The sequence below is a fragment of the Maribacter sp. IgM3_T14_3 genome (genome assembly GCF_049603095.1).
In the GTDB taxonomy this organism is placed as follows: domain Bacteria; phylum Bacteroidota; class Bacteroidia; order Flavobacteriales; family Flavobacteriaceae; genus Maribacter.
On the sequence record NZ_CP187138.1, the window covers coordinates 1 to 115343 of the forward strand.

Sequence of the window (115343 nt, forward strand, 5' to 3'; positions counted from 1 at the left end):
ATGAGTGTTACTGCAAATTCCGTCTGGAAAAACTGTTTGGTGTTTATAAAGGATAATATCCAACCGCAGGCATTCAAAACTTGGTTTGAACCTATTAAACCTGTTAAGCTATCTGAGAACGCATTAAGTATTCAAGTGCCTAGTAAATTTTTTTACGAGTGGTTAGAAGAACATTACGTTAAACTTTTGAAAGTTGCCCTGACTAAAGAATTGGGAGAAACGGCAAAGTTGGTGTACATAATCAGAATGGAAAACACTTACGGTAATAAAGAACCTTTTACCGAAAAGATACCAAGCTCTAACAGAGGTGCCATGGCTGCTCAAGAAATGGATGTTCCAATTAAATCTAAAAATCCTGAATTACGTAATCCGTTTGTAATTCCAGGTATTAGAAATATTAAAATAGAATCTCAGTTAAACCCTAATTACAATTTTGATAACTTCTTAGAAGGTGATTCTAACCGTTTGGCAAGATCTGCCGGTATGGCGGTTGCCAACAAGCCAGGTGGCACATCTTTTAATCCGTTATTAGTTTTCGGCGGTGTCGGACTTGGAAAAACACACTTAGCACATGCTATTGGTGTTGAAATAAAAGATAAATATCCAGAACGTACCGTACTTTATATTTCTGCTGAGAAATTCACGCAACAATATATCGAGTCAGTTAAAAAGAATACTCGAAATGATTTTATTCATTTCTATCAATTAATAGATGTATTGATTATTGACGATGTACAATTCTTATCAGGTAAATCTGGTACGCAAGATGTATTCTTCCATATTTTTAACCATTTGCATCAAAACGGTAAACAAGTTATACTTACGTCAGATAAAGCTCCTGTAGATATGCAGGATATCGAACAACGCTTACTCTCTCGTTTTAAATGGGGATTATCTGCAGAACTACAGAGTCCTGATTACGAAACAAGAATTTCCATCTTAAAGAACAAGTTATATAGAGATGGTGTTGAAATACCTGATGACATTATAGAATATGTTGCTAAACATATTAAAACAAATATTAGAGAATTAGAAGGTGCTATTATTTCTTTGATTGCACAGTCTACCTTGAACAAAAGAGAAGTTACTATCGAACTTGCCCAACAGGTTGTTGAGAAATTCGTAAAAAATACCAAAAGAGAAGTGTCCATTGACTACATACAAAAAGTAGTATCAGATTACTTTGAAATGGATGTAGCAACTTTACAGTCGAAAACAAGAAAAAGACATATTGTACAAGCAAGGCAATTAGCAATGTTCTTTGCCAAAAAATTTACTAAAGCTTCATTAGCAAGTATAGGTTCACAAATTGGCAAAAGAGATCACGCTACTGTTTTACATGCTTGTAAAACTGTTGACAACCTTGCAGAAACCGATAAGCAGTTTCGTAAATACATAGACGACCTAACTAAGAAATTTTCTTAATACTTACGTTACATGAAGGTGTTGATGGTTTGCCTTGGTAATATATGTAGGTCACCATTGGCTGAGGGTATATTAAAAAGTAAGGTCGATACTACCAAAATACTTGTTGAATCTGCCGGTACAGGTGGTTATCATATTGGCAAAGCACCAGATCCAAGATCTATTAAAGTAGCCAAAGAACACGGTATAGATATTAGTTCGCAAGTTTGCCGAAAGTTTACTGTTTCAGATTTTGATTCTTTTGATATCATATATGCCATGGATAAAAGTAATTATGGTAATATTATTGATTTAGCAAGAAATAAAGCAGATGCCCAAAAAGTAAAGCTTATTTTAAACGAAATAAGTTCTTCAGACAAAGAAGTTCCAGATCCATACTATGATGCCGAAGACGGATTTGAACATGTTTTTCAAATGATTGATCAAGCTTGCGATAGTATAGCCGAAAGACTAGAAAGTAAAAAACCTTAAAGCAAACTCACGAGACATTTGTAGCACAATAACAATAACATTTCGAGGCAAACCTTTAAGCATTTATATCTCGATTATCAAGTAAATAGTAATGAGCACACAAAACGGAAAAATAGGGAAGGTATATTTAATACCAACAACATTAGGCGATATGCCCCCATTAGAAGTTTTACCCATTTCAATAAAGCAAACTATTGAAAAATTGGACCACTATATCGTTGAAAACGAAAAAACCGCTCGACATTTCATAAAAAAAATCAGTCCCAGAAAATCACAACCCAGCTTAAAACTATTTGCTTTAAATAAGTTTACACTGGCAGAAGAAATTCCTAGTTTTCTAAATCCTTGTTTAGAAGGTTATGACGTAGGCATACTTTCTGAAGCTGGTTGCCCCGGTATTGCAGACCCAGGTGCTGCTGTAGTCAAAATTGCACACGATAAGAATATACAGGTTATTCCCTTAGTTGGGCCATCTTCTATTCTTTTGGCATTAATGGCAAGTGGCATGAACGGTCAAAACTTTGCTTTTAATGGTTATTTACCTATTGATGGTGCCGATCGTAAAAAACATATTAAAAATCTAGAGCGTAGATCAAAAGAAGAAGACCAATCGCAGGTGTTTATTGAAACGCCTTATAGAAATAATAAAATGCTAGAAGAGCTGATTAAAACCTTAGCACCTAGTACTCGAGTTTGTGTAGCCGCCGATATTACCTTACCAACGGAATATATTAAAACAAAAACTGCCATAAACTGGAAAACAGAAAATGTAGATCTACATAAAAGACCTGCCATTTTTATTATTCAAGCATAAAAAAACCTTGACAACGAATTTGCCAAGGTTTCACATTTTCATATCTACTTAAACTCTTAAATTCTTGGATTACGTTTTGCTTCTATCATAGAAACATCGTAACCAGAAAACTTTTTCATATAGTTAGAAATACTGGTACCATAACCATCAGTAATTTCCATTCTACCATGTGATCTTAGATATAATTTCACATTACCTGCACCTGCTAAATGGGCAGCTGCCAGAATACCAGACTCTGTAACTTCTACCCCATTCATACGTACACCCACGTAACGCTTAATATCTTTTCTAAGAATCCACTTGTTACGAGATGTATTTACATGAAAAACTTTTTCTTGCAATACAGGATTGCTTAAAAACTGATTTCCATCATACACACCAACTAGTTCTAAGGTGCTCAACCCAAATTGATATTTCCCCAAATACCCAAAAGTATTGGTAACAAAATAGTTACCCTGAGACTCTTTAAAAGCTAAAGCTTCTTTAAAGCCTATAAATTGACTACCAAGAAAGGGGGGAGCGATTTGATAATTTGATAAAAGAGCTTCGTCTTGAGGAAACGAAACCTTAATAGGGTTTTTCACTTTTAACTGCTCTGGCACTTGAACCGTAAAAGGTTTAAAGCCATAACCAGATAAAATAAACATCACAATAAGAGGACAACTTGCTAATATCCATCTTCTCATACCATATATTTCTTAAGACCTACAGCGACTATTATTGCTTGCTTAAATTTCTGGGGCAAAGGTAGACCTGAAATTATAAGAGTTTAAGAAGGTTCTGTTAAAAGAATACAGATTTAGTTAAGAAGTTCTAAAATTCGGTCGAAAGTTTATCTATTGATTTTTTGAGCATTGATCCATCGGATGTACTGCTCTTTATTTCGGTTGTGCTGCGCTAAATTCTCTGCAAACATGTGATAACCGAACTTTTCTACATTAGCCACAAAATAGTAGTAATTATGTTTTTTAGGGTTCAAAACAGCATCTATTGCCGTAATATCGGGCATTGCAATAGGGCCTGGTGGCAAACCTGCGTATTTATAAGTGTTATATGGAGAATCCATTTCCAAATCTCTATATAAGACTCTTTTAATAATAGTATCGTAATTACCCGTTTCTTTTTTGATAGCATATATTACCGTTGGATCAGCCTGTAACAACATTCCTTTTCGTAGCCTATTTAAATACACCCCAGCAACTGTTGGTCTTTCGTCAACTTTTGCTGTTTCTTTATGCACAATCGATGCCAAGGCAATTACTTCATTAGGTTTTAAGCCAAGTGCACTAGCTTTCTCTTTACGGGTATCGGTCCAGAAACGATTATATTCCTTTAACATTCTTGCCCTAAATGATTCTGCCGAAGTATTCCAAAAGAACTCATAACTGTTCGGTATATAAAGTGATATTTTATTGGCGTCATCAAAACCATTCGCTTTCATAAAATCTTTATCGTCGAATGCTACAACTAACGAAGTACTATCCGCTTCTATTTGAATTGCAATTCTACCCGCCAGATCATGTATATTTTCTTGATTGTTAAAAGATACTTTTACCGGTATATTTCCGCTTCGTAGTGAGTTAACTATCTTATTGTTATTCATACCCTTACCTAACTTATACTTACCTGCTTTGATTTTATTTAAATATCCTTTTCTATCTGCTGCAGATTCAAATGAACTAAAATCTTTTACAAGCGGCGTAAGTTGTTCTTTTAAATCACTGATTGTAGCATCGGTAGATATAAAAACTACAGCTTCATCATTGTCAAAACTAGTATTGGGAGTGAAAAAAGTACGATATGCCGAATACCCAAAAATTCCGCCACCAATTAACCCTACAACAACTACACCTAATAATATACGCTTGATGCTCATTAATTATTTATTTTTTGCAATAAAACTTGATTCTTATACATACCCTTAAATCGTACCCAATCTTTCTTCATTCCAACTTCTTGAAAACCCAACTTTTGAAATAAATATAAGCTTGGTGCATTTTCTTCTAAAATATTGGCATAAACCTGCCTTAAGCCTAAAACTTCAAACAAGTAATTGCATAGCAATGTTACTGCTTCTGCCCCTACTCCTTTATTTCTTTGATTTTCATTGAGAATAATTATGCCGATACCAGCTCTCTTATGGTTTGGTTCAAAATCAAAAACATCGATTAAACCAATTGCTTGATGCTCTTGCGAACATATCACTAAACGCAATTGCTTAACATCATAAATATCTCGATGGGCATTATCAAGATAGAGTTGTAATACATCTTTTGAATACGGAGTAACCGTATCGCTAACTTCCCAAACAGCTGTATCATTCTCAAGTGCGTACAGAAAATCGAGGTCTCTTTGTTCTAAAGCCCTTAGATAAATCTGTTCTCCTTTTAATGTTACCACAACATCTCTCCTTTAAAAACTTGTTTTGCTTCTCCTTTTAAATAGATATCGCTATACGAGCCTTGATTTTCTTGAAAGGTAACCTCAAGATTACCCCCAAGCGCATTCACAGCAATAGTTTTATTCTTGGTATTACCTAAATGAAACATGCTCAACGCAACTGCCGTTACACCTGTACCACATGATAAGGTTTCGTCTTCAACTCCGCGTTCATAGGTTCTAATATCAAATCCGCCTTCAGCATTGGCTTCTACAAAATTGATATTACTCCCTTTTTCTCCATAAATACCATAACGCATACGCGCACCTTCTTTAACAACATCAAAAGACTTTAAATCTTTTACCATTTGAACATGATGGGGCGAACCTGTATTTATAAACAGCGCATTCGGTTTTTCCTTTACCTCACTCACATCTGTCATTTTAAGACTTACGACATCACCTACAATAGTTGCTTCGTGCAAACCATCTACAGCAATAAATAAAGTATCCTTTATTATAATATCAAGAAAATGGGCAAAAGCTACAATGCATCTTCCGCCATTACCACACATACTTCCTTCTTTTCCATCCGCATTAAAATAGACCATTCGAAAATCGGTAGCCGCGTCATTTTCTAATAAAATGAGTCCGTCAGAACCTACTCCGAATCTTCTATGACAGATTTTAGCGATTAATGCATTATCTTCTTTCGGAAACTGTCCATTGCGATTATCGACCATCACAAAATCATTACCCGTACCTTGATATTTATAAAATGTATTTTTCATGCTTTACTAAAGACCCAAAGATAGTACATAATTAGGTTTTCTTTGGTAGTTAAAAAGTAGTTAAACGCTTATCAAATAGCGCAAAAACGAGTAATTTTGTGTAGAATATGTTAAAACATTAATGAATATGAAAAGAATAGCAAGTCTGTTATTTGTATCTGTTTTTGCTGGTGCAATTACATTGGGCGCTTACAAACTATTTTTCGAGAAGGAAAATTTTACCATTATTAGCCAAGAGAATAATGGCGCTGTTGTAAATGCTAGCTATACGCCGACTTCTGCTAGAGGTGCCGGAATTAATGAGGTTGACTTTACCAGTGCTGCTGAAAATACAGTAAATGCAGTGGTTCACGTTAAAAACATTACCCTTAGTAAAGGACCAACAACTATATTCGATATTTTTTATGGAACTGGTGGTAGTGCCGTACCACAAGTTGGTACCGGATCGGGAGTAATTATATCTTCCGATGGATACATCGTTACAAATAACCATGTCATCAATAAAGCTACACAATTACAGGTTACCCTTAATAATAACAGAACGTATAATGCAGAACTTATTGGTACTGATCCCAATTCTGACATTGCTCTTATAAAAATTGATACAGATGAAAAGCTACCTTATTTAGCCTTTGGCGATTCTGATCATACAAAAATAGGCGAATGGGTATTGGCAGTAGGCAACCCTTTTAATCTTACCTCTACCGTAACTGCAGGTATTGTAAGTGCCAAAGCTCGAAATCTTGGAAAAAATCAATCTTTTATACAGACAGATGCTGCTGTAAACCCTGGCAACTCAGGTGGTGCTTTGGTAAATACTAACGGAGATTTAGTAGGTATTAATACTGCTATTACTTCACAGACGGGATCTTATGTTGGCTATTCTTTTGCCGTTCCTAGTAATATTGCCAAAAAAGTAGTTCAAGATATTTTGGAATACGGTAATGTTCAGAAAGGATTTATGGGAATAAGTCCTGCTCCAGTAAATACCAGAGATGCTATTGAAAAAGGCATCAATAATATCGACGGCGTATTTATTGAATTGGTCGAAGAAGAATCTGCAGCGCAAGAAGCAGGAATTGTTGTCGGCGATATCATAAAAAAAGTCGATGAAATTGATGTGCATAAATATCCAGATTTAACCGGATACCTTTCTACAAAAAGACCAGGAGACACTTTAGCCTTCGTTATTGATAGAGACAAAGAACTTATAACCTTACCATTAGTTTTGAAAGAAAGACAAAAATTGGTTGTGCCTGAAATGGGCTTAGAGGTTAAGAACCTTACCGAGCACGATAAAAAAGTTTACAAAACAACATCGGGAGTAAAAATCACCGGCGTACCTGAAAGATACAGAGGCTATGGTTTATCTGAAAAGGTTATCGTTAAGGTTGACGATTATGAGATTGGAAATATTGACGACGCATATACCGCCTTCGGTGCTATTTCTAAATACGGAAAAACGGTAATTGTTATGGTTGGATCCAATGGCGAACGAGATCGACTAATCTTCCAATAAAAAATTAACCAAAAAATACAGCCTTCGTAAAAACGAAGGCTTTTTTTTGAAAAATATTTATTTTAAGTGGTTAATTTTTCTAGTTTTGTGCGAATTATAAAAATAATCAACTAATTATGGCTCCACAAACCACTTTTGAAAAAGAGCTGGCATTTCAAGCAGACCGTAGAAAAGCTACAACTGAATTTATTAAAATCGTTAGCGATTTATGGTATGATAAATCTATTGAAATTGTCCTTTTTAAAAATCAGGTTATTGACAAAAATGTAAGTGACATTATTCATTTACACGAGTATGCTGGTGAATTTGTACAAAAACCAATATCAATTTTTGATTCGGTTGAAATTTTACGTGCTATCTCGGATATGCTTTTACCACCTTCTAAACTAGATATCGGTAAATTAACGTATGAATATCACTCTGACACAAACATCTTAAACAATGTAAAATCTTTTGTAATTGATAAATTACAATCTGCACAAGATTTCAAAAGCATTGAACCGAAAGATGTTGTTTTGTACGGATTTGGACGAATTGGCAGATTAGTTGCCAGAGAATTAATGTCTAAAACCGGCAAAGGGAATCAATTACGATTAAGAGCTATCGTAGTAAGAGGCAAGCCGAGCATAGAAAATCTTGAAAAAAGAGCCAGTTTATTGAGAACAGATTCTGTTCATGGAATTTTTAACGGTACAGTAAAAGTAGATTACGCTAACCTTAAACTTATTATAAATGGCACTACGGTACATGTTATTTACGCCAACATGCCAGAAGAAATAGACTATACCGAATATGGCATCAACGACGCTTTGGTCATTGATAACACAGGTGCATTTAGAACCAAAGAACAATTAGAAAGACACTTACAAGCAAAAGGAGCTTCAAAAGTACTATTAACGGCACCTGGTAAGGAAGTTGCAAATATTGTACACGGTGTTAATCATTTAGAATATGATCCAGATGAAACCGAAATATTTTCAGCCGCTTCATGTACGACGAATGCCATTACCCCTATTTTAAAGGCTATCGAAGAAACTTTAGGAATCGATAAAGGTCATTTGGAAACTATTCACGCATATACGAACGATCAAAATTTGGTCGATAATATGCATGGCAAATACAGAAGAGGTCGTGCTGCCGCACTTAATATGGTCATAACAGAAACAGGAGCTGGCCAAGCCGTTACAAAGGCACTACCGTCATTAAAAGGTAAATTGACATCAAATGCCATTCGTGTTCCTGTACCAAACGGATCATTGGCTATTTTAAATCTTGATGTCAAACAAAAGACATCTCTTGAAGGTGTAAACACCATGATTAAAAAATATGCCCTTGAAGGTGATTTAGTAGAGCAAATTAAATACTCGTTAGATAAAGAATTGGTATCCTCTGACATTATTGGTACTTCTGCCCCGTCTATCTATGATAGTATGGCTACAATTGTATCTGAAAGTGGCAAAAATATTATTCTGTACATCTGGTATGACAATGAATATGGCTATTCGCACCAGGTTATTCGTTTAGCGAAGTATATTGCCAAAGTTCGTCGTTTTACATATTACTAATTTTTTAAAATTATAACATCTATTTGTTGATATGCTACGTAGTTAAATAAACGTTTTTTAGCATTGACTTTTTTTTATAGTATGATAATTATAAAGTACTTTAGTCAACTCTAAATTATTCAAATTAACCTAAGAATCTATTACATGAAATTCCATAGAATACTATTGCTACTGGCATTACTATTGGCTAGTAACCTTCAATTTGCACAAGACACTGAAGAAGAGGACGATAAACTGTCTTTAGACGAAGGTCCGATTAGTAATCAATTCGATTTTATTGCTAAACGCTCAGGTAATTATAGAGCTGATGGTATTAGATATGAAGTAGTAAAAGAAACCAATCTTTTTAAGATTCGTGAGAATGTTTTGGATTCTATAGCAGCAATGAATAAAAAAACAGGCGAACTTAAGGCTACGATTGCAGAGCATGAAACAACAATTACGTCTTTAAATAATAAGTTAGAGGAAACGACAACTAATTTAGGCGCTGTAACCGAAGAAAAAGATAGTATGTCATTTTTAGGCCTACCTGTTTCTAAAGGATCATATAATTTTGTTCTATGGACGATTATTGGGGCATTGTTTCTAACCCTAGGCTTCTTCATTTATAAGTTTAGAAATAGTAATATTTTGACTCAAGAAGCAAAACAAAATCTTTCTGAACTAGAGGTTGAATATGAAGACCATAGAAGAAGATCCTTAGAGCGCGAGCAAAAAATCAGTAGGCAACTACAAGATGAGATAAATAAACAGAAGAAAACTAAATAATAAAAAGCTCCTTAACGGAGCTTTTTTTTTGATATGAAAAGTATACGTAGAATTACAGCAGCAGATATTATCGATATTATTGCTCTTTTCGATGGGTACAGAGTATTCTATAAAATGAAATCAGATACCGATGCTGCAGCCAAATTTCTAAAGGATAGAATTTCAAGAGAAGAGTCTATTATTTTCGCAGCTTACGAAGATAACAAAGCTGTCGGCTTCGTTCAGCTATATTACACGTTCTCTTCGGTAAGTTTAGAGAAATCATTAATTCTAAATGATTTATTCGTAGATTCTCATTACAGAGGTGCATCTATTGGAGAACAGTTATTGTTAAAAGCACAAGAATTTTGTAAAATGAATAATTACAAAGGACTCGCTTTAGAAACCGCTATCGACAATCCGGCTCAAAAATTATATGAGAAATTAGGATGGATAAAAGATTACCACGCTTTTCATTACTTTTGGCAGGCTAAATGATGATGCAAAATAAAAGATGCGAATAGATATTATTACCGTATTGCCCGAATTACTTACAAGCCCCTTCGAAGCCTCTATTCTAAAGAGAGCTATTGAAAAAGGATTGGTAGAAGTCCATTTTCACAATCTTAGAGATTATACCGACACGAAGTACCGTAATGTTGATGATTATCAATTCGGTGGCGGAGCCGGAATGGTGCTTATGATAGAGCCTATAGACAAATGTATAACCGATTTGAAATCGCAGCGCGATTACGACGAGGTCATATATATGTCTCCAGATGGCACCACCTTAAATCAAAAAATGGCAAACACGCTTTCGATGGTCGAGAATATAATAATTCTATGTGGTCATTATAAAGGTGTAGATCAGCGTGTAAGAGATGCATTTATCACTAAAGAAATATCTATTGGAGATTATGTACTTTCTGGAGGAGAATTAGGTGCCGCAGTATTATGTGACGCTATAATAAGATTATTACCAGGTGTATTGAATGATGAAACCTCTGCCCTAACGGATACTTTTCAAGACGGACTCTTAGCTCCGCCAATCTATACGAGACCAGCTGAATATAAAGGAATGCATGTGCCCGATATTCTATTAAGTGGAAACTTTGGCAAGATTGAAGAATGGCGAGAAGATAAGGCGTACGAGCGTACAGTAAAACTACGCCCGGACTTACTTGAGTAGCTTAATTTTGAATATTAAAGAAAAACCACATAAATGCTTGTGTGTTTTAATTTAAATATTATTTTTGCACCCTGTTAGAACAACCTCTGACGATAATCGTGAATGTTGCTTTAATTTAATTCCTATTAACTATACAATGGAATCATTAATAAAATTTGTACAAGACGAGTTCGTAACTAAAAAAGATTTTCCAAAATTTTCTTCTGGTGACACAATTACTGTGTACTACGAAATTAAAGAAGGTGAAAAAACAAGAACTCAGTTCTTTAAAGGTGTTGTAATACAACGCAGAGGCTCTGGTTCAACTGAAACTTTTACCATTCGTAAAATGTCAGGTACTGTTGGTGTTGAGCGTATCTTCCCAATTAACTTACCTGCACTTCAAAAAATTGAAGTTAATAAGCGTGGTAAAGTACGTAGATCTAGAATTTACTACTTCCGTGAATTAACTGGTAAGAAAGCTAGAATTAAAGAGATTAGAGGATAAATTTCTCTTCATAATTTATATAAAGCACCGTATCATTTTGATACGGTGCTTTTTTTATGAACAAAAGTGAATAACCCATGTTCATAATGTGTTGATTAATAAAAGTTTACAAAAATAAGGTTTGAATTACTTTTTTTTGTAAATTAGAGTGTGGTTAAGGAATGGAAATTAGAAAGTATTCATTTTATCGCCACTACGAAGTTTACGTTCTCTCGTATTATTGTTTGACCATACATTTAATGATTATTAAATGGAGGTAAATTTTAAGCTTATTGGCTGTCGCTTTTAAAACTTAAAATTAATTGAATTTTAAAAAAACTATATACTAGGTTTTTAATCTTTAATGAAGACAATAAAAAAGAAATGATGTGTAGATGTTAGGTTACGTACCTGAGAATCGAAAAGCATTTTAAACGTTGAATTAGTGAAACGGGTGCAATCAAGGGTTGCCGTTTTAATGAAAAATTAGAACAAACTGTCCGTAAACTATTTCTAAAAAGCCATATCATTGTATGCGTACATTGATATGGCTTTTATTATTTAACAAATCTACCTTCCTGACCTAAAATATTAAGACCTCTCCCCGCTTTCAAACTTTTAGAAAATCGTATATTTGTTCCGCTTAAATTAAAACAAACCGCAAATGTCCAAAATTTTTTATACCAAAACAGACGAGGCGCCTGCATTGGCGACGGAGTCTTTTTTACCTATTGTAAAAGCGTTCACTAAATCATCAGGAATCGAAATTGAAACTAAAGACATTTCTTTAGCTGGTAGAATAGCTGCTACTTTTCCCGAGTATTTAACGAAAGAGCAACAGGTGTCCAACGATTTGGAAGAATTGGGCAATATGGCAAAACAGCCAGAAGCGAATATTATCAAATTACCTAACATAAGTGCTTCGGTTCCTCAATTGAACGAAGCTATAAAAGAATTACAGTCTAAAGGTTATAAATTACCCAGCTACCCAGATGAGCCTAAAAACGACGAGGAAAAAGAGATTAAGGCGAAATATGATAAGATAAAAGGTAGTGCAGTGAACCCAGTATTACGTGAAGGGAACTCTGACCGTAGAGCACCTAGAGCTGTAAAAAATTACGCAAAACAAAATCCGCACAGTATGGGTGCTTGGAGCTCTAGCTCTAAAACGCATGTTGCCACAATGGGCGACGGTGATTTTCAGGCCAATGAAAAGTCATTGACTTTGAACAATGCTGCATCAGTACAAATAAAATTAGTTTCAGAAGACTCTGAAACTATCTTAAAAGACAATTTAGCTTTGCTTAAAGGCGAAATTATCGATGCTACGGTAATGAGCAAAACAGCTTTACTTGATTTCTTGAAGAAAGAAATAAAAGATGCTAAAGATAAAGGTGTTCTTTTTTCTGTACACTTAAAAGCTACAATGATGAAAGTTTCTGATCCAATTATATTTGGTCATGTTGTAGAAACTTTCTTAAAATCTGTTTTTGAAAAGTACGCTAACACTTTTGATAAATTAGGTATTAGTCCTAATGACGGTTTAGCTAGTTTATATCAGAAAATTGAAGAGCTTCCTGCAAGCGAAAAAGATGCCATATCTAAAGATTTAGATGCCGCATTAGCGAACGGACCTGAATTAGCGATGGTAAATTCTGATAAAGGTATTACCAATCTTCATGTACCAAGCGATATTATCATTGATGCTTCTATGCCGGCAATGATCAGAAATTCTGGTCAAATGTGGAATAAAGAAGGTAAAGCTCAAGATACAAAAGCTGTTATACCAGATAGTAGCTATGCCGGTATTTACTCAGCGACTATAGATTTCTGTAAAGAGCATGGTGCATTTGACCCTACGACTATGGGTACTGTACCAAATGTTGGTCTTATGGCTCAAAAAGCTGAAGAATACGGTTCTCATGACAAGACTTTTAAAATCAAACAAAACGGAAAAGTTCAAGTTGTTGATATAGAAAGTGGTAAGGTTTTAATAGAGCATTCAGTAAGTGAGGGTGATATTTGGCGTATGTGCCAAGTAAAAGACGCTCCTATTCTAGACTGGGTAAAATTAGCAGTATCAAGAGCTAAGGCTACTAATGATCCTACTATATTTTGGTTAGATAAAAATAGAGCACATGATGCCGAGCTGATTAAAAAAGTAAATACTTATTTAGCTCTAGAAGACACTAAAGGTTTAGACATTCAAATTATGTCTCCTATAAAGGCTACAGAATTTACTTTAAAAAGAATGAAAGCTGGTAAGGATACAATTTCTGTATCTGGTAACGTATTACGTGATTACCTTACTGACTTATTTCCTATTTTAGAAGTAGGCACAAGTGCCAAAATGCTATCGATTGTTCCTTTAATGAATGGTGGCGGACTTTTTGAAACGGGTGCTGGTGGTTCTGCTCCAAAACACGTAGAGCAATTTTTAGAAGAAGGCCACCTTAGATGGGATTCTTTAGGTGAGTTTTTAGCTTTAGGAGTTTCGTTAGAATTCTACGGTGAGAAAAATTCAAACGCAGCTGCTAAAATTCTTGGTGATACTTTAGATAGCGCTACCGAGAAATTTTTATTAAACGATAAATCTCCTTCTAGAAAGGTTAAAGAAATAGATACCAGAGGTAGTCACTTCTTTTTAGCTAAATATTGGGCAGAGGCATTAGCATTGCAAGATGACAATGCTGAATTGAAATCCATATTTTCAAAAGTAAGCTCAGAAATTAACAATAATGAATCTCAGATTCTTACTGAATTAATAGATGCTCAAGGTTCTAAACAAGATATCGGTGGTTACTACAAACCAGATCCTATTCTAGTAGAAAAAGCAATGAGACCAAGTACAACTTTAAATGGTATTTTAGATTCCATTTAACCTAATAAACTTCGGTACAAAACACCCTCAATATATCTTGAGGGTGTTTTTTTTTTGTAGCATATTTAAGAATTTAAAATTATCCAAGTATCCAATCATAGGATATTAAAAAAGCCGCTTCCAGTTTAATCTTCAGAATCGAGTTAAATTTGTTTTAGGAGCATCAGTAATTTCTAAGTATTTTTACAAAAAAAATTGATGAAAGGATATTTTCCAATTATTCTTATATCGCTGCTATGCCTCTCATTTTCATCATGGGGGCAACAAAAATTTACCCTAAGCGGCACTATATCAGAATCTAGTAGTAACGAAACACTCATTGGTGTTACCATTGCTATACCTGAACTGAGTACAGGTGTAACTACAAATGAATATGGCTTCTATTCCATTACACTACCAGAAGGCACATACAAAGTTTTAATTAGCTACCTAGGTTTTAAAGATGTTCTGCAAGAAATATCCTTGACAGAAAATAGACGTTTAGATTATTTACTTGACGAAGAGGCAGAAGAATTAGAAGAAGTTGTAGTTACCGAAAATGTGGAAAAGATGGATATCAGAAAACCGCAAATGAGCGTTAATACGTTATCAGTTGGTACCATCAAAAAAATACCCGTAATTCTGGGTGAAGCTGATGTCATTAAATCTATTCTATTGCTTCCTGGTGTTACAAATGCTGGCGAAGGTGCTTCTGGCTTTAATGTTCGTGGTGGCTCTGCAGATCAAAATCTTATTTTATTAGATGAGGCTATCATCTTTAACTCTTCTCACTTATTCGGATTCTTTTCTGTTTTTAATCCTGATGCAATAAAAGATGTAAAACTTTATAAAGGCGGAATTCCCGCGCGTTATGGTGGTAGAGTTTCTTCTGTGCTAGATATTTTCCAAAAAGAAGGTAACAGCAAAGAGTTTAAAATGAATGGCGGTATAGGTGCTGTGGCGAGCAGACTTCTTGTCGAAGGTCCTATCAAAAAAGACAAAGCCGCTTTTCTTATTGGCGGTCGAGCTTCGTATGCCCATCTTTTTCTGCCGCTATTCGATGTAGATAATACGGCGTATTTCTATGACCTTAACACTAAATTAAACTATAGGATAAACGATAAAAATAATATTTTTCTATCCGGTTATTTTGGTAGAGATGTTTTTGGCATTAACGATAGCTTTGTTAATACCTACGGTAATACAGTTGCTAATTTTAGATGGAACCATTTGTTTTCTGACAAGCTTTTCTCAAACCTATCGCTGATTTACTCAGATTACTATTACGGATTGAAATTAGATTTTGTTGGATTCAACTGGAATTCAGGTATTCGTAATTTTAACATCAAATATGACCTAAAACACTACGCCACTGATAAGTTACAGGTCAACTACGGTATCAATAATGTATACTATCAATTTAATCCAGGTAAAATAGAACCTAGTAATGACGAATCAGGAATTGTAGAAGAACAATTGACTCAAAAATACGCCAATGAATTTGCGGCCTATGTAGATATTGAACATAGAGTTACCGATAATTTAAGTCTTGGCTACGGGTTACGATTTAGCCATTTTACGAGACTTGGTCAAGATGAATTAAATGTCTACGCTGATAATAGGCCCGTTGAATTTGATCCATTTTTGCTAATCTACAAAGAGGCAGAACCTATAGATGTCATAAATCCTGGTAGAGGCACCACTTTATCTAATTTTAGCAATTTTGAGCCAAGAGCATCTCTATCCTATACATTAAACGAAACGAGTTCTATTAAAGCCAGTTATACTAGATTGGCTCAATACCTACACCTACTTTCGAATACAAGCTCCCCTACTCCTTTAGATGTTTGGACACCTAGCGGACCGTTTACTAAACCACAATTATTAGATCAATATGCCTTCGGATATTTCAAGAATATTAAAGATGCCGATTACTCTATTGAAACTGAAGTTTTTTATAAAGAAGTTCAAAATAGAATAGATTACATCGACGGTGCCAATTTAATAGCAAACAATGCTATCGAACAAGTTATTTTAAACGGAGAAGCTCGTGCTTACGGTCTGGAATTTTTGTTACGAAAAAATGAAGGTAAGTTACAAGGTTGGTTAGCATATACCTTATCTAAATCTGAACAGCGCACACCTGGTAGAGCATCTATAGGCGATGATGGTAGAACTAATTTAGAATCAGGTATTAATTTTGGCAATTGGTACAATACCCCTTACGACAAAACCCATGATGTCTCTTTATTTTTAAATTACGATGTTAACGATAAATGGAGTTTCAGTAGTAATTTCACCTACCAAACAGGTCAACCAACAAATTACCCTATAGGTCAATTTCAATTTCAAGATTTAACGGTACCGTATTACGGACTTCGTAATACCCAAAGATTACCGGCTTACAATCGACTAGATCTCTCTGCTACGTTGACACCTAGAAAAAATAAGCATAGAAAAATACAGGGTGAATGGGTATTTAGCCTTTATAATGTATACAACAGAAGAAATGCGGCGTCTATTAGTTTTAGACAAAATGATGATACCGGTGCCAATGAAGCTGTACGTACCTCAATTTTCGGAATCGTACCTGCTGTTACCTATAATTTTAAATTATAAGCCATGAGACGTTATTTGTTGATATTATTTGCCATTACGTTTTGCATTTCTTGTGAAGACGTTATTGATGTTGATTTACCAGAAAACGAAACTAGACTTATCGTTGAAGGTGTAATTAGAGTTGACGAAACTCAAGAATATTTACCCATAGAGATAAAAGTTTCGCAAAGTAGTTCGTTCTTCGACGACAACACTGTTGCGACTATTAAAAGTGCCATTATTTATTACGGAACCCCAAGAGAAGACGCCCCAGAAATTTTAGAAGGTGGCGGTATATCAAACTTAGCTGAAGTGGAAGCAGGTAGCGGTAAATGGGTGCCAGACCCTTCGTTTGATAGTGATCAACGAATTAGGGTAAGTAGCATTAACGAAGGTGATGTGTTTCAACTGATTCTTGAAACAGATGAAGAACGCTATTTCGCAACCACAACTTATGTAAAATCTGTACCAATAGACTCATTAGAGCAAGGTGACGAAACTTTGTTCTCAGGTGACGAAACCGAAATAATTGTAGCATTTACTGACCCTGCCGACAGTAACGATTTTTATTTATTAGATTTAGATTTCGGTGAATTTCTAGTTACCGAAGATGAGTTTTATCAGGGACAAACGTTTATATTCTCATACTTTTATGATAATGAACTCGAATTAAATACGAGCTCAGTAGTAAATATCAGTCTTATAGGTGTAGATGAATCTTTTTATAATTACATGAACCAAATCATCGTTCAGTCTGGTGGTGACCAAGGTCCATTTCAGACCCCAGCAGCCACCGTTCGCGGTAATATAATAAACATTACCGGTGTTGATAACAATGAAGTTTTTGATAATGTAGAACGGTCAGATAATTACGCTCTGGGTTATTTCGCTATCGTAGAAGAATACAAAGACAGTATAGTAATTACCGACAATGAGACGAACTGATAAAGATTTACTGGTAACTGGTTTAAAACGCCTAGCCATAACCGTTGTGCTTATGTTTACAGCACCACTTGTACTTTGGCAAGCTTTTAAAAATCAAGAACATTTTTTGTTCTGGCCAGTTTGCATTTTGGGATTAATTCTAGCCACCGTTGCCGTTTTTATGGGCTTTAAGGGCATTATGACTATTATGGATTCTATGTTCGGTAAGAAACCAAAATCATCTTAATCTTTGGGTACTTTAGTAGTTCTCTTCCATTTATTATACAACTTATCATAATCGTAATCGAGAACGGTTTCTTGCCGTTCAAGCTTGCCTTGAGAAAAGGCACGTTGTAAAATATCTTCAATTAAATAATCTTCCTCTATTAGATCTGGATGAAATTCTTCTTTAATACTAATACTAAAAAGTTTAGCTGTGGTATTGTACCAAAAGGCACGCCAGCCATTGCGTAAATCTTTCACCAAATCGAAAGCGGTAGCACCTGTTTGCCTATATATTAACTTTACTAAAATTTGACCTTCTGTACGGGTTAGTTTCTTTAACTCTTCAGAAAACTCCTCTTCAATAAATTTCTGTACTTTCTTGGTATATTTTTTACGTTTTCTGTTATTTTTTATAGCAGCTAAACTATCATTCAGCTCTACCAAACGTTCGGCCGCCATTTTAGCGTACGGATATACTTTTTGCGTCTTTCTGCGTAAAATATAATATCTTAATTTATCGTCATAAGATGAAAACTTAAGCTTACCAAATACATAAGCCTCTTCTAACGCGATAGAATTTTGCAACAGCGAATCACCGGCTATAATAATCATTTTTTCCGTTATCGAATCCAGCTCCTGTTCTTCAACCTGAGCGTTACCAACAAAAACTGTGGTCAAGATTATAAAAAGAAGTAAAAAGTTATATTTCATTACCATGAGCTAAACAAAAGTCCTGCCAAAATTAACGATTATTAAAGAAGGTTATTATTAATACAACGCTAATATTCTTAAGTTTGTATCTTAAACTTACATTGATGGCTGATAAAAAAATAATAACTAAAAAGTCTCTTGACTTTTTTGAAAAATACCTGAATAATGCTGCTCCTACTGGTTATGAATGGGAAGGACAAAAAATATGGATGGACTACTTAAAACCATATGTTGATACTTTTATAACGGATACGTACGGTACAGCTGTTGGTGTTATTAATCCTGACGCTAAATATAAGGTTGTTATTGAAGGGCATTCAGATGAAATCTCTTGGTATGTCAATTATATTACAGATAACGGTTTAATCTATGTTATTCGTAACGGTGGTAGTGATCACCAAATTGCTCCTTCTAAATGGGTAAACATCCATACTAAAAAGGGAATCGTTAAAGGTGTTTTTGGCTGGCCGGCTATTCATACCCGTAAAGGTGAAAAAGAAGAATTAGCCCCTAAATTAGATAATATCAGCATAGACATAGGTGCTAAAGACAAAGCTGAAGTAGAAAAAATGGGAGTTCACGTTGGTTGTGTTATTACATACCCTGATACTTTCCAGGTACTTAACGATGACAAATTTGTTTGTAGAGCAATAGATAACCGTGCTGGTGGATTTATGATTGCTGAAGTGGCACGTCTGCTTCATGAGAATAAAGTAAAACTACCTTTCGGTCTATATATAACCAATTCAGTTCAAGAAGAAATAGGTCTACGTGGTGCTGAAATGATTACGCAGACCATTAAACCTAATGTTGCTATCATTACAGATGTTTGTCATGATACTACAACACCAATGATCGATAAAAAGGTACAAGGACATACCGAAATTGGAGCCGGACCAGTTATCTCTTATGCTCCTGCTGTTCAAAATAAACTACGTGAGCGTATACTAGATACAGCTGAAAAGAAAAAAATCCCTTTTCAACGTATGGCTGCTTCTAGAGCAACCGGTACCGACACAGATGCTTTTGCTTATAGCAATGGCGGAGTTGCTTCGGCATTAATATCTTTGCCTTTGCGTTACATGCACACAACGGTAGAAATGGTACATAAAGAAGACGTAGAAAATGTAATTCGTTTAATTTATGAAACACTTCTAACTATTAAAGACGGAGAAACTTTTAGCTACTTCGAATAAATTTATATAATCCCTCTTTTATCGGAGGGATTTTTTTTTGCTTAAAACATTAAAGTTTTAAATATTATCAAAATACATAAGTTTTTACTTCTCCTATATGTAATCCTAAAATAAGTATCTTTCAATTGTAACATTGAACCATATGGAAAAACATTACGAAACTAAAGCCTTTAAAAGTTGGCTTGATAAATTACAACAGGAAAGCTGGCAATTAGAATTACTTATTTCTGGGTTTGCGATTTTTGGATTGGTTTCATTAATGGAGGTAATTGATATTAAACGAGCTGAGGCTTATTTAGCAAATATGCCAGGGTTAGGTCGACTCCTTCAAACACTAATGGCGTGCTCATTCTTTTTCGTTTTCAATTTATTATTACATGTTTTATTGAGAGGTTTATGGATAGGTGCTATTGGACTACGGTATGTATCTGGAGAAATAGACTTTGAAAAATTGAATTATTCAGAAAAATTTTCTATTTATTTAAAACGGAAAATTGGATCTTTTGATCGGTACATTTCGCAATTAGAAGATTATTGCAGCATACTTTTCTCTTTAACTTTCTTACTAGTATTCTATTTTATAGGTTTTTCAGTAATTTCTGCTTTACTAGGATTTATAGTCAGTTTTATAAGTGAATTGGAATTTATTTCTGATGCGACTGAAGACATTATCACAAAAAGTATTTATATTCTTTTTGGCATTACTGCCTTTATAGTATTTATAGACTTTTTAGGACAAGGTTTTCTTAAGAAAAGGAAATGGACTTCTAAATTATACTTCCCAATTTATTGGGTATACAGTAAACTAACATTATCTTTTTTATATAGACCAATTGCATATAATTTTTTAGACAACAAACTCGGCAAACGTATTAGTTTATTTTTAGTTCCAGTTTACACAATTATCGCTACTTTAAGCTCACTTTATTATGTAAATTCTAATTATTTATATTCTCTTTTCGAATCTTCTCCAAGTTATGCACATAATCTTAATTATGAAGACGAAATTACCGAACCTACAGAATTTGTTGGGTTTGCCTCTATTCCTTCTAAGGTAATTCGCGAACCATTTTTAAAAGTATTTATACCTTATACAGAAATAAAGGAAACATTTGTTTTTGCCATAAATAACAGTTTAGAACCTGAAGAAGACGATAAAGGTTTTAAAAGTAATATTGTTGTTATTAATTCCAATGACACTGTTGATTATGTAAAAAAGGAAGCCAAACTCGCTGAATACCTGAAGAGCATAAACACGCTTTATACTTTAAAAATAGATTCTACTATTCTAACTAGTGACTTTATTATTACAAAAAATGCTAAAAAAAGAAAAGGATTTGAAACCTACTTGGATATTGAATATTTAAAAAAAGGGAAACATTTGCTAGTTATAACAGGTCCGACTCAATTTAATAATACTGATACTATTACATTTGATCATAAATTACTCACTATACCTTTTTGGTATTTCCCCGAAAACCATTCGTCAGTTACTTCATCTACAGAAAATTTAAGCACTTTAAATAATTTATAACATTGTTTAAATATAAATTATTGAATATTTAATTAAAATTTCCTTTCCATGGATGAATTAATAGACATTTTAGATGCTGAAGGTAACATGACGAATACTACCGCCATGAAGTCTGAAGCGCATAAAAATGGATGGTTTCATCAAACCGTTCATATTTGGTTTTATACTTCGGATGGAAAAATTTTACTTCAGCAACGCGGGAAGAATAAAGATGTTTATCCGTTACTATGGGATGTATCTGTTGCAGGACATATTGGCGCCGGTGAAGACATTGTAACATCTGCTTTGCGAGAAGTACAAGAAGAAATAGGGCTAAGCATTGCTCCTTCTGATTTAGAAAAAATAGGAATCTTTAAATCTGTAAAAAAACACTCCGAAGAGCTGAAAGATTATGAATTTCATCACACATTTATAACTGAGCTAAAATTGCCATTTAATACACTTCAAAAGCAGGATAGTGAGGTTGAAGCCTTGAAACTAGTCTTAAAAAACCAGTTCGGGACTGAATTACAAGATGTCTTCAAATATAACTATGTTCCTCATGACATTTCTTATTATAAAACTATACTTAAAGAAATATCAGATAGATTAAACAAGCTTTAAAGAAATTACTTCCGAAAAAAAATGGAATTTATTAAAATCCGGATTCTTCAGCCATTTTTACAACGCCAACGGTTAAAATCAAATTGGCAAAACGACGCTGTTCTCCAGTCTGTATTATTAAGGTCGTATTTTGGTCTCTAATTTTATCGTAGAATGCCCAACGCTCCATTTCATCCCAAGTTACATCACCAAGTATTTTTTTATATGCATCGTGAATTTCAGCGTTTGCTTCTGCAGGTTTCTCCATTACAATAGCTCCTTGTACAGGGCAAACTTCCAAAATTCCTTCCAAAACAGTTAATGCATCTAACAATCCTGGACGAAAATTTAAATGTACGGTAGTCGAATTAGGACCGGTCATAGCACCTACCGGTAAATTACCATCTGCAATGACCACTTGCGCAAAATGACCTGAACGCCCAAGCGCTTCCATAATTGTTGGATGAATAACTGGTGTCTTAAGCATAGTTATAATTTTAAAAAATGAGAACAAAACGCTAGTTCGTGATAACCAACTAGCGTTCTTTAAATTATAAAGAAATATTACATGTTATACACTCCACCATTAATATCAAGCGTAGCTCCAGTAATAAAGCCATTATATTCAGATGCTAAATACAAAACCGCTCGAGCAACATCATCTGCATTACCCGCTCTTTGAATAGGAATACCTTTTGTAGTTTCTGCAGCAGATTCTTTAGTTGTATGTGTATTGTGAAATGAAGTACCTAAGATGAGCCCTGGTGCAACAGCATTTACTCTTGTACCTTGCGGACCTAATTCTGAAGCAAGTGCCCTTGTGTAGGTTAAAATAGCCCCTTTACTAGTAGAATAGACTAAAGATCCGGGGTGACCACCTTTACGGCCAGCCAATGAAGCCAAATTGACGATGCTACTATTTTCATTTTTTGCTAAATAAGGTGCTGCAGCTCTCGTAACGAACATCATTGATGTAAGATTAATATCCATCACTTTGTGCCAAAATTCAGTTTCCATTTCGCTTAGCATTTTACGCGCAACTAATGAACCTGCATTATTGATTAAGACGTTAAGACCTCCTAAAGCTTCAACTGTTTTCTCTACTAATGCATTTGCGTCTTCTGCTTTTGTTAGATCTCCGCTAATTGCAATTGCTTTTAAACCCTTATCAGTTGCATATTTTACTAATTCATTTGCAGTATCTGCACTTGAAAAATAATGAACAGCAACATTGGCACCACTATCAATAAAATGTTTCGTTATTGCTTCTCCAATACCCTGAGCACCAGCAGTAATGAGTATATTTTTTCCAGATAATTTGTTACTATTCGTCATAATTTTCAATTATAAATCTCGATTTTGTTTTGGTTTAAATCTAACCCCGTTGTACAATTTCAAACTGCACAACCAGATTGGTTAACCAAATATAATCAAAAATGACTCAGTAAAATACTATCTGATTTTAAAGTACTTAACTTAAAAAAGCTACGAATTGAGAAACATTGTCTAAACTATACTCTTTTTGTGAGCCTTCTTTCATGTTTTTAACGATGAAAGAATTAGTATCTAATTCTTGTTCCCCTATTAAAATGACATAAGGTACATTGCGATTATTGGCGTATTTCATCTGCTTTTGCATCTTGGCACTCGACGGGTACATATCAGCTGTGACACCTGCTTTACGCAATTTACTTACCAGCTTCAAAGCCGCCATAGCTTCTTTTTTACCAAAATTTACACAAAATACTTGCAGTGATTGATCTATTGCTTCAGGAAAAAGATTTAAATCTTCTAACACCAAATAAATTCGATCTAGACCAAATGAAATACCTACTCCGCTTACATTCGTTAGTCCGAAAATACCGGTAAGATCATCATAGCGACCACCGCCACCTATAGATCCCATTTGCACACCTTCTGGTGCAGCAACTTCAAAAATGGCTCCTGTGTAATAATTTAGTCCGCGTGCAAGGGTTACATCAATCGATAAATTAGCAGATTGCAAGCCTAAAACAGCGATCGTTTCTAAGATAAAACGAAGTTCTTCCAATCCTTTTTTACCTTCTTCAGAATCTTTTAAAAGTTCATCTAAACGTGCTAATTGCTCGTCATTAGTACCTTGAGGTATAAACAACGGAGAAGCTTTTTCAATGGCTTCCTCAGAAATTCCTTTTGCGAGCATTTCTTTTTTAACGCCGTCTTCCCCTATTTTATCCAACTTATCTAAGGCAACGGTAAAATCTATCAACAGGTCTTTAGCACCGATAACTTCAGCGATGCCTGCTAATATTTTTCTATTGTTCATTTTTATGGTTGCCCCTTCCAATTTTAATTCGGAAAATACAGCATCATACAACTGAATCAATTCTACTTCTTGTAATAAGGAATCTGACCCAACGACATCGGCATCACATTGAAAAAATTCTCTAAATCTTCCTTTTTGCGGTCTATCTGCTCTCCATACCGGCTGGATTTGATAGCGCTTAAAAGGGAAATCCAACTCATTTTGATGCATTACCACGTAACGAGCAAACGGTACTGTTAAATCATAACGCAATGCCTTTTCTGTAATCTTCGGAGCAATACTGTTCGAATTTTTATCTGCATAAATGGCATCATCTACCTTACTTATAAAATCTCCAGAATTTAATATCTTAAAAATTAATCGGTCACCTTCTTCTCCATATTTACCCAACAACGTATCTGAATTCTCAAAAGAAGGAGTTTCAATGGGCTGAAAGCCATACGTTTGAAAATTCTTTTTTATAATATCAAAAATGTAATTACGCTTTGCAATTTCTGATGGATTAAAATCGCGAGTTCCTTTTGGTATAGATGGTTTCTGTGCCATTAATTTTTTATTGTATTGCAAATATAACCTTCCAATAAATAAGGTGATATTGCAATAGTATGAATATTAGATTTTTACTTTTCTAAGACGTGCCTATTACATTTTCGAACCACTGGTATAAATCGCCCTTTGTAATTACCGCACCTTGTTTTAATAACAAAAACTTATCTACATTTTTGTCATCGGTATACGCTTTTGCAGCGGTTAAATATTCAACAAAGTCTGATTGCCAGTTTCTTTTAAACCAATCAAAACCAACTGCAGTTGTTAAATCTATCGCTGGATTCATCACTTTTACCGAAATTAATTTCATCTCTTTTTCAGTTAAATGAAATAGGTGCATTTGCTTATCTGAAATATTCTCTAAATAAGAAACCTTACTCAACACTCCTTCCCAAACCAAATCACTAAAAACATCTAGTTCTTCTTCCGCTACTTTTGGTTTATCTTTTTTTATGGAATCCCACTCATCTCCCGTTATAGATTGTGTTGCCAGAAAATTAATGAATTCTGGATGCAATTCTTCCAATTGCTCTTTTGTTAGCCTCGTGTATTTCATTTTGCAAAAATAAAAAGCCCTAACATATTTGTTAGGGCTTTTACAACTTAATTTTAAAAAGTTAGAAGATATATCTCAATCCTACTTGTGCTTGCCATCTAGATAACAAACTTGCATCGTAACCAAAAGTTTCTGTCAACTCTGGATTAAACGTGTATGTTGGCACACTTGTAGCTGGATCAACAGTTACACCCACAGGCTGAATGTTGTTCGGTTGTTGAACCAAGCCCCAATCAGAACTGATCATGTTACCAATATTCAATACATCAACACTGAATTGAATAGTATTTGTTTTTCCTTCTGAAACGGTGATTTTATAATCTTGTAAGAACTTTACATCCCAACGACCCCTCCATGGTGCTAAAGCTCCGTAACGCTCTGCATACTGCCCTCTTTGACCACTTAAGTAATCATCTTGAGCAATATAAGCATCAAAAGCAGCACCTTGACCAGCTCCTGCAAATTGCATTTGACCAATTTCTGCAGAGGTTGGTACATAAATTAGATCATTAAGGCCTGACCCATCTCCATTAATATCACCACCATAGGTATAGTTGAATCTACCACCTTGGGCATACTCGAAGAATGTAGAAAGTGTACTACCCCATTTACCATTACCGTATACCCAGTTTTTACTAGCTACACCAATGAATCTGTGCTTATCTCCATATTTAGAAGGTGCTAAAACGTCTGCATTTGCATCGTTTACAACAGGGTTACCTACGAAAGCATCTGATGTAATTTCTGCCTCAATAGAATTCACATCTTTAGCATCTAAATAGCTATATGCCAACATGGTATATAAACCTTTATCAAATGTCTTTTGAGCTTTAAAAGAAGCGTTCCAAATTCTACCTTTATTTGAATTTGTAAATACATAAGGTCCTGCTCCCAAACCAAAGCTATTTAATAAATCGCCTGATGTATATGTCGCTCTTGTATCAACCCCAGATAAATTACCTGAAGGAGATGTCAGTGCCCAGTTTTGCACATGTGGTCCATTAATATCTTTAGTATACGATAAATCTGCTGTAAGCACCATACCATTATCTAAACGCTTATCTGCACCTAAATTAGTTCTCCAAACCTGTGGAAACTTGTAATCTGGATCAACTGCTTGCAAGAAAAATACATCTGGTGATGAAATTTGGTTTCCTAGCCATACGAATGGGAAACGACCTGTAAACAAACCAGAACCACCACGTAATTGTAATGATCTATCACCATTAACATCATAGTTAAAACCAACTCTTGGTGAAATTAACCAATCATTAGAAGGCATTTGGGTATTGTCGATAAATACAGTTTCGCCCGTATTAGGGTTTTGGTAAGGCTGATCTGCGATTACAAAACCTCTGTCGATAACATCTTGTGCTTTTGTTGCTGAATCAAAGAATAATGGCTTATCGAAACGAACACCGTATGTTAATTTAAATTTCTCATTTACATTCCATTCATCTTGCACATAAAATGCTAATTGACCTACATTAGTTTCTGCTAACGCCCAACCTTCGCCATCTGGCACTGCATTGTTAGCGTTGAAGGTAGCTTGAGGTCCAGCAAAATCATAATCATTGACATCAAATTCTGCAATATCAACTCCTCCGAATAAATCAAAACCATAAGCGGTTAGGTTAAACGAGTTATCGAACATGAATTTTTCTAATGAAAAACCTACTGTGTACGTATGATCACCTTTATAAAAATTAAGGTTGTTCGTAATTTGTAATACCTTTTGATCCAATCTATTATTTGCTGAAAATGGCTCATGACCAGCGATTATATAGTTAGAACCATCTTTTGTAATGTTAATAGAAGGAGCCGGAGTAGAGAACGGATTTCTGAAATCGTTAAAATGAGTATAACCTACTTGTAATTTATTTGATGCTGTTGCAGACAAAGTTGAGTTTAACTCCACCTGAATAGATTTTAGCTCATTGTTTATTTCATATCCTGAATTCTGAAACTGCAATGTGTTTGCATTCGGACCTCTAAACTGTATAGCTGATGGGTGAGCTGGCTTTTGTTTAGATGCATTCAAAAAGTTATAAATAACTGCTAAACGATTATTATCATTAATATTCCAATCTAACTTGAATAGACCTTTTGTAGATTCTGCATCATGCGTAAAACCTTGATAAGAACCTGGATCATAACCTACCGCCAATAATTGATTTTGTACAGCTATTAAATCACTTTCTAATACTCTAGATTCATTAATTGCTCCTGAACCTGTATTTGGCACCCAACCGTTTGTACCTAAATCTGTACGCTGATCTTTTTCGAAGTTAGCAAAGAAAAATAATTTGTTCTTAACTATTGGACCACCAATACTAACACCATATTGACTTTGATCTAATTTAGGCTTTACTATTTCATCACCTTTGATTTTACCACCGGTCATATCTTCATTTCTAAAGAAACCATAAACAGTACCGTGAAATTCGTTAGACCCACTCTTAGTAACTGCATTTACAGAAGCTCCTGTAAATCCTGACTGAGTAACATCATATGGCGCTGTAGATACTTGAATTTGCTCAATTGCATCTAAAGATATTGGTTGTGAATCTGTTTGCCCACCTGGTGTAGCAGCATCTAATCCGAAGGGATTATTAAAAATAGCACCATCTAAAGAGAAATTATTAAACTGATCATTTCTACCTCCAAATGAATTTCCACTAGCAGTTGGCTCTAAACGAGTAAAATCTGAAGCTGAACGAGAAATTGTCGGTAAACGTGTTAATTCTCTTCTACCAACACTAGTCTCTGCACCGGTACGATCACTACTAAAGGTACCTGACCGATCAGATACTACAGTAACCTCGTCTAATGCCTGACTTTCACTTGCTAATTTAATATCAACATTAAAAGTTTGCCCTAATGACAAATCTACATCGGCAAGTTCGTAAGGTTTAAAACCTACATAAGAAATTTCTACTTTATAAGGACCACCAACACGTAGGTTCAAAAGGTTGAATCTACCATCTTCATTGGTAATTGACCCGTACTTTGTACCTGTTGGGGTGTGGACGGCTACAATGTTTGCGCCAAATAGTGGTTGATTTTGATCATCCATTACTAAACCTCTAATATTAGAGGTGGTAACCTGACCGTAAGTTGCACCTGCGAAAAGTAGCAACAATACTTGCAAAAACAAGCTGTTTTTCATTTTTATTGGTTTTGAGTTATTTATGAGTTCTTTAACAAAAATACCAATAAAAAAAGAGCTATGCAGGCATAGCTCTTTTAAATTTATCAACTTAGATAGTTAATTATTTTTGTTCCGCAACTACTTCGAAACCAAAATCAACAATCACCTCACGGTGTAATCTAATTTGTGCGTTGTAAGGTCCAGTTCTTTTAACTGCACCACCTAAAATACTAATGAATTTTTTGTCGATCGAATGACCTTCTTTTGCAATTGCATCAGCCAAATCACCATTAGTAACAGAACCGAACAATTTATCGGCAGCACCTGTTTTAGCAGTAATTTTTAATTCTAAAGCTTTTAATGCCTCTTCGATTTTCTTAGCAGCATCAACAACTTTTTTCTCTTTATGTGCTCTTTGCTTTAAGTTTTCAGCTAAAACTTTTTTAGCAGAAACAGTAGCCATAGCAGCTAAGCCTTGAGGTATAAGGAAATTTCTTCCGTAACCGTTCTTAACATTTACTACGTCGTCTTTAAAACCTAAATTTTGTACGTCTTCTTTTAATATAAGCTCCATGATTCTTTTCTTTTATTTTAATAAATCAGCAACATATGGCATTAACGCCAAATGACGAGCTCTTTTTACGGCTTGTGCCACTTTTCTTTGATACTTCAATGAAGTTCCAGTAAGTCTTCTAGGTAACAATTTACCTTGCTCGTTTACCAACTTCAATAAAAAATCAGCATCCTTATAATCTACGTATTTAATACCAGATTTTTTAAAACGACAATACTTCTTCTTAGTGTTGGTTTCAATATTTAATGGAGTAAGATACCTGATCTCTCCATCTTTCTTTCCTTTTGCCTGTTGTTGTAATGTTGCCATAATACTTAAGCTTTAGCGGTTTTGTTTCTTGTTCTTCTTTTTTCTGCCCATGCAACAGCGTGCTTGTCCAACTTAACGGTCAAGAAACGCATAACACGTTCATCTCTTCTAAACTCCTGTTCGTAAGGTGTAACTACCTCACCAGTGTTAGTAAATTCAAACAAGTGGTAAAAGCCACTCTTTTTGTTTTGGATTGGATAAGCTAATTTCTTTAGCCCCCAATTCTCTTTAGCTACCATTTTGGCGCCATTGTTAATTAAGAAATCTTCGAATTTCTTAACTGTTTCCTCTATCTGAACATCAGATAGAACGGGATTCAAAATGAAAACAGTTTCGTAATGGTTCATATTATATTTGTTTTTAAAGAGTGCAAAAATAGATATTTTTTTAAAATAATTATAAGAAATACGAATATTCTTCGTTATTGAATGGTAACAACATTAAAAATTAAACCAAATCTTAAACATATCATCATTACCAATTACACGATCAACAGTGCATTGTTCACATCTTTTGTTGCAGTTCAGCTTGTTTTTTCTGTTCTTTGTCGATGATTTAACCCCACAAATCAACCCTTATGAAGTTAAGAAGTATCATCGTTGACGACTCATCTATGCAAAGGATGGCCGTTGCCAAGTTGGTAAACAATCATCCGAATTTGACTATGGTAGCTGAGTACAGTAATGCTATCGAGGCTAAAAACGGAATCAAGAACCATGAAATCGATCTTATATTTCTTGATGTTGAGATGCCAATTATTACAGGATTCGACCTACTCGAGTCACTAGAAAACAGTCCTCAGGTAATTTTAATTACCGGTAAACCAGATTATGCACTTAAAGCATTTGACTATGACGTAACGGATTATTTACATAAACCGATTACCATGGCACGTTTTGATGCATCTGTTAAAAGAGCTGTTGCGAACTACGAACAATTGCACAGAGTCAATGAAGACGAAGAGCACATTTTCGTAAAGAGTAACCTAAAGAAAAGAAAGGTTATTTTAAATGATATTAAGTGGATAGAAGCACTTGGTGACTACATAAAACTAGTAACTGATGAAGCGAATATCGTAATCTTATCAACAATGAAGTCTTTTGAAAAGCAATTGCCAGAAGATAAGTTTTTAAGAATTCACAAATCATATATCATTAACCTTGAAAAGGTTGAGAAATTCAACAGTAAAAATGTTGAAGTTAGCGGTAGATCAATACCTCTAAGTAGAAATAAAAAGACAGAACTAGCCGAAGCGCTTAGTAACGTATAATATATGGTATAAATTTACTTATAAAAAAGACCGCTTATAGCGGTCTTTTTTAATTATATATGGTCGACATTATAGATCACCCGAACACTTCTATACATTGCCACAGCTTTAAACGATTTTTCTATTCGCCTAATATTTGCTTTTGTCTGTGCCAATGATTGTACTTTTTGAACTTTAATTACGATATGTTTCAAATACTGATTTCTAATTCTTGCCACTGGCGGATATTCAGGTCCTAAAACAGTACCACCAAAATTCGTGCGTAACGCCCCCGCAAACCAATCTGCAGCTTCGTTCAGCACATTGTAATTTTTATGCTTAAATGTTACTTTAATAATTCTATTTACCGGAGGATATTTAAATTGCTCTCTTTCATACAACTGCTCGGTATACATACCTTCATAATCACTTGTAGTTACTTGCTTTAATATTTGATGATACGGATTATAGGTTTGTATGATAACACGACCTCTTTTTTTGGTTCGCCCTGCCCTACCCGATACTTGGGTTAATAATTGATAGGTTCTTTCATGCGCACGATAATCAGGAAAGTTCAATAACGAATCTGCATTCATAACTCCTACCAAATTCACATTTCTAAAATCGAGACCTTTAGTTACCATCTGTGTTCCTACCAAAATATCTAACTCATGTTGCTCGAAAGCAGTAATAATCTTTTCATAACCGTGTTTGCCCCGAGTAGTATCTAAATCCATTCGACCAACCTTAGCTTCTGGAAATAATTCTGAAACCTCTTTCTCTATTTGCTCGGTACCAAAGCCTTTTGTATCTAAATCTGGACTACCGCATGCAAAACAAATTTCTGGCAATGCCGTATGGTGACCACAATAGTGGCAACGTAATTGATTTCTATATTGGTGATAGGTTAAACTAACATCGCAATTTGGACATTGCGGAGTATGACCACATGTTAAACACTCCATTAATGGCGCAAAACCACGTCTATTCTGAAAAAGTATGATTTGCGCACCGTCTTTTAAGGTTTCTTCCATCTCCATAAAAAGACGCTCAGAGAAATGACCTTTCATATTTCTTTTTCTAGAAGCTTCTTTAATATCGACCAACTCCATTTCTGGCATTAGCACATTACCATAGCGCCTCGTTATTTCTGCGTAACCATATTTACCCGTTTGTACATTGTAATAACTTTCTACACTTGGTGTTGCCGATCCTAATAGAATATTCGCCTTATGTAAATGACCTAATACTATGGCAGCATCTCTAGCATGATATCTTGGTGCAGGATCAAATTGTTTAAAAGAACTCTCGTGTTCCTCATCTACAATTACCAACCCCAACTTGCTAAAAGGCAAATACATTGCCGACCGAGCACCTATTACCAATTGCGCCTTAGGTTTCGCTTGTAAAACGTTTTGCCAAACTTCTACACGTTCTTGAACATTATATTTAGAATGGTAAATGGCTATTCTTTCTCCAAAATATTCTTGAAGCCTACTAATAAGTTGCGTGGTCAAGGCTATTTCTGGTAATAAGTACAATGCCTGCAACCCTTTTTCTAGACATTCTTCAATAAGCTTTACGTAGACCTCTGTTTTGCCCGAAGATGTTACTCCTTTTAATAGGGTAACTTTATTTGCTTCGAAAGCAGATTTTATATCTATTAAGGCTGCTACTTGATATTCATTTAAGTCTTTTGTATCTGAATTATCTGTGTCACCATCATAAATGACTCTATCGGTTTTAATAAAATACTCCTCTAAAACTCCCTTATCGACCAGTGACTTTATTACTGCTTTAGAACTACCGCTAGATTTTTCAAGTTCAGAAACCTTAATGGGTTTTTGACTTTTTCCTTGTAACTGAAATAATGAAAGTACGACTTGACTTTGCTTTGGAGCTCTCGTAAGTGAATTTAATAATTCTTCTAGTTTTTCATCGGATGTATGCTCTACACCCAACTTAACATACCGAACCAATTTTGGCTTGTATTGATCATACACTTCTTCTTTTAAAACAATTACTTTTTTCTCTAATAATCGTTGAAGAATTGGCAGTACATTCTTACGCTCTATAATTGCTGAAACTTCTTGAACTTTTAATATAGATTGATGTTGTAGTGCTTCGAACACCAAAAATTCATCATCTAAAAGCTCATTTTCATCAATTTCGTATGCTGTATTTCTAAGTACTAATGTTTCACTTTCTAATAAGAAAGCGCTTGGTAACGCACTGCGTACCACTTCACCCAAAGTACACATGTAATAGGAAGCTATCCAATCCCAATGTTTAAGCTGGGTCTCATTTACAATGGGGTAATCGTCTAATAATTCGTGAATTTCCTTTGCTTCATAGACTTCTGGCGGATTCTTATGAATACTTTGAACAACGCCTGTATATATTTTTGATTTTCCGAAAGGTACCGCAACACGCATACCAGGCTGAAGTACTTTTGCCTCTTCTTCAGTAATACTATACGTAAAACTTTTCTCTAGCGGAATAGGTAATATTACATTAATAAAGTTTGTCATAGTTATCCCTCCACACGTATCCATGTTTGGGTTCTGTAGATAAATGCCAAATACCCTCGCACTTTTAACTCATCTTCATTTTCTGGATTCAACCAAATCTTAAAACGAAAAGTCATCGCCTGTTCCGGATCAAATAATCGTTTACCCTTCCATTCTCCATCATCATGCAACTCACCGTCCGTAATAATTTCCATACCGGTTACAGGCTTATCTTTTAATGATCCATCGCATTTATCACAAATCCTTCCTTCTTGTCCTTCCTCTAAGATCTTAACGACTTTGCCATACATTTTTCCTTCTTTCTTATAGATTTCAATTACACCTTTTGGCAAACCTGTGCGATCATCAATTGTTTTCCACTTACCAAAAACGGACTGAGCAGAAATGCTCATCGAAATAAATACTGTGAATAGAATAGTTAACTGTATGCTCTTATTTATCATTCTTTTTTGTGATTTTACGTAATGTATTCAGCGATGCGTTCAGCTCGAACCCAAGTAGCAATATATTAGAATTTAACCATATGTAGACCATTAAAATCAATAATCCTCCTAAAGCTCCATATAATTCATTGTATCTGGCGAACTTTTCAACATAGATTCCGAAGAGATATGATGTTAATAAAAACAAGGTTGTTGTCATTAGAGCACCAAAAGAAAAGAACTTCGCTTGCTTACCTTCTCGTGTTCCAAAATAATATAGAATGGCAGTAGTAAAATAAGATAGAATTATAAAGAAAAGCACCTTTGCAATTTGTACACCTACCACTTCATCTTCACCCAAAATATAACCGCCTTGTTTTGCTGCAAACTCAGATAAATATCCTAGCACATAAAATTCAAAATAGATAAATACAACAAACCCTACTATAATTAAAATTGCCAGTATTAAACCAACCATCAACGCATAAAGATACTGTCTGAAGAAATGCCGTGTAAGGTCTATGTGGTACGATGTTTCAAAGCCTCCAAAAATCGAATTTACACCGTTAGCCATTAAGAATATAGATAGTAAAAATGCCGATGATAATAAACCGCCTCGCTTTTGATCTTTAATCTGCTGAAATACCTCTCCGAAATAATCGCCGGTGGCACTAGGTAGAAAGGACTCTAAAAATAACTGGAACTGCACATCAAAATCGCCATGTTCAATACTAATATAAGAGACCAAAAAAGGCACCAAAGTCACCATAAAAATAATTAATGGGAATAGCGCCATAAACAAACTAAAGGCAATAGCACTCGCCCTTGTAGACAACGTACCTTTTAAAATACCAAGAACGTACATCTCTAAAAGATCGTAAATAGAAAGTCCTTCAAAACCGGGCAGTCTGATTTGCTTTAATAATCTGACCAACCAATTTACAATAGGAATTTTTTCTAGCTTTTCTTCGACCTCTAAAGACATCTACACCGCTTTTAAACTCAAATCTAAGTTATACACCGAATGTGTCAACGCGCCCGATGAAATATAATCAACCCCGCATTCTGCATAATCTCTAATTGTATTTTCATTAATACCACCAGAAGATTCAGTTAAACATTTATTGCCGATTAATTTGACTGCCGTACGGGTATCTTCATAATTGAAATTATCAATCAATATTCGAAACACTCCTTCTGTTTCTAAAATTTCTTTGATTTCTTCTAAGTTTCTTGCCTCAACAATGATTTTTAAATCGCGACCCGTTTCTTCAAGATAGTTCTTGGTTTTATTTATTGCTTTGGTTATGCCACCAGCAAAATCAATATGGTTATCCTTTAACATAATCATATCGTACAATGCGAATCTGTGATTTTCTCCACCACCAATTTTTACCGCCCACTTCTCTAGCGCACGAATACCTGGGGTAGTTTTTCTTGTATCTAGAATTTTTGTGCCAGTGCCTTTCAATAGATTGACGAACATATGAGTTTTGGTAGCTATAGCGCTCATTCTTTGCATTGCATTCAATACCAAACGCTCAGCTTTTAATATGCTTTGAGAACTACCTTCTACATAAAACACGATATCGCCGTGATTTACTGGCGTACCATCTTTTATTAGTACTTCTATTTTCAAATTAGGATCTACAAAATAAAATACAAGCTCAGCAAAATCTACTCCGGCAATGATTCCTTCATCTTTTACCAATAATTTCGCCTTACCTGTAGCAGTATTAGGAATACATGCCAACGAACTATGATCACCATCACCAACATCTTCACGAATGGCATTTGCTATGATTAATGTAATCTCTTCTTTAAATTGTTCTTCTGAAATCATATATGTAAAATCTATTGTATTGCTAATTTACAAATCCATTTGCGAAATTGATTTACTTTTGGCATATGACTATAAAACTTTTAGCAATTGGCAAAACTGATAGCTCTCAATTACAAGAACTCATCGATGTTTATCAAAAAAGATTACAGCATTATGTCAATTTTGACATTGAATTGATACCCGATCTAAAGAAAACTAAAAATTTATCTGAAGATCAACAAAAAGATAAAGAAGGCGAACTTATTCTTAAGAGACTAGCACCTACCGATGTTTTAATTCTTTTTGATGAAAAGGGTAAACAATATACCTCGATTGAATTCTCAAGCTTTTTACAAAAGAAAATGAACTCTGGTATTAAGCAATTAGTTTTTTTAATTGGAGGACCTTACGGATTTAGTAATGAAATCTATGCTAAGGCTTCTGGAAAAATAAGCCTCTCTAAAATGACCTTTTCCCACCAAATGGTGCGCTTATTTATAACTGAGCAAATTTATAGAGGGTATACCATTTTAAAAAATGAACCCTACCACCATCAATAAAATAATGCTATAGGGGTTTTAAACATTCTACGCTTGCTTCTCGAGAGATTTTACCATATTATCAGATACACCTTCTAAATCGGTTAACTCTTCCATAAGAAAGGAGATAAGCTCTTCTTTATGCGCTACATTTTTTTCAATCTTAAGCACATGATTATAGTTCTTTATATTTTTCATGTGCCCATTAAAAGCATGTGTTTGATGCCACGCTATTTCTTTTAATTTCTGATTTTGCATTGCCATCTTTTTTATGGAAGGATTTATGAAAAAGAAAATCTCGAAAATTAAAATCAACAATGAAAAAACCGCTAGCTCTAGCTCAATTATCATAAGTGTTTTAATATCTTCTTCTGATGCTTTTTGAAATTGACCCACAATGGTATCCATAGTCACTAAAAACAAATCTGCCTCTGCTGATAATTTTTTCAAATCTACCGAACCTAGCTGATTAAAATCGTCTATAGCATCTAAAATGAAATTTATATGAGGTTGTATTTTATCAAAGTTTTTTTGAATTTCTTCATTATCCAATATCGGAATTCCTGTTGCATCGTTTCCTTCTTGTAATGCTGTATTCGCATTTGCAAATTTGGTCATTGCCAAACGCAATTGTCCATAATCGCACGTACCATATTTACACTCGTAAACATTCTTTACGATCGATTGCGACAACATTCTCTGCCGACCAGCTACATTTATTCTCAACGCATCTTGCCGCTGTCTAGCTAATGAATACTGTATTATAGATTGTATAACAATGGTCAATACAATTACCGTAAAAACCAACAGATAATAGTTGTTGAAACTTTTACCAGATTTTAATTTAGATAAAATCTTTTTAAGCATAATTAAAGATATTTCCTACAAATTTAAAATGTACTTTAACTATAACATTGTAGAACTAAAAATGTTGTCACAAATGACAAAAAAATGAACAAAAAAATGCAAGTTTTTCAACTTGCATTTTTGCACTAAAATAATTCTATATTTTAATAAGCGTAACCGCTTAATTATCATCTAATAAAGCACTCTAAATTTAATGGTATTTTCTACTTTCTTTAGCGCCTTTAAGACTTCTTTATTATACTCTTTATCCAAATCTGTAATTACATAACCAACTTCGTTATCTGTTGACAAATATTGGCTGTTGATATTCAGCTCGTACTCTGCTAACACCTTATTGATTTTAGCCATAATACCCGGTACGTTCTTATGTATATGCAAGAATCTGTGCGATTTATTCTGTTTTGGCAAACGAATATTCGGGAAGTTTACGGCATCAACTGTGTTACCAGAATTGATATAATCCATAATTTTATTAGGAACGAAATCTGCTATATCGCGCTGTGCCTCTTCTGTACTACCACCAACATGCGGAGTAAGTATTACATTGGCAAAGCCTTGTAATTTTGTTTGAAAATCACCATTACTAGCTGGCTCATCTGGATAAACATCTACTGCCGCACCACCAATATGACCATCTTTTAAACCTTCTGCAAGTGCGTCGATATCAACTACAAAGCCTCTAGAAAGGTTAATTAGCATAGCGCCTTTCTTCATTTGCTTTATTTCACGTTCACCAATGAAGTTTTTGTTTGCTTTATTATCATCAATATGCAAAGTAACCACATCAGACACATTCAATAAATCTTCTAGCGTGCTACATTTTACAGCATTGCCCAAAGCTAATTTATCATCTACGTCATAGTAATAAACACGCATACCCATTGCTTCTGCCAATACCGATAATTGCTTACCAATATTACCATAACCAACGATACCTAAATTTTTACCGCGGACTTCTCTAGATCCTGCTGCCGTTTTTTGCCATTGACCACTATGTATTTCTCTACTACGGTCAAATACACTTCTCATTAACATTATTATTTCACCAATAGCCAATTCTACCACTGACCTTGTATTGCTATAAGGAGCATTAAAAACTACAACACCTTTCTTTTTGGCAGACTCTAAATCGATTTGAGTGGTACCTATACAAAAAGCACCAACAACCAATAATTTATCCGCTGCTGCTAAAACAGTTTCTGTTACCTGCGTTTTAGAACGAATACCAAGAACGTGAACGCCCTTAATTTTTTCGATCAGCTCTTCTTCAGATAAGCTATTTTTTATTAATTCTACAGAAAAACCATCTTCTGATAGATTATCAAATGCAGCGGTGTGCACATTTTCTAATAATAGAACCTTAATTCTATTCTTTGGGTACGAGATATTTCTTGGCAACTTGTTCACAAATAAAAATTCATCTAAACTTGGTGTAACATAATCCGCATTACTAGCGGCCTTTTCTCTATGCACGTTTTCGGTATATGCAAAAAACTTATGTGCAATACCTGCTTCGCGCATGACATAATCACTGTAACCATCTCCAATCACTTGAACTTCGCCGTCCAAATTCATTTGCTTTAGGCAATCAATTTTGCCGTTATGCTGAGATAGCACATTCTTTTCATCGAAACCGATGATATTCCCCTCTTCGTCGAATTTAAACGTATTTGCATACACTCGATCAGATGGTATATTGTATTCTTTTACAATAGGATCAATAAACTCTTTAAATCCGCAGGATATTACATAAATATCATCTGCATACTTCTCAAAAAAATCTTTGTTGGCAGCTATAGATTTTGATATCTTATTTCTCAGATTATCAACCAAACCGTCTAAATCTTCTTTCTTGGCATTTAATAGTTTAATTCTACGCTCTAAAGATTCTGTAAACGAAATATCACCGTCTATACCTAAATTGGTGATTTTCTGTATTTCTTTAATTACTTCATCTTTATTTGACCTTCCTTCTAAAGTCATTTCTGCAAGAACATCTAATGCTTCTACCCTGGTTAACGTACTATCAAAATCAAAAACGTATTTTCTACTTACTTCTACCATTATTTTTTTTGGTTTGGATAGGAATTTTTGTCGTTAAAATAAGTAGCAAAAGTAAAAATTTAATTTATCCTGATATATGATATCTTGGAAATAAAACAAAAAGCGTACGTTATGATGTAAATTGACAAATTAACTAGCTCTTAATCTAAAAATTGAAGAGCAGGTAATGAGAACTCTACCGTCTTATATGTACCGTTATGATCCCCAGGTACTATCTTTAATATCCCATTTTTAAAGGCATCACTTAATTCTTGCGAATTACCGTTGTCTGTATCTTGATCTCCACAAATTATCAATACATTAATGGCTATTTTATTTAAATCACTTATAAAAGTTACAGGTTGATATTTTTGCTGTAAATGCAACGAGCGCAAATCTGCATGTATAGATTTTGCATAGTCTACCGCACCTTTGGTTTCCTCATTTACGTCGCCATCAAATGCTTTCGCGAACATAATTCTCCGATCCCAATCGGCATTGGTAAAATCGATTCCCATGCCACCTAAAACCGCTTTTTCTATACGATTGTCTTCTGTCAGTAATTTTGCCAAAACAATGCTGCCTCTTGAATAACCGATAGCCTTATACATTTTAATATTTAAATGATTCATCAATAAAACCACATCGTTTACTTCTGCATTATTTTGATATGCTTCTTCTTTTTGAGGTTTATCAGAATCACCATTACCACGTAAATCGGGAATAATTACTCGATATCCGGCAGCGATTAAGTCTTTTTTTAAAGCCGTTTTATCCCAAGATTTTCTAGAATTTATAAACCCGTGTAACAATAATACCACATCTCCACTACCCTCATCGTTATAAGCAATTTGCACACCATCAAAAGATTCGAATTTACTTGATTGAGAACTAGCTGTTTTAGAGAAGGCTATCATCAATAAACAGAATAAAATATACTTTGATGACATCATGCTTTTATTTAAGATATGTATAGAAGACCCGCTAGTATTGCCAACCCAAAACTTACCAGAGTACCTATTAATATGTACTCTGTCAATTTTCTATTATTACGCTCTTTAAGATCATTGAACCTAAAAACAGATTTTGCGGCTATTAAAAGACCTATAACTTCCCACCTACCGATTACTATAAAAATCAAAACAAAGAGACGTTCAATAATACCGATGTACTTACCTGCATTGGGGAGCGATTTGTGATCTGTTTCGATTTGATTGGACATGCCCTCTAAAATCATTCCCATTATAATTGCCGCCGGATAGGTTACAAAAACAATTGCCGTTACCAAATACCAATCTAAATTTTCAAATAACGATAAGGTATGTTCGTATAAATCAGCATAAAACGCACAACTGTAAATAACCAATATATGCAATAGCTGATCTATAAAAAACGGAATGCTTTTATTCTTAAATAATGTATTCGTGTATAGTTTTAGCAGATCGATACCAAAATGCGCTACAGTAACCATCAAAGCAATTTTCCATAAGCTTAGATCCCATAAAAACAGCATGTATAAACCAAAATGCAATAGTACATGTGCGTATAAAAATTTAGATGTTATCTTATTCGATTGTTTGTGAAGTACCCACCTTGTTGGCTGTAAAACGAAGTCTCCGATTAAATGAGCCAATACTAGTTTTATAAAAATCAACATATTTATTTACTGGTAATTAATTCTTTATAATATGATAATACATCTAAAACCAAATCTAATCGAGCTCTTTTTAAACGTTGACTAACGGCAGACTGTTTTATGCCTAATTGTTGAGCAATTTCTTTTTGTGAATAATGCGGGTAATCTAGCGACAATGTTACAATTTCTGCCGAAACAACACTCCAATCATCCATAAAATCTAAGGCTAAACGCAACATTAAATTTAAAGTGCGATCATAATCTGCATTACCCGTAGCTATGCTTATGTTAATCTTACTTTCTTTAAGAGTTTCAAAATTACGCCCTGATCTTTGATATGCGGGACCATTAGATTCTGTTACCCCTGTACCAACATATGTTTCTAAACCTATGCCAACACCCATTCTTACGTCTAAACCTTTAATGGTTTTAAGCATTGCTTTTATTCGGATAGCAGTAAACAAAGCATTTTTCTCGGTAACCTTTAATTGAAACTCATCTCCACGATAAATCTCCCAATTCATTGGTGATGCCCCAAATTGATTAAAGTAATTCTTCAATAAATCGATCCATTGCGAGCTAGGATGATTTTCAGAATTAATAATGTCACCTGTTATTATAGCTATCATAATTATTAGTTAAAACGCTAATATAAGTATTTATAAGCTAATTAATTAATATTTGTACTTATAAGTCTATTCGTCAATATTATAAGATGCATACTTAAAACCAACGCCTTGTTAATATACAATAATCTTTGAAGGAACGCCCGAATTTCTCTAAGAGAATTCGTTCTTCAGGTATAATTTGAAACCGATTCATATACCCAACAAATCCCGCAGCGATTAGCGTGTTAAAAGCATTTCCTAAAAACACACCTAAAGCCAACAATATAAGAAGCAGTGCAAAATACATGGGATTTCGAGAAAATTTAAATATTCCGCCAACCACTAAATTAGAAGCTTTATCTGGTTTTGTAGGGTCTATGGTTGTTTTCGCACTATTAAATTGAAAAAGTGCCCAAAGTGCTATTAAAATTCCAAAACCTACTAAAATTTTAGCGAGCAACATTCTTCCATAAAAATCAAAATAACCAATCGGTAAAAATTCCGCCAACAGGTACATCATCAATCCGAAACATAAAAAAACTAAAGCCGGTGGTACTTTTAACTCCATTTTATAAAATTACTACATTTGATGGTGTAAATTGACAAACTAGATTTCAAATTATTTTAATGAAGCTTGTATTCGCTACCCATAACCCCAATAAATTAAAAGAGATTCAGCAATTGGTACCATCATATATCGAACTAGTTAGTTTAGATATGATTGGTTGCACTACCGATATACCCGAAACGGCAACCACCCTAGAAGGTAATGCAAAAATAAAAGCCGATTTTATAACCGACACCTATCAACTACCTTGCTTTGCAGATGACACAGGCTTAATTGTAGATTCTCTAAATGGTGATCCAGGCGTATACTCTGCTAGATATGCAGGACCTGAAAACGACACTAATGCCAATATGGATAAACTCTTGGCTAATTTAGCCGACCAACAAGATAGAAGTGCTTACTTCAATACCGTAATCGCCTTAAATTTAAATGGTAAAACCCATATATTTGATGGAAGCATACATGGCGAAATTATAGAAACAAAAAAAGGAAATAACGGTTTTGGGTATGACCCAATCTTTAAACCTAATGGTTATAGCGAAACATTTGCGCAACTACCTTTATCGATAAAGAACGAAATTAGCCACAGAGCGCTAGCATTTAAAAAATTGATTACCTATTTAAATAGTATTCATGTTAAATAAAAAAGACAACGGCGAAACAGTAGTCGTATCGGTTGCATCAGAAAGAGCAGAAGCTATTGGCGGTGTTCTAATTGCTCTATTCGCAGCTTTAATGGCCATATCGCAAATGGTCAATGGCGAATTAGAGGAAGAGATGATGATTGCACACAACAACGTTGTTAGCTATTCTAGTTGGTATCAATCGAAAAGTATAAAAGAAAGTTTAAAAGAAAGTGAACTTGACTACCTAGGTGCTTTAATTGAAAGTGGTATGGTCACAGAAGAAAATAGACCGGTCATAGAACAGAAAATGACTGATGTTAGAGAAAAAATAGTAAAATACGAATCTGAAAAAATAGAAATTCTACTAGGATCTGAAAAAGTTGGTAAAGAAAACTGGGTGCAAGATATCGAAGGCAAAATGGGTATTATTACCGGAGTGAAAGAATGGGAACAATTGACCAAAACCTATGATTTTGCCACCAAGAAATTTGACTATGCACTACTATTTTATCAGATCTGTATCGTACTTGGCGCCGTTTGTATCATTATATATGATAGTCCGACCCTTCAAAAAGGCCTAATTGTGCTCATGATTATCTTCGGTATTATCGCTACTTTCCTATCTATATATGGGTATACACTAGCTCCGTAGTATAACTTAATAATAAATTATATTGATTCAATTATTAGCAGTACCTTTGCCGCTTAATTAACGCCGCTAGTATAGCATGTGTTGCGCTGAGTCTAAATAGGTTATATACGATAATCGCTCTATGCAACATTCATATTTGCGATTTAGTATAACATTTTATGACAAATTTTGAAGCTCTAGGACTGCAAAAGTCCTTATTAGATGCTATTACTGATTTGGGTTTTGAAACCCCTTCAGAAGTACAAGAAAAAGCAATCCCTATTTTATTGGAAAGTGAAACCGACTTAGTTGCGCTTGCGCAAACAGGTACTGGTAAAACTGCCGCATTCGGATTCCCATTAATTCAAAAAATTGATAGCGATAGTAGAACCACACAAGGTTTGATCTTATCGCCTACTCGTGAACTGTGCTTGCAGATTACGAAAGAAATGCAAGCGTATTCAAAATACGAACGTAATATTAATGTTGTTGCCATTTATGGTGGTGCAAGTATTACAGACCAAGCAAGACAGATTAAAAAAGGTGCACAAATTATTGTGGCTACGCCTGGTCGTATGAAAGATATGATCAGTAGACGTCTTGTCGATATTTCGAATATAGATTATTGTATTCTAGATGAGGCAGATGAAATGCTGAACATGGGCTTTATGGAAGATATTAAAGATATTCTTTCTGGTACGCCTAATGAAAAATCTACATGGTTGTTCTCTGCAACGATGCCAAAAGAAGTGGCTGTTATTGCCAAAAAATTCATGCATTCTCCACAAGAAATAACTGTGGGAGCAAAAAACTCTGGAGCATCAACTGTACAACATGAATATTATGTTGTTGGCGGTAGAGACCGTTACCCTGCTTTGAAGAGATTGGCAGATACCAACCCAGATATATTTTCAGTTATTTTCTGTAGAACAAAACGTGATACACAAAAGGTTGCCGAAAGTTTAATCGAAGATGGTTATAATGCAGGAGCATTACATGGAGATTTGAGTCAAAACCAACGAGATTTGGTAATGAACTCTTTTAGAAAAAGACAAATTCAAATGCTTGTAGCTACTGATGTTGCTGCACGTGGTATTGATGTTGATGATATTACACATGTTATCAATTACCAATTACCTGATGAAATTGAAACGTATACGCACCGTAGCGGTAGAACTGGTAGAGCTGGTAAATCTGGTATTTCTATGGTTATTATTACACGTAGCGAACAACGTAAGATTAAAGCTATTGAGAATAAGATCAACCAGAAGTTTATTGCAAAACAAATTCCATCAGGAATCGAAATTTGCGAGATTCAATTATACCACTTAGCAAATAAAATAAAGGACACAAAAATTAATGAGGATGTAGATGGATATTTACCTGCTATTAATGATGTTCTTGAAGGAATAGACCGCGAAGAATTGATCAAGAAAATAGTTTCTGTTGAATTTACAAGGTTCTCTAATTACTATAACAAGTCTAAAGATTTAAATTCTTCTGACAGTGGCAGAAATAGAGAAAGAAGTGATGATGGAGGTGATGGCAGAAGAGGTGGCGAAATACCAACAAGTGGTGCAGTTCGTTACTTTGTAAATGTTGGTGAAAGAGACGGTTATGATTGGATGACCTTGAAAGATTTCATTAGAGATACTGTAGGTTTAGGACAAGAAGATGTATTTAAGGTTGATGTTAAAGAAAGTTTTTCTTTCTTTAACACCGAAGCGGAAGTTACACAACAGATTCTAGAAAAATTTACTGAATTTAAAGTAGACGGTAGATTTGTTAATGTAGAAGTTTCTAAAAACCCCGGTGGTGGCGGTGGCGGAAATCGCAGAAGCGGCGGAAGCGGTTTTGGTGGCGGAGGCTATAAAGGAAAAAGAAGCAGCGGTGGCGGAAGAAGAGATGATGACCGCGGCGGAAGAGGTAGAAAAGAAGGTAGCTCTGAGTCTAAAGGACGAAGACGCGAACGTAGCGAATCTAGCTCACCTAACTCAGGAAAAAGACGTACAACCAAAAGAAAGGGAGATTTCTTTTAGTTAATTGTATATTAAAAATACGCTTCGGCGTATTTTTTTTGTTTTGTTTGCAACTTAATTACGCTGTCAATACAATGAAATATTTTTTATCAATTACACTTTTTTTATTTTCATTAATAGGTTTCTCTCAAGAAACAGAAGAAGGTCAACGCCTTAGTGCGGTTGTAGTCAATGCTCAATCTGATGAACCTCTTGAGAGCGTGCACGTTGTTAACCTAAACCAAGTTTTTGGAACAATTACCAATGAAAAAGGTGAATTTTCAATTACTGCAGCGGTAAACGACACTCTTTACTTTTCTTTTCTTGGTTTTAAATCACAGAAAATAAGGGTAACGAACGATATGTTCAAATTTGAAAATACAGAAATTGCACTGACAGAACTTGCATATGCCCTAGAAGAAGTAATTGTTAGACCATATCAGCTTACTGGCTACTTAGAAATCGACGTAAAAAACCTTCCTATAAATAATGCTTATCAATATAGTATATCGGGCTTAGGCGTAAGCTATGAAGGCGGTAACAAAAACCCAAGTGCGGTAACTAAAGTTTTAGGGGCTATTCTAAACCCGGCAGATTTACTACGAAACCTTTTTGGTAAGAAACCTGCACAAATGCGTAAGCTCAGACAAATGAGAGAAGATGAAGACATTCGTAATCTTCTTGCCTCTAAGTTTGACAGAGAAACCTTAACAGAGTTCTTGCAATTAGAAAAAGTCGATATTCAAGACATTTTAAATAACTGCAATTATTCTAAATCTTTTATCACCACAGCCAATGACCTTCAGATACTTGACGCCATTAGCAGCTGTTATGAAGAGTACAAAGTTTTGAATAGAAAGAAATAATATTTTTTAAAACGGAATCCTTGTTATAGTTTTATTGCAAATAACAGGGAAATGAAAAACGTATTCTTATTAGGTCTATTCTCGATAGCTTTAATCTCATGCCAACCGAAAGCAAAAGAAAACTCTGAATCTATTGCCGTAGTTGAAGATTCTGTTGAACTACCTAAAAAGAACCCTAATTTTCAATGGGAAGCTGCTACCGTTTATTTTCTACTTACCGACCGATTCAATAATGGAAATACCGACAACGACCTAAATTTTGAGCGTGATGAGGAAACCGGTGAACTCAGAGGTTTTTTAGGTGGAGATATTCAGGGTATTACAAATAAAATAAAAGATGGTTATTTTACAGACCTTGGTGTAAATGCTATTTGGTTCACTCCGGTTGTTGAACAGATTCATGGTGCTACCGACGAAGGTACTGGTAATACGTATGGCTATCATGGGTATTGGGCAAAAGACTGGACAGCCCTTGATCCTAATTTCGGTACCGATAATGACTTAGAAACTTTAATTGAAACTGCTCACAATAACGGTATACGAATTCTACTCGATGTTGTTCTAAACCATACGGGTCCTATTACCGAAGAAGATCCTGTATGGCCGGCAGAATGGGTACGCACCTCTCCTACTTGCGAATTTACTACCTACGAGAATACTACAGCGTGCACATTGGTTGCTAATCTTCCAGATATATTAACTGAATCTGATGCCGCAGTCAATTTGCCCGACGCGCTTTTGGCAAAATGGAAAACCGAAGGCAGACTTAGCGAAGAATTAGATGAGCTTGAGTTGTTTTTTGACCGAACCGGTTACCCAAGGGCTCCTCGATTTTACATCATTAAATGGCTAACTGATTACGTTCATAAATATGGCGTTGATGGTTTTAGAGTCGATACTGTTAAACATGCCAATGAAAACTCGTGGGCAGAACTGTACAAAGAGGCTTCTGCTGCTTTCGAACTTTGGAAAAAGAAAAATGATAACAAAGTAATAGATGACAACCCTTTTTATATGGTCGGGGAAGTTTATAATTACGGAATTTCTGGCGGACAAGAATTTGATCTAGGCGACAAAAAAGTAAACTATTTCGATAACGGATTTAAAAGTCTTATCAATTTCGAATTAAAGACCGAAGCCAATAGTGACTATGATACTGTTTTTACCAAGTATAGCAAACTACTACATACCACTTTCAAAGACAAAAGCGTTTTAAACTATCTTACATCTCATGATGATGGACAACCTTTCGACCAAGAAAGAACAAACCCTAAAAGAGCAGCAAATATATTGCTATTGACCCCTGGGGCATCACAAATATATTATGGTGATGAAACTGCTCGTAGTCTAGTAATAGAAGGCACCCAAGGTGACGCTACATTAAGATCGTTCATGAATTGGAACGAGCTAGACAGCTTACCAAAAACAAAAGAAACTTTAAGTTATTGGCAGAAATTAGGGACCTTTAGAAATGACCACCCATCAATTGGTGCCGGTATTCATAAAAGAATTTCTAAAGCACCTTATGTGTTTAGTAGATACTTTAGTAAAGATGATTTTGTAGATAAAGTAGTTATCGCTTTAGACGCCCCTAAAGGAAAAAAATCAATTTCAGTAAAAGGTGTTTTCGGCGATGGCACAAAATTATACGATCGTTTTTCAGAAACTGAGGTAACCGTAAATAAAAACATAGTGATTTTAGATAACAATTATGATGTTGTATTACTTGAACTTATTCAGTAACAGCTAATTTACAATCAGGCGTTTGAATGAACTGCAATTCTATTGCCTTCGGTATCTTTCAAAAGCCCCATAAATCCGTGTCCGTCACCTATTTCAGTTTTTGATTGCAATACTTGTCCCCCTGCTTTTTCAACTTTTCCTAAAACAACGGCGGCATCGTCGCATGCCAAATAAACAAGTACCCCTTCCGACTGGCTAGGTACATATTGGTCGTGCTGCACCAAAGCACCATTAGCCTGACCCAAAGTCTGTTTGCCTGGGAATAGACCCATTACAAATTCTCCAAAATTGTTCACTGTAATGGTAACATTTAAAATTGACTCATAGAACTTTTGAGCTCTAGTCATGTCTGCTACAGGAATTTCATACCATGTTATCATTTCTAACTATTTAAATTACGTTTAAGACTCTGCAATCCTTTTTTAAAACCTTCTCCAACCTTTATATAGATATAAAACCATTACTATAAATATCTATTGGTCAACAAGTTATTAGCTAAGAAGTTAGTTTAAAATTTAATTATCAGACTTATATCTTTCTAAAATATCATCAATACTCTTTATCGACTTTTTTGTCCAATCTAATCGTCTTTCAAATATTTCTTCATCGGTTAATTTCCAATCTACCTCTGAAGATTTTAATTTGGTTGTTAAATGCTGAAGTATAATTGCTGCTGAAACAGAAATATTAAGACTTTCCGTAAAACCTACCATAGGTATTTTCAAATAGGCATCTGAGTTTTCTAGTACATAATCGCTTAATCCATTTTTCTCCGTACCAAAAAACAAAGCTGTTTTACCATCTAAATTAAAATCTTGTAAAAGCGAACTATGTGCATGCGGACTAGTAGCTACAATTTTATATCCTTTTTCTCGTAACGAATCAATTACTTGTTTTGAATTTTGATACCGTTTTATATCTACCCATTTCTGCGCGCCCATGGCAATTTCCTCATCTAAATGTTGTCCGTTTCTATCCTCAATCAAATGCGCAGTCTGTACACCGAAAGATTCGCAACTTCTTACCACTGCGCTTGTATTATGCATTTGAAAGACATCTTCTACAGCGACCGTTAAATAGTTCGTTCGCTGAGCCAATATTTCATTAAATCGCTGTTTTCTATTTTCTGAAATAAATTCTTCTAAATACGCTAAAAGCTTCAAATCAATCATGCGCACAAGATAAGAAAAGTATATTTTTATGCCTATTATTAAGACCTTATGAAAAATATAGTCGTATTAACTGGTGCAGGAATTTCTGCCGAAAGCGGATTAAAAACTTTTAGAGATGCTAATGGATTATGGGAAGGGCATGACGTCATGGAAGTTGCCACACCAGAAGGTTTTGAGAACAACCCGGCATTGGTCTTAGAGTTTTACAACCAAAGAAGAAGACAACTTTTAACGGTTGAACCTAATGCTGCCCATAAAGCACTGGTTGATTTAGAAGCGCACTACAATGTACATATCATTACCCAAAACGTTGATGACCTTCATGAACGTGCGGGTAGCTCGAATATTCTTCATCTACATGGCGAATTATTGAAAGCTAGAAGCATTGCTTCTGTAGAAGATATTTTTGAATGCACGCATGATATTATACTTGGTGACACCTGTGAAAACGGATTTCAACTTAGACCACATATCGTATGGTTCGGCGAGGCAGTTCCTCTTCTAGAAGATGCAATAGCTATAACCGAAAAAGCAGATTATTTAATCATTGTTGGTACATCGATGCAAGTATACCCAGCAGCAGGTTTAATTGATTTTGTAAATAGCGGCACACCCATCTATTTTATTGACCCAAAACCATCTATCACAGAATCTCACAAAAAAAATTTAACGATAATCACTCAAAATGCGGTTGACGGTTTGCCTACTTTGGTTGCTTCCCTAATTGATAAATAATTCTGGTCTGTCTAACCCACTCTACTAATTCGTTCACCTCGTTTGGGGTAAGCGCAGTGTCGTTATGAAGAAATGTATACTGATTTAAAGGCATATTACCATCAACTACTTCTTCTTCAATTTCTTCTAATAACCGATCTTTCTTACGTAAAGAATACCCCTGCCATTCAGAAAAATTTAAATGTTTTTTACCCTCCTTTACATGGTCAGCCAGTAAGTAAGAAATTGGCGCAATATTGTTGTACCACGGGTATTCGGTATTATTACTATGACAATCATAACAAGAATTTTCGAAAATAGTTTTTAGTTCAGCTGAAGGATTCGTTTCTTTTATAAATACTTCTGTATGACTACCTGGTGATATGTTTTTTGTAGGACTGAAAAATTGCATACCAACAAGCACAACTACAACTGCTAGGCTAATTTTTTTTAGTAATTTCATATTTGGGGGAAATGAAGAATAAAGATACAATTTTATGACTAAGGAAGAACTTTATGAAGCATTGAAATATGTAAGTGCCTCAAGAGATAACCGCAACAAAATGGCTTCAAAAATTGAAGACAATCCGTATTTAGTTCCTATACTTATTGAGATAATTAAAGAAGATATAGACCCCATATCATGCAAGGCTGGCTGGGTTTTAGAAAGTGTTGCCAAAACAAATTTGCATTATATTTTAATAGATATTGATGTATTCATTGATTCGTTAAAATATATTACACTAGAATCGTCTGTTCGTCCGGCTTCAAAAATTTGCCAATTATTGGTACTCGACCAATTTTCAAAAAAATCAGTGAAATCCATCCAAAAATTAACCACAAATCACCTCAATACTATTACCGAAGTTGCTTTTGATTGGCTTATCGGTGATTATAAAGTTGCCCCAAAAGCATATTCAATGACTACCCTTCTTTTAATAGGTAGTACAATAAGTTGGATCCATCCAGAATTACAGCAAATACTAAATCAAAACTACGAAAGCGGAAGTGCTGCATACAAGGCAAGAGCCAGAATGACTTTAAAAGTTCTTGAAAAAAAGTAACGTAGTTAAGCACCTTCGATAATTGTTCATTAAATCAATGTATTTGAACATAACTTAAAGCACTTATGGTTTTAAACGTTGATACGATTAGGTATATTTGCCCCTTATTAATTTAACCAATCATTATGTCTCTTAATGCACTAAATGCCATTTCACCCATTGACGGTCGTTATAGCTCTAAAACCAAATCTTTATCTGCGTACTTCTCTGAAGAAGCACTAATAAAATATAGGGTTAGAGTAGAAATAGAGTACTTTATTGCACTTTGTGAAATTCCTTTGCCTCAACTTTCTTCTTTTGATACGTCAAAATTTGAAACCCTTAGAAAAATTTATCTTGATTTTTCTACTGAAGATGCCGAAGAAATAAAAGAGATAGAGAGAACTACCAATCATGATGTTAAGGCGGTTGAATACTTTATTAAAAAAGCTTTCGATGCTTTAAATTTATCGCAATACAAAGAGTTTATCCATTTCGGATTAACATCTCAAGACATCAACAATACCGCGATACCGCTTTCTATTAAGGAAGCAATGAACGATGTTTATGTTCCTCAATATTTTGAATTACTTGAAAAATTAGATGTATTGACCTTAGAATGGGCAGACATACCAATGTTGGCAAGAACCCATGGTCAGCCCGCTTCCCCTACCCGCTTAGGAAAAGAAATTTTAGTTTTCGTTGTTCGTTTAAAAGAACAATTCAATTTATTGAACGATATACCAAGTGCAGCAAAATTTGGTGGCGCTACAGGTAACTTTAACGCACATGTAGTAGCTTACCCTTCGATAGATTGGCGAGCTTTTGGTCAACAATTCGTTCAAGAAAAATTAGGTCTTCAACATTCGTTCCCCACTACTCAAATAGAACATTACGATCATTTAGCTGCTTTATTCGATGGACTTAAGCGTATTAACACCATTATCTTAGATTTAGATCGAGACTTCTGGACCTACGTGTCTATGGATTATTTTAAACAAAAAATTAAGGCTGGTGAGGTTGGATCATCTGCGATGCCACATAAAGTAAACCCTATCGATTTTGAAAACTCTGAAGGTAATTTAGGTATTGCCAATGCACTTTTCGAACATTTATCTGCCAAGCTGCCTGTATCTAGATTACAAAGAGATTTAACAGATAGTACGGTTCTTAGAAACGTAGGTGTGCCATTTGCACATACTATTATTGCCTTTCAATCTACTTTGAAAGGACTGAATAAACTGCTTTTAAACAAAGTGAAGTTTGAGCAAGATTTAGAAAACAACTGGGCTGTTGTGGCAGAAGCTATTCAGACCATATTGAGACGCGAAAGCTACCCTAACCCTTACGAAGCTTTAAAAGGACTTACGCGTACAAACGAGAAAATAAATAAAGATTCTATTTCCAATTTTATCGATACTTTAGAAGTCTCTGATGATATTAAAAAAGAATTGAAACAAATATCACCTAGTAATTACACTGGTATTTAGAGCAGTTTTAATGCATTAAAACTTTTCTTTTGTTCATATACATCATATCGCCCGTTTCGGGCGATATGCATTTTAGATTGCGGCTTATATCGTATATATTCCACTTGAATACAAATCTAAAAACATATGCAAGCAAATTTCTCAGTTGAAAAATCGGTAAGTAATTTATGGGATAAACTCGATGGCTGGTTAGAAGCTATTATCTTAAAATTACCAAATTTAGCCATGGCAGTTTTGGTAATGTTCTTGTTTTACTTTCTGGCACGAGGAATACGTAAAGTACTTAAACGAACCATTCTTAGAAAAATATCTCAAGTATCTATTCAAGAAATCATTGCTAAAGTCGTTTTTGTGGCGGTTATCTTAATCGGATTTTTTATCGCCCTTGGTGTTTTAGATTTAGATAAGGTATTAACAAGCATATTAGCTGGAGCTGGTGTTGTCGGTTTGGCAGTTGGTCTAGCTTTACAAGGTACGCTTAGTAACACATTTGGCGGACTCATACTTTCGTTTATGCCACAGCTTAAAATAAACGATTTTATTTCAGCAGATGGTGTATCTGGTTTTGTTACCGAAATAAGTTTACGAAATATCATCCTTAAAAAACCGGATAACAATATTGTTGTCATCCCTAATTCTAAATTTATTGACGGTTCATTTACAAACTACTCTTTAAATAATAGAAATAGAATTTTTGTGAATTGTGGTGTTGGTTATGAAAGTGACCTGCAAATGGTCGAAGATTTAACCGTAAAAATTATTGCCGATAATTTTAAGCAGAATGATGATGAATCGGTGGAATTCTTTTTTACCGAATTTGGTGATAGCTCTATCAATTTTATGGTTCGCTTCTGGGCAGATTGTGTTAATGTAAAACAAGAGCATGCCGCAAGACACAAAGCAATTAAAATTATCAAGAAACATTTTGATGAGAGAGATATCAATATTCCGTTCCCTATCAGAACATTAGATTTCGGAAAAAATAATTTGCAAATTGCCAAGCAGTCGTATTACAAACTAAAAAAGCCCGCTGAACAAGTTCAACGGGCTTTTTATTAACTAACTAGACTGAATATTATTTATTGATTTGAACTTCGTGTGGGTAAGGAATTTCAATACCTGCACCATCCAATGCTTTTTTAGTTCCTTCAATTGTTGCGAAGTAAACATCCCAAAAATCTTCTGGCTTACAGAAAGGACGCACTGCAAGGTTTACAGAACTATCTGCCAATTCAGATACATTTACTGAAGGTGCTGGATCTTGTAACACTAAAGGATTTGACTTTAACATTGCCAACAACACATCTTTCGTTTTTTGTAAATCTGAATCATAAGCTACACCAACTGTAGTATCAACTCTTATTTTACCTTCTGCAGTATAATTTACTATGTTACCATTCGCCATGGCACCATTAGGTACAATCGCCAATTTATTTTCTGGTGTTATCAATTTGGTTGTAAAAATCTCAATTTCTTTTACATTACCCAATACTCCTTGAGCTTCTATCAAATCGCCAATTTTATAAGGCTTGAATATAATAAGTAGTACACCACCGGCGAAATTAGAAAGAGAACCTTGTAAAGCTAAACCAATGGCTAAACCAGCTGCCGCAATTACTGCTGCAAAACTTGTTGTTTCAACACCTAAGGTTGAAATAACCGTAATAATCAGAAATATTGTAAGTGCCCATTTCACTAAACTTAACAAGAACTTCTGCAATGATTCATCGTAATCCTGCTTGGTCATCCCTTTTCTAGTGACACCAATTAACTTTTTTATAACCCAAGAACCGATTATATATATTAATATGGCCATCAGAACCTTTGGTCCATATTCCATTGCCATTCCAATTCCTTTGTCAATCCATACTTGTGCGTTTTCCATTTTAAAATGTTTTTTTTAGGTTGTTTATATATTGTACTCACTTATTATGACACCCTTTTTCTCGATTGGTCACATTAAAAATTCACACAATCAAGTTTCAACCCAAATAAAAAACCCACTACAATTACGTAGTGGGCTGTATATAAAATAGTTGTAGAAAAAAATTATCCTTTCAACAAATCCCCAAGTTTTTCTAATCCTTTACCATCAAAATCAGATTTTTCCATCGCTTGAATTAACTGAACAAAACTAGCTGGGTTCATATCATCACCTAATACTCGAACAAGAATAAGTCCTTTTTCATCATTATCTCCATAAATTATTAATTCATCTATGGTATCATCATCACCCTTTAACTGCAAGGTTGCTTTACCCATAGAGGTATTCATTTTCATGAGTTCACTATAATCATCATCTTTCAGAATCGATTTAATAGCAGCTTTTTGAATCTGATAATCTGCTTCGTTTTCAGGTTTCTTTTGAAATGCCAGTATATTCAACTTTTTAAGTGAAGATGCTGCCTCTATTTCTGTTTGGGTCAAATTTGCCTTTTCTAAATTCAAAAGACTAGAAGGTAAATCGAAGGACATAAAATTAGGATTTTGTGCACTTGCGATATAATACTCTTGCAAACTCTGCTCTGACGAGCATGAGGATATGATAAAAACTATTACCAACATCATTAACCAATTTGCTTTTTTCATAATATGTTTTTTAAATTAAAAAAGACCTTTCGACAAATCGAAAGGTCTTTTTGTTAACTGTATTACTTACCTGATGCCTTATTTAAATCATTAGGCAAATCCATTTTACTGGTCAAAGTACCTATTTTATTCAAGTCAATATCACCGGTAAGGCTGACTAGAACCGTTTCAAGCTTTCGCCCGTTATCACCTACTTCGATATCGCCTAAACCACTAACGAACATTAATAACTCTGACACATGGTCTTTCTTTGAGCCATCTCTAACATAAAATTTCACGTTTACATCTTTGTCTTTTACACGCATCAATTCTTCTAACTTAGAAGATTTAAGGTATTTCTTTACCGTTGATGTCATGTCTGCAGAAACCGAAGCATCTTCGGTCATGAACACTTTTACATTTTTTAGTCCGCTAGCTACTTCCATAAATTCCTTCGCCTCGGCATCGTCACTCATACTACCAAATTTGGAAACCAGGTCGATCATACCTTTGTTTACAATTACAGACCCTACATTATCCATATTCTCATATTTGTCAAATACAGATTGTGAAAAACCAAATACGGGTAAAATTGCCATTAAAATTACTACTGCTACTTTTCTCATGATTGTTGTTTTTAGTGCCTTACCTTTTATTAGATAAGGCGATTGATGAATTGATGAATACTTAAATTACATTGAACTTATTAGGTTCGATGCGAACTATTACTGATTAATTTCCTTTTTTAGACGCTTTGCCCAATTGATCGCCACCTGGCAGATCCATTTTTTCGGTCAATTTTGAAACTGAACGTAGATTTATATCACCTGTTAACGATAATAAAACGGTTTCAAGTTTTCTACCGTCGATATCTATGTCTTTATCTTTTAAACCGGTTACGAACATTAAAAGCTCTTTTACATGGTCGCTATCTTTACCTTCCTTTACGTAAAACTTCACATTAGAGCTACCATCACGCACTCTCATAAGTTCTTCAAAAGAAGAGCTACTTAAACGATTGGTGACCCACTTGTCTACATCTTTAGAAATAGCCGCATCTTCGGTGGTAATTACCTTAAAACTGGTAATGGAATTCACCAATTCAAAAAATTCTTTAGCTTCTGGGTCATCTGAACTTACGCTCATTTTACCCAACATCTGAAACATTTTTGGCTGCATAGCCACAAAGGTCACCTTATCATTATCCTCATACTTTTCAAATATATCTTGAGCATTGATAATTACAGGGGCTAACACCATAAGCGTTAATACTAGTATCTTTTTCATCTTAATTATTTTTCGTTAAAAATTTATTCGTTGTTTTTTCAAATTCTTCTAAATGATACAGTTGCTCTGTACCTTTATTAAAATTCATTGCCAATAAGGCTAAAGCCTCTTTTGCAGATTCAATTTCCTCTGGTGTATACTCATCTGCTAAAGTAACAGGAGGTGGTGTAGGCTGATAAAAATAAAGCCCGACCATAAAGACCGCTATCGCCGCAACAGATACCCATTTTAAATAACTTCTTCTAGGTTTTAATGGCACTGGCTTTGTAAAGCGTTCTTCTTTTGCTATTGAAAAGTAATTGAACAAAGGCGCATGCTGCTCTAAATGAGGTGCAATATCTTCATTGGCGAAGTAAGCTCTCAGTGTTTCTTCTTCAGCAACGGTAGTGGTCGCTTCAAAGTACTTTTCTATTAATTTTTCTATGTTATGCAATTCCATAATTATGCTTTTCCATTAATTTTTCCCGTACGGTTTTTCTAGCTCTAGATAAGGCTACCCGTATGGCTGTAGGTTTCATATCTAATAATTTTTCTATTTCTTCATACTCATATTGTTCTACATCTCGCAATTGTAATACCATTTTTTGTTGCTCGGGCAATTCTGCCATGATGCGTTCTACCCAATTTATGCTATCCTTTGCCTCTAATTCACTTTGCAACGATGTACTAGAATCTGTATAATTACTGTGTACCAATTTTAAATTACCCGCTTGTTTAGATTTTAATCTATCTAAACAAAAGTTTTTTGTCATTGTCATCGCAAACGCTTCTACATTATTATATGATTCCATTTTATTTTTTTTGGACCATAATTTGATAAGAATCTCTTGCGTGGCATCTTCAGCTTCTTCTGTTGACACCAATAATCTTTTGGCTAGACGGAACAGCTTATCTTTAAAGGGCAACACAATATGTAAAAACTCCGTTTGTTTCATTTTGGTTTGGCTGTTTGTAAACTTTCATATCGGTCTACAAAAAGAAGACGAGGTACAACGATTTTTGTTACAATAAATTTTTAATTAAAATACTTGTAAGTAACTTTAACATCCTTATACTAATTATATACGTACTTACTTAGACGTATGTTCGATGTATTATCTTGAATATTCTAATTCTTAGAATATTCATTAAAATTATTTAAAATTAAAAAAAAGCTATGAAAAAATTTTTCTTGTCCCTCCTTTGTCTTGGATTTATTATTACCTCTTGTAATAATGATGACGATACTATTATTGAAGAAGAAGTAATTGAAACTCCCGAAGAAGAAGTAATTGTTGATATTGAAGTACAGAATTTTTTCTGGCAGACTTTAAACCTTTACTATTTTTGGCAAGGTAGTGTGCCAGATTTGGCAGATGATCGCTTTGATACACAGATTGCATATGAAGATTACTTAACTGAAAATTCAGATCCTGTAGATTTATTAGAGAATAAATTATTATTCTCGGAAGATAGATTTACATTCTTTAGTGACGATTATACCGAATTAGTAAATAGTTCGGCAGGTGTATCTAAAAGTAACGGACTCCAATTTGGTCTAGGACGTATTTCAGGTACTGACGATTTATTTGGCTTTGTGGAATATATTGTTAAAAATTCTAATGCATCTGGTCAAGATATAAAAAGAGGCGACCTGTTTATTGGTGTTGACGGACAAACGTTAACCGTAGATAATTATATTGATTTACTCTTTGGTGATAATGACACTTATGCCCTAAATATGGCAGAAATTGTAGAGGGCGGTATTAGTGCTAGTGACAGAAAAGTTACACTGACAAAATCTGAAGGCTTGGTTGAAGACCCTATTCACGTAAGTAACGTGATTACTTCTGGTGATAAAAAAATTGGTTATTTAATGTATAATCAATTTGTTTCTGGTTCTGAAGATGCTCTTAATGCCATATTTGCTGATTTTATTGCACAAGGTGTTAACGACTTGGTGTTAGATTTAAGATATAATCCAGGCGGAAGAGGTTCTACAGCTGCTGTTCTTTCCAGTTTGATCAAAGGCACAAATACATCAGACTTACTTTACAAAACTGTTTATAACGCAAAATTACAAGCAGAGTTCGGTAGTTCTACAGAAAATTATTTTGTTAACACAACTGGAGCTTTCGACGGAAATTCTGATGCACCTTTAAACACCTTAAACCTTAGCACTGTTTATATCATTGCTACAGAAAGTTCTGCTTCTGCTAGTGAGTTAGTAATGGTTGGTTTGGCTCCTTATATGAACGTTGTTCATATCGGTGGTACTACTGTTGGTAAAAATCAAGGCTCGGTTTTATTTGTCGATGATCCAGAAGGCGGTAATGTTTATGATGCTGAGAGAGTTGAAAATATCAACCCAAATGTACAATGGGGATTACAGCCTATTATTAGTCAAGTTGAAAATAGCGCAGGATTTACTGATTATGTAGATGGTTTAGTGCCTGATATTGAACTTTCTGAAGATGTTACCAACCTAGGTGTACTTGGTAATGCTGATGAACCTTTATTTGCTAGAGCTATTCAAGAAATTACAGGTGTCAGCGGCAAAAGAAATTTTGACGTACTTATGCCTGCAAACGTAGTTTCTAGTTCTAAGCTATATAATCCTAGAAATACGGTACTACTATTAAACAATAGTATTCCTGTTTCTAAAATTCCTTTAACTGAAAAGAAATAAAATTAAAACATTTCAGTTTCCCTAATTATGAAGAAGATATTAATACTATTCGTTGCGCTTGTTTCTTTCTCGTGTTCAAAAGACGATGATTTAAACTTGCCAAACTCAGTAAACCCAGATGGTTCTGCTGATGTTGAAGTACAAGATTTTATGTGGAAAGCCATGAACTTTTGGTATTTCTGGCAGGCAAATGTTGACGATTTATCAGATAACCGTTTTGAAAATACAGAAGCAGGTCGAGCCGATTACACTGCCTTTTTAGATTCTGGTGATGATCCAGGCGATTTCTTTGAGAGTAAATTGCAGTATATAGATGACCGTTTTAGCTTTTACAATGACGATTATCGTGATCTTACCAATTCTCTCGCAGGCATATCTAAAAGCAATGGTCTAGAATTCGGACTGGTGCAATTTCAAGATAGCGAAGATCTTTTTGGCTTTGTGCGTTATATCGTACCAAACTCGAATGCCGCTACTGTTGAAATTCAACGAGGCGACTTATTTACAGGTGTTGATGGTCAAACTTTAACCTTATCTAATTACCGCGAATTACTTTTTGGCGCTAATGATACCTATGTTTTGAATATGGCCAATTTCAATAACGGTAATATATCGCCAAATGAAATTGAAATATCATTAACAAAAGAAGAGGGTTTGGCTGAAAACCCTGTGTTTTTATCAAAGTCATTCACTATTGGCGGTGAAAATATTGGATACATCATGTACAATCAATTTACCAACGAATATGATGATGACCTATACGCAGCGGTTGAAGATTTAAAATCTGCAGGTATTACAAATTTGGTAATTGATCTTCGTTACAACCCTGGTGGTTCTGTGAATACAACTCGCCTATTGGCAAGTATGATCTATGGTACTAATACCGAAGATATATTTCTAAGAAAAAGGTATAATGAAAAACTACAAGAGCAATTTAAAGATAGCCAATTAGAGGTATATTTTGCCGATAAGGTAAATGGTCAGACTATTAATTCACTGGGGTTAACAAAGCTGTACGTTCTTACTTCTACTAGTTCTGCTTCGGCAAGCGAATTGTTGATCAACAGTTTAGAACCTTATATGGATGTTATTCAAATTGGAGGAGTAACTAGAGGAAAAAACGAGTTCTCAACTACTTTGGTAGATGATCGTGATAATTCATACTTATATACTCCGTCACGAGTAAATAATATAAATCCGGATAACCAGTGGGCTATTCAACCCCTAATTGGCAGAAACGAAAATGCTGATGGTTTCTTTGATTTTACAAGCGGTTTGGTGCCCGATCATCCTTTACAAGAAGATTATAGCAACTTGGGTATTTTAGGCGAACAAAACGAGCCTTTACTAGCTAAGGCAATTGAATTGATTACTGCTGCTACCGGTAAACGTGATTTTACGGTAAAGTACCCTATCAATATTATCAGCAGCTCTAAAGAGAATAGTTTAATGAGTGATAAAATGGTAGATGATACGGTTTACGATTTAGAGTTCTAATAACGTAATTAAAAGGTATAGTAAAAAGGACAGCCATTCGGCTGTCCTTTTTTTTTGATTATAAACTTAACTTAAAACCTAAGCGTACGTTTCTACCTTTTGTGGTATACGAAACTAACTCTGTATACTCTTCATTTAAAAGATTATCGACTGCCAAAAATGCAGATAGATTATTACAAAACTGATGTCTCAATTGCAAATTAGCCAAACTAAAACTATCTAAAATTACATTAGAAAATGTAGCAAAATCGGTATCGGTTCGATCGGATACATACTGGTAAGATAACCCAACAAAAGTTTTCTCTTTTATAGCATAACCTATAGTAGCATTAATTTTACTCTTAGGTACTCTCAATGCCAAACCCTCTTTAGAATTGGTATACGTGTAATTAGCATCAAACGAAAGACCTTTTGCCAGTTCTAAGTTCAAGCCTACTTCTACCCCATCAAAATGTGCAGTTTCAGTTGCATTTCTATACTGACTCGCAAAAGTAACTGGATCAATGGTCTCATAAACTATTCTGTCATCTTCAGTTCTATTAAAATAAACGGCGTTGATTGTAAAAGCATCTGAAACTTTAAATTCAATACCTCCTTCTAAAGTAGTATCCTCTTCTGGATTTAATTCAGGATTCGCCCCAAACGGACCATATAATTGGGATAAGTTGGGTGCAATGTATGATGTTGCATAACTACCCATAAACTTTAAATATCCTTCGTTGATACTAATTCTGTATGACGGATTAATGTTATAAATGAAGTTAGAACCGTATTCGCTGTGATTGTTTAATCGTACACCTGCATTCATATTAATTCCCTGCTCACCAACATACACGGCATTTAAATAAGGATCAACTGTATTTGAATTGTATTCTTCAGAGAATAAGGTTTTGTTGTCTATATAGTTTACCCCAACTATCGTGTAAATATTTTCTGAAAACGTATACTTATTAAAAACATCTAATACATAAGTTTGTGAATCGTAAGTCGCTGGAAAACTAGATTCAAACGATCTTGTAATCTGATTAAATGCTGTATTCACATTAATACTTCCGTTTTCATACCCGTATTTAGAACTTAACCCAAATCGAGATTGTTCACTTGTAAAATAAAAATCTGCATCTTCAATAGGGAATCCGTTATCGAAATCGGTATTCAGTTTGTTATAGAATGCCGATGCATTTACATTAAAGCGATCAGAAAATTGATATCCCAATTTAAAATTACCGTCTATTCTAGAAACTACGTCTGATTCTGTGCCTATTGCAGCCGATAATCCATCTGTAAATTGAGGTCCTCCAGATGCTAAAACAGCTAATTTTCCGTGTTTAGCTGTCAAATTCACTGTATTCGAAATATCAGAAATATTATAATTCTGATCATCTTTTGTTTGGTTGGTCCCAAAACTTGAAATGACATCTAATGCAAGTCCCTCTTTTTTCGCTTTTTTCGTTGTAATATTAATTACTGCGGTAGCTGCTGAATTTCCATAAAGCGTGCTAGCTGCGCCTTTCAAAATTTCGATAGTTTCAATTTGTGCCGCATTCAATAATCTTAAATCGTACTCAGCACTTGTTCCCGATGGATCTGACACTTGAATACCATCTATTATCACCAATACTTGACGATTATTGCCCCCTCTAACATAGGTTGACAGGTTTTGACCAGCAAAACTTCTAGTACCGTTAATTTCAATTCCGCTTTTCGTGTTGATAATTTCAGCGACCGAACGTCCCTGATTTTGTTCCAATTCTTTTTGAGAAATCGTAATTACGGTCTTACCCGAATTTTCACGTTTTAGTTCAAAACGCGAATCACTGACGACAACCTCATCAAGTTGCAAGGTTTTGGTAGAATCTTGTTCTTGCTGTGCTCCTACTTTAGCACATAGTAATACAGTGACCGCTGGCCACAATAAATAATTTTTCATTCGTTTAAATTCATAAACGGGAGCGTAGTATGTCTGTACCCATACGCAAACCTTTATCCCGAAAGTTTAACTTTGTTTGTTTGAATAAGGCAGGTCTCCTGACTTGTTTAATACCATTTCGCCTTCCCATGTTTTCTGAACCGGTTCAGATTTCAAAGTGGCATTGAAGAAAATAGTACCTTCTTAAAAAGAAGTGTCAAACAAAATCTATTTGCCAATAGATATGTTTAAAAATAAACTTACAGTTGCGGGAACAGCTCTAGATTTTCACTAGATTCCCTTTTAATTTCATCACAAAAAGCAATGAAAACCAAAATTCACGGCGAAAGTAAACATTTAGTTTAATCTTTCTCGCTAAACTTTTATAATACTACTTTTGAAAAATAGATGAAATTCAACCATGCTCAAACGACTACTTTTTATTTGCTTTCTTTTTTTTATAAGTTCTTGTAAAGAATCTTCAAAAGACACTTTACCCTTAAAGACACCTGTAGTTACCACCAAAATAGCATATGCAAAGGGTTTTACTATCGAAAAACAGTCTTCGGGCATTACAATAATTAGGCTGATGACACCGTGGGTAAATGCCGAAACTACATACACCTATGCTTTGATCCCGAAAGAAATTCAAGCTACCATAACGGTAAACAAAGATGAATACGATGCCATAATTTCTACTCCGGTTGAACATATTGTGGTAACCTCAACAACGCACATACCTGCTTTGGAAGAATTAGGCGTATTGGATCACCTTGTTGGTTTCCCCGATACCAAATACATTTCATCTAAAGCGGCCAGAAAGCGAATTGAATCGGGAAATATAAAAGAATTAGGTGTCAATGAAAGTCTGAATACTGAAGCAATTTTAGCCTTGCGACCTGACCTAATTTTCGGCTTTGCCATTAATAACGGCAATAGTACTTACGAAACTATTCAACGTGCTAACATTCCTGTTGTTTATAACGGTGATTGGGTTGAAGAAACTCCTTTAGGAAAAGCAGAATGGATTAAATTTTTTGCTCCTTTTTTTAATAAAACCAAAGAAGCAGACGCTATTTTTAATGACATCGAAAAAGCTTACTTAGATGCCAGAACTCTAGCTGCTACAGCTCAAAATAAACCTACTGTTCTGAGTGGAGCTATGTTTAAGGATGTTTGGTATTTACCTGGCGGAAAAAGTTGGGCGGCTAATTTTCTAGAAGATGCGAATGCTGAATACCTTTGGCGTGCTACGGATGAAAAAGGAAGTCTTTCTTTAAGTTGGGAGAGCGTTCTCGATGTGGGGCAACATGCCGAATATTGGATCGGTCCCGCGCAATTCGCATCTTATGAAGAATTGAAATCATCAAGTCCTCACTATGCACAATTTGATGCCTTTCAAAAAGGTAAAATTTTTAGTACAGCAAATACTTTAGGTGAAACTGGTGGAACTCTATATTATGAACTGGGCCCGCAAAGACCAGACCTTGTTTTAAAAGATTTAATTCATATTTTGCACCCAGGGTTACTACCTAATTACGAACCTTACTTTTTTAAACCTTTACTTTAATTGTCTAAACAGCCTACTTACTTTCTTCATTTTATTATTTTGTTAGCATTATTGCTGGCGTGTTTTATTATTAATATCTGTTTAGGTTCGGTAAGTATTTCATTTTTTGACACCCTCAAAGTCTTATTCGGCAGTGCCGCCGAAGATTCTTCTAGTTCCTATATTATTTGGCAATACCGCTTGCCAAAAGCTATAACGGCTATTTTGGTGGGTGGCGGACTCTCACTTAGCGGATTGTTGATGCAGACCTTATTTAGAAACCCGTTAGCAGGACCTTATGTTTTAGGTATAAGCTCAGGAGCTAGTTTAGGTGCAGCTATAGTAATTATGGGGTCTTCTATATTTTCGGGCGTATTCGCCATCTCAACTTTTAACGATATTACATTAGCAGTTGCTTCTAGTATTGGTAGTTTTTTTGTTTTATCGCTCGTTTTAATCGTTGCTTCTAAAATAAAAGATACTATGGCGCTATTGATCATAGGTCTTATGTTCGGCAGTATTACAGCTGCTGTGGTAAGTGTTCTTTCATATTTTACTAAAGCCGAGAAACTACAACAGTATATATTTTGGTCATTTGGTAGTTTAGGTAATTTATCGTGGTCGCAAATTCTCATTATCGCCATTTGTACAGTTGTCGGAATTTTACTGAGTATCATTTCCATTAAACCTTTAAACGCTTTTTTACTGGGCGAGAATTACGCTAAAAGCTTAGGTATTCAGCTTAAAAAATCTAGATATACCATTATAATCGCCACAGGGTTATTGGCAGGTTGTATTACAGCCTTTGCAGGCCTTATTGCATTTGTAGGGTTGGCCGTACCTCATATTACAAGACAAATATTCCATACCACAGAGCACAAAATTCAAATACCCGCTGTGCTTTGCTGTGGATCAATTTTGATGTTGATATGCGATACCATTGCACAACTACCAGGTTCTGTAAGTGTTCTACCTATTAATGCCATTACTAGTATATTAGGCGCGCCAGTGGTTATATGGTTATTGGTACGTAAAAGAAAAATGATATTTTAATCGTAAAATAAAAGACATCGAGCCCAATATTATAAATAGCGTATTACAAATTGAAAATCTTAGCATTGGCTATGATAAAATGGTCATTGCTTCTGCAATTTCATTTCACCTACAAAAAGGAGAACTTGCCGCTATTGTTGGTATTAATGGAATTGGAAAATCAACGCTACTAAGAACATTAGGCAGATTTCAACCTGAAATTTCTGGATCAATAATAATTGAAGGAAAAGAGCTATCGACTTATGATGATTTGGAAATGGCTTCAAAGGTAAGTGTGGTACTTACCGAATCTATTGCTTCTAAAAATTTATCGGTTTACGAGCTTTTAGCATTAGGTAGGCAACCCTATACGAACTGGTTAGGCAAATTAGCTGATAATGATATTTCTATCATCAATAAAAGTATTGCCTTATTAGAACTAGAACCTTTCTTAGATAAAAAATGCTTTCAATTAAGTGACGGACAATTACAACGGGCACTTATCGCCAGAGCTTTAATTCAAGATACCGACATCATTCTGCTTGATGAACCAACAACACATTTAGACCTATATCATAAAGTGCAGATTTTAAAACTTTTAAAATCTATTGCTCATGAAACCAACAAGACTATTTTATTTACTAGTCATGAAATTGAACTCGCTATTCAATTATGCGATAAAATGTTGATTTTAGATGGAATTCGAAATGCCTTTAACGAACCCTGTAAACTTATAGAGAATAATAGTTTTGATAGCCTTTTCCCTACGGATACCATTTCCTTTGATGCGAATACCGGCACCTTTAAGATAAAACAATAAGATAGCCTAGATTATTAGAGGTTTGATGACCTATCTTAATTAAAAACAAGCTGCTCCTCTTAAAATTTTCTATTCAATCAATTACCTTTACCAGATCACTGCAATTAACTGATGAACGAAATATACATATACCTCGCAATCGCTATTCTATGTCTTGCCATAGGATATTTTCTTGGTAACTATATTCAGCTTCTAAAAACAAAATCTCGCCAAAGCACCTTAGAAGAGCGAGAGCAGCAAATGCTGAACAACCTTTCTATTTTTCAAGATCGATTAAAAGAAAGTGAGAAACACAAAACTGATTTGCAATCTGAAAAAGAACACCTCGGCAACCAAATTGTCAGATATCAAGCAGATTTAGAAAATTTGCAGCAAAAGATTATCGAACAGAAACAAGAGGTTGAAAAGCTTCAAGAAAAATTTACTAAAGAATTTGAGAACCTTGCCAATAAAATTCTTGAAGAAAAGAGCTTAAAATTCACCGAGCGAAACGAGAAGAACATCAAAAATATTTTAACCCCGCTTAGTGAAAAAATCTTGCTATTTGAAAAGAAGGTTGAAGAGAGTCAGAAAGAAAATATTAGTATTCATTCTGCTTTAAAAGAGCAATTACTGAATTTACAGACCCAGAATATAAAAATTACCCAAGAAGCAGAAAACTTGACCAAAGCTTTAAAAGGTGATAGTAAAATGCAAGGTAATTGGGGCGAGCTTGTATTGGAACGTGTATTAGAAAAATCTGGACTAGAGAAAGATCGAGAATATACCGTTCAACAAAGTTTTACCCGTGCCGATGGTAGCCGTGTATTACCCGATGTTATTATCAATCTACCCGATGGCAAGAAAATGATAGTTGACTCAAAGGTTTCTTTGACCGATTATGAGCGTTATGTAAATGCTGAAGATGAATTCAGAGATAAATACTTAAAAGACCACATCAATTCTCTAAGAAGGCATGTAGACCAACTGTCTGCCAAAAAATATGAAGATTTGTATGAAATGGAGAGTCCCGATTTTGTGCTTATGTTTGTACCTATAGAACCCGCATTTGCGATAGCTATCAATCAAGACAATTCTTTATATAACAAAGCTTTTGAACAAAACATAATAATTGTTACCCCTTCTACTCTTCTTGCTACCTTGCGCACTATTGATAGTATGTGGAATAATGAGAAGCAGCAACGAAATGCTATTGAGATTGCACGACAAGCTGGTGCACTTTATGATAAATTTGAAGGTTTTGTTAGCGACTTAACGAAGGTTGGCAAAAAAATGGACGAGGCAAAAGTGGAATACCGAGGTGCAATGAGCAAATTAGTTGATGGTCGTGGTAATATTATCACCAGTATTGAGAAGCTTAAAAAGATGGGGGCCAAGGCAAAAAAATCAATTCCCGAATCGCTTTTAAATAGAGCGATTGAAGATGATGATTTTGCAGAGGAACCTAAACTAGAACTATAATAACTAACCATTAATGCAATATTTAAATTAAACACATGAAAAAAATAGTATCATTACTTTTAGTAAGCGCTGTAGTCATTTGTGCGCTCTATTACGCCTTCATCTACTTCGTAACCTTTAGCGAGGGCGTTCGCTCAGGAGAACTGATAAAAATTAGCCACAAAGGTGTTATAGCCAAAACGTGGGAAGGTGAAATTAGCCAAGGTATCTCTGGTGCTCAAATATTCTCATTTTCTGTATTAGACAAGGATAAAGAGGTTATAGAAAAACTGCAGGAATACCAAGGACAATACGTAAAAGTTAGTTATGTAGAACGTTATGCCACATTTTTTTGGTTAGGTGATTCTAAATATTTCGTTACCAAAGTACAACCAGAACAATCACCTCATTTTAGAAAATAGACATTTACGTTAAAAAATAAAGACCTTATGGAAAAGTTTAAAACCGCAAGAGAATCTAAAGTTTCTATAACAGAGCTAATGCTTCCTTCGCATTCTAATTTTGGAGGCAAGGTTCATGGCGGATATATTTTGAACCTTATGGATCAAATTGCCTTTGCTTGTGCTTCTAAACATTCGCAACAATATTGTGTTACCGCTTCGGTCAATAGGGTAAATTTCTTGAACCCGATTGAAGTGGGTGAATTGGTTACCTTAAAAGCAAGTATAAATTATACCGGTCGAACCTCTATGGTCGTAGGGGTTCGTGTTGAGTCTGAAAATATTAGATTGGGAACTAGAAAGCACTGCAACTCATCATACTTTACTATGGTAGCAAAGGGAACAGATGGTAAAAATGTTCCCATACCAGGTTTAATAATATCTGATGATCAAGGTGTTAGAAGATTTGCACGTAGCAAATACCGCAAATTAGAGGCTCAAGAACGAGACACTAAATTCGAATCTAAAACCTTTAATTCTGATGACTATATAAATGAGTTAAAATCTGAAAATATTAAGATTGAAATGAAGTAAGAAGCTTTGCCGCAGCTGCATCTAAAAACCAAACTAAATCTTTTGTTTTAGGTGAAACGTGGCTTGCCGGGTATTCTAAATACCCTTCTTCTCTATCAATAATTATCTTAACCTTTTCTGCCTTGCTTTCGCCGGTTACTAAAAAGGTAACAGTTTTTGCATTGTTAATTATTCTACCCGTCAATGAAACTCTTCTTTGACCAGATTCTGGGTGAATAGCCACTTCACAATTATCTGGAGATACCCATAAGTTAATTTCATGTGGAAAAATGGAAGCTGTATGTCCGTCATCGCCCATACCAAGAATGACTAAATCGAATTGAGGCAGTCCTAATTCTTTCGGTAATTCTTTATCTAACAAATCGCCATAACGTTTAGCTTCCGCCTTTGGATCATCTTCACCTTTAATACGATGAATATTTCCCTCTGGTATAGCAACCTTAGATATAAGATGCTCAACTGTCATTTTATAATTACTTTCAGCGTCGTCTGGTTCTACACATCTTTCATCACCCCAATACAAATGAATTTTGCTCCATTCTACATCATTGGCAAATTCATCCGCCAATACATCAAATACAATTTTCGGGGTGCTACCACCTGATAATGCAATATGAAAAGCTTCCTGACCAGCTGATTTTTCAATCAGATACTTAGAAAATTCTTCTGCTACCTTTATTTTATTTTGATATACTTTTACTTCCATCCTCTGTACAAACTTTAAATATCTTACTTCTTAACAAATAACACAGTAACCAGATTCATCTGCTAAATTCTCGCTAGGGTTACGCCATTCCCCCACTCCTTCAATAAGCTCATTGGCATTCTCAGGACCCCAATCTCCGGCTGCATACCCATACATTTTTACATCCTTACCATTTTTCCAATAGTCTAAAATGGGATCTACAAATGCCCAAGCTGCCTCTACTTCATCTGCTCTAGCATACAAAGTGGCATCACCTTGCATAGCATCTAATAAAAGACGCTCATAAGCTTCCATAACATGTGTTTCGGTTAGACTAGAATAGTAGAAATCCATATTTGCACGCTCTACCTCAAAACCTTGCCCGGGTACTTTTACTCCGAATTTCAACAATATACCTTCATCTGGCTGAATACGAATTATCAACTTGTTATCTTTATTATTTATACCAGACTCTTTAAAAATTTGATGATGCGGAGTTTTAAAATGTATAACTACCTCGGTAACTTTTGTAGGCATACGTTTTGCCGTTCTAACATAAAAAGGCACATCTGCCCAACGCCAGTTGTCTACAAAGAATTTAATGGCAGCAAAGGTTTCTGTAGTTGAATTTTTATCAACCCCTTCCTCTTCACGGTAGCCTTTTACTTCTTGTCCGTCAATTTTTGAAGCCACATATTGCGCTCTGATCGTATTATCAAAAAGCGTCTTTTCATCATTCATTATTTTAAGTGACTTCAATGCCTTCAGTTTCTCATTACGAATTTCTTCGGCATCGGCACTCAACGGCGGCTCCATAACAATTAAAGCAACAATCTGTAATAAGTGACTCTGAAACATATCTCTTAATGCACCAGATTTATCGTAATACCCACCTCTTTTTTCAACTCCTACGCTTTCAGCATTGGTAATTTCTATATGGTGAATGTAATTTCTGTTCCACAATGGTTCAAAAATACTATTGGCAAAACGGGTTACCAGTAAGTTCTGTACAGTTTCCTTTCCTAAGTAATGATCAATTCTAAATATTTGACCTTCTTTAAAATAGGTATGTAAACCATCGTTCAATTCTTTGGCAGATTCTAGACTATAACCAAATGGTTTTTCAACTATAATTCTCCTCCAACCGGTAGTCTCTTCATTTAACCCTTGATCAGACAAATTCTTTGCAATTGGCTCATACAAACTTGGCGGCGTAGATAAGTAGAACATATGATTACCAGCAGTACCATATTTTTGATCTAAATCTGATATACGCTTTTCTAAACGTTCGTAAGATGTATCATAATCTGAACCCAAATCTTCGTAAAAAAGTTTATCTGCAAATTTTTGGATATAATCTGCATCAAATTCTTTTCGTTCTTTTTCTAAATAAGGACTTTCTAAAACTACCTTACTCCTAAATTTTAAATCGCCCAAATCACTTCTACTAACACCAAGAACCACAAAATTATCAGGAAGATCATTTCCTTTATATAAATTGAATATTGCTGGTATCAATTTTCTTGCTGTTAAATCTCCAGATGCCCCAAAAATTACGAGCATTTGATTTTCTGTCTTCCTCATTATCGGTTGATATTCTTTATTATTCAAATATCTTAAAAAGTAAGCCATTAACAGTCTTCTTTAAGAGGGAATTTGGAATTAAAGTCAATATTTTAAATTATTTTTGATAGACAATATGTTATGCCCATATATTAAGTAGGGTTACATATTAATGAGGTGTAATTTAAAAACATTCTATTTATGTATGATTTTGGTTTAGTAGGTCTTGGAGTAATGGGACAGAATTTTATACTCAATGTAGCAGACAATGGATTTTCTGCTTACGGGTATGATTTGGATGAAGAAAAAGTAGAGGCTTTAAAGACTTTAGGCGGAGATTTAGAAAAGGTAAGTGCTTCGAGCAATATAAAAACATTCGTAAAAAATTTAAAACAGCCGCGTAAGATCATGTTACTGGTACCTGCCGGTAAAATTGTAGATGCTGTTATAGAATCATTATTACCGCATATTGACAAAGGTGATATTATTATTGACGGTGGAAATTCTTTTTTTACCGATACCGACAGAAGAGAAGCACAATTACAAACTAGAGCAATAAACTTTTTTGGTGCAGGAGTTTCTGGCGGTGCAAAAGGTGCTCGAAAAGGACCAAGTATTATGCCTGGCGGCTCAAAATCTGCCTACCAACATATTAAACCGATTTTCGAAGCTGTTTCTGCGAAATACAATGGAGAACCTTGTGTGGCGTATTTAGGTCCTAAATCTGCCGGAAACTATGTGAAAATGGTGCATAATGGTATTGAGTACGGATTGATGCAGTTGACTTCTGAAATATACGATGTGCTTAAAAAAGGTGGCGATTATAACAATGATGAGCTACATAGCACTTTTGCAAAATGGAACGAAGGTAGATTGCAATCGTTTTTAGTAGAAATTACTTCTGAAATATTCGAGCAAGAAGATGACTTGGTAAAAGGTCGCTTGGTAGATCAAATATTGGATAAAGCAAAACAAAAAGGTACTGGTAAATGGACAAGCCAAAACGCGATGGATCTTGGTATACCTGTACCATCGATCGATGTAGCCGTTAGCATGCGAGAACTTTCTGCTTTAAAGGAAGAAAGAGTTAAAGCAGATGCATTATATGATAGACCAAAGGTTGCCCATATGAATAAAGAGAAGTTGGAAGCATTTACTGAAAAAGCTTTATACTTTTCATTCATTATTACCTACTCTCAAGGGTTACACCAATTGGCAGATGCATCGAAAGTATATGGTTACGATTTAGATATATCGGTCATCGCAAAAATATGGAGAGCCGGTTGTATCATTCGCGCAGGGTTATTGGCTGATATTACCGAAGCTTTTAAAGCCGAACCGACATTACCGAACTTATTACTTTCTCCGAATTTTGTAAGTAAAGTTAAAGACACCGTTGGTGCTGCTAGAGAATTGGTTGCTTTTGGTGCTCAAAACGGAATTCCGTTACCTGGCTTATCAAATTCACTAACTTATTTTGATGCATACACGTCAAGTAAACTACCTTTGAACTTAATTCAAGCGCAACGCGATTATTTTGGTTCTCATACTTATGAGCGTCTCGATCGTGAAGGTATTTTTCATACAGAGTGGGAAGATTAAAAATCAACATTTGAAAAAAATAAAAACTGTTTTAAATCGTATTTGCCTTTCATTGGTTATTGCAGCTACAATTGTTTCTTGTAAAGAAGTTTCAAAAGAAGAAATTCCGGTTGAAGTTCTAGATAACCATACATTAGACAGAAAGGCAAATGCGGTTTTAATAGATTCTCTAGTTAGGCAAGTTTATGTACCTATATATTCTGACATTTACAATCAGACGAGAGATACAAGAACTTTGCTTACCGCAACTTTAAGCATCAGAAATACGAGTTTAAAAGACAGCTTGTTCGTTAGTAAAATCGATTACTATAATACCGAAGGCGATTTGGTACGAAGCTATATCGATTCTCCTATTTATCTAACACCGATGGAATCTATTGATTACGTTATTGAACAACAAGATACTTCTGGCGGTAGCGGGGCAAATTTTTTGATTGATTGGTATTCAAAAAAACAACTGAATCCGTTGTTTCAAGCAGTTATGGTTGGTGGTCTAGGAGCACAAGCTTTTTCTTTTACTACAGAAGGTCTTGAGATAATTGAGTAACCTGTTAGATTACTTGAGTTACCACCAGTAATTTATAGTCTAAAATTCATACTGCATTTATGTATTCTATTTACGTTATTGAATTATCTAAAAAAGTATTCACCGAAAATAGAAAGTTTAGAGAAGCAAATCCGCAATTCAACGGTGTACTAGAATGTCTTTATGTTGGCATGACAAGTAAAACCCCTAAAGAACGATTTGACCAACACAAAAATGGGTCTCTGAGCAAAAAGGGGCATAATCTATCTTCTAAAATTGTACAAAAATACGGCTTGTATTTACGTGGTAGCCTATTTAATCATATCGACCCCATTAAAACTAAATCCGAAGCTTTACAAATGGAAGAGCAATTGGCACTTGAACTTAGACGTAAAAAATATGCGGTATGGTTTAATTGATTTCACTTATTTAGGTAACGGAGTAACCGCATCCAAAAGTTCATCTTCCATTCCGTAATACTTAAGTGCAAATCCGAAAGCTACTACAGATAAAATTATGCCAATAAGAAATATGGTATATGTCCATCTTAATAATCTATACTTTTCCTGCAATACCTTACCCAAATAATACAAGTCCATACTCAGCGAATCATAGATAGATTCCTTATTCTTTATAATAGTTCTTAATTTAGATTTAAAGTCGCCTAACTCCATCGCATGAAAATTTCCGAAGAACAAGAAATTTGTATCCTTCGCTTTAATTTCATCATCTACCACATTTTTATTGGTAACTTTTGGGCGTGTAGCGAGTACAGACATAATCATAGAAGCTATACTAAAAAGGACAAATATAACCGTCGGATAAATAAGGTAGGAATTCGTTGGAGAATCTAATTTCGGAATCAAATTTGCCATAAGCAACGATATAATTATTGCATTTACTGAAAGCAGAATATTAGCTTTAGTATCTGCAATATCACTCAATTTTATATGGTTTCTAAGTTCTATACGATATAAAGATTGAATTGCCCGTTGCGGACTTTCATCTTTCAGCTTCGCTTTTAAAACCTCTTTTTTTTCTGTTTTTTCAGACTTCTGTAGTTTAGAAATCAAGTCAAGAATATTTTTTTCTTTTTGCTCTTGCCAATTCTCTTTGGCATAGTCTGTATAATATCTATGCTGAACGCGAAGCTTTTCTACATAGTTCAATCGCCAATTATCTAAATCAGGAACATCGCTATTAAAATTTTCTAATTCTAATCGCAACAACTGTAACATTTCTTCAAAACTATCTGATGCAAAAAACCAAGTACTACTATCTTTTATAATTGCCTCTTCATCACTTTTTGGCGCATCATTTTGCCAAGCACTTTTTAATAAATTGACAACAGCATCAATATCATCTTGAACTACTTTTTGCTCAGCTAAAAATTTTGACGCCAATAGAGCACTTTGGTCAACATGGTTCTCGTATTCTACTGCATAACCTGCGTGCAAAAACCAAGCAGCTATTAATACTTGATATGAATTAATTTGAGCATTTGTATTTTGTTCAAGAATTTTTTGTGTTTTACTAATAGTCTTGTTCGTATATCCCTGACTATGAAAAAGAAAGTTCTTATTCATTTGATCTGCCAAAAGATTCTTGACATACTTTTCAACTGCATTTACCGTAGTTTGATTCATATTAGTCAATTTGATGGTTCTTTATATTCAGTAACCTATATTGATATCCTTTAAATTTGTTTAAAGGTTATTGGTCGATGCAATTAAAACATGCCATTTGCGCTTTGGTCATATGTAAGTCTTCTGAACCTTTTGGCGCCTCAGTCAGTTTTTCGCTCTCACCCAATTCTTGATGAAATAGAAGCGCATAATCTACCAATTCATTTCGCCTATTTTTCATTTTTGCAATAAGCTCTTTACCGTCCAATTCATAAATCTCAATTGGCCAGACGGCAAAAGATGATTCAATAGCTTCATCTGGAAGTAAGCGCTGTAATTCTCTCGCTTCTTTTTCAAATACAGATGGTGGAATGTCTCGCATAAAATAAACATCGAAAGGGGATATTAATCCTGGTAAAAAATCAATTTCTTTTTCAAAAGACTGCACCTCTGGCAGAAATACCTGGTTCGAAATTAGAGTAGGCAAAACTCCTTCTAGATTGAAAAAAGCATTGTCCCTATCGCACGGTAAGGGAATTGCATTAATCGAATCTCCTAAATTTTTAATAGCCCAACCCCATTGTTTTGAATGTCGGTCCCAATCACCAATTAACAGATCGAATAAACGCGCCCTTACTAAAGCATTATTATCGATACTGATTTTGTTAGGACTCTTCATCTTTAACTCTTGCAAATCTTCGGTATCTACGACCGAATCAATATTTTTTTGTCCCAACCAACTGGCATTACCTTCCGTCTCATATTCTAAGAGAAATAAGCGATTACCGAATTTCTCATTATAATCAGAGAGTCGCTCTTGCTTAGGTACAAAAACCAACTTAGGCTTGGTATTGAATATTCTAGCATATTCAGAAAGTTTAGCAACCACTATTGCAGCATATGGATGTTGCGCAGATATACCATCAACTATAATATTTTCAATGCCCATGTTCTCAGCAACCTTGGGTACTAATGGCGATGGGTCTTTAGAGACGCTTCTCAATGTCATTAGGGTACCATCTTCTCTTTTCAATTTAAGTGAATGGGTCTGTTGACCACCACCCTCTTCAAGAATTTTCACATTTTCTTCTAAATTATCCAAATACAAAATCGGAACTTTAACTGGTGTAGCCCATGCTTTTCTATACTGTTCCCCTTGCATTACACTTTTTATTGCGTTTGCTTTATACAACGTACTCGCGGCAACTAAAACAGAATCATATTTTTTAAAGTCCATTTCATCGACGTTAGAAAATTCTAAAATCTCGCATGTATCAAAAGTTTTGCTTGTACTTGATAATGACCAATACGTCAATACTCCAAATACAATTACCAAAATAACTAGACCTAAAGGAATCTTTTTCAACTTAATGGTTTAAATATTATACCACGCAAGATTAATTATAAAACACATCAAGGAATTATCTAATAAAATAAATTTTTGACCTGAAAAGAGATATACAAAAGATAAATCTTTAAATTATTATCTTATCGATATATTGTTAAAATTTTGACGATATCTTATCTTAGAATGATTAAATTTATGATACAAGCAATTACGTAAACTAAAAGTTTTTTTATGAACGGATTAATAATGGACTACCCACTTACCACTAATACCATATTAAATTATGCAAATAGTGCATTTCCTGATAAAAAATTAATCTCTTATCTGCCAGATGGTAGTAGACATGAATATACCTATAGCCAACTATACAAACGTTGTTGTCAACTTGCCAATGCCTTACGAAATAAATTAGGTATCTCTAAAGGTGATATGGTAGGCACCTTTGCATGGAATCATTACCAACATGTGGAGCTTTATTACGGAATTCCGGGAATTGGCGCGGTTTGCCACACTATAAATATTAGATTATCATCTCAGCAAACCGAGTTTATAATCAACCATTCTGAAGACAAGGTTATTTTTGTAGACGCAACCCTTGTGCCTCTGTTAGAAAAAATAGCTCCGAAATTAGAACCTGTAGAAAAGTATATCATCATCAATGCCCCTAAAGGTTTTACAACTAGTTTACAAAATATAATACATTATGAAGACTTGATTGGCGAGCAATTAGAAACTATCGATTGGCCACTAATTAATGAGCACGATGCTAGTGGAATGTGCTACACGAGCGGTACTACAGGAATGCCAAAAGGTGTTCTTTATTCGCATCGATCCACTTACCTGCATGCCATGACTATTCTTTCACCAAATGCGGGCAACTACAGTAATAACGACATAGTACTACTCATTGTACCTCAGTTTCACGTAATGGCTTGGGGGTTTCCATATATGTGCCTATTAACTGGTTCAGACATGGTAATGCCTTCACTTCACTTGCGCCCAGATGCAATTATTAGAATATTAGAAAGTGAAAATATAAATAAAGCTAACGGAGTGCCATCGATTTGGCGAGGAGTCTATGATGAAATGAAAAAGAATCCGCCAAAGGAAAAACTAGCTTTGGAAGAATATTTAGTTGGTGGTTCTGCGTTGTCCGCTAGCCTGATAGAAAATTTTGAAAAAGACTTTGGTATTAGGGGAGTTCAAGCTTGGGGAATGACGGAAACCTCACCACTTGGCACAGCAAGCAGACTTCAAAGAAAACATGAAGAACTTAGTGAAAAAGAACAAATAAAAGTCCGTGCGAAACAAGGAATTGAATTCCCTGGGATAGAAATGCGAATAATTGGAGATGACGGTAAAGTAGCTCCTCGTGATGGAAAAACAATGGGAGAATTACAGGTGAAGGGAGCCTGGGTCATTAGGTCTTATTTTAAGACTAATAGCCGAGAAAACTTTACTAAAGATGGTTGGTTTAGAACAGGCGATGTAAGTACCATTGATGAAAATGGTTACATGGAAATAACCGATCGTACCAAAGATTTAATAAAAAGCGGTGGAGAGTGGATTTCTAGTGTTGCATTAGAGCTGGCGTTAATGTCCCACCCGAAGATTAAGGAAGCTGCCGTAATCGCCATTCCTGATAAAAAATGGTCCGAAAGACCTTTGGCTACTTTAGTATTAACTGATGAAAATAATCCTGTATCGACCGAAGAGCTTAAAGGGTATTTATCTAAAGATTTTGCTAGTTACCAAATACCTGATAATTATGTGACTATTAATGAAGTACCAAAAACTAGTGTTGGTAAGTTTGACAAGAAAGAAATTAGAAGGTTATATGCAGAAGGGAAACTTTAACAACACTAAAGTTCCCCTTCTGCTATAACATAAGTCTTGAAAAAAGACTATTTACTTAAATACATTTTGCGTCTTGCGTATAGGTTGTAAAATTCATCGTCCTTAAGACTATCAATGAATAAAATACTTTCACCTGTACTTTTCATTTCAGGACCTAAGTTTTTATTCACATTCGGGAATTTATTGAAAGAGAATACTGGTTGTTTTATAGCAAATCCTTCTAATTGAGGATTAAAATTGAAATCTTTTACCTTCTTATCTCCTAACATAACCTTCGTTGCATAATTAACATAAGGTTCTTTGTAAGCCTTTGCAATGAAAGGTACCGTACGAGAAGCTCTAGGGTTTGCTTCTATGATATATACAACTTCATCCTTTATGGCAAACTGTATGTTGATTAAACCAACCGTATTTAATGCAAGAGCAATTTTCTTAGTATGGTCTTTAATTTGCTGCATTACCAGTTCACCAAGATTAAATGGTGGCAATGTTGCATTTGAATCTCCTGAGTGAATTCCACAAGGTTCAATATGTTCCATAATACCAATGATATATACATCTTCACCATCGCAAATAGCATCTGCTTCTGCCTCAATTGCACCATCTAAGTAATGATCTAACAATAACTTGTTATTTGGTATTTTACGAAGTAAACCAACTACATGCTCTTCAAGCTCTTTTTTGTTTATTACAATTTTCATTCCCTGACCTCCTAAAACATAAGATGGTCTTACCAATAAAGGAAAATCTAATTCATCTGAAAGTGCTATTGCTTCTTCAGCCGTCTCTGCTACTCCAAATTGAGGAAATGGAATGTCATTCTTCCGTAATAATTCAGAAAAACTTCCTCTATCCTCGGCTAAATCTAAAGATTCAAAACTTGTTCCGATAATTTTTATCCCATATTTAGATAGCTTTTCTGCTAGTTTAAGCGCAGTTTGTCCGCCTAATTGAACGATTACTCCTTCCGGTTTTTCATGACGAATAATATCATATATATGCTCCCAATAAACCGGCTCAAAATAAAGCTTGTCTGCAGTATCAAAATCGGTTGAAACCGTTTCTGGGTTACAATTGATCATAATAGTTTCATAACCGCATTCCGCAGCTGCTAAAACTCCGTGAACACAACAGTAGTCAAATTCTATACCTTGACCGATTCGGTTGGGTCCAGATCCTAGAACTACAATCTTCTTCTTATCAGAAACTATACTATCATTTTGAACATATCGTGTACCGTCTGGCTTTTCTATTTCAGCTTCAAAAGTTGAATAGTAATATGGAGTCATTGCCTTAAACTCTGCCGCACAAGTATCTACAAGCTTATAAACTCTATTTATATTAAGCTCGGTTCTCTTATTATAAACCTCACTTTCATAAGAATCAACCATATGGGCTATTTGTCTATCGGCAAATCCTTTTTGCTTAGCCTCTAACAATAGATCTTTCGAAAGTGTCGCAATAGTATACTTAGAAATTTCTTTCTCTAAAAAATGAAGTTCTTCATATTGCTTAAGGAACCACATATCGATTTTAGTAATCTCATGTATTCTACTTAAAGGAATACCTATTTGTATTGCATCATAAATTACAAAAACTCGATCCCAACTAGGTATGGTTAGTTTACTTATAATTTGCTCATAATTTTTGTAGCCCTTACCATCGGCACCTAACCCATTTCGTTTAATCTCTAAAGATTGGGTTGCTTTATGCAATGCCTCTTGAAACGAGCGACCAATACCCATAACTTCTCCTACAGATTTCATCTGCAAACCTAAAGTACGGTCAGATCCTTCAAATTTATCAAAATTCCATCTTGGTATTTTTACGATAACATAATCTAACGTTGGTTCGAATAATGCCGATGTTGATTTTGTAATCTGATTATCTAATTCGTCAAGCGTGTAACCTATTGCCAACTTTGTAGCCACTTTTGCAATAGGATAACCAGTTGCTTTTGAAGCTAAAGCTGATGATCTTGAAACTCTCGGATTTATTTCAATCGCTATAATATCTTCTTTCTCATCAGGACTAACTGCAAATTGAACGTTACAACCACCTTCAAAATCTCCTATACTACGCATCATATGTATTGCCATATCACGCATTTTCTGATACGTTCTGTCAGATAATGTCATTGCAGGCGCTACCGTAATTGAATCACCGGTATGTATACCCATGGGATCCATATTCTCAATAGCACATATGATTACTACGTTGTCATTTTTATCTCTTAATAGCTCTAATTCATATTCTTTCCAACCCATTAAGGCTTTATCGATCATTACTTCATGGATAGGAGAAATCTCTAATCCATAACTTAATAATTCATCAAAATCTTCTGGTTTATATACTATGGATGCTCCTGCCCCACCAAGTGTATAAGAAGCTCGTATTACTAAAGGAAAACCGAATTCTTGAGCTATCTCTTTACCTTTTAAGAAGGAGGTCGCTGTAGCTTGTGGTGCCATGCCTACACCTATCTTCAACATTAGCTCTCTAAATTGCTCTCTATCTTCAGTAATATTTATAGCATCAATGTCTACACCTATTAACTCTACTCCGAAATCTTTCCAAATTCCTTTTTTATCTGCCTCTATACACAGATTCAGTGCTGTTTGACCTCCCATGGTCGGCAATACCGCATCTATTTGTGGATGCGCTTTTAAAATCTCAATTATAGATTTTGTTGTTAAAGGTTTTAAGTAAACATGATCCGCCATTGTTGGATCTGTCATAATGGTTGCCGGGTTACTATTTATCAAAATAGTTTCAATACCATCTTCACGTAACGAACGTAAAGACTGGCTACCTGCATAATCGAATTCACATGCTTGACCGATAACAATAGGACCTGATCCTATTAATAAAATTGAGTTTAAATCTTTTCTTTTTGGCATCTTAAAACTGTTTATTTTGGGAATTGGACAAAAAAAAGGTGTTACTTTTAAAAAAGTAACACCTATATATTTTATAAACTATGCAATCATTATTTCTTATGTCTTGTTTCAGAGGAAACGGTCAATTTCTTTCTTCCTTTTGCTCTTCTTCTTGCAAGAACCTTTCTACCGTTCACGGAAGCCATACGCTCACGAAAACCATGTTTGTTCTTTCTCTTTCTTTTTGACGGCTGATATGTTCTTTTTTGTCCGGGCATCTCTTAAACCTTTTCTATTTAATATGAAATTATTCAGAATTCTCTGTGAAACTGGGCGCAAATATACAAAGAGTTTTTTCTTTAACAAGTGATATGAAAAAAAATATTTTTATTAATCCGTACGTGACTAAACGAAGCTTTTGATTAATTTTGCCAGAATTGAAATTTAGCGCCGAAATTGCTTTATTTTTATAGGGTTACGATTAATTTGAATAACATACTTAGCTAACTAACTAGAAATTAAAATTAAAAATATGTTCAATAAAAATCTAAAATTAATTATTGCAGGACTTATAATTGCCTTTTCTGTTTACCAAATGATCGAAGGTAATATCGGAAATGGCATATTTTTAATCTTACTATCCTTAATTTTTATCTTTCTTTATTTTAGAAACGAGATTATATTGTTAGCATTTTTAAAAATGCGTAAGCAGGATTTAGCCGGTACTAAAACCTGGTTAGATAAAATCAAGAACCCTGAAGGTGCACTAACTGTTAAACAACAAGGCTATTATAATTACCTACATGGTATTATCTTCTCTCAAACTAATTTAACCCAAGCTGAGAAATACTTTAAAAAAGCACTTAAGCTTGGTCTTACGATGGATTATGATCTAGCCATGGCAAAGTTAAGCTTAGCTGGTATTTCAATGCAAAAGCGTCGTAAAAGAGAAGCGACCATGCTGCTTAACGAAGCAAAGAAATTAGATAAAAACAATATGTTGACAGATCAAATTAAAATGATGCAACAACAACTGAAGAAAATCTAAGTCTTATTTTGTTTCTCTGTAGTATCCTTTATTAGGGATTTCTAAAGTGTATTTTTTACCAGAGCCATTATTTAAATGTGGCTCTCTTAACCAAGGGTTATGTCTTTTTAGAATTTTATAGTTGATTTCGTACTCTTGTGCGAAATCTGCAAAATCACTAACTGGCTTATTAATCTCAACATTAAAAGTAGGTATAGCTTTATACATATCTTCTTGATCGATATGAAAACCATACTTTTCTGGATTGGCAAGAATTTCTTTTATCGCCATAATTCTAAAAACATACCTACCCGTTTCATCACCCAATAGCAAATCCCAATAATTATCTACTTGCTGAATACCCATGTATTTGTTGATAGCACCCGGACCAGCATTATATGCAGCTGCAGTCAATGCCCAACTACCATATTTATCTTTCCATCTATTTAAATACTTACAAGCAACCTCTGTAGACTTTTCTAAGTGGTAACGTTCATCAACATTCGAATTTACTTCTAAACCGTACTCTTTACCGGTTTCTCTCATAATTTGCCAAAAACCGGTAGCACCTGCCGGGGATACTACATTTGTCAAACCACTTTCTGCAACCGCTAAGTATTTAAAATCATCTGGAATACCATTTTTAGCCAATATTGGCTCTATTATCGGAAAATACTTATTGGCTCTTTTCATTAATAACAAAGCGTTAGACTGCCAATACGTATTTACCAAAAACTCACGGTCTACTCGTTCCATAATTTCTGGATCTTCTTGCGGAACCACTTCTCCTGCAAAATTTAAGTCTTGAGGAATATCTATTGAAGAAATTTTATACGATTTAGCTACGTTTTTCTGAACACTATCATTCGCCACAATCTTATCGTTTACCGCAATCGCATCAGTACTTTGTACCGCAAATATCAAGGTGCCAGCAACAAATACAACACCTAACAACATCAATATATTCTTAATAGTTTTCATGAATTTTATATTTAAAATTATTTCTACCCAATCTGTAGTTAACCAAAGGTATATATAGAACTATCTTATTCCAAAATAATTGTTGGCAAGTTCTCGTTAAACCACTTTGCCCTATGTATAATCATAGTATGTGTACCATTGACCACATGTATACAATTACTAATATTTGCGATAGGAAAAACTGTGTCTTTTTCACCTTGTATATGAACTAATTTTTCGCAAGGCACCTCTCGCTTCCAATTTACCAATTCGTTAATACACCAATCTAAATAGCCTTTATCTCTAACGGATAAATATTTTTCATACAGTGATAACCGTTTTGTTACACTTTCACCGAAGGCATATTTTGCCAATAACTCAACATTGTTCACCAACCCCGTAGGAAGCAATTTATGTACACTGGTGTACCTTGCAAATAGCATACGTTTTGGCAATTCGTGACGGGTTTTAACACTCGATATAATTATCACTTTTATTACCTCAATATATTTAGTCATTTCTTGAACTAGAAGTCCGCCCAACGAAACCCCTATCAACACAGCATTCTTATGTTTTATGAGTTTACACATATTTTTAGCGTACTCACTAAATGAAATCCCTTTTGTAGGAATACTCCATTCTAATAAATGCAGTTCAAATCTCTCTTTAGGTAATTTTATATACTCGAAAATTGTAGGACTTGCAGCCATACCTGGCATACAATACACATGAATTATATTATCTATCATAGTCACGAAACGTAGTAAAAACTAGGAAATTAAGTATTTTTTAACTAGTTTTGTAAGAGAATGCGAAAAACACATGTTTTAACATGTCATATAATCTGTACAGCATTTCATTAACGACAAATTACGATATGAGAACATCGTAATTTTTTTGTCTAGTAGCAACACTAAAATAATCTATATGAACGATGTTATTATTAAAGACAATTCTTTTCTTCGCCAATTTGAAACCACAGTTAACGGACATCTAGCAAGAATAGAATACTCTTCTCAAGAACGTAAAGTGTTTCTAACTAAATTAGTAGTTCCTGAAGAAATTACGGATGAAAATTTTAGAGAAAACTTCATCAAAGCCGTTCTAAGTATAATTCAAGAAAGAAACCTTAGAGTTGTACCAACAAGTCCTCATATAGCAGGATTCTTAAGAAAAAACCGACTACAGTACAAAGAAATGCTACCTATTGGCATTCGTATTTAAAAAATTAAAAAGCCTTTCAAATGAAAGGCTTTTTTTTTATACTTCTACTTCTAAGTTTACAAAATTAAACCGCACTAAGCCATCTTTATCAATTTCGGTCAGTTTCACCGAATGTAACGTATTCACCAATTCTGGATTCCAAGGCGATTTTACTTTCACATAATTCTCAGTAAACCCGTGAATATATCCCTCCTTATTTTCTCCCTCAAATAAAACCGTAAGCTCATTCCCTATTTGACTTTCATAGAATGCACGTCTTTTCTTTACAGATAAACCACGTAGCATTTTACTTCTTTTATTTCTAATCTTATTTGGAACCACACCATCCATAGATGCTGCTGGCGTATTGTCTCTTTCTGAATATGTAAATACATGTAGATAAGAAATATCCAAATCATTTAAAAAGTGATAGGTCTCTAAAAAATGTTCTTCGGTCTCCCCAGGAAAACCTACTATGACATCCACACCAATACAACAATTTGGCATTACTTCCCTAATCTTATGAACACGCTCTTTGTAAAGATTGGTCATATAACGACGCTTCATCAACTTAAGCAAGTCATCACTACCACTCTGCAAAGGAATATGAAAATGAGGTACAAAAGTTTTACTCTGGGCTACAAACGCTATAGTCTCGTTTTTTAGTAGATTAGGCTCTATGGATGAGATTCGTAAACGATGTATACCATCTACATCATCTAGCGCTTTTACAAGATCTAAAAAAGTATGCTCATGCTTTTTATTACCAAATTCTCCTTTTCCATAATCACCAATATTGACTCCGGTTAAGACAATTTCTTTAATACCCTGCTCCGATATATCTGCAGCATTCTTTAAAACATTATCCAAAGTATCACTACGAGAAATGCCACGTGCCAAAGGAATGGTACAATAAGTACATTTATAATCACAGCCATCTTGCACTTTTAGAAACGCTCTGGTTCTATCTCCAATTGCGTAACTACCAACATAAAAATCTGCATCGGCAATTTCACATGAATGTATTTTACCGTGGTCATTTTTTGTAAGATCGTTTATATAATCTGTAATTTTGAACTTCTCTGTAGCTCCTAAAACCAAATCGACACCATCAACATCTGCTAATTCTTCTGGTTTTAATTGTGCATAACAGCCAACCGCAGCAACAAATGCATCAGGATTAATTTTCTGAGCTTTCTTTACTATAGTCTTAAATTTCTTATCTGCATTATCTGTAACAGAACATGTATTTATTACATACATATCTGCTTCTTCCGAAAAATCTACCCTTTCAAAACCTTCATCTGCAAAATTACGGGCTATGGTAGAAGTCTCCGAAAAGTTCAACTTACATCCTAAAGTGTAAAAAGCCACTTTCTTCTTCATCTAATAATCTCTTTGAGAGTGCAAAAATACTTAAACTTAATCAAGCTAAAAAAGCTTAACTAACTGTATTACAGTTTTAAATACTTAATACTTCCTCCATTTTTTAGTTATCTCAAATACATGGGTAAGAATATCCGCTTCAACATCATTAAACTCCACCCCTCTTCTAGCCATCATCACTTTAGCAGCATCAAATGCTTTTGCAGGTTGATAAGCCGTAAACCCAGATGCACCACCCCAACTAAAACTTGGTACAAAATTTCTTGGAAACCCTGGTACATAAATATTAGAATTTACACCAATTACAGTACCAGTATTAAACATTGTATTAATTGCCGTTTTACTATGATCACCCATCATTAGTCCACAAAACTGCAAACCTGTTTGCTCAAAGCGTTCGGTTGCATAGTCCCACAAACGAACTTTTGCATAATTATTCTTAAGGTTAGAATTATTGGAATCTGCGCCTATATTACACCATTCTCCCAACACAGCATTGCCCAAATACCCTTCATGACCTTTACTTGAATAGCCAAATATCACAGAATTACTTATTTCACCGCACACCTTGCTATACGGACCAATGGTAGTCGCCCCATAGAGCTTACCTCCCATTTTTACAATGGCATTATTACAAAGTGCCAAACCACCACGTATTAGACTTCCTTCCCATATTTCAGAGTTCTTACCTAGGTAAATAGGTCCGTCTGTAGCGTTTAGAATACTAAATTCAACCTTAGCTCCTTCTTCAAGGAAAATGCGTTCCGGATGAATTAATTGATTCGTACTGGATATGGGTTGACTCTTTCTACCTTTTGTAATAAAATCGAAATCTGACTGCAAAATGGTAGCATTTTTATCAAAAATATCCCAAGTGTTATTGATTTGAACAAGACCACCTTCAAATTCAACTACATCAAAATCACATAATTCATCTGCACTTTTAGAAACTGCAGCTAAATAAGCAATTATCAATTCGCCTGACATTAACCTTTCGCCCGCTCGCAAAGCTTTAACCGCTTTTAGCAACTCGTTCGATGGTAATACCGAAGCGTCTATAAAAACATTAGATTCTTCTAAATTAACTGGATATTTTATACTTAAATATTCTTCGGTCAAAGAAGAAACTGAAACTTTTAAATAAGCTTCCCAACGCTCCTTTAAAGTCATAATACCTACACGGATTTCTGAAACAGGGCGAGTAAAGGTGAAGGGCAAAAGATGATCCCTACGAGGACCATCAAAAAGAATAAAGTTCATACTAGATGATTTTTTTCAAAATTAACAAATATCCCTAGAGCATCTATATATAATGGATAACTTCCTTTATTTAAAAGTTAAAGGAAAAAGAAACGCCTTCGAAAATTTCGAAGGCGCTATATTCAAGAAAGAATTAAAAGAACTATTCCTGCTCTTTTGTTTCTTCTTTTTTCTCTTCTTTTGAAAATTTCTTGTACTTGTTCTTGAACTTGTCGATACGACCAGCTGTATCCAAGAATTTTGCTTTACCAGTGTAAAACGGGTGAGAAGTTCTTGAAATTTCCAATTTTACTAATGGATACTCAACACCATCAACATCTAAAGTCTCTTTAGTGTCAGCTGTTGATTTTGTCAAAAATACTTCTTCATTAGACATGTCCTTAAAGGCCACTATCCTATAATTTTCTGGGTGTAAATCTTTTTTCATTGTAAAAACTTTAATGCACCCATTCCGACGGGCACTCATTTTAAGGCTGCAAAAATAGTGAAATTATACAAATGGACAATTAGAAATCAAAAATAATATTAAAATTAAATTTAAGCACTTTTGTAACAAAAAAGATATTCATCATACTAATTAAAAAAACCACCTTAAAAAAAAATATTATGGAAGAAATTGAACCAAAAACCGGAAAATACGCATTAAAATACGGTATAATACTAGGGGTTATCGGTATTGTTCTTAGCTTGATGCTTTATTCTCAAGATTTGCATTATCAAATTGACCTCAAAAGATTATTTATTAATCTTTTACTTTCCTTAACCTTTATCGTTGTTGGAGGAAGTTTAGCCATGATAGAATTTAGAAAAGTTAATAACGACTTTATCTCATTTCGGCAAGGTTTAAAAATTGGTGTTGGGGTAGCTCTTGTTTCTGGAATTATTGGTATTCTTTTTAATTTTATACTTACTGAAATTATTGACCCTGAAACAACTGAAAAAGCAATTAACTATGCCTCTGAAATGATGCTAGATGCAGGGATGTCCAAAAATGATGTTGATAAAGCAATGGAAGATCAAAAAAATCAAAATCCTTTTAAACAACTTGGAATGGGTCTTATTTTTTCAATTATCCTTGGTTTCATTGGGTCTATAATACCTGCATTAATTATAAAAAAACAAGAAAATCTTAACTAATTCGTACTTTTGACTGGAACACCTTATTTAACGCATGCAATTATCTATAGTAATTCCTTTACTTAACGAAGAAGAGTCACTTAAAGAACTTCATGATTGGATTGTATCTGTGATGCAAGCCAATCATTTTTCTTATGAAATACTATTTGTTGATGATGGCAGCACTGATAACTCATGGAAAATAATTACAGAGTTATCAAGCCAAAACCCTGCTGTTAAGGGAATTCATTTTTTACGAAACTTCGGTAAATCGCAAGCATTACATGCCGGATTTAAAGCCGTAAGCGGCGATGTTATCATAACAATGGATGCCGATTTACAAGATAACCCAGAAGAAATTCCGGGGTTATATAATATGATTACCAATGAAGGCTACGAATTGGTATCTGGCTGGAAAAAGAAACGCTACGATTCTATCGTCTTTAAAAACACGCCTTCAAAATTATTTAATTGGGCAGCTAGAAGAACATCTGGTGTTCGATTGCATGATTTCAATTGCGGACTAAAAGCTTACGCGAATGATGTTGTAAAAAACATTGAGGTATCTGGCGAAATGCACAGATATATTCCTGTACTTGCAAAAAATGCTGGTTTTTCTAAAATTGGAGAAAAAGTGGTTCAGCACCAAGCACGTAAATACGGTAAAACAAAATTCGGAATGGAACGTTTTATAAATGGCTTTCTAGATTTATTGACCATTTGGTTCGTATCTAGATTCGGTAAACGGCCTATGCACTTATTTGGCGCATTGGGCGTTTTAATGTTTTTGATCGGATTCGGATTTGCCATCTATTTAGGTATCGATAAATTATTCATCAACAAGTTTGGAAGATTAATTACAGACCGACCACAATTTTATATTTCACTGATAGCCATGGTCATAGGAACGCAGTTGTTCTTAGCAGGCTTTCTTGGAGAAATATTAATACGTTCAAAGAAAGAAGAAAAAAGATATATTATCTCTGAAGAAATAAACACCGCACTTTTAGAATAGTAAAATTCTTACTAACTTAATTGCACCTAAAACTATAAACCAAAATGGATAACATCCTTGATACAGCAAAAAGCTGGCTTACCGATTTTTTCGACCCAGCTGTTAAAAAAGAAATTGAACACCTTATCGCCAACGATAAAGAAGAACTTAACGACCGTTTCTATAAAAATATGGAATTCGGTACCGGTGGTATGAGAGGCGTTATGGGCGTGGGCACCAACCGTATTAACAAATATACATTGGGTAAAAGCACACAGGGACTTAGCAATTACCTAAACAAAGTTTACAAAGACGAAGAAATTAAAGTAGTAATTGCCTTTGATTGCCGTCATAATAGTGATACACTAGCTAGAATTGTAGCTGAAGTATTTTCTGCAAACAATATTAAGGTATACCTTTTCTCAGATTTGCGTACCACGCCAGAACTTTCGTTTGCCGTAAGACATTTAAACTGTCATGCCGGTATTGTACTTACAGCATCGCATAACCCACCTGAATATAATGGCTATAAAGTATATTGGACAGATGGCGGACAAATTGTACCACCGCAAGACGGTGCTATAGTTTCTGAAATTAATTCTCTTGCTTTTGAAGATATAAAGTTCAAAGCGAATGATAGCTTAATTCAAGTAATTGATAAGGAAGTCGATGAAGCTTTTATTTCACAGTCAGTTGCTGCAGGTAATTTCCATGCAGAAGGTAAAGATGATTTCAAAATCGTTTTTACATCACTACACGGAACTTCAATCACTGCTATACCTGAGGTATTGAAACGTGGTGGATATGAAAACGTAACTATTATAGAAGAACAAGCTAAACCTGACGGAAATTTCCCAACGGTAAAGTCTCCGAATCCTGAGGAACCTGAGGCGCTTTCTATGGCTGTTAAAAAGGCTGAGGAAATTGGTGCTGATATGGTTGTAGGTACAGATCCAGATAGTGACCGTTTAGGTATCGCCGTTCGTAACCTTGATGGAGAAATGGAAATTGTCAACGGAAACCAAGCAATGGTTTTAATGACAAAATTTCTTCTTGAAAAGAGAAAAGAAAAAGGATTCAAAGGCAATGAATTTATTGCTACTACAATTGTTTCTACCCCTATGATGGAAGCTATGGCGAAAGCATATGGCGTTGAATTCAAAACTGCACTTACAGGCTTTAAATGGATCGGTAAAATGATCAAAGATTTTCCACAATCAGATTTTATTGGTGGTGGTGAAGAAAGCTTTGGTTACATGGTAGGCGATTTTGTTCGTGATAAAGATGCGGTTACCTCTACCCTATTGGCTTGTGAAATTGCTAGCCAGGCGAAGGCCAATGGCAGTTCTTTCTATAAAGACTTAATTCAATGTTATGTTGATTATGGCTTCTATAAAGAGCATTTAGTTTCTATTACCAAAAAAGGTATTAGTGGTGCTGAAGAAATTAAGCAGATGTTGAAAGATTTCAAGGAAAATCCGGTGGAATCTGTTGCGGGTTCTAAAGTAAAGTGGATTGAAGATTACAATACTTCAATTGCTAAAAATGTATTGACTGGCGAAGAGAAAACTATTGATATTCCAAAATCTAACGTTTTAATTTACGAAACTGAAGATGGTACAAGAATAGCAGCAAGACCAAGTGGAACGGAGCCTAAAGTAAAATTCTACATCAGTACAAACACGAAATTAGAAAAAACTGAAGATTATAAAAAAGTGGCGGCAGAACTTGACAATAAGGTCAAGAGCATTCTTGCTGAGCTTAATTTAGCTTAATGAACTATTTCAAAAAGATTCTTCGCTTTGCGAAGCCTTACAAGATATATGCTATTTTAAATATTATATCTAACGTCTTTTATGCACTGTTTTCAACATTGGCGATGATTTCATTGTTTCCAATGTTGAATGTGCTATTTAATCAAACAGAAAAAATATACACCAAACCAAAATGGAATGGTATTTCTGATTTAAGGGATTTTGTTACCGACTCTTTAAACTTTTATGTTACCGAACGAAGCGAGCATAGCGATCCAGGCGAAGTGCTTATGATAATGGTAGGGTTAATAATTACGATGTTTCTTCTAAAGAATCTTTTTAATTACCTAGCCATGTACTTCATTACATTTCTGCGTAATGGTGTACTTAAAGATTTACGAAATGAATTATATGACAAAACAGTGGAATTACCAATATCCTATTATTCTGAAAAAAGAAAAGGTGATACTATTGCGCGTATTACATCAGATGTACTAGAGATTCAACATTCCTTTTTATCTATTTTAGAACTAATTGTAAGAGAACCACTCACAATTATTTTTACGATTATGGCCATGTTAGCTATTAGCTCGAAATTAACATTATTTGTATTCCTATTTCTTCCAGTTTCAGGATTTTTAATCTCATTAATCGGTAAATCTTTAAAACGAAAATCTGACAAGGTTCAAAATGAACAAGGGTATTTCTTATCCATACTAGAAGAAACTTTAGGCGGTTTACGAGTCATCAAAGCCTTTAATGCCGAGTCTGTTTTTGCTAAGAAATTTCAAGCTTCAACAAAAAGGTTCTTTAATTTTTCCAATAGCCTACTTAACAGACAAAATTTAGCATCACCGACAAGTGAATTTTTTGGTATTGCCGCTATAGCTGTAATTCTTTGGTACGGAGGGCAAATGGTACTTGTAGATAAAACACTAGAGGCTGAGCTCTTTATAACTTATATGGCATTATCATATCAAATATTAACTCCTGCCAAATCTATAAGTAAAGCCTCGTATAGTGTCAAAAAAGGTAATGCTGCAGCAGAACGTGTTTTAGAAATATTAGAGACAGAAAATCCGATTTCTGAAATCGAAAACCCTATCCATCAAGAAACTTTTAGCACAGCTGTTAACATCAACAATATCTCATTCAAATATGAAGATGATTATGTGTTGAAGAATTTCAACTTAACCGTTGAAAAAGGCAAAACAGTTGCCCTAGTCGGGCAATCTGGTAGTGGAAAAAGTACCATTGCTAATCTTGTTACTCGTTTTTACGACGTTAATGAAGGTGACATCAGTATTGACGGGAATAACATTAAAAACCTCAGTAAAAAATCGCTTCGTGGTTTACTTGGTTTGGTTACTCAGGACTCCATCCTATTTAATGATACCGTTAAAAACAACATCGGATTAGGAAAAGAAAATGCTACCGACGAAGAAATTATTGCAGCCGCTAAAATTGCAAATGCACATGATTTTATAATGGATTTACCTAAAGGCTACGAAACTAACATAGGTGATAGCGGTAATAAGTTAAGTGGCGGACAAAAGCAACGTTTGTCTATTTCTAGAGCGGTTTTAAAGAATCCGCCGATAATGATATTAGACGAAGCTACATCTGCTTTAGACACTGAAAGCGAACGTTTGGTTCAAGATGCTCTTGAAAAAATGATGAAAAACAGAACGTCTATTGTCATTGCTCACCGTCTTTCTACCATTCAAAATGCAGATACCATCGTAGTACTTTTAAAGGGCGAGATTGTAGAGCAAGGCACTCATGCTGAACTTTTAGAGCTTAATGGCACGTATAAGAAACTAGTACAAATGCAATCGTTGGCATAAATTTATATTCCAAGTTATTCTTAAAGTTTACAAATTAAAAAAGCCATCTTTTCAGATGGCTTTCATTTTTTATAGATAATACGTTACTATCGAGCTACTTTAATATCTACAATCATAATTTGACCGTCGTTACTCTTCATTTTAATAGCTCCTTTATGTCCCGCTGCATTCTCAAATAAAACTACAACCGGATAATCTTGCGGTCCCATTGCCTCATCTTCATTCTCAATAACTAAGTCAACAAGTGAACTTTCGTCGGTTATCGCATCAAATTCTGCAACAGTCATTTGGTCTGCAGTATTTTCCATTTTTGTCGTTGTACCTCCTTCTATTTGCTCATCTATGAATAAATCATCAGGACTCATCCAAAATAAGAATCCAGAGTTTGACGGACTCATATCATACCAAGCTAAATCAATAGACGGTGCTATTTCTGCATCGATTTCATTGTAAGTATATAAATTTCCAGTACTTGTAGAAAAGAAACGCTTAGAATCCAACCCATCAGTATCAACTATGAACTCTACATTTTCATATAAAACGTAACTCGACAATTCTTCAGCTTCCTCTTCAGTTTCTTCCTCAACTACCTCTTCTTCTACTTCCTCCTCGGTTTCTTCTTCAGCTTCCTCCTCAGCCTCTTCTTCGCTCTCAGCCTCCTCTTCCTCTACTACTACCACTTCTTCATCTGTTTGTTCAGTTAAGTCTTCGATAATTACATCTTCATTATCGTCACTACATGAGACAATTGTAATTGATACCATTAAAAAGCATAGCAATAAAAAATTCTTCTTTAAAATCATAAAATTAAGTTTTGGTTTATTTTACAACGGATAGATTTTATAATTATTAGGATACGTATTAAAAAGCATCAAATATCATTCGGAATGATTAAACCTTTCGCTAATTTCATGGTCTAAGAAAAAACAAACCTCATTTCTAGGTGATTGAAGAGGAAACATTAGTATTAGATTTAAAAACTAAAAGCAAGCAAGCACAGGCTTTTGAGGTATTGGTAAATACCTACAAAGAGCGCTTGTATTGGCAAATACGAAGTATTGTATTAAACCATGCCGATGCTGATGATGTTTTACAGAACACTTTTATTAAAGTTTATAAAAATATAGACGGATTTAAAGGAGATAGCAAACTCTTTTCTTGGATGTACCGTATTGCAACTAACGAGGCTTTGAATTTTATAAAGCAAAGAGCAAAAATGCAAGGTGTTTCAGATACTGATTATCAAGATAAATTAGTTTCTAATTTAGAAGCAGATGTGTATTTTGAAGGAGATGAGATTCAACTTCAACTTCAAAAAGCAATTGCAACACTCCCTGAAAAGCAAAAATTGGTATTCAACATGAAATATTTTCAAGAGTTGAAATACGAAGAGATTTCAGAAATATTGAATACTTCGGTAGGCGGATTAAAAGCTTCTTACCATTTAGCTGTAAAAAAATTAGAGCAGTATTTAAAAGAAGATTAAACCTTTTATACAATTGATTGTCAAACTAGTATCATGAACAAAAACAAAAAAAATCCGTTTAAAGCTCCAGAAGGCTATTTCGATAGCTTTGAAGATAAACTAATGGATAAATTATCTAAATCCGAAAGTACTATCCCAAAGGATAGCGCATTTAAGGTGCCCGATAATTATTTTGAATCGTTCAATGCATCTCTTAAAGGAAAACTTGATAATGAACCAAAAGTAATTCCGCTTTTTCCAATTAAAAAAATAATAGCTGTAGTAGCTTCAATTGCCGCTATTGTGCTTATCGCTTTAAATTACAATTGGAGCTCATCAAGTGAATTAAGTTTTAGCAATTTAGCGAATGCTGATATTGAAGCCTATTTTGAAAATAATGACTTTGAACTTTCACCATATGAAATTGCAGAGGTACTACCAGTAACAAATACAGAATATTCAGATTTCTTAAGCTCACCTATTGAGAGCGAAGACCTACTAGATTACTTAAATGAAAATGTAAGTGATTTTGATGAATTAAATATCGATGACAATGAATAAACTTATTATAGCCATATTTCTATTTGTAACTACTCTTTCTTTCGGACAACGAAATCAAGATTGGGAAAAGATAAACACGCTAAAAGTAGCTTTCTTTACTGAAAAACTTTCTTTAAACACTAAAGAAGCCCAAGAGTTTTGGCCTGTATACAATGAGTATCAAGAAAAAAGAAATGTTCTACGCAAAAAAAGTCATAGCCAGATTAGAGGTAAAATGAAAGATGCCAATGCGCTGACCGAAAAAGAAGCTGAAAAACTATTAGCATTACACATACAAATTGAGGAAGAAGAAGAAGTGTTGGATACTAACTTTCTTAAGAATGTATCTAAAGTTATTTCTGCCAAAAAAACACTTTTACTTTTAAGTTCAGAAGAAGAATTCAAACGTCAATTAATGAAGCAGTATCGCCAGAATAAGGGTGGTAGATAATTACTTAAAAATTAGCTTTGAGATACGATTTGTACCAGCTGCATAGGCAATAGAATCGTTTTGAAAGCGTATGGTAAAGAAAGGCTCTTTTGATAGTTCTTTCCAAGTTTTACCCGTATCTGAGGAATATGAAATTCCAGTAAAACCTATGGCTACGAGTCCGGTTCCATTTGAACCAGGCACAAATTGCACACAACTTTTATAACCTGGGGAATTACCGTCAGCTACCAAGCTCCAAGTTTTTCCGCCATCTTTTGTAATTGCTTTGTTAGCTATTGAAGTATCGGGGTGCGTGTAGTCTCCGCCAATGGCAAATCCTAAATTTTCATCATAGAAATCAATGGAATAAATACCCTCTGTTGCTACGGCATTTTTAATGGGAGTTTGATAAGTATCCCATGATTGCCCTTTATCCGAAGAAAACAGAATTCTTCCAGATGTGGTGGCCATCCAAATGTTATCACCTATTGTCTTGATATTTGTATTACTTGCAGCAAATGCTCCTTCACCTTCTATACCTTCTGGTAATTGAGAACATGGCAGCTTAGACCACGTGTTTCCACCATCCGAAGTTATGATAACACTTAAACATCCGTCAACAGAATCTCCTATTGCAATTCCGTCTTTATCATTCAAAAAAGTCATGGCATCATAAAACACATCTTCTCCCTCCTCTTTATACACCAATTCCATTCGACCGTTATACCCTGTTTTATATAATAGTGCAGGTGAATCTATCGAGAGCATAAAGAAATCGGTAGATGTATGTGCCACTGCTCTAAACGCTGGTACGCTCGTATGGTATTTTTCAATATTTGCACGCACTTTACCAGTAGCTAGGTCAACCGTACCAAAAGTACCCTTATTAGCAGCGAAGGCTAAACTATTACCCATAAGCTCAATAGCTCGAATGCTAACAGAATCTGAATATACGGTTTCGATAGTTACCGAATTAAATGCAGTTGGCTGCACACTTTCTGAACATGAAACCATTAAAATAATTAAAAGAAAAGTGTAACGCATAGGAATATGGTATAAAGTTGATCAAAAATAAATGGAATCGCTTCTAAAACAATACCTTTGCAGCCATAATTTTTTAGAGGACATTAGCCAATCTAAACTGTAATCGCTACAATGACGGCTTCAAATCTTCTGACAAAGTAATAATATCTATTCTAATGAAATTACACAGAAATTTGGTGTTTGCCGTAATAGACGCCTTAAACCTTGTATTTAACGAAAATGAATATGCCGATAAGGTGGTTCAAAAAGTACTTAAGTATGACAAACGTTGGGGAGCGCGTGACCGTGGCTTTATTGCGGAAACTACTTATGAAATGGTTCGTTACAAGCGTTTATATACTGAAATAGCTGAAATAAAAGAACCTTTCAGTAGACCAGATTTGTTTCGTATGTGGGCAGTTTGGGCTGTTCTAAAAGGAATTAAATTACCAGATTGGAAACAGATTGAACTAACACCAGAAAGAAGAATTAAAGGTAGATTCGATGAGCTTTCTCAAATAAGAAAATATAGAGAAGCGGTGCCAGATTGGATCGATGAGTTATGTGAAAAAGCCTTAGGTGAAAAATTATGGACCGAAGAGCTTGCAAAACTTAACGAGCCTGCTGAAGTTATTTTGCGTACAAATACGTTACGAACTACAAAAGAAGAATTACGTAAAGCACTTTTAGATGAAAATATCGTTGCAGAGCCTATAAAAGGATATGCTTCTGCATTGAAATTGGTTGAGAGAGCAAATGTTTTTGTCACTCAAGCTTTTAAAAACGGAATGTTCGAAGTTCAAGATGCCTCGTCTCAATTAGTTGCAGAGTTTTTAGATATTGAACCAGGGCAGCGTGTTGTTGATACATGTGCCGGTGCTGGCGGTAAATCTTTGCACTTAGCTGCTTTAATGGAAAACAAAGGTCAATTGATTTCTATGGATATTTACGGTAGTAAATTGAAAGAACTTAAAAGACGTGCTAGACGTAATGGTGCTCATAATATTGAAGTTCGTGAAATAGATTCTTCTAAAGTTTATAAAAAACTTTATGGTAGCGCCGATAGAGTTCTTATCGATGCCCCTTGTACAGGATTGGGAGTTCTTAGAAGAAACCCAGATTCTAAATGGAAAATGCAACCGGAGTTTCTTGACAAAATTGTGAAGACACAACACGAAATTATTAGAAGTTATAGCAAAATTGTTAAACCTGGCGGTAAAATGGTATACGCTACGTGTTCTATTCTACCTCAAGAAAATAGCCATCAGGTTCAGTCTTTCTTAAAATCTGAAGAAGGTAAAGATTTCACATTGATTAAAGACAAAAAAATATACGCTTCTAAAAGTGGTTATGACGGATTCTATATGGCTTTGCTAGAGAAGAGAATCTAATTTCCGCTTTATTATTACAAATTAAAAAGCCTTTTAGTTCAATTGAACCGAAAGGCTTTTTTAATAAATAGTATTCAACAGCCTAATCTTTCAATGTTGGGTATTCGATACCCAATTGCTCTAAATAAGTATCGTATTTGGTTTCATCGTAATAGAACTTTTCTAATTCGGGCCTAAACTGATCTTGCTTATCTTTATTTAAATAAATTGGCGGCATATCACTTTCGGTAATCATTGGTTGATATTTGGTATCTTTTTGCTGCTCATTATTAAAATAGTCCCACGCGCCTTTCATTAATTCTGGCTTTAATAAAAAGTCTATAATCGTCATCGCTTCTACCTTTGCCCCTGCAACCACGCCTTTATGCGCTATTGGTGTAGCCATAGCTATAGCATTACTCCAATGATGACCTTGTAAACCAGGTATGTTACTTGGGTACCTTAACGTAACTGTTGGCACTTTCCAAGATACATCACCAATATCATCTGAACCGCCACTAATTGGCTCAAGAACTGGGAGTCCTAATTCATCCAATTCTAAAGGCAAACCTTCTATTTTTTCTGAATTTACTTCTATTTGCACAGCTTTAGCTAATTTTTGATCAGCATCTGACCACTCTGGCAATCCTACTTGCTTAATGTTAGCATACATAGTTTCAGCTATCACCTTATTATAATGTCTTGGCCAAGCCGTTCCTAATACTTTAGAGGTCATGGTTGTACCTGTCATTAATGCTGCACCCTTAGCCATATCGTTTGCTATGGCGTACATCTCCATGATTCCCTCATATTTTATATCTCTAAAATAGAACCAGATAGCTGCTTTAGAAGGCACCACATTTGGTTGATCACCAGAGTCCGTAAAAATAGAATGCGAACGTTTTAAAGGATGCAAGTGTTCTCTCTTATAATTCCAAGCGATATTCATTAACTCTGCAGCATCTAAAGCACTTTTACCCCTCCACGGAGAACCTGCGGAATGCGCCGCTTCACCATCGAAGGCATATTCAACTGATATTAACCCCGTACCTCTTGTTGGTCCGTATGAAACTCCAAGGTTGTTGCCAACGTGAGTGAAAATACACATATCAATATCATCAAAGCGACCATCTCGTACATACCAAGCTTTGGCAGCCACGAGCTCTTCTGCGATACCTGGCCATACTAGAAGAGTACCTCCAATATTTTCACGCTCCATTATTTTTTTAACCGCTAAGGCGGAAGAAATATTCATAGGAATACCAGAATTATGTCCTTCGCCATGACCCGGAGCTCCCTCAACTATTGGTTTGTGATATGCAACACCTGGATATTGGGATGCCTTGGGAATACAATCTACATCACTACCCAAAGCAATTGTAGGTCCTTCACCATTACTCCAAGTGGCAAACCAAGCGGTAGGAATCCCTGAAATAGAATTTTCAATCTCAAATCCGTTTTCTGCTAAAATTCCGGTTAGATACTTCGAAGATTCCACTTCTTGAAAACCCAATTCTGAAAAACTAAAAATTTTATCGACCATTACCTGAGATTGTTTTTTATTCTCCTCAACAATAGCGGCAACCTCGGTTTTTAATTTTTCAATTTGTTTGTTTGATCTTTTCTTTTGTGCGTACACGCCACTAAAGGCGAAAATGCAGCATGCGAATGCACATAATGTAGTTTTTTGTTTCATGGCGGTTATTTGAATTAGCAGCTAGAAGTTACATAAATTAATTGTTACGCGCGCGAAATCAACCAATTTTTATCTAATTCAAAACCAGAGCAATCTATTTTAAAGTAAATAGGAATTTAATGGGCATTAAAATCCATATTTATAAACTAATTAAATTTATGTAAAGGAATTTTAAAATAATGGTAATTGTTGATTTTTTGGAGCTTCTGGTATAACTGGCACTACCACTTTTTCTTCCATTTGTTTTTGACCCCAGGTGGTCATGGCCTTCACAACCGGAAGCAATGATTTACCTAGCGGTGTCATCGTATATTCTACTCTTGGCGGAATTTCACCAAATAACGTACGATCAAGAATACCTGACCGTTCTAAAGACTTTAATTGCTTGCTTAACATTTGGCGATTTATGCCTTCTATTTCTGCAAAAAGTTTATTAAATCGATTGGTGCCTCTACTAATATGATACATAATAACAGGTTTCCATTTACCGCCTATCATATCCATACAATATTCAAGTGCCTGTGTATCATTATTTTGCTTCGCCATTCCTTTTTACTTTTCTAATATCAACAATTCTCCTGATTAAAAACTGAACCTAATTCAGTCCAATAAACATACTATAATAATATTTGTTATAAAAATCTAATTTTAAGACTATAAAGCAACACTTTACCTAACCCAATTATCTTAGATGATAAAGGTAAAACAAATTCACACTAATTTCATTAACAATTACTGTTTAAAAGTGTTTCAATTTCCCGTAAATCTTATCTAGTAAAACCTTAATTTTGTACTTTAAAAATCAATACCAGACACACTATAATGATTCACTTTTTTGGGGAACCTAGCAAAAAGGTTTTTGCGGTACAGACCGCTAAGGAACTTTCATCTGAAGATACAAGTAAACTTATATGGTTGTTCGGCAACCAACCTAAAATAAATGCGGCGTCTCTTGACGCCTTTTTTGTTGGTCCAAGAGCCGCTATGATTACTCCGTGGAGTACGAATGCTACAGAAATCACTCAGAATATGGGTGTTTCTGGAATTATTCGGATCGAGGAATTCAATGCTATTGAAGAAAAATTTATAGGGTTCGACCCAATGATTTCTCAGAAATACAGCACTCTAAACCAACAGGTTTTTGATGTTCACACAGAACCAAAACCTATTTTGAATATTGAAGATATTGCTGCTTTCAACAAACAAGAAGGTTTAGCTCTTAATGATGAAGAAGTTGGATATCTTGATAACCTCAGCAAAAAACTTGGTCGAAAACTTACCGATTCTGAAGTATTCGGTTTTAGTCAAGTTAACTCTGAGCATTGTAGACATAAAATATTCAACGGCACTTTCGTTATTGACGGTGAAGAAATGCCTTCTTCGCTATTTAAACTGATTAAGAAAACATCTCAAGAGTTCCCAAATGAAATAGTATCTGCTTATAAAGACAATGTTGCCTTTGTAAAAGGACCTAGAGTAATGCAATTTGCCCCAAAAACGGCAGACAAGCCAGACTTTTATCAAGAGAAAGAATTTGACTCCGTAATATCAATAAAAGCAGAAACACATAACTTCCCTACCACTGTAGAGCCATTTAATGGTGCTGCGACTGGTGCAGGCGGAGAAATAAGAGATCGTTTAGCTGGTGGAAAAGGTTCTTTACCTCTTGCCGGTACTGCAGTTTACATGACCGCCTACTCTCGCTTAGAAAAAGAAAGACCTTGGGAAAAAGGAATGCAGGAAAGAGATTGGTTATATCAAACTCCTATGGATATTCTTATTAAAGCTTCTAATGGTGCTTCAGATTTTGGAAACAAATTTGGTCAGCCATTAATTACTGGTTCTGTTCTTACATTTGAATATGATGAAGCTTCTACTCCGTTTGAATCTTCCGAAGAAAAGACTTCGGCTACGCTCCGTTACCGTAGGCTAGGTTATGACAAAGTGATTATGCAAGCCGGTGGTATTGGGTACGGAAAAATAGAACAAGCTATAAAAGACAAACCTGAAACAGGTAATAAAATAGTAATATTAGGTGGTGACAATTACCGAATTGGTATGGGTGGCGCAGCGGTTTCTAGTGCAGATACGGGCGAATTCAGCTCGGCCATCGAACTAAACGCCGTACAACGTTCTAATCCTGAAATGCAAAAAAGAGCCGCAAATGCTATTCGTGGTATGGTAGAAAGCGATGTAAATACTATCGTATCTATTCATGATCATGGAGCTGGCGGACACCTTAACTGTTTATCAGAATTAGTAGAGGAAACTGGTGGTAAAATAGATTTGGACAAATTACCTGTTGGTGACCCTACCCTATCTGCTAAAGAAATTATTGGGAACGAATCTCAAGAACGTATGGGTCTTGTAATCGGCAAAGAAGATATCGGTTTATTGAAGCGAATTGCTGACCGTGAGCGTTCGCCAATGTACGAGGTTGGTGATGTTACTGGTGACGACCGTTTTACTTTTGAATCTAAAACCAACGGTGCTAAGCCAATGGATTTAGATTTGTCTGATATGTTCGGTAGTTCTCCTAAAACGGTAATGACAGATAAAACGGTTATCCGTGATTATAAGAATGCAGAATATTCTTTAGAATTCTTTCATGATTACTTAGATGCTGTTCTTCAACTTGAAGCTGTTGCTAGTAAAGATTGGCTTACGAATAAAGTAGACCGTTGTGTTGGTGGTCGTGTGGCAAAACAACAATGTGTTGGTCCGTTACAGATTCCTCTAAACAACTGTGGAGTAATGGCGTTGGATTTCAAAGGAAAAGAAGGGATTGCCACTAGTATTGGTCACTCCCCTATTTCTGCCTTAATAGATCCTGCTGCAGGTAGTAAAAATAGTATTGCAGAATCATTGACCAATTTAGTTTGGGCTCCGCTAAAAGACGGATTGGCTTCTGTTTCTTTATCTGCCAACTGGATGTGGCCTTGTAAAAATGAAGGTGAAGATGCTCGTCTATATAAAGCTGTACAGGCAGTTTCTGATTTTGCGATCGATTTAGGCATTAACGTACCTACAGGAAAGGATTCCCTTTCTATGAAACAAAAATATAAAGATGGTGATGTTATTTCTCCAGGTACGGTAGTCATTTCTGCTGCTGGTAACTGTAGTGATATTACAAAGGTTGTTGAACCGGTTTTACAGAAAGGCGCTGGTTCTATCTACTATATTAATCTATCAAAAGACAAATTTAAATTAGGTGGTTCGTCGTTTGCTCAGACTAGAAATAGTATTGGCAACGAAACTCCAACAATTACTGACTCTGCATACTTTAAAACTGTTTTTAATACGATTCAAGATTTAATTAAAGCGGATAAAATCGTAGCTGGACATGATGTTGCTTCTGGCGGATTAATTACTACCCTTTTAGAATTATGTTTTGCAGATACTAAATTAGGTGCTAATCTTGATCTAACGAGTTTAAGTGAAGCTGATACGATTAAAGTTCTGTTCTCTGAAAACGCTGGTATTGTTTTCCAAGCTAAAGATGATAGTATTGAATCAATTTTCGCATCTAAAAATATTGAAGCTAAGAAAATAGGAACGGTTACCAATGAAGCCACTCTTATTGTTAAAAATAACGGTATGGAAATGGGACTCAACATTGAAACCCTTCGTGATACTTGGTTTAAAACATCGTACTTACTAGACAATCAGCAAACTGCAAATGGTTTGGCTAAGGATAGATTTGATAATTATAAGGTTCAGCCTTTAGCATATAACTTCCCTTCTGCAACACCGTTACAACTTCCAAGTCGAAGTCAAAGGGGAACTGGAATGAGACCAAAAGCCGCGATTCTTAGAGAGAAAGGAAGTAATTCTGAGCGTGAAATGGCAAATGCTATGTATTTAGCAGGTTTCGATGTTAAAGATGTTCATATGACCGATTTAATATCTGGTCGTGAGAATCTTGAAGATATTCAATTCTTGGGTGCCGTTGGCGGTTTCTCAAATTCTGACGTACTTGGTAGTGCGAAAGGCTGGGCAGGCGCTATTAAATACAACGAGAAAGCAAATACGGTTATTAAAAACTTCTTTGCAAGACCAGACACGTTATCTGTTGGTATCTGTAATGGGTGTCAGTTGTTCATGGAATTAGACTTAATTAATCCGGAGCACGAGGTTCATGGCAAGTTGACTTACAACGATTCTGATAAGCACGAGAGTAATTTTACCTCTGTAGAAATTCAAAAAAACAACTCTGTAATGCTTTCTTCTTTAGAGGGTAGTAAACTTGGAGTATGGATTTCTCATGGTGAGGGTAAATTTGCTTTACCACTATCTGAAGAGAATTATGATATTGTAGCTAAATATGGTTACGAAGGTTATCCAGCCAATCCAAATGGTAGTGATTTCAACACCGCTATGCTTTGTGATAAAACGGGTCGCCACTTAGTAACTATGCCACATATAGAACGTTCTATCTTTCCATGGAACTGGGCACATTATCCAGCGGATAGAACTGATGAAGTTTCACCATGGTTAGAAGCGTTTAAAAATGCTAAAACGTGGGTTAACAATCAGAAATAAACATTGCATATTCATAAAAAAGCAAAAGCTGTGCACTCCCATGTCTGGGGTACACAGCTTTTTTTATAACCAAAACGTATTATCTAACCAACAATCTACCGCTCCATGTTTTTTTATTAGAGTTTTGTAGTTTGTATAGGTATAACCCAGGAGATAGGTCTTTTCTTTTTATCGTTATTTCATTTTGCCCTGCTACACTTTCACCTTCCATATGGTGGTTAATAAGTAATCTACCACTCAAAGAATAAATATCTAATTGATAGGTATCTGCCTTTTCTTCATAAAAATATAAGCTAGAACTATCTATCATTGGGTTCGGATATACAATCGACTTATTCAAATCTGAATCTACAAACTCTTGACCCAGTTCACGATTATGAAAATCTATATTTTGTAACTCCATAGACTTCTCTTCTGCATACCCATTTTCAGCAACTAGATTAAAAGAAAGCACTTTTATATCAGAGAAATCAGTACCTGCATCTGAGTCATTTTTAAAATCGGTTGCAGATAACGTATATTCATCCATTTTACTTTCTAAACTGATGGTTGTTTTATAAATTGAACCATCACCTTTTATCAATTGTACATCTAAATTTCCGGTTCCCTTAGCCTCAAAACTTACTTTACCATATTTACTTAAATCGACAGCTGTAAACCTCGGACTCAAAGCACGGTACACGCCTAAATAATTACTAGTGCTACCTTCTAATTTTATATTTCTTTCAATAGGATATCCCTCACCAATATAAGGACCATCCGCAGGTAACACTTCATAAGTAGCTACAGTTGTTTCTTCGGCAGAATCATCTAAGCCCCATGGCGCATCGGCAACAAAAAGATCATCTGGTGTCATACCTAAACCAGCACTTATTCTAAATCCTAAGTCGAACAAGGTTCCTGTTTTTAGAGCAACGGAATCTAAATACCCATCAATATCTGCAGTTACTCCTAATACTTCAGTGTCACTAGTTTCAGTTAATTTTAATCCGCCTTCTAGATTAATACTTTGAGAATTATTATTGTTCACTAAATTCAATAAGACTTCTCCGTTCTTATAGCTAGCAGACTTCACGAAAACTGGCGGCGGAGTCGATCCATTATATTGTGTGATAGCTGCATTAACCTCTAAAAGATTTAAAATTTCGTCTGCTAATAACAGTAGATCATCTACCGAATTTGACCATATCTGAAAATTATAATACCCAGTATCACTAGCATAAGCATCAATATTCCAATGCGACTCAATGGTGAAATTACCATCAGCATTTACCCTAGCTGAAAAAGTCAAAGCAAACTCAAGACTACCGTCTGGTTGTTTAATAATGGACTTGATAAAATCTTTTTCTCGTAACTGAATATTCGAAACAGATAATAATTGCGCTCCCAGAAAACGATCACAGATAAACTTACTATGCTCGTATACCTTATTATCCGTTTTAATGACCATCAATGATCCTAAGTTTTCAGAACCGTTTAAATAATCTACCGAATAGATATCTGATGCATTCGTTAAGTCTAACAAATCGCTAGGTGATGACTCAATTGTAGTTGTCTCGCCAACAACACCCAATGGCACTAGGCTATTTAAAGGTATCTCATCAATCGCTGTTTTAGAAGTAAGTCCATAAAACGCATTTTTAACTAGTTTCTTCGCATTTAATTTATCAAATACGTAGTTCGTTTTTGCTCTATTAAAGTTTCTTTTGCTAATCAAATTCGCTAACCTATCGTTACTTTCTAATCCGCCTTTATTTGCACTAGAAGTGGTTACAATTACAGGGCAAGCAGCAACACCAGAACATGAAGGGTCATCGCAATCTACCAATCCATCACCATCGTCATCTACACCATTTATACAATCTTCTTGCGGTACAGGTGCAGTGGGGCAACGTGCACCATCATTACTAGATGCAGCCGGACCGAATGCAAAAATATTTGAATTCATATTTCCGTCCGTAATATTTTGGACTTCCTCAATTTTATAGACTGAACCGGTTTGATTGGCAGAAATATAGAAGTTACCATCAACATCAAAATAGACTGCGCCAAAAGTATAGCTTAACCCTTCTATAATAGGCACTTCACCTAAGTTGTAAACTTTACCTGTTTCGGGATCAATTTTATATAGTTTTCGAGTACCGCCCTCTACTGTATACAACATACCATCTGCAGCATTGAAAGCCCAATCGGCAATACCTAAACTTTGACTTAATTCAAAAGCACCTAAATATTCAAGATAGGTTGGTGAATCTGGATTAATATCTACTTTAAAATAAGAGGAACCTCCTGCTTTAAAATAATAAACACCATCAGGAGAAATGTCGCCCACATATTTATTCCCCGATGGTAATTCTGGTATTGTATATTGATCTACAGTATAGTTTTTTCCAATTCTTACTATAGTACTCGATGGGGTCGATAAATATCCCCACAAATAACCGTCTGTTGGGTTGTAACCTACACCGTTCATATTACCTGGAGTAATATTTTCAGCGACCAAATAAGAACTACCTGATGTAAGGTCTAATGCATATATATCATTATATTGAAACAGATAAGCATTAAAATCGCAGTTGAAAGGTTCTGCCTGTGCGTTCATATTCCAACTAAAAAAAGCTATAATAATTACAGTAATCGAGTTTAAAAATATATTTTTAAAGCATTTTTTTTCCATGTTTTCGACGATTTGGGATTAATCTCACTGCTCAAATCTAATAGAAATAATTAAAGAATTTTCTTACAAACACATGAGATGTATACATAACACGCTCAAATACAATTTATTGTAGATGAATGGCTAAATTCGATACATTACATTGTAATAGTCTAGAATTAAGAATATTGTAACAAGATGCTAGTTTATTTAACAATACAATTTTAAAATATCGAGTTCTTTCACTATTTTGCAATTCTTATTAGAAATTACATATGCAGAAAGTTACCCGTCTTTTTGACTTCCCTTATTACCAACTAGAAAAACATGCTTTAAAAGAGGCGTTGGTGTCAAAAACAAATGGAGAGTGGATTAAAACCTCTACTCAAGAATATATAGACAAAGCAAATGCCATTAGCCGTGGGCTTTTACGCCTAGGGGTTAAACCTAATGATAAGATTGCCATAATATCACTTACCAATAGAACGGAGTGGAATATTATGGACATCGGTATTCTTCAGCTTGGTGCTCAGAATGTACCAATCTACCCTACTATATCTGAAGAAGATTACGCCTATGTGCTTAATCACTCTGAAGCAAAATTCTGTTTTGTTTCTTGCGATGAAGTGTATGAAAAAGTGCTTTCAATTAAAGATCAAGTCAAAAGCTTAGAAAATGTCTATTCTTTTGAAGAGCTATCTAGTTGCGATAATTGGAGCAAGGTTTTAGAATTAGGTGCAGATACTTCAAATCAAGACGAAGTTGAAAAACTAATGAATGCCGTTACACCAAACGATTTAGCAACATTAATCTATACTTCAGGTACAACAGGTAGACCTAAAGGTGTTATGCTATCGCACAATAATCTAGTATCGAATGCCATTGAAAGTTCCAAGCGATTTCCTATTGAAGACGGAAATACAAAGGCATTAAGCTTCTTACCCCTATGCCATGTATATGAGCGAATGTTAATTTACTTATATCAATTTAGAGGTGTTTCTATTTACTATGCTGAATCTTTAGATAAAATTAGTGATAACCTGAAAGAAACTAGTCCGCATGTAATGACAGCGGTACCAAGACTTTTAGAAAAGGTGTATGATAAAATCTATGCCAAAGGAACAGAGCTTACCGGTATTAAAAAGAAACTATTCTTTTGGGCTGTAGACTTGGGTCTTAGATATGAACCATACGGTAAAAACGGATGGTGGTACGAAACACAACTTTCTATTGCCAGAAAATTAATTTTCAGTAAGTGGAAAGAAGGCTTAGGCGGTAACCTAGGTTTAATTGCGTCTGGTAGCGCTGCTTTACAACCACGATTATCTAGAATTTTTAATGCTGCCGAATTCGGACTCATGGAAGGGTACGGACTATCTGAAACTTCACCTGTAATTTCGGTTAATGATATGCGCGAAGGCGGATTCAGAATTGGAAGCGTTGGTAAACCTATTGACCGTACTGAAGTTAAGATTGCCGCAGATGGTGAAATATGCATTAAGGGTCCACAAGTTATGTTGGGTTATTATAAGGATGAAGAGAAAACAAAAGAAGTCATTGTTGACGGTTATTTTTTAACTGGAGATATTGGGGAATTAGATAGCGACGGATTCTTAAAAATCACAGATCGTAAAAAAGAAATGTTTAAAACCTCTGGTGGTAAATATGTCGCTCCTCAACTTTTAGAAAATCGATTTAAACAATCACCATTCATTGAACAAATTATGGTAATCGGTGAAAGTGAAAAAATGCCAGCCGCATTAATACAGCCAAATTTTGAACATATTAAAGAATGGGCCAAAAGAAAGAATATTGCTGTAGGTGATAATACCGATATCGCAAAGAACGAAAAAGTTATTGCCAGAATTGATGAAGAAGTTGCTCTAGCAAATGAAAGCTTTGCCAAATGGGAGAAAATTAAACAATTTAGATTGACCCCCGAAGTTTGGAGTATGGAAGCCGGACACCTTACCCCTACCATGAAAATGAAACGAAAAATAATTAAAGAAAAATACATTGACCTATACAATGATATTTATGAGCATTAACTAATGCTTTTAAGTTTCTAAAATTTCAATTTTGTTAAAATTGAAATTCATACTATATACCACATTTCAACTTGCAAATTCTAAAAATGTCTTGTTAAAATGTGGTATTGTTGTTTTAACTATTAGGTGTCTACTACTAAATATAGTTTTCTAGAATACCATTATTAGTTGTCATAGCTTTCAACTGTATATTGTTATTACAATATGGACAAATACAATACTTGTAACTATTTTTAGTTTATCATAGCGTAGTAAATCAAATCGTTTTAGTAAACCTCTTACCACATAACATACTATTACTATAAGATTTGAACATTATTATTTTACCAATTTATTATGCATGCATAATAAATTTTCTTATATTTGGGAACCAACTAACAGAGTATGAAAGAAGCAACGATAGATTATGCGTTGAGAGCTACATGGCAAGCAGTAGCTAGAATGTATAATGAAGAAGCAAAGAATTTTGATTCTACTATGGCTGTTGGTTTTACCTTATTGAGTATCGATCCAAAAACAGGCACACCTTCTACTTCCTTAGGTCCAAAAATGGGAATGGAAGCGACTAGCCTTTCTAGGATTCTAAAAAGTATGGAAAAAAAAGGTCTTATATTAAGAAAACCTAACCCTAACGATGGCAGAGGTGTTCTTATTTATTTAACGGACTTCGGGCTTGAAAAAAGGAACGATTCTAAAAACACTGTTCTTAGGTTTAACGAGGCAGTAAAAAATGAAGTTACCGATGAAAAATTAGAAAGTTTTTTTGAAGTTACAGATGCCATCAATAAACTGATTGCAGACAAGAAATTATTTTAATACAACTTATCAAATTAATACAGTATAAATTACATGAACAAGCACATTAAAAAAATAGCGGTAATTGGCTCAGGAATAATGGGTAGCGGTATAGCCTGTCATTTTGCAAATATTGGCGTAGAGGTTTTATTGTTAGATATTGTTCCTAGAGAACTTAATGACAAAGAGAAAGCGAAAGGTTTAACCTTGCAAGACAAGGTAGTTCGCAATAGAATGGTAAATGACTCTTTAACGGCAGCGTTGAAATCTAAGCCATCACCTATCTATCATCAAAATTTCGCAAACCGTATTACTACGGGTAATATGGAAGATGATATTTCAAAAATATCTAAAGTTGATTGGATTATTGAAGTTGTAGTTGAACGATTAGATATTAAAAAACAAGTTTTTGAAAATATTGAAAAGTACCGTACTCCGGGTACTTTAATTACCTCTAACACTTCTGGTATTCCTATCAAATTTATGTCTGAAGGTAGAAGTGATGACTTTCAAAAGCATTTTTGTGGTACGCACTTTTTTAACCCTGCACGATATTTAAAACTTTTTGAAATCATCCCTGGTCCAAAAACAGATGCTGATGTATTGAGCTTCTTAAATGGATACGGAGAAAAATTCTTAGGTAAGACTTCTGTAGTTGCCAAAGATACTCCTGCTTTTATAGGTAATAGAATTGGAATTTTTAGCATTCAAAGCCTTTTCCATATGGTAAAGGAAATGGATATGACTGTTGAAGAGGTTGATAAGCTTACCGGTCCTGTAATCGGTAGACCAAAATCTGCTACATTTAGAACTGTTGACGTTGTTGGTTTAGATACTTTGGTACATGTAGCTAATGGTATATATGATAACTGTAAAGATGATGAACGTCTTGATTTGTTTAAACTACCTGGTTTCATCAATACCATGATGGAAAACAAATGGCTGGGAAGTAAAACAGGTCAAGGATTTTACAAAAAAGATAGTGACGCTAAAGGTAATACTGAAATATTAACGCTTGATTTAGATTCGATGGAATATCGTTCTAAAAAAAGCGCAAAATTTGCCATGTTAGAATTAACGAAAACGGTTGATAAAGTTGTAGATCGCTTTGCTGTTCTTTGTGGCGGAAAAGATAAAGCTGGTGAGTTCTACCGTAAGAGTTTCGGACAGTTGTTCGCTTACGTTTCTCATAGAATACCTGAAATTACAGATGAACTTTATAAGATAGATGATGCCATGAAAGCTGGTTTTGGCTGGGAACATGGTCCGTTTCAAATTTGGGATGCCGTTGGTTTAGACAAAGGTCTAGAATTTATTAAAGCTGAAGGCCTAGAAGCTGCTGCTTGGGTTCAAGAAATGAAATCTGCCGGTAAGAATTCTTTTTACGCTGTAAAAGAAGGTAGTACCTATTTTTATGATATTCCGAAAAAATCTTTAGAAAAAATTCCTGGTCAAGATTCATTTATCATATTAGATAATATTAGAAAATCTAAAGAAGTATTTAAAAATGCCGGTGTTGTTGTAGAAGATTTAGGTGACGGAATTTTGAATGTTGAATTCCAATCGAAAATGAATACCATTGGTGGTGATGTTTTAGCTGGCTTGAATAAAGCAATAGACATGGCCGAAAAAGATTTTCAAGGTTTGGTCGTTGGTAACCAAGCACCGAATTTCTCTGTAGGAGCTAATATTGGTATGATTTTCATGATGGCAGTCGAGCAAGAATATGACGAGCTGAACATGGCTATTAAAATGTTCCAAGATACGATGATGCGTATGCGTTATTCTTCTATTCCGACAATTTCTGCACCACATGGTATGGCATTAGGTGGTGGTTGTGAAATATCATTACATGCAGATAAAGTTGTTGCTGCGGCTGAAACTTATATGGGACTTGTAGAATTTGGAGTTGGTGTTCTTCCTGGTGGAGGTGGCTCTAAAGAGATGGCCTTACGTGCTCAAGATACCTTTAAAAAAGGTGATGTTGAATTAAACGTTTTGCAAGAATATTTCTTAACTATAGGTATGGCAAAAGTTTCTACTTCAGCTTACGAAGCTTTTGATTTAGGATTGCTTCAAAAAGGAAAAGATGTTGTAGTCGTTAATAAAGACCGTCAAATAGCAACTGCCAAAGCGCATGCTATTTTAATGGCAGAATCTGGATATACACAACCAGCAGCTCGCAACGATATTAAGGTATTAGGTAAACAAGCGTTAGGTATGTTTGTGGTAGGTACAGATGCTATGGAAGCTAGCCACTATATTAGTGAACATGATAAGAAAATTGCAAATAAGCTTGCTTATGTAATGGCGGGTGGTGATTTATCAGAACCTACATTAGTATCTGAGCAATATCTATTAGATATAGAGCGTGAAGCTTTCTTATCATTATGTACTGAGAGAAAAACTCTAGAACGTATTCAGCATATGTTGAAAACGGGTAAGCCATTACGTAACTAAAATTGCGTAACTGTCAGCCTGTAGCAATTAGCTATCGGTCTATTATAAAACAACAATTAAATGCTAATAGCTAAAAGCTAATAGCCAAAAGCATAAAAAATGAAAACTGCATATATAGTAAAAGGATATAGAACTGCTGTTGGAAAAGCTCCGAAGGGTGTTTTCCGTTTTAAGCGAACAGATGAATTGGCTGCCGAAACCATCGAATATATGATGAAGGAATTGCCACAATTCGACAAAAAACGTATTGATGATGTCATCGTAGGTAATGCGATGCCTGAGGGTTCTCAAGGTTTGAACATGGCAAGACTAATTTCATTAATGGGATTGGATATTGTTGATGTACCGGGCGTAACCGTAAATCGATTCTGTGCATCAGGATTGGAAACTATTGGTATTGCCGCAGCTAAAATTCAAGCTGGTATGGCAGATTGTATTATTGCTGGTGGTGCCGAAAGTATGAGCTCTGTTCCTATGACGGGTAATAAGCCAGAACTGAACTACGATTTAGCAAATTCTGGTCATGAAGATTATTACTGGGGAATGGGAAATACTGCTGAAGCTGTAGCAAATGAATATAAAGTATCTCGTGAAGATCAAGATATGTTTGCTTACAATTCTCATATGAAAGCTTTAAAAGCACAAGCAGAAGACCGTTTTCAAAGTCAGATAGCACCAATTGAAGTTGAGGAAACATATTTAGATGCTAACGGAAAAAAAGCACATCGTAAATATACAGTAACCAAAGATGAAGGTCCGAGAAAAGGAACTTCTGTAGAGGTTTTGAATAAACTTCGCCCAGTTTTTGCTGCTGGCGGAAGTGTAACTGCTGGTAACTCATCTCAAATGAGTGATGGTGCAGCATTTGTTTTGATAATGAGTGAAGAAATGGTGAAAGAATTAAATCTTGAACCGATCGCTCGTTTAGTAAACTATGCAGCCGCTGGTGTACCACCTAGAATAATGGGTATTGGTCCTATCGCTGCTATACCAAAGGCATTAAAACAAGCAGATTTAAAACTAAATGATATTGGTTTAATAGAATTGAATGAAGCTTTCGCTTCACAATCTTTGGCAGTAATGCGTGAATTGAATATCAATCAAGACATCGTAAACGTAAATGGTGGTGCAATTGCACTTGGTCATCCATTAGGATGTACAGGAGCAAAATTATCAGTACAGTTATTTGATGAGATGCGTAAAAGAAATATGCAAGGTAAATACGGTATGGTAACCATGTGCGTAGGTACAGGTCAAGGAGCCGCCGGAATATTTGAATTTTTAAATTAACAATTTTCACTAATTAATATTACAGTGTTTACTTAATACTTGATACTAATTACTTTATACTAAATACTATTAACAACATGAGTACAGATACAGTAAAAAAAGACATTCTTAGAGGAGGACAGTTCCTTGTTAAAGAAACCAATTGTGAAGATGTTTTCACATTAGAAGATTTGAATGAAGAGCAACGCATGATGCGTGAGAGTACCAGAGAATTCGTAGACAGAGAACTTTGGGCACATTGGGAGCGTTTTGAGAATAAAGACTACGCTTTTACTGAAGAAACCATGCGTAAAGCTGGTGAATTAGGATTATTAAGTGTAGCTGTACCGGAATCATACGGTGGTATGGGTATGGGGTTCGTTTCTACCATGTTAGTTTGTGATTACATTTCAGGTGCAACTGGTTCTTTCAGTACTGCTTTTGGAGCACATACTGGTATTGGAACTATGCCAATTACGCTTTATGGTTCTGAGGAGCAAAAACAAAAATATGTACCAAGATTAGCTTCTGGAGAATGGTTCGGCGCTTACTGCCTTACTGAGCCAGGTGCTGGTTCTGATGCTAACTCAGGAAAAACTAAAGCTGTTCTTTCTGCAGATGGTAAATCATACAGTATTACAGGTCAGAAAATGTGGATTTCTAACGCAGGTTTCTGTAATATGTTTATCGTATTTGCTCGTATTGAAGATGATAAAAATATTACTGGTTTCATTGTAGAAAATGACCCAAGTAACGGTATTACTTTAGGTGACGAAGAAAAGAAATTAGGTATTCACTCCTCTTCTACTCGTCAGGTATTCTTTAACGAAACTAAAGTTTCTGTGGAGAATATGTTATCTGAAAGAGGTAACGGATTCAAAATTGCAATGAATGCATTGAACGTTGGTCGTATTAAATTAGCGGCTGCTTGTTTAGATGCGCAAAGAAGAGTTATCGGTGAGGCTACTAAATACGCCAACGAGCGTATTCAGTTCAAAACTCCGATTATAAACTTCGGAGCGATTAAATCTAAAATTGCCGAAATGGCAACTAGTGTATATGTTGATGAGTCTGCTAGTTACCGTGCTGCTAAAAACATAGAAGATCGTATTGCTATGCGTGAAGCTGAAGGTAATACACACCAAGAGGCTGAACTTAAAGGTGTTGAAGAATATGCTATCGAATGTTCAATTCTTAAAGTAGCTGTATCTGAAGATTGTCAAAACACTACTGATGAAGGTATTCAGATTTTTGGTGGTATGGGCTTTAGTGCTGATACTCCGATGGAATCTGCTTGGAGAGATTCAAGAATTGCACGTATCTATGAAGGTACTAACGAAATCAACAGAATGTTGGCAGTAGGTATGCTTGTGAAAAAAGCAATGAAAGGTCATGTTGATCTTTTAGGTCCTGCTACTGCTGTTGGTGAAGAGCTTATGGGTATTCCTTCTTTCGATACTCCTGATTTTTCTGAACTATTCGCTGAAGAAAAAGATATCTTAAAAAGACTTAAGAAGGTTTTCTTAATGGTTGCTGGATCTGCGGTACAGAAATACGGTGCAGAATTAGAAAATCACCAACAATTAATGTTGGCTGCTTCTGATATTCTTATTGAAGTATATATGGCAGAATCTGCTTTATTACGTACCGAGAAAAATGCAAAACGATTTGGCGAAGAAGCACAAGCTACTCAAATTGCCATGTCTAGATTATATTTGTTCAATGCTACTGAAACCATCATAAATAAAGGTAAAGAAGCTATCGTTTCTTTTGCTGAAGGTGATGAACAAAGAATGATGTTAATGGGACTTAAACGTTTCACTAAATATACAAATTACCCTAATGTAGTGGCTTTACGCACGCAAATTGCTGATAAAGTTTCTGCAGATAACGGTTATACGTTTGACTAATTCAGATTACCTTTTGTTGTTTGGTAACTTGAATATTAAACCGTCGCAATTGGGGCGGTTTTTTTGTTTGGTAAATATTGATATTGCGACTACTTTTAACTATGCATAAAAAATTACTAGAACAAGTTTATAAAGCTTCCGATTTTAATTCAAATGGTCATATTCTAATCGACCAATTGACTTCTCACTTAGAGGATAAAACGAATGCTTCTTCTCGTAATGCCATTAACTGGAACGAACCTGAAAAGGAATTAGAATTCTGGAAGAATTTTTTAACTGACGGGGATAAAAAAGACCTTTTTTCAGAAATAACAAAACGTACCACCTACGTACACCACCCGCATTATATGGGACATCAAGTGAGTCCGCCTGCTCCCATTACTGCACTTACTGGTCTAATTAGTTCCTTATTAAATAATGGTACTGCGGTATATGAGATGGGTATGTCTTCAAATGCTATTGAACGTATTATTATAGAATTACTTTGTAAGAAAACTGGTTTTGATGACAACTCTGGGGGATTCTTAACTTCTGGCGGAACTTTAGCGAATTTAACGGCATTATTAAGTGCGCGAAAAGCGATTACCAAAAGAGATATTTGGAACGAGGGCAACCAAAATCAACTAGGTATTATGGTAAGCGAAGAAGCGCATTATTGCGTTGATCGTGCCGCAAGAATTATAGGATTGGGCGACCAAGGAATTATAAAAGTTCCAGTAACCAAAGAATTTAAAATGGATACCGACTTACTGGAATCTAAATTCAAAGAAGCTCAAGAAAAGGGAATTGAAATATTCGCTATTATTGGTAGTGCCCCTTCTACTGCTACGGGTATTTTTGATGACTTAGAAGTGATTGGAGAATTTGCTAAAAAACAAAATATTTGGTTTCATGTTGACGGCGCACATGGCGGAGCAGGTATATTTTCAAAAAAATACAAACACACTCTTAAGGGTATTGAATTGGCGGATTCTGTGGTAATCGATGGTCATAAGATGATGATGATGCCAGCGCTAACTACTGCCCTAATCTATAAAAACGTCGTATATGCTAACGCCACTTTTAGCCAAAAAGCAGATTACTTACTTACAGATTCTGAACATGAAGATTGGTACAACTCTGGTAAACGAACGTTTGAATGCACCAAAAACATGATGAGCATTCACTGGTTTACCCTGCTAAAATTATACGGAGAAGAAGTTTTTGACGCCAATGTTACCCACCTTTACGATTTAGGTGTTCTTTTTGCTCAGCTTATTGAGAAAGAGCCAAATTTTCAACTAGCGCTACAACCAATGTCCAATATTGTTTGTTTTAGGTATTGCCCTGCTGATATGGACGAAGAACATATAAACGCTCTTAATGCAAAAATTCGCCAATCTCTTTTAGAAGACGGCGAATTTTATATTGTACAAACGAAACTTAAAGGTACACATTACATGCGTATTACGGTTATGAATCCGTTTACAACTGATCAACATTTTAAGGCCTTAATCAAAAAGATTAAGTCCTTTGCTAATCGGTAATTATTCCCTTAAAGATTCGAGCATTTGATCTTCACTTTCTTTTTTAGAGAAGTTAATTGCACATTCTATTAACGCTAAATGCGAATAAGCTTGTGGGAAGTTGCCTAATAATCTTTTTGTCTTAAAATCAATATCTTCACTAAAGAGACCTAAATGATTACTATAACTCAATAATCGCTCAAAATACT

At 34.9% G+C, this 115343-nt stretch carries 106 protein-coding genes and 1 riboswitch (1 of these 107 running past the window's edge); of the genes, 56 read left to right on the plus strand and 50 right to left on the minus strand.

Features of this window, described 5'->3' with window-relative positions; genetic code table 11:
* The 3 genes from dnaA to ACPF9A_RS00015 all read left to right on the plus strand — a co-directional run bounded on the left by dnaA (position 1) and on the right by ACPF9A_RS00015 (position 2710).
* Positions 1-1425 (plus strand): chromosomal replication initiator protein DnaA, encoded by a 1425-nt coding sequence (dnaA, locus tag ACPF9A_RS00005; protein WP_424000451.1) that lies wholly within the window; start codon positions 1-3, stop codon positions 1423-1425.
* Positions 1426-1437: 12 nt separating this feature from the next.
* Positions 1438-1896 (plus strand): low molecular weight protein-tyrosine-phosphatase, encoded by a 459-nt coding sequence (locus ACPF9A_RS00010; RefSeq protein WP_424000453.1) that lies wholly within the window; start codon positions 1438-1440, stop codon positions 1894-1896.
* 91 nt (positions 1897-1987) lie between these two features.
* A complete protein-coding gene (locus ACPF9A_RS00015) occupies positions 1988-2710 on the plus strand; it encodes an SAM-dependent methyltransferase (protein WP_424000455.1) in 723 nt (240 codons plus the stop codon).
* Positions 2711-2766: 56 nt separating this feature from the next.
* Here ACPF9A_RS00015 and ACPF9A_RS00020 read toward each other — a convergent pair whose 3' ends face one another.
* From ACPF9A_RS00020 to dapF, 4 genes are all read right to left on the minus strand, one after another.
* A complete protein-coding gene (locus tag ACPF9A_RS00020; RefSeq protein WP_424000457.1) occupies positions 2767-3396 on the minus strand; it encodes a hypothetical protein in 630 nt (209 codons plus the stop codon).
* Between the two features lie 146 nt (positions 3397-3542).
* Positions 3543-4586, minus strand: coding sequence for an endolytic transglycosylase MltG (gene mltG / locus ACPF9A_RS00025; protein ID WP_424000459.1), 1044 nt, complete (start codon positions 4584-4586; stop codon positions 3543-3545).
* Positions 4586-5110, minus strand: a complete 525-nt coding sequence (locus ACPF9A_RS00030) for a GNAT family N-acetyltransferase (protein ID WP_424000461.1) — start codon at positions 5108-5110, stop codon at positions 4586-4588. The genes mltG and ACPF9A_RS00030 overlap by 1 nt, the downstream gene beginning before the upstream one ends.
* Positions 5104-5880, minus strand: a complete 777-nt coding sequence (gene dapF, locus ACPF9A_RS00035; protein ID WP_424000463.1) for a diaminopimelate epimerase — start codon at positions 5878-5880, stop codon at positions 5104-5106. The genes ACPF9A_RS00030 and dapF overlap by 7 nt, the downstream gene beginning before the upstream one ends.
* A gap of 127 nt (positions 5881-6007) precedes the next feature.
* Here dapF and ACPF9A_RS00040 point away from each other — a divergent pair, with 127 nt between their 5' ends.
* From ACPF9A_RS00040 to ACPF9A_RS00085, 10 genes are all read left to right on the plus strand, one after another.
* A complete protein-coding gene (locus ACPF9A_RS00040) occupies positions 6008-7399 on the plus strand; it encodes a S1C family serine protease (protein WP_424000465.1) in 1392 nt (463 codons plus the stop codon).
* A 116-nt stretch (positions 7400-7515) separates the two neighbouring features.
* A complete protein-coding gene (locus ACPF9A_RS00045; protein WP_424000467.1) occupies positions 7516-8964 on the plus strand; it encodes a glyceraldehyde-3-phosphate dehydrogenase in 1449 nt (482 codons plus the stop codon).
* A gap of 144 nt (positions 8965-9108) precedes the next feature.
* On the plus strand, positions 9109-9732 hold the full coding sequence (locus tag ACPF9A_RS00050) for a tRNA (guanine-N1)-methyltransferase (RefSeq protein ID WP_424000469.1): 624 nt from the start codon (positions 9109-9111) through the stop codon (positions 9730-9732).
* A gap of 33 nt (positions 9733-9765) precedes the next feature.
* A complete protein-coding gene (locus ACPF9A_RS00055) occupies positions 9766-10209 on the plus strand; it encodes a GNAT family N-acetyltransferase (protein WP_424000471.1) in 444 nt (147 codons plus the stop codon).
* A 16-nt stretch (positions 10210-10225) separates the two neighbouring features.
* On the plus strand, positions 10226-10900 hold the full coding sequence (gene trmD, locus ACPF9A_RS00060) for a tRNA (guanosine(37)-N1)-methyltransferase TrmD (protein ID WP_424000473.1): 675 nt from the start codon (positions 10226-10228) through the stop codon (positions 10898-10900).
* 136 nt (positions 10901-11036) lie between these two features.
* A complete protein-coding gene (gene rplS, locus ACPF9A_RS00065) occupies positions 11037-11387 on the plus strand; it encodes a 50S ribosomal protein L19 (RefSeq protein WP_133687826.1) in 351 nt (116 codons plus the stop codon).
* A 643-nt stretch (positions 11388-12030) separates the two neighbouring features.
* Complete coding sequence (locus tag ACPF9A_RS00070; RefSeq protein WP_424000475.1) at positions 12031-14247, plus strand: NADP-dependent isocitrate dehydrogenase; 2217 nt, start codon at positions 12031-12033, stop codon at positions 14245-14247.
* Positions 14248-14445: 198 nt separating this feature from the next.
* Positions 14446-16845, plus strand: coding sequence for a TonB-dependent receptor (locus tag ACPF9A_RS00075; RefSeq protein ID WP_424000477.1), 2400 nt, complete (start codon positions 14446-14448; stop codon positions 16843-16845).
* 3 nt (positions 16846-16848) lie between these two features.
* Positions 16849-17769, plus strand: a complete 921-nt coding sequence (locus ACPF9A_RS00080) for a DUF4249 domain-containing protein (protein ID WP_424000479.1) — start codon at positions 16849-16851, stop codon at positions 17767-17769.
* The gene (locus tag ACPF9A_RS00085; RefSeq protein WP_424000481.1) at positions 17756-17995 is read left to right on the plus strand and encodes a DUF6095 family protein; all 240 of its coding nucleotides are present in this window, start codon (positions 17756-17758) and stop codon (positions 17993-17995) included. Before ACPF9A_RS00080 ends, ACPF9A_RS00085 begins: the two co-directional genes overlap by 14 nt.
* Here ACPF9A_RS00085 and ACPF9A_RS00090 read toward each other — a convergent pair.
* Entirely contained in the window at positions 17992-18684 is a 693-nt protein-coding gene (locus tag ACPF9A_RS00090; protein WP_424000483.1) for a DUF4294 domain-containing protein, read from the minus strand. The two genes, ACPF9A_RS00085 and ACPF9A_RS00090, sit on opposite strands and share 4 nt — an antisense overlap.
* 104 nt (positions 18685-18788) lie before the next feature.
* Here ACPF9A_RS00090 and ACPF9A_RS00095 point away from each other — a divergent pair, with 104 nt between their 5' ends.
* From ACPF9A_RS00095 to ACPF9A_RS00105, 3 genes are all read left to right on the plus strand, one after another.
* The gene (locus tag ACPF9A_RS00095; RefSeq protein ID WP_424000485.1) at positions 18789-19880 is read left to right on the plus strand and encodes a M42 family metallopeptidase; all 1092 of its coding nucleotides are present in this window, start codon (positions 18789-18791) and stop codon (positions 19878-19880) included.
* A 142-nt stretch (positions 19881-20022) separates the two neighbouring features.
* Positions 20023-21414: a hypothetical protein gene (locus tag ACPF9A_RS00100; RefSeq protein WP_424000487.1), complete on the plus strand. Its 1392-nt coding sequence runs from the start codon at positions 20023-20025 to the stop codon at positions 21412-21414.
* Between the two features lie 48 nt (positions 21415-21462).
* A complete protein-coding gene (locus tag ACPF9A_RS00105; RefSeq protein WP_424000489.1) occupies positions 21463-22017 on the plus strand; it encodes an NUDIX hydrolase in 555 nt (184 codons plus the stop codon).
* Between the two features lie 31 nt (positions 22018-22048).
* Here ACPF9A_RS00105 and ACPF9A_RS00110 read toward each other — a convergent pair whose 3' ends face one another.
* The 8 genes from ACPF9A_RS00110 to rpsF all read right to left on the minus strand — a co-directional run bounded on the left by ACPF9A_RS00110 (position 22049) and on the right by rpsF (position 29787).
* Positions 22049-22483, minus strand: coding sequence for an RbsD/FucU domain-containing protein (locus ACPF9A_RS00110; RefSeq protein WP_424000491.1), 435 nt, complete (start codon positions 22481-22483; stop codon positions 22049-22051).
* A gap of 77 nt (positions 22484-22560) precedes the next feature.
* The gene (locus ACPF9A_RS00115) at positions 22561-23331 is read right to left on the minus strand and encodes an SDR family NAD(P)-dependent oxidoreductase (RefSeq protein ID WP_424000493.1); all 771 of its coding nucleotides are present in this window, start codon (positions 23329-23331) and stop codon (positions 22561-22563) included.
* A gap of 136 nt (positions 23332-23467) precedes the next feature.
* Positions 23468-24847 carry a histidine--tRNA ligase gene (hisS, locus tag ACPF9A_RS00120; protein ID WP_424000495.1) on the minus strand — a complete coding sequence of 460 codons (1380 nt, stop codon included), beginning with the start codon at positions 24845-24847 and terminating at the stop codon, positions 23468-23470.
* Positions 24848-24929: 82 nt separating this feature from the next.
* Positions 24930-25406, minus strand: a complete 477-nt coding sequence (locus ACPF9A_RS00125; RefSeq protein WP_424000497.1) for a DUF6495 family protein — start codon at positions 25404-25406, stop codon at positions 24930-24932.
* A 61-nt stretch (positions 25407-25467) separates the two neighbouring features.
* Positions 25468-28575 carry a TonB-dependent receptor gene (locus ACPF9A_RS00130; protein WP_424000499.1) on the minus strand — a complete coding sequence of 1036 codons (3108 nt, stop codon included), beginning with the start codon at positions 28573-28575 and terminating at the stop codon, positions 25468-25470.
* A 103-nt stretch (positions 28576-28678) separates the two neighbouring features.
* Complete coding sequence (gene rplI, locus ACPF9A_RS00135; RefSeq protein ID WP_424000501.1) at positions 28679-29131, minus strand: 50S ribosomal protein L9; 453 nt, start codon at positions 29129-29131, stop codon at positions 28679-28681.
* Between the two features lie 12 nt (positions 29132-29143).
* The gene (gene rpsR / locus ACPF9A_RS00140) at positions 29144-29440 is read right to left on the minus strand and encodes a 30S ribosomal protein S18 (RefSeq protein ID WP_027067300.1); all 297 of its coding nucleotides are present in this window, start codon (positions 29438-29440) and stop codon (positions 29144-29146) included.
* 5 nt (positions 29441-29445) lie between these two features.
* Complete coding sequence (rpsF, locus tag ACPF9A_RS00145) at positions 29446-29787, minus strand: 30S ribosomal protein S6 (RefSeq protein WP_027067301.1); 342 nt, start codon at positions 29785-29787, stop codon at positions 29446-29448.
* Positions 29788-30017: 230 nt separating this feature from the next.
* On the opposite strand from rpsF, the gene ACPF9A_RS00150 reads away from it, so the two are divergent.
* Positions 30018-30710, plus strand: coding sequence for a LytR/AlgR family response regulator transcription factor (locus ACPF9A_RS00150; protein WP_027067302.1), 693 nt, complete (start codon positions 30018-30020; stop codon positions 30708-30710).
* A 53-nt stretch (positions 30711-30763) separates the two neighbouring features.
* Here ACPF9A_RS00150 and priA read toward each other — a convergent pair whose 3' ends face one another.
* Genes priA through nadC form a run of 4 tightly spaced genes read right to left on the minus strand, consistent with a single transcriptional unit; the run spans position 30764 to position 35485 of the window.
* A complete protein-coding gene (priA, locus tag ACPF9A_RS00155; protein ID WP_424000504.1) occupies positions 30764-33220 on the minus strand; it encodes a replication restart helicase PriA in 2457 nt (818 codons plus the stop codon).
* Between the two features lie 2 nt (positions 33221-33222).
* Positions 33223-33663 carry a DUF2147 domain-containing protein gene (locus tag ACPF9A_RS00160; protein ID WP_424000506.1) on the minus strand — a complete coding sequence of 147 codons (441 nt, stop codon included), beginning with the start codon at positions 33661-33663 and terminating at the stop codon, positions 33223-33225.
* Positions 33653-34627, minus strand: coding sequence for a YihY/virulence factor BrkB family protein (locus tag ACPF9A_RS00165; protein WP_424000508.1), 975 nt, complete (start codon positions 34625-34627; stop codon positions 33653-33655). Before ACPF9A_RS00165 ends, ACPF9A_RS00160 begins: the two co-directional genes overlap by 11 nt.
* A complete protein-coding gene (nadC, locus tag ACPF9A_RS00170; RefSeq protein ID WP_424000510.1) occupies positions 34628-35485 on the minus strand; it encodes a carboxylating nicotinate-nucleotide diphosphorylase in 858 nt (285 codons plus the stop codon).
* 65 nt (positions 35486-35550) lie between these two features.
* Here nadC and rlmH point away from each other — a divergent pair, with 65 nt between their 5' ends.
* Positions 35551-36024: a 23S rRNA (pseudouridine(1915)-N(3))-methyltransferase RlmH gene (gene rlmH, locus ACPF9A_RS00175; RefSeq protein WP_424000512.1), complete on the plus strand. Its 474-nt coding sequence runs from the start codon at positions 35551-35553 to the stop codon at positions 36022-36024.
* Between the two features lie 27 nt (positions 36025-36051).
* Here rlmH and ACPF9A_RS00180 read toward each other — a convergent pair whose 3' ends face one another.
* The 6 genes from ACPF9A_RS00180 to ACPF9A_RS00205 form a co-directional block, all read right to left on the minus strand.
* Positions 36052-36870, minus strand: coding sequence for a type IV pili methyl-accepting chemotaxis transducer N-terminal domain-containing protein (locus ACPF9A_RS00180; RefSeq protein WP_424000514.1), 819 nt, complete (start codon positions 36868-36870; stop codon positions 36052-36054).
* A 171-nt stretch (positions 36871-37041) separates the two neighbouring features.
* Complete coding sequence (gene serA / locus ACPF9A_RS00185) at positions 37042-38934, minus strand: phosphoglycerate dehydrogenase (protein WP_424000516.1); 1893 nt, start codon at positions 38932-38934, stop codon at positions 37042-37044.
* Between the two features lie 140 nt (positions 38935-39074).
* On the minus strand, positions 39075-39866 hold the full coding sequence (locus tag ACPF9A_RS00190) for an alpha/beta fold hydrolase (protein WP_424000518.1): 792 nt from the start codon (positions 39864-39866) through the stop codon (positions 39075-39077).
* An 8-nt stretch (positions 39867-39874) separates the two neighbouring features.
* Positions 39875-40570 carry a DUF3307 domain-containing protein gene (locus ACPF9A_RS00195; protein WP_424000520.1) on the minus strand — a complete coding sequence of 232 codons (696 nt, stop codon included), beginning with the start codon at positions 40568-40570 and terminating at the stop codon, positions 39875-39877.
* 2 nt (positions 40571-40572) lie between these two features.
* On the minus strand, positions 40573-41178 hold the full coding sequence (locus tag ACPF9A_RS00200) for a SatD family protein (RefSeq protein WP_424000522.1): 606 nt from the start codon (positions 41176-41178) through the stop codon (positions 40573-40575).
* 94 nt (positions 41179-41272) lie between these two features.
* Complete coding sequence (locus ACPF9A_RS00205) at positions 41273-41725, minus strand: methyltransferase family protein (RefSeq protein WP_424000524.1); 453 nt, start codon at positions 41723-41725, stop codon at positions 41273-41275.
* Between the two features lie 59 nt (positions 41726-41784).
* Here ACPF9A_RS00205 and ACPF9A_RS00210 point away from each other — a divergent pair, with 59 nt between their 5' ends.
* From ACPF9A_RS00210 to ACPF9A_RS00230, 5 genes are all read left to right on the plus strand, one after another.
* Positions 41785-42369, plus strand: a complete 585-nt coding sequence (locus tag ACPF9A_RS00210; RefSeq protein ID WP_424000526.1) for a non-canonical purine NTP diphosphatase — start codon at positions 41785-41787, stop codon at positions 42367-42369.
* Entirely contained in the window at positions 42359-43003 is a 645-nt protein-coding gene (locus ACPF9A_RS00215; RefSeq protein ID WP_424000528.1) for a DUF4337 domain-containing protein, read from the plus strand. The genes ACPF9A_RS00210 and ACPF9A_RS00215 overlap by 11 nt, the downstream gene beginning before the upstream one ends.
* Before the next feature lie 158 nt (positions 43004-43161).
* A complete protein-coding gene (locus ACPF9A_RS00220) occupies positions 43162-45021 on the plus strand; it encodes a DEAD/DEAH box helicase (RefSeq protein WP_424000530.1) in 1860 nt (619 codons plus the stop codon).
* Positions 45022-45095: 74 nt separating this feature from the next.
* On the plus strand, positions 45096-45866 hold the full coding sequence (locus ACPF9A_RS00225) for a carboxypeptidase-like regulatory domain-containing protein (protein WP_424000532.1): 771 nt from the start codon (positions 45096-45098) through the stop codon (positions 45864-45866).
* 51 nt (positions 45867-45917) lie between these two features.
* A complete protein-coding gene (locus ACPF9A_RS00230; RefSeq protein ID WP_424000534.1) occupies positions 45918-47609 on the plus strand; it encodes an alpha-amylase family glycosyl hydrolase in 1692 nt (563 codons plus the stop codon).
* Between the two features lie 14 nt (positions 47610-47623).
* On the opposite strand, the gene ACPF9A_RS00235 is transcribed toward ACPF9A_RS00230, so the two are convergent.
* Positions 47624-47989, minus strand: coding sequence for a VOC family protein (locus tag ACPF9A_RS00235; RefSeq protein ID WP_424000536.1), 366 nt, complete (start codon positions 47987-47989; stop codon positions 47624-47626).
* 135 nt (positions 47990-48124) lie between these two features.
* On the minus strand, positions 48125-48781 hold the full coding sequence (locus tag ACPF9A_RS00240) for a TrmH family RNA methyltransferase (RefSeq protein WP_424000538.1): 657 nt from the start codon (positions 48779-48781) through the stop codon (positions 48125-48127).
* Positions 48782-48829: 48 nt separating this feature from the next.
* On the opposite strand from ACPF9A_RS00240, the gene ACPF9A_RS00245 reads away from it, so the two are divergent.
* Complete coding sequence (locus tag ACPF9A_RS00245; RefSeq protein WP_424000540.1) at positions 48830-49516, plus strand: SIR2 family NAD-dependent protein deacylase; 687 nt, start codon at positions 48830-48832, stop codon at positions 49514-49516.
* On the opposite strand, the gene ACPF9A_RS00250 is transcribed toward ACPF9A_RS00245, so the two are convergent.
* Positions 49485-49958, minus strand: coding sequence for a heme-binding domain-containing protein (locus tag ACPF9A_RS00250; protein ID WP_424000542.1), 474 nt, complete (start codon positions 49956-49958; stop codon positions 49485-49487). The two genes, ACPF9A_RS00245 and ACPF9A_RS00250, sit on opposite strands and share 32 nt — an antisense overlap.
* A 34-nt stretch (positions 49959-49992) precedes the next feature.
* Here ACPF9A_RS00250 and ACPF9A_RS00255 point away from each other — a divergent pair, with 34 nt between their 5' ends.
* The 3 genes from ACPF9A_RS00255 to ACPF9A_RS00265 all read left to right on the plus strand — a co-directional run bounded on the left by ACPF9A_RS00255 (position 49993) and on the right by ACPF9A_RS00265 (position 53087).
* Positions 49993-50559: an adenylosuccinate lyase gene (locus ACPF9A_RS00255; RefSeq protein WP_424000544.1), complete on the plus strand. Its 567-nt coding sequence runs from the start codon at positions 49993-49995 to the stop codon at positions 50557-50559.
* Positions 50560-50684: 125 nt separating this feature from the next.
* Positions 50685-52028 carry an adenylosuccinate lyase gene (gene purB / locus ACPF9A_RS00260; protein ID WP_424000546.1) on the plus strand — a complete coding sequence of 448 codons (1344 nt, stop codon included), beginning with the start codon at positions 50685-50687 and terminating at the stop codon, positions 52026-52028.
* A 126-nt stretch (positions 52029-52154) separates the two neighbouring features.
* On the plus strand, positions 52155-53087 hold the full coding sequence (locus ACPF9A_RS00265) for a mechanosensitive ion channel family protein (protein ID WP_424000548.1): 933 nt from the start codon (positions 52155-52157) through the stop codon (positions 53085-53087).
* A gap of 16 nt (positions 53088-53103) precedes the next feature.
* On the opposite strand, the gene ACPF9A_RS00270 is transcribed toward ACPF9A_RS00265, so the two are convergent.
* The 6 genes from ACPF9A_RS00270 to ACPF9A_RS00295 form a co-directional block, all read right to left on the minus strand.
* Positions 53104-53913, minus strand: a complete 810-nt coding sequence (locus tag ACPF9A_RS00270) for a mechanosensitive ion channel family protein (protein WP_424000550.1) — start codon at positions 53911-53913, stop codon at positions 53104-53106.
* 164 nt (positions 53914-54077) lie between these two features.
* Positions 54078-54617 carry a DUF4252 domain-containing protein gene (locus ACPF9A_RS00275; protein WP_424000552.1) on the minus strand — a complete coding sequence of 180 codons (540 nt, stop codon included), beginning with the start codon at positions 54615-54617 and terminating at the stop codon, positions 54078-54080.
* A 62-nt stretch (positions 54618-54679) separates the two neighbouring features.
* On the minus strand, positions 54680-55222 hold the full coding sequence (locus ACPF9A_RS00280; protein ID WP_424000554.1) for a DUF4252 domain-containing protein: 543 nt from the start codon (positions 55220-55222) through the stop codon (positions 54680-54682).
* Positions 55223-55328: 106 nt separating this feature from the next.
* Positions 55329-55883 carry a DUF4252 domain-containing protein gene (locus ACPF9A_RS00285; RefSeq protein ID WP_424000556.1) on the minus strand — a complete coding sequence of 185 codons (555 nt, stop codon included), beginning with the start codon at positions 55881-55883 and terminating at the stop codon, positions 55329-55331.
* A 1-nt stretch (position 55884) separates the two neighbouring features.
* Positions 55885-56322 carry a hypothetical protein gene (locus tag ACPF9A_RS00290; RefSeq protein WP_424000558.1) on the minus strand — a complete coding sequence of 146 codons (438 nt, stop codon included), beginning with the start codon at positions 56320-56322 and terminating at the stop codon, positions 55885-55887.
* Positions 56309-56818 carry an RNA polymerase sigma factor gene (locus ACPF9A_RS00295; RefSeq protein WP_424000560.1) on the minus strand — a complete coding sequence of 170 codons (510 nt, stop codon included), beginning with the start codon at positions 56816-56818 and terminating at the stop codon, positions 56309-56311. Before ACPF9A_RS00295 ends, ACPF9A_RS00290 begins: the two co-directional genes overlap by 14 nt.
* A gap of 221 nt (positions 56819-57039) precedes the next feature.
* On the opposite strand from ACPF9A_RS00295, the gene ACPF9A_RS00300 reads away from it, so the two are divergent.
* Complete coding sequence (locus tag ACPF9A_RS00300) at positions 57040-58551, plus strand: S41 family peptidase (RefSeq protein ID WP_424000562.1); 1512 nt, start codon at positions 57040-57042, stop codon at positions 58549-58551.
* Positions 58552-58578: 27 nt separating this feature from the next.
* Complete coding sequence (locus tag ACPF9A_RS00305; protein ID WP_424000564.1) at positions 58579-60048, plus strand: S41 family peptidase; 1470 nt, start codon at positions 58579-58581, stop codon at positions 60046-60048.
* 58 nt (positions 60049-60106) lie between these two features.
* On the opposite strand, the gene ACPF9A_RS00310 is transcribed toward ACPF9A_RS00305, so the two are convergent.
* A complete protein-coding gene (locus tag ACPF9A_RS00310; protein WP_424000566.1) occupies positions 60107-61978 on the minus strand; it encodes a TonB-dependent receptor plug domain-containing protein in 1872 nt (623 codons plus the stop codon).
* 71 nt (positions 61979-62049) lie between these two features.
* Positions 62050-62308: riboswitch (cobalamin riboswitch) on the minus strand.
* Between the two features lie 70 nt (positions 62309-62378).
* Between ACPF9A_RS00310 and ACPF9A_RS00315 the strand changes: the two genes are divergently transcribed.
* The 6 genes from ACPF9A_RS00315 to ACPF9A_RS00340 all read left to right on the plus strand — a co-directional run bounded on the left by ACPF9A_RS00315 (position 62379) and on the right by ACPF9A_RS00340 (position 67793).
* A complete protein-coding gene (locus tag ACPF9A_RS00315) occupies positions 62379-63527 on the plus strand; it encodes an ABC transporter substrate-binding protein (protein ID WP_424000568.1) in 1149 nt (382 codons plus the stop codon).
* Positions 63528-64559, plus strand: coding sequence for a FecCD family ABC transporter permease (locus tag ACPF9A_RS00320; RefSeq protein WP_424000570.1), 1032 nt, complete (start codon positions 63528-63530; stop codon positions 64557-64559).
* Positions 64560-64638: 79 nt separating this feature from the next.
* The gene (locus tag ACPF9A_RS00325) at positions 64639-65358 is read left to right on the plus strand and encodes an ABC transporter ATP-binding protein (protein WP_424000572.1); all 720 of its coding nucleotides are present in this window, start codon (positions 64639-64641) and stop codon (positions 65356-65358) included.
* 111 nt (positions 65359-65469) lie between these two features.
* Positions 65470-66819: a DNA recombination protein RmuC gene (rmuC, locus tag ACPF9A_RS00330; RefSeq protein WP_424000574.1), complete on the plus strand. Its 1350-nt coding sequence runs from the start codon at positions 65470-65472 to the stop codon at positions 66817-66819.
* A gap of 35 nt (positions 66820-66854) precedes the next feature.
* On the plus strand, positions 66855-67220 hold the full coding sequence (locus ACPF9A_RS00335) for a 6-phosphogluconate dehydrogenase (protein WP_424000576.1): 366 nt from the start codon (positions 66855-66857) through the stop codon (positions 67218-67220).
* Between the two features lie 27 nt (positions 67221-67247).
* Positions 67248-67793, plus strand: coding sequence for an acyl-CoA thioesterase (locus ACPF9A_RS00340; protein WP_424000578.1), 546 nt, complete (start codon positions 67248-67250; stop codon positions 67791-67793).
* Here ACPF9A_RS00340 and pgl read toward each other — a convergent pair.
* Together pgl and zwf are read right to left on the minus strand one after the other, a co-directional pair.
* Complete coding sequence (gene pgl / locus ACPF9A_RS00345; RefSeq protein WP_424000580.1) at positions 67774-68499, minus strand: 6-phosphogluconolactonase; 726 nt, start codon at positions 68497-68499, stop codon at positions 67774-67776. The genes ACPF9A_RS00340 and pgl overlap by 20 nt on opposite strands.
* A gap of 30 nt (positions 68500-68529) precedes the next feature.
* Complete coding sequence (gene zwf, locus ACPF9A_RS00350) at positions 68530-70062, minus strand: glucose-6-phosphate dehydrogenase (RefSeq protein ID WP_424004388.1); 1533 nt, start codon at positions 70060-70062, stop codon at positions 68530-68532.
* Between the two features lie 180 nt (positions 70063-70242).
* Between zwf and gndA the strand changes: the two genes are divergently transcribed.
* From gndA to ACPF9A_RS00365, 3 genes are read left to right on the plus strand one after another with little or no spacing between them, the layout of a single operon-like run.
* Positions 70243-71643, plus strand: a complete 1401-nt coding sequence (gndA, locus tag ACPF9A_RS00355; RefSeq protein ID WP_424000582.1) for an NADP-dependent phosphogluconate dehydrogenase — start codon at positions 70243-70245, stop codon at positions 71641-71643.
* Between the two features lie 10 nt (positions 71644-71653).
* On the plus strand, positions 71654-72190 hold the full coding sequence (locus ACPF9A_RS00360; protein ID WP_424000584.1) for a DUF3124 domain-containing protein: 537 nt from the start codon (positions 71654-71656) through the stop codon (positions 72188-72190).
* Positions 72191-72249: 59 nt separating this feature from the next.
* Entirely contained in the window at positions 72250-72588 is a 339-nt protein-coding gene (locus ACPF9A_RS00365; protein ID WP_424000586.1) for a GIY-YIG nuclease family protein, read from the plus strand.
* A 6-nt stretch (positions 72589-72594) separates the two neighbouring features.
* On the opposite strand, the gene ACPF9A_RS00370 is transcribed toward ACPF9A_RS00365, so the two are convergent.
* Both ACPF9A_RS00370 and ACPF9A_RS00375 read right to left on the minus strand, forming a co-directional pair.
* Positions 72595-73815, minus strand: a complete 1221-nt coding sequence (locus ACPF9A_RS00370) for a Pycsar system effector family protein (protein WP_424000588.1) — start codon at positions 73813-73815, stop codon at positions 72595-72597.
* 67 nt (positions 73816-73882) lie between these two features.
* Positions 73883-75160, minus strand: a complete 1278-nt coding sequence (locus ACPF9A_RS00375) for a hypothetical protein (protein ID WP_424000590.1) — start codon at positions 75158-75160, stop codon at positions 73883-73885.
* Positions 75161-75373: 213 nt separating this feature from the next.
* On the opposite strand from ACPF9A_RS00375, the gene ACPF9A_RS00380 reads away from it, so the two are divergent.
* Positions 75374-76999, plus strand: a complete 1626-nt coding sequence (locus ACPF9A_RS00380) for a long-chain fatty acid--CoA ligase (protein ID WP_424000592.1) — start codon at positions 75374-75376, stop codon at positions 76997-76999.
* A gap of 47 nt (positions 77000-77046) precedes the next feature.
* Here ACPF9A_RS00380 and carB read toward each other — a convergent pair whose 3' ends face one another.
* Both carB and rpmH read right to left on the minus strand, forming a co-directional pair.
* A complete protein-coding gene (gene carB / locus ACPF9A_RS00385) occupies positions 77047-79899 on the minus strand; it encodes a carbamoyl-phosphate synthase large subunit (protein ID WP_424000594.1) in 2853 nt (950 codons plus the stop codon).
* A gap of 89 nt (positions 79900-79988) precedes the next feature.
* Entirely contained in the window at positions 79989-80156 is a 168-nt protein-coding gene (gene rpmH / locus ACPF9A_RS00390) for a 50S ribosomal protein L34 (RefSeq protein ID WP_027067351.1), read from the minus strand.
* Between the two features lie 254 nt (positions 80157-80410).
* Here rpmH and ACPF9A_RS00395 point away from each other — a divergent pair, with 254 nt between their 5' ends.
* On the plus strand, positions 80411-80926 hold the full coding sequence (locus tag ACPF9A_RS00395) for a DUF2892 domain-containing protein (RefSeq protein WP_424000597.1): 516 nt from the start codon (positions 80411-80413) through the stop codon (positions 80924-80926).
* Positions 80927-80929: 3 nt separating this feature from the next.
* Here ACPF9A_RS00395 and ACPF9A_RS00400 read toward each other — a convergent pair whose 3' ends face one another.
* Together ACPF9A_RS00400 and ACPF9A_RS00405 are read right to left on the minus strand one after the other, a co-directional pair.
* Entirely contained in the window at positions 80930-81886 is a 957-nt protein-coding gene (locus ACPF9A_RS00400) for a lytic transglycosylase domain-containing protein (protein WP_424000599.1), read from the minus strand.
* A 65-nt stretch (positions 81887-81951) separates the two neighbouring features.
* Entirely contained in the window at positions 81952-82614 is a 663-nt protein-coding gene (locus tag ACPF9A_RS00405; protein WP_424000601.1) for an alpha/beta hydrolase, read from the minus strand.
* 178 nt (positions 82615-82792) lie between these two features.
* Here ACPF9A_RS00405 and ACPF9A_RS00410 point away from each other — a divergent pair, with 178 nt between their 5' ends.
* On the plus strand, positions 82793-83089 hold the full coding sequence (locus ACPF9A_RS00410; RefSeq protein WP_027067355.1) for a GNAT family N-acetyltransferase: 297 nt from the start codon (positions 82793-82795) through the stop codon (positions 83087-83089).
* Between the two features lie 36 nt (positions 83090-83125).
* Here ACPF9A_RS00410 and mtaB read toward each other — a convergent pair whose 3' ends face one another.
* The 3 genes from mtaB to ACPF9A_RS00425 form a co-directional block, all read right to left on the minus strand.
* Positions 83126-84454, minus strand: coding sequence for a tRNA (N(6)-L-threonylcarbamoyladenosine(37)-C(2))-methylthiotransferase MtaB (mtaB, locus tag ACPF9A_RS00415; protein ID WP_424000603.1), 1329 nt, complete (start codon positions 84452-84454; stop codon positions 83126-83128).
* A gap of 84 nt (positions 84455-84538) precedes the next feature.
* Positions 84539-85714, minus strand: a complete 1176-nt coding sequence (locus tag ACPF9A_RS00420) for a GlmU family protein (protein WP_424000605.1) — start codon at positions 85712-85714, stop codon at positions 84539-84541.
* Between the two features lie 142 nt (positions 85715-85856).
* The gene (locus ACPF9A_RS00425; RefSeq protein ID WP_424000607.1) at positions 85857-86141 is read right to left on the minus strand and encodes a type B 50S ribosomal protein L31; all 285 of its coding nucleotides are present in this window, start codon (positions 86139-86141) and stop codon (positions 85857-85859) included.
* 179 nt (positions 86142-86320) lie between these two features.
* Between ACPF9A_RS00425 and ACPF9A_RS00430 the strand changes: the two genes are divergently transcribed.
* The 4 genes from ACPF9A_RS00430 to ACPF9A_RS00445 are packed head-to-tail and all read left to right on the plus strand — an operon-like array spanning position 86321 to position 91425.
* A complete protein-coding gene (locus tag ACPF9A_RS00430) occupies positions 86321-86851 on the plus strand; it encodes a DUF4199 domain-containing protein (RefSeq protein ID WP_424000609.1) in 531 nt (176 codons plus the stop codon).
* Between the two features lie 34 nt (positions 86852-86885).
* Positions 86886-87845, plus strand: a complete 960-nt coding sequence (locus tag ACPF9A_RS00435) for a glycosyltransferase family 2 protein (protein WP_424000611.1) — start codon at positions 86886-86888, stop codon at positions 87843-87845.
* A 44-nt stretch (positions 87846-87889) separates the two neighbouring features.
* Positions 87890-89599, plus strand: a complete 1710-nt coding sequence (locus ACPF9A_RS00440; RefSeq protein WP_424000613.1) for a phospho-sugar mutase — start codon at positions 87890-87892, stop codon at positions 89597-89599.
* The gene (locus ACPF9A_RS00445) at positions 89599-91425 is read left to right on the plus strand and encodes an ABC transporter ATP-binding protein (RefSeq protein ID WP_424000615.1); all 1827 of its coding nucleotides are present in this window, start codon (positions 89599-89601) and stop codon (positions 91423-91425) included. The genes ACPF9A_RS00440 and ACPF9A_RS00445 overlap by 1 nt, the downstream gene beginning before the upstream one ends.
* 86 nt (positions 91426-91511) lie before the next feature.
* On the opposite strand, the gene ACPF9A_RS00450 is transcribed toward ACPF9A_RS00445, so the two are convergent.
* Complete coding sequence (locus tag ACPF9A_RS00450) at positions 91512-92228, minus strand: hypothetical protein (RefSeq protein WP_424000617.1); 717 nt, start codon at positions 92226-92228, stop codon at positions 91512-91514.
* 140 nt (positions 92229-92368) lie between these two features.
* On the opposite strand from ACPF9A_RS00450, the gene ACPF9A_RS00455 reads away from it, so the two are divergent.
* Genes ACPF9A_RS00455 through ACPF9A_RS00465 form a run of 3 tightly spaced genes read left to right on the plus strand, consistent with a single transcriptional unit; the run spans position 92369 to position 93881 of the window.
* The gene (locus ACPF9A_RS00455) at positions 92369-92911 is read left to right on the plus strand and encodes an RNA polymerase sigma factor (RefSeq protein WP_424000618.1); all 543 of its coding nucleotides are present in this window, start codon (positions 92369-92371) and stop codon (positions 92909-92911) included.
* Between the two features lie 33 nt (positions 92912-92944).
* Positions 92945-93451 (plus strand): hypothetical protein, encoded by a 507-nt coding sequence (locus tag ACPF9A_RS00460; protein ID WP_424000620.1) that lies wholly within the window; start codon positions 92945-92947, stop codon positions 93449-93451.
* Positions 93444-93881, plus strand: coding sequence for a hypothetical protein (locus tag ACPF9A_RS00465; RefSeq protein ID WP_424000622.1), 438 nt, complete (start codon positions 93444-93446; stop codon positions 93879-93881). Before ACPF9A_RS00460 ends, ACPF9A_RS00465 begins: the two co-directional genes overlap by 8 nt.
* Here the strand turns inward: ACPF9A_RS00465 and ACPF9A_RS00470 are convergent, their stop codons facing one another.
* On the minus strand, positions 93882-94904 hold the full coding sequence (locus ACPF9A_RS00470; RefSeq protein WP_424000624.1) for an oxidoreductase: 1023 nt from the start codon (positions 94902-94904) through the stop codon (positions 93882-93884).
* Positions 94905-95059: 155 nt separating this feature from the next.
* On the opposite strand from ACPF9A_RS00470, the gene ACPF9A_RS00475 reads away from it, so the two are divergent.
* A complete protein-coding gene (locus tag ACPF9A_RS00475) occupies positions 95060-96274 on the plus strand; it encodes an RsmB/NOP family class I SAM-dependent RNA methyltransferase (protein ID WP_424000626.1) in 1215 nt (404 codons plus the stop codon).
* Between the two features lie 82 nt (positions 96275-96356).
* Here ACPF9A_RS00475 and ACPF9A_RS00480 read toward each other — a convergent pair whose 3' ends face one another.
* Together ACPF9A_RS00480 and ACPF9A_RS00485 are read right to left on the minus strand one after the other, a co-directional pair.
* Positions 96357-97949 carry an amidohydrolase gene (locus ACPF9A_RS00480; RefSeq protein ID WP_424000628.1) on the minus strand — a complete coding sequence of 531 codons (1593 nt, stop codon included), beginning with the start codon at positions 97947-97949 and terminating at the stop codon, positions 96357-96359.
* A gap of 171 nt (positions 97950-98120) precedes the next feature.
* The gene (locus tag ACPF9A_RS00485) at positions 98121-98495 is read right to left on the minus strand and encodes a winged helix-turn-helix transcriptional regulator (protein ID WP_424000630.1); all 375 of its coding nucleotides are present in this window, start codon (positions 98493-98495) and stop codon (positions 98121-98123) included.
* Positions 98496-98771: 276 nt separating this feature from the next.
* On the opposite strand from ACPF9A_RS00485, the gene purL reads away from it, so the two are divergent.
* A complete protein-coding gene (gene purL, locus ACPF9A_RS00490) occupies positions 98772-102491 on the plus strand; it encodes a phosphoribosylformylglycinamidine synthase (RefSeq protein ID WP_424000632.1) in 3720 nt (1239 codons plus the stop codon).
* A gap of 79 nt (positions 102492-102570) precedes the next feature.
* On the opposite strand, the gene ACPF9A_RS00495 is transcribed toward purL, so the two are convergent.
* A complete protein-coding gene (locus ACPF9A_RS00495; RefSeq protein WP_424000634.1) occupies positions 102571-105168 on the minus strand; it encodes a DUF6923 family protein in 2598 nt (865 codons plus the stop codon).
* A 254-nt stretch (positions 105169-105422) separates the two neighbouring features.
* Here ACPF9A_RS00495 and ACPF9A_RS00500 point away from each other — a divergent pair, with 254 nt between their 5' ends.
* From ACPF9A_RS00500 to ACPF9A_RS00525, 6 genes are all read left to right on the plus strand, one after another.
* Positions 105423-107195 carry an AMP-dependent synthetase/ligase gene (locus ACPF9A_RS00500; RefSeq protein ID WP_424000636.1) on the plus strand — a complete coding sequence of 591 codons (1773 nt, stop codon included), beginning with the start codon at positions 105423-105425 and terminating at the stop codon, positions 107193-107195.
* A 384-nt stretch (positions 107196-107579) separates the two neighbouring features.
* Positions 107580-108011 carry a MarR family winged helix-turn-helix transcriptional regulator gene (locus tag ACPF9A_RS00505; protein WP_424000637.1) on the plus strand — a complete coding sequence of 144 codons (432 nt, stop codon included), beginning with the start codon at positions 107580-107582 and terminating at the stop codon, positions 108009-108011.
* A 33-nt stretch (positions 108012-108044) separates the two neighbouring features.
* On the plus strand, positions 108045-110450 hold the full coding sequence (locus tag ACPF9A_RS00510) for a 3-hydroxyacyl-CoA dehydrogenase NAD-binding domain-containing protein (protein WP_424000639.1): 2406 nt from the start codon (positions 108045-108047) through the stop codon (positions 110448-110450).
* Positions 110451-110549: 99 nt separating this feature from the next.
* On the plus strand, positions 110550-111740 hold the full coding sequence (locus ACPF9A_RS00515; RefSeq protein ID WP_424000641.1) for an acetyl-CoA C-acyltransferase: 1191 nt from the start codon (positions 110550-110552) through the stop codon (positions 111738-111740).
* A gap of 77 nt (positions 111741-111817) precedes the next feature.
* Entirely contained in the window at positions 111818-113629 is a 1812-nt protein-coding gene (locus ACPF9A_RS00520) for an acyl-CoA dehydrogenase family protein (protein WP_424000643.1), read from the plus strand.
* Positions 113630-113730: 101 nt separating this feature from the next.
* Positions 113731-115155: a pyridoxal phosphate-dependent decarboxylase family protein gene (locus ACPF9A_RS00525; protein ID WP_424000645.1), complete on the plus strand. Its 1425-nt coding sequence runs from the start codon at positions 113731-113733 to the stop codon at positions 115153-115155.
* Here ACPF9A_RS00525 and ACPF9A_RS00530 read toward each other — a convergent pair whose 3' ends face one another.
* Positions 115156-115343 carry the end of a glycoside hydrolase family 15 protein gene (locus tag ACPF9A_RS00530; protein ID WP_424000647.1) on the minus strand. 1615 nt of this gene lie beyond the right edge of the window, so only the last 188 of its 1803 coding nucleotides appear in the window; its start codon lies off the right edge, out of view; the stop codon is at positions 115156-115158.

Coding starts and splice junctions, on each gene's coding strand:
- ACPF9A_RS00165 (WP_424000508.1), bottom strand. CDS start 34,627: ATGTCTTTAGAGGTCGAAGAAAAGCTAGAAAAAATTCCTATTGTAAAT.
- ACPF9A_RS00105 (WP_424000489.1), top strand. CDS start 21,463: ATGGATGAATTAATAGACATTTTAGATGCTGAAGGTAACATGACGAAT.
- ACPF9A_RS00210 (WP_424000526.1), top strand. CDS start 41,785: ATGAAGCTTGTATTCGCTACCCATAACCCCAATAAATTAAAAGAGATT.
- ACPF9A_RS00420 (WP_424000605.1), bottom strand. CDS start 85,714: ATGAACTTTATTCTTTTTGATGGTCCTCGTAGGGATCATCTTTTGCCC.
- ACPF9A_RS00340 (WP_424000578.1), top strand. CDS start 67,248: ATGGAAAAGTTTAAAACCGCAAGAGAATCTAAAGTTTCTATAACAGAG.
- ACPF9A_RS00325 (WP_424000572.1), top strand. CDS start 64,639: ATGGTCATTGCTTCTGCAATTTCATTTCACCTACAAAAAGGAGAACTT.
- rlmH (WP_424000512.1), top strand. CDS start 35,551: ATGACTATAAAACTTTTAGCAATTGGCAAAACTGATAGCTCTCAATTA.
- rpsF (WP_027067301.1), bottom strand. CDS start 29,787: ATGAACCATTACGAAACTGTTTTCATTTTGAATCCCGTTCTATCTGAT.
- rplS (WP_133687826.1), top strand. CDS start 11,037: ATGGAATCATTAATAAAATTTGTACAAGACGAGTTCGTAACTAAAAAA.
- ACPF9A_RS00400 (WP_424000599.1), bottom strand. CDS start 81,886: ATGAAAACTATTAAGAATATATTGATGTTGTTAGGTGTTGTATTTGTT.
- ACPF9A_RS00100 (WP_424000487.1), top strand. CDS start 20,023: ATGGAAAAACATTACGAAACTAAAGCCTTTAAAAGTTGGCTTGATAAA.
- ACPF9A_RS00230 (WP_424000534.1), top strand. CDS start 45,918: ATGAAAAACGTATTCTTATTAGGTCTATTCTCGATAGCTTTAATCTCA.
- ACPF9A_RS00250 (WP_424000542.1), bottom strand. CDS start 49,958: ATGAAATTACTAAAAAAAATTAGCCTAGCAGTTGTAGTTGTGCTTGTT.
- ACPF9A_RS00485 (WP_424000630.1), bottom strand. CDS start 98,495: ATGGCGAAGCAAAATAATGATACACAGGCACTTGAATATTGTATGGAT.
- ACPF9A_RS00510 (WP_424000639.1), top strand. CDS start 108,045: ATGAACAAGCACATTAAAAAAATAGCGGTAATTGGCTCAGGAATAATG.
- ACPF9A_RS00440 (WP_424000613.1), top strand. CDS start 87,890: ATGGATAACATCCTTGATACAGCAAAAAGCTGGCTTACCGATTTTTTC.
- ACPF9A_RS00235 (WP_424000536.1), bottom strand. CDS start 47,989: ATGATAACATGGTATGAAATTCCTGTAGCAGACATGACTAGAGCTCAA.
- nadC (WP_424000510.1), bottom strand. CDS start 35,485: ATGATTTCAGAAGAACAATTTAAAGAAGAGATTACATTAATCATAGCA.
- ACPF9A_RS00290 (WP_424000558.1), bottom strand. CDS start 56,322: ATGGAATTGCATAACATAGAAAAATTAATAGAAAAGTACTTTGAAGCG.
- ACPF9A_RS00480 (WP_424000628.1), bottom strand. CDS start 97,949: ATGAAACAAAAAACTACATTATGTGCATTCGCATGCTGCATTTTCGCC.
- ACPF9A_RS00505 (WP_424000637.1), top strand. CDS start 107,580: ATGAAAGAAGCAACGATAGATTATGCGTTGAGAGCTACATGGCAAGCA.
- ACPF9A_RS00110 (WP_424000491.1), bottom strand. CDS start 22,483: ATGCTTAAGACACCAGTTATTCATCCAACAATTATGGAAGCGCTTGGG.
- ACPF9A_RS00365 (WP_424000586.1), top strand. CDS start 72,250: ATGTATTCTATTTACGTTATTGAATTATCTAAAAAAGTATTCACCGAA.
- ACPF9A_RS00520 (WP_424000643.1), top strand. CDS start 111,818: ATGAGTACAGATACAGTAAAAAAAGACATTCTTAGAGGAGGACAGTTC.
- ACPF9A_RS00275 (WP_424000552.1), bottom strand. CDS start 54,617: ATGAAAAAAGCAAATTGGTTAATGATGTTGGTAATAGTTTTTATCATA.
- ACPF9A_RS00270 (WP_424000550.1), bottom strand. CDS start 53,913: ATGGAAAACGCACAAGTATGGATTGACAAAGGAATTGGAATGGCAATG.
- ACPF9A_RS00215 (WP_424000528.1), top strand. CDS start 42,359: ATGTTAAATAAAAAAGACAACGGCGAAACAGTAGTCGTATCGGTTGCA.
- pgl (WP_424000580.1), bottom strand. CDS start 68,499: ATGGAAGTAAAAGTATATCAAAATAAAATAAAGGTAGCAGAAGAATTT.
- ACPF9A_RS00265 (WP_424000548.1), top strand. CDS start 52,155: ATGCAAGCAAATTTCTCAGTTGAAAAATCGGTAAGTAATTTATGGGAT.
- ACPF9A_RS00125 (WP_424000497.1), bottom strand. CDS start 25,406: ATGAAATACACGAGGCTAACAAAAGAGCAATTGGAAGAATTGCATCCA.
- ACPF9A_RS00075 (WP_424000477.1), top strand. CDS start 14,446: ATGAAAGGATATTTTCCAATTATTCTTATATCGCTGCTATGCCTCTCA.
- ACPF9A_RS00160 (WP_424000506.1), bottom strand. CDS start 33,663: ATGATAAATAAGAGCATACAGTTAACTATTCTATTCACAGTATTTATT.
- ACPF9A_RS00245 (WP_424000540.1), top strand. CDS start 48,830: ATGAAAAATATAGTCGTATTAACTGGTGCAGGAATTTCTGCCGAAAGC.
- ACPF9A_RS00500 (WP_424000636.1), top strand. CDS start 105,423: ATGCAGAAAGTTACCCGTCTTTTTGACTTCCCTTATTACCAACTAGAA.
- ACPF9A_RS00405 (WP_424000601.1), bottom strand. CDS start 82,614: ATGATAGATAATATAATTCATGTGTATTGTATGCCAGGTATGGCTGCA.
- ACPF9A_RS00240 (WP_424000538.1), bottom strand. CDS start 48,781: ATGATTGATTTGAAGCTTTTAGCGTATTTAGAAGAATTTATTTCAGAA.
- ACPF9A_RS00465 (WP_424000622.1), top strand. CDS start 93,444: ATGAATAAACTTATTATAGCCATATTTCTATTTGTAACTACTCTTTCT.
- ACPF9A_RS00045 (WP_424000467.1), top strand. CDS start 7,516: ATGGCTCCACAAACCACTTTTGAAAAAGAGCTGGCATTTCAAGCAGAC.
- rplI (WP_424000501.1), bottom strand. CDS start 29,131: ATGGAGCTTATATTAAAAGAAGACGTACAAAATTTAGGTTTTAAAGAC.
- ACPF9A_RS00435 (WP_424000611.1), top strand. CDS start 86,886: ATGCAATTATCTATAGTAATTCCTTTACTTAACGAAGAAGAGTCACTT.
- ACPF9A_RS00085 (WP_424000481.1), top strand. CDS start 17,756: ATGAGACGAACTGATAAAGATTTACTGGTAACTGGTTTAAAACGCCTA.
- trmD (WP_424000473.1), top strand. CDS start 10,226: ATGCGAATAGATATTATTACCGTATTGCCCGAATTACTTACAAGCCCC.
- ACPF9A_RS00395 (WP_424000597.1), top strand. CDS start 80,411: ATGTTCAATAAAAATCTAAAATTAATTATTGCAGGACTTATAATTGCC.
- ACPF9A_RS00300 (WP_424000562.1), top strand. CDS start 57,040: ATGAAAAAATTTTTCTTGTCCCTCCTTTGTCTTGGATTTATTATTACC.
- ACPF9A_RS00295 (WP_424000560.1), bottom strand. CDS start 56,818: ATGAAACAAACGGAGTTTTTACATATTGTGTTGCCCTTTAAAGATAAG.
- ACPF9A_RS00370 (WP_424000588.1), bottom strand. CDS start 73,815: ATGAATCAAACTACGGTAAATGCAGTTGAAAAGTATGTCAAGAATCTT.
- ACPF9A_RS00055 (WP_424000471.1), top strand. CDS start 9,766: ATGAAAAGTATACGTAGAATTACAGCAGCAGATATTATCGATATTATT.
- ACPF9A_RS00430 (WP_424000609.1), top strand. CDS start 86,321: ATGGAAGAAATTGAACCAAAAACCGGAAAATACGCATTAAAATACGGT.
- ACPF9A_RS00445 (WP_424000615.1), top strand. CDS start 89,599: ATGAACTATTTCAAAAAGATTCTTCGCTTTGCGAAGCCTTACAAGATA.
- ACPF9A_RS00425 (WP_424000607.1), bottom strand. CDS start 86,141: ATGAAAAAAGATTTACACCCAGAAAATTATAGGATAGTGGCCTTTAAG.
- carB (WP_424000594.1), bottom strand. CDS start 79,899: ATGCCAAAAAGAAAAGATTTAAACTCAATTTTATTAATAGGATCAGGT.
- ACPF9A_RS00115 (WP_424000493.1), bottom strand. CDS start 23,331: ATGACGAATAGTAACAAATTATCTGGAAAAAATATACTCATTACTGCT.
- ACPF9A_RS00195 (WP_424000520.1), bottom strand. CDS start 40,570: ATGTTGATTTTTATAAAACTAGTATTGGCTCATTTAATCGGAGACTTC.
- ACPF9A_RS00315 (WP_424000568.1), top strand. CDS start 62,379: ATGCTCAAACGACTACTTTTTATTTGCTTTCTTTTTTTTATAAGTTCT.
- hisS (WP_424000495.1), bottom strand. CDS start 24,847: ATGGCACAGAAACCATCTATACCAAAAGGAACTCGCGATTTTAATCCA.
- ACPF9A_RS00050 (WP_424000469.1), top strand. CDS start 9,109: ATGAAATTCCATAGAATACTATTGCTACTGGCATTACTATTGGCTAGT.
- ACPF9A_RS00470 (WP_424000624.1), bottom strand. CDS start 94,904: ATGCGTTACACTTTTCTTTTAATTATTTTAATGGTTTCATGTTCAGAA.
- ACPF9A_RS00225 (WP_424000532.1), top strand. CDS start 45,096: ATGAAATATTTTTTATCAATTACACTTTTTTTATTTTCATTAATAGGT.
- ACPF9A_RS00180 (WP_424000514.1), bottom strand. CDS start 36,870: ATGCTTAAAAAGATTTTATCTAAATTAAAATCTGGTAAAAGTTTCAAC.
- mtaB (WP_424000603.1), bottom strand. CDS start 84,454: ATGAAGAAGAAAGTGGCTTTTTACACTTTAGGATGTAAGTTGAACTTT.
- ACPF9A_RS00220 (WP_424000530.1), top strand. CDS start 43,162: ATGACAAATTTTGAAGCTCTAGGACTGCAAAAGTCCTTATTAGATGCT.
- ACPF9A_RS00130 (WP_424000499.1), bottom strand. CDS start 28,575: ATGAAAAACAGCTTGTTTTTGCAAGTATTGTTGCTACTTTTCGCAGGT.
- ACPF9A_RS00080 (WP_424000479.1), top strand. CDS start 16,849: ATGAGACGTTATTTGTTGATATTATTTGCCATTACGTTTTGCATTTCT.
- ACPF9A_RS00090 (WP_424000483.1), bottom strand. CDS start 18,684: ATGAAATATAACTTTTTACTTCTTTTTATAATCTTGACCACAGTTTTT.
- zwf (WP_424004388.1), bottom strand. CDS start 70,062: ATGAGGAAGACAGAAAATCAAATGCTCGTAATTTTTGGGGCATCTGGA.
- ACPF9A_RS00095 (WP_424000485.1), top strand. CDS start 18,789: ATGGCTGATAAAAAAATAATAACTAAAAAGTCTCTTGACTTTTTTGAA.
- ACPF9A_RS00450 (WP_424000617.1), bottom strand. CDS start 92,228: ATGATTTTAAAGAAGAATTTTTTATTGCTATGCTTTTTAATGGTATCA.
- ACPF9A_RS00310 (WP_424000566.1), bottom strand. CDS start 61,978: ATGAAAAATTATTTATTGTGGCCAGCGGTCACTGTATTACTATGTGCT.
- ACPF9A_RS00525 (WP_424000645.1), top strand. CDS start 113,731: ATGCATAAAAAATTACTAGAACAAGTTTATAAAGCTTCCGATTTTAAT.
- ACPF9A_RS00335 (WP_424000576.1), top strand. CDS start 66,855: ATGAAAAAAATAGTATCATTACTTTTAGTAAGCGCTGTAGTCATTTGT.
- purB (WP_424000546.1), top strand. CDS start 50,685: ATGTCTCTTAATGCACTAAATGCCATTTCACCCATTGACGGTCGTTAT.
- ACPF9A_RS00460 (WP_424000620.1), top strand. CDS start 92,945: ATGAACAAAAACAAAAAAAATCCGTTTAAAGCTCCAGAAGGCTATTTC.
- rmuC (WP_424000574.1), top strand. CDS start 65,470: ATGAACGAAATATACATATACCTCGCAATCGCTATTCTATGTCTTGCC.
- ACPF9A_RS00040 (WP_424000465.1), top strand. CDS start 6,008: ATGAAAAGAATAGCAAGTCTGTTATTTGTATCTGTTTTTGCTGGTGCA.
- dnaA (WP_424000451.1), top strand. CDS start 1: ATGAGTGTTACTGCAAATTCCGTCTGGAAAAACTGTTTGGTGTTTATA.
- ACPF9A_RS00495 (WP_424000634.1), bottom strand. CDS start 105,168: ATGGAAAAAAAATGCTTTAAAAATATATTTTTAAACTCGATTACTGTA.
- ACPF9A_RS00255 (WP_424000544.1), top strand. CDS start 49,993: ATGACTAAGGAAGAACTTTATGAAGCATTGAAATATGTAAGTGCCTCA.
- ACPF9A_RS00150 (WP_027067302.1), top strand. CDS start 30,018: ATGAAGTTAAGAAGTATCATCGTTGACGACTCATCTATGCAAAGGATG.
- ACPF9A_RS00515 (WP_424000641.1), top strand. CDS start 110,550: ATGAAAACTGCATATATAGTAAAAGGATATAGAACTGCTGTTGGAAAA.
- priA (WP_424000504.1), bottom strand. CDS start 33,220: ATGACAAACTTTATTAATGTAATATTACCTATTCCGCTAGAGAAAAGT.
- rpmH (WP_027067351.1), bottom strand. CDS start 80,156: ATGCCCGGACAAAAAAGAACATATCAGCCGTCAAAAAGAAAGAGAAAG.
- ACPF9A_RS00190 (WP_424000518.1), bottom strand. CDS start 39,866: ATGATGTCATCAAAGTATATTTTATTCTGTTTATTGATGATAGCCTTC.
- ACPF9A_RS00020 (WP_424000457.1), bottom strand. CDS start 3,396: ATGAGAAGATGGATATTAGCAAGTTGTCCTCTTATTGTGATGTTTATT.
- ACPF9A_RS00380 (WP_424000592.1), top strand. CDS start 75,374: ATGAACGGATTAATAATGGACTACCCACTTACCACTAATACCATATTA.
- ACPF9A_RS00205 (WP_424000524.1), bottom strand. CDS start 41,725: ATGGAGTTAAAAGTACCACCGGCTTTAGTTTTTTTATGTTTCGGATTG.
- serA (WP_424000516.1), bottom strand. CDS start 38,934: ATGGTAGAAGTAAGTAGAAAATACGTTTTTGATTTTGATAGTACGTTA.
- ACPF9A_RS00475 (WP_424000626.1), top strand. CDS start 95,060: ATGAAATTACACAGAAATTTGGTGTTTGCCGTAATAGACGCCTTAAAC.
- ACPF9A_RS00070 (WP_424000475.1), top strand. CDS start 12,031: ATGTCCAAAATTTTTTATACCAAAACAGACGAGGCGCCTGCATTGGCG.
- ACPF9A_RS00010 (WP_424000453.1), top strand. CDS start 1,438: ATGAAGGTGTTGATGGTTTGCCTTGGTAATATATGTAGGTCACCATTG.
- ACPF9A_RS00280 (WP_424000554.1), bottom strand. CDS start 55,222: ATGAGAAAAGTAGCAGTAGTAATTTTAATGGCAATTTTACCCGTATTT.
- ACPF9A_RS00285 (WP_424000556.1), bottom strand. CDS start 55,883: ATGAAAAAGATACTAGTATTAACGCTTATGGTGTTAGCCCCTGTAATT.
- ACPF9A_RS00015 (WP_424000455.1), top strand. CDS start 1,988: ATGAGCACACAAAACGGAAAAATAGGGAAGGTATATTTAATACCAACA.
- purL (WP_424000632.1), top strand. CDS start 98,772: ATGATTCACTTTTTTGGGGAACCTAGCAAAAAGGTTTTTGCGGTACAG.
- ACPF9A_RS00410 (WP_027067355.1), top strand. CDS start 82,793: ATGAACGATGTTATTATTAAAGACAATTCTTTTCTTCGCCAATTTGAA.
- rpsR (WP_027067300.1), bottom strand. CDS start 29,440: ATGGCAACATTACAACAACAGGCAAAAGGAAAGAAAGATGGAGAGATC.
- ACPF9A_RS00305 (WP_424000564.1), top strand. CDS start 58,579: ATGAAGAAGATATTAATACTATTCGTTGCGCTTGTTTCTTTCTCGTGT.
- dapF (WP_424000463.1), bottom strand. CDS start 5,880: ATGAAAAATACATTTTATAAATATCAAGGTACGGGTAATGATTTTGTG.
- ACPF9A_RS00200 (WP_424000522.1), bottom strand. CDS start 41,178: ATGATAGCTATAATAACAGGTGACATTATTAATTCTGAAAATCATCCT.
- gndA (WP_424000582.1), top strand. CDS start 70,243: ATGTATGATTTTGGTTTAGTAGGTCTTGGAGTAATGGGACAGAATTTT.
- mltG (WP_424000459.1), bottom strand. CDS start 4,586: ATGAGCATCAAGCGTATATTATTAGGTGTAGTTGTTGTAGGGTTAATT.